Raw genomic sequence first — 113,563 nt, 5'->3', positions numbered from 1 at the left:
ATCCCGATCGCACCCGGCACGAGCAGGCCGGCTCCCCTGGGGAACAGGGGTCGGGCGGCTCCTACGGCCGCTGCCAGCCCCGCCCCGATCAGCAGGGCCAGCCCCACCATGCTGAACAGCACGTACCGGTCCAGGAACAGCGGCTGGACCAGGGAGATCCCGATCAGGCCGAGCTGCGGGACCGCCAGCAGCGGCAGCCCCACGGCCGTCGCCGACAGCCGGCCCGCACGCGGCCGGTCCGCCAGGGCACAGACACCCCCGACCGCCAGCAGGATCGCCGGGCCGATCATCATGTGCCAGGTCAGCGGCGGTATCCAGGACACCTGGTCGGACTGGCTCCGGCTGAACAGCACCAGCGGCAGTGCCCCCGCGACCGCGCAGGCCCCGTACGCGGCCCAGCGCAGCCACACCCCGCGCCCGGCCCGCACCCACCACAGCGTCGCCGCGTGCGCGGGCAGGACCAGCAGCGAAAGCCAGTTCAGCAGCGCGCACACCAGCACCGCGACCGCGTACGCCGTCCACCGCGGCCAGGCCCGCCGCCCGCTCCGCCCGGTGCCGGGCACCTCGGACAGGAGCGAGACCAGCAGCAGCGTGGAGAGCCCGGCACCGGCCGCGACCAGCGCGTAGGGGCGGCCCTCCTGGAGGTAGAACTGCACGGCCGGCAACAGCGCGAGCGCCAGCCCGCCGCCCAGCCCCGCCCAGAACCCGGCCAGCCGTCGCCCGATCACGGCCACGCAGGCCGCGGCGGCCGCCACCGCCAGGACCGACGGCAGCCGCAGGGTCGTCGTGCTCGCCCCGAAGACCTCGAAGAGCCCGTGCATCAGCAGGTAGTACAGCCCGTGCACCGCGTCGACGTTGCCGAGCATGTCCACGATCTCGCCCGTCGAGCGCCCCGCCACCTGCCAGGTCGCCGCCTCGTCCCGCCACACGCTGTCCTGCCGGGCGAGCCCCCACAGACCGAGCCCGAGCGTCCACAGGGAGGGGATGAGCCAGATGAGGGGCCCGCGACGGGCCGCGGGTATGTGGCAATGCATGAAGGCGCTGGAATCCTAGGTCTGGCGTTCGGGCGGAAGGCACCAGTCTATGGACGACACGGACGGTTTCCGGACCGGCTGTTGTGCACCGCGGAGCGTGATCGCCGGACCCGCCCGCCCCTAGCCTCGCCGCAGGAGCACGAACGAGGGGCGGTACCCGGTGAACTGGCTCATCCACGACTACCGCGAGAGCGATCTCGCCGCGGTGGTCCATCTGATCGACACCACGGCCGAACTCGGCCAGGAGTCCGTCTTCTCGCTCGCCGAGTGCATCAGCGCCCTCACCGACCGGCAGCCCTGCGTGGTCGCCGTCCACCAGGGCGTCCCGATCGGCGCGGCCCTCGCCTGCGTCACCGGCGAGCGCGCCTGGGTGATGCGGATCGCGATCGCCGCCGGCTGGCGCGGCCGGGGCCTGGCCAGCGCCCTCCTCGTCGAGCTGGAGCGGCGGCTGATCGCCGCCCGCGTCGGGCGGATCGCGTACGTCCTGCCCGAGGAGGACCTGCTCGGGGAGGGCCTGCTCAACGCCGGGTACACGCGCCAGCCCGCCGTCGCCTACTTCGAGAAGACCGAGCCGCTGCACGGACCGGCCGCCGGCCTCCTCGACGACCTCGGCGGCCGTTTCCTCCAGGGCGACCTGTGGACCAAGGTCGCCGGCATGGAGCACGAGAAGGACCTCATAGAACGGCGCGTGGTCCTCCCGCTCGCCGAGCCCGAGCGGGCCGCCGCGCACGGGGTGCGGCCGCCGCGCGCCATCACCCTCTTCGGCCCGCCCGGCACCGGCAAGACCACCTTCGCCCGGGCCATCGCCTCCCGGCTCGGCTGGCCCTTCGTGGAACTGCTGCCCTCCCGCCTCGCCGGCGAGGGGAACCTGGCCGCCGCGCTGCGCGACGCGTTCGCCCGGATCGCCGAGCTGGAGCGGGTCCTCGTCTTCATCGACGAGGTCGAGGAGATCGCGCCCGTACGCACCGAGCCCGCGCAGCCCGGCGGGATCCACGGGGTGACCAACGAGCTGCTCAAGCTGATCCCCGGATTCCGGGAGGGTGACGAGCGGCTGCTGGTGTGCGCCACCAACTCCATCCGCTCGCTGGACCCGGCGTTCCTGAGACCCGGGCGCTTCGACTACCTGATCCCGATCGGGACCCCGGACGCCGGGGCGCGCGCCGCGATCTGGTCCCGCTACACGGCGGGCCGCACCGATGTGGACGTGGCGGCGCTGGTGGCCGCGAGCGAGCTGTTCACCCCGGCCGACATCGAACACGCGGCGCGGATCGCGGCGCAGGTGTCCTTCGAGCGGGACCTGGAGGCGGTGGGCGCGCGCGGAGCGGCGGCGGCCCAGCTCGGGGCCTCCACGCAGGACTACCTGGCGGCGGTCGCGCAGTGCCGGCCGACGGTGACGCCTGCGATGACGGGCGAGTTCGAGGCGGACATCACCGCCCACGCCAGGTTCTGAGACCCCGGACGGGGGCGGGTCCGGCCTGCCACGGACAGGTCGGCAGGATGGCCCGCAGCCACTCCCCAAAGCGGCTGCGGGCCTCCCGCGCGGACTGGCATCCGTGCGGGACGGCCGCGCTCCGGTTGGGGTGTTCGCCGGCTGGAACGTGACGCGCAGGGGCGCCGGAGGGCGTCCCTGAGCCCTCGTCAACGCCTTCGAGTCAACCAGCGGGCGGAGTGCGCGCGCTTCGGCCGGACGGCCACCGCCGGGTCTGCCGCCTCGGCCGGAAGGACTATCCGGCGCAGCGGTACGTGAACCGCGTCGACGCGGTGCGCTCCCCGGGCGAGACCAGCCGGAGCTCGGCCTCGGCCCCGTACGTCCCCCGGCCCTGGAAGGTCCACAGGAGGTGCAGCCGGGCTTCCTTCCTGCCGCGCGGCACCCGCTCGGTGAGCTGCTCCGACTGCGTGCCGTCGGAGCGGATCCACCGGTACGTGAGGGTCCCCGGCCGCCCGTTGGTCCGTACGACGGCCACCACGTCGGCGGTCGAATCGCAGCCGGGCCCCTGCGGGTCGGCGGTCGCGACCGTCACGTCCCGTACCTCGATGGCGGGTCCGTACCGCTGCCAGGCCAGGTACGCCAGTACAGCGAGCAGGATCACGGCGGCCAGGGTGTACCGCCGCCACTCCCCGCGCCGGCGGCGCGGCACCGGCTCCGCGACCACCACGGGGAACGGCGCCGGCATGGCGGCCGTCACCCCGGGGCCGAAGCGAAGGACCGAGCCCTCGACCCGGTCGGGCACGGCCTCCCGCGGCTGGACCCGGGTCTGCTGCTGCGTCGGCTGCGGCCCGCTGAACCAGTGGCTGCCGAGGACGGTGGCGCTGTAGTCGTCGTCGCTGTCGCTGTCGCTCATGAGATCGTGCACCGCCTGATGAAGACCTGGCTGGTCGAGGAACCGTTGCCGGCGGCGGGCCTGGTGGTGGCGCGCACGCCCCAGTAGCAGCCCGCGCCGGAGAACGTGTGGGTCTTGACGAGGGGTGCGGCGGCGCCCGGCTGGTACGTGAGGGTGTCCGCGGCGCCGTCCGCCTTGCCCAGCCGCCCCTCCACGTCACCCGTGAACCATTCGAGCACCACCGTCACCGGCGCGGTGCCCTTCGCATCGACGCTCACGGTCGCCTGGCCGACGGAGATTCCCGTCTGCCGGACGGTGACGGACACCGCGCCGACGACCACCGTCGGCTTCGGCGAAGGCGGCGGGGTGGTGGTGGGCGGCGGGGTGGTCGGCGCCGTGACGGTGGGTGTGGCCACCGGTGAGTAGCCCGGGCTCGGCGTGGACGAAGGCGACGCGGAGGCGGACGGGGAGAGGGAGGGGGAGGGGGACGGGGAAGCGGACGGTGAGGGGCTCGCCGACGTGCTCGGGCCCGGCGCCGGCGAGGGGCCCGTGGCGCCGGGGCTCGCACTCGACGTCGCGAACGCGTTCAGCGCGGCGGCCCCGCCGGCCTCCCCGCCGGCCGCGCTGTACGTGAGCGCCGTCAGCACGCCGAGGACCAGCGCGGCGCCGCCCGCGATCAGACCGCGCCGGCCCGGGGCCCAGCGCGAGGGCTGCGCGATCGTGGTCGTCGCCACTGCCGTGGTGCCCGCGGCCGGGGCGCCGGCGGAGGGGAACAGCAGCGGCAGCAGCGCGGCGAGCGCCGCCAGCTTGCGCTGCCCGCGCTCCTCCCAGTCGGGCCCGTACGCGGCCAGCGCCACGCCCTCCAGCTCGGAGACGAACTCCTCGGCGTTCTCCGGCCGCTCCTCCGGGGCCTTGGCCAGACCCCGCCGGATCAGCGGGCGGACCGGCTCCGGGGCCTCGGTCTCCGGGACGGGCGCCTCTATGTGCTGGACCGCGAGCTCCGCGAAGTTCTCCCCGGCGAAGGGCTTGCGGCCGGTCAGGCACTCGAAGAAGGTCGCCGTCGCCGCGTACACGTCGGCGGCGGGCGAGGCCGGGCGGCCCTGCCACTGCTCGGGGGCCATGTACGCCGGGGTGCCGGCCACCCCCGGGGTCGTACCGCGGCGCGCCGCGATGCCGAAGTCCACCAGCTTCGAGGAGCCGTCGGCGGAGACCAGTACGTTCTCGGGCTTGTAGTCGCGGTGGACCACGCCCGCCCGGTGCGCCGCGGCCAGGCCCAGCAGCGAGCCCTTGAGCACCACGAGCGCGGCCTCGGGATCGGCCTGCCCGGCCTGCTTCAGCAGGGCGCGCAGGGAGATCCCGTCGACCAGCTCCATCACGATGGCGGCGCCGGCCGGCGCCTCCGTGTGCTCGACGTATTCGTACAACCGGACCACGTACGGGGTGTCCAGTCCGCCGAGGAGGCGGGCCTCGGCCCGGAACTCCCCGACGAACGCCGGGTCCTCGCGCAGCCGGTCGCTGAGGTACTTCACCGCGACCGGCGTGCCCGTGGCCTCGTGGACGGCGAGTACCACGCGGCCGCTGCCGCCCGAGCCGAGCTCCCGGACCTGCGCATAGCCGGGCACCGTCCACGCGTTCTTCATCGTCATGCCCCCGTCCGTACCCGTGTCCCGTACCCGTGTCCCTGTGTCGGCCGCGTCGCCGCGCCCCGGCCCCGGGCGGTCCGCTCGTGCCGAGCGGCCACACCCAGGGACACGGTTTGCGCCACGGCCGGTTCCCAACCGCGCGGAGCATTTCACACGGTGGTCAGGGTGTTTTACGGGGGCCGTACACGGGTCTTCCCGGGGTCACGCCGCGGCCGCCGCCGCGCCGATCATGGTGTGCAGCCGGTCCGCGGCCGCCCTCCCGAAGTCCGGGTCGTTGATGTGGGTGTCGTAGTCGTAGAGCCGGGCGGAACTGCCCCGCAGCCCCTCGCGCAGCGCCGAGAACAGGGCCCGGTCCGCGTCCGGGTCATGGTAGGTGCCGCCCGGGGCGCCGAGCGTGGACAGTCCGCGGAGTGGGACGCACACGGCCGTGGGGCCGGTCGCGGCCCGGAGTTTGGCGGCGACCCGGCGGCCGAGCTCCGCGCATTCGGAGCGGGTCGTGCGGATCACCGTGATGGACGGGTTGTGTACGTGGACCCGCCGGTAGCGGGCCCGTTCGGGCAGGGTCTCCAGCGGGCCGAACTTCACCATGTCCAGCGCCCCCAGGCTCACCACCTGCGGAATCCCGGCCCGCCCGGCGGCGCTGAGCCGGTCGGGGCCGGCGCTGAGGACGCCGCCGCACAGGTCGTCGGCGAGCTCGCTGAGCGTCAGGTCGAGGACGCCCGCGAAGATGCCCTGGCCGGCCAGGGTCTCCAGGGTGCGGCCGCCGGTGCCGCTGACGTGGAAGACCAGTACCTCGTAGCCGAGTGCGGTCAGCCTCTCGCGCGCGGCGTCCACGCCGATCGTGGTGACGCCCGCCATGCTCGCCGCGATCAGCGGGCGGGAGCCGGCGCCCAGCCGGGCCGGGCGGTGCAGTTCCATGGAGGCCCGTTGGAAGGCCTTGGCCATCCCCGCGGCCGCCTCGGCCGCGTTCGCCATGACCGGCGCGGAGATGCTGTTGATCCCCGCGATGTCCACCACGCTGTACATCATCGTGATGTCGCAGGATCCGACGTACGGGGCCACGTCCCCGGACGCCATGGACGAGACCATCAGCTTCGGCACGCCGAGCGGCAGCGCGCGCATGGCCCGGGTGGCGATGGAGGTGCCTCCGCTGCCGCCTATGGCGAGCACCGCGTGCAGCCGGCCCTCGGCGTGCAGGCGTAAAAGCGTCGCCTCGGCACCTTTGGCCATCGCCGTCACGGCCGCGCCCCGGTCGGCGGCCGCGCGCAGTTCCGACAGTTCCGTCCCGGCCGCCCGGGCGACCGCTTCGCGCGGTACGTCCGCGGGCACCCGGGGATCGCCCATGATTCCTGTGTCGACCATGATCACCTCGACGCCGGCGCGCAGCAGCCTCTCGCGCAGCCAGCCGTACTCGACACCCTTGGTGTCCAGGGTTCCCACCAGCACGACGATCGTCATATGTGCAATGTCCATGCACGTGGGGTTTGTTGGCAAGTCAAGGTCGGGTCAACCTCACGAAAGCCCCAACAGCCTCTGCAGGAAAGGGATTTGAGAGGGAATCAGCTTGGTTTCGGCCACCGGGGGAGTGAACCAGGCCACCCGGTCCAGTTCGGGGAATTCCTGCGTCCGGCCCGAGTGCGGAGGCCATTCCATCGTGAAGGTCCCGGGCACCATCAGCGCCGGATCCAGGTCCGCCCGTACCGCCCAGATCGTCACCAGCTTGCCGCCGGGGATCCGCAGCTCGCCCAGCGGGAGGTACGGGCCCTCGGGCGGCGGCAGGCCGATCTCCTCGGTGAACTCCCGGCGGGCCGCGTCGATCGGGGCCTCGTCCTCCTCGTACTCGCCCTTGGGGATGGCCCAGGAACCGTCGTCCTTGTGCTCCCAGAACGGGCCGCCCATATGGCCGAGGAGGACCTCGATGCCCTCGTCCGGGGAGCCGGCCGGCCCGGCGGCGGTGCGGAACAGGAGCAGTCCGGCGCTGCGCTTCTGCGTCATGCGTCCATGTATGCCCCGTGCGAGGGCTCCTCAGTGGTCGTGCGGACCCTGCCGGTGCACCGGGCCGTGCGCGTCCGCGCAGTGCGGGTCGGCCGGGCCCTCGCCCGGGCGCCCGACCGTGAGCAGGGCCTCCTGCGCGTGGTCCACCTGGAGGGTGGTGTGCGTGATCCCGTACTCCTTCTCCAGCAGGCGCTCCAGGTCGCGGCGCACGGCGTGGCAGTCGCCGGCCGGTTCGACCAGGACGTGCGCGGACAGCGCCGCCTGTCCGGAGGTGATGGTCCAGATGTGCAGGTCGTGCACCTCGGTGACCGGAGGGTGCCCGACGAGCCGGTCGCCGACCGCGTCCGGGTCCATGTGCGCCGGGGCGGCCTCCAGGAAGATCCGGCCGGACTCGCGGACCAGCCCGTAGCCCGCCTTGACCATCAGCACCACGACCACGAGCGTGGCGATCGCGTCGGCCTGGACGAACCCCGTGGTCAGCACGATCAGGCCGGCCACGGCGGTGCCGATGAAGGCGAACAGGTCGTTCAGGATGTGCTGGTAGGCGCCCTCGACGGCGAGCGAGGAGCGGTTCGCCTTGGAGATGCACCACGCGGCGGCCACGTTCACGACGATGCCCGCGAGCGCCGTCACGAGGACCAGCCCGCCCGCCACGGGCGGCGGGTCGAGCAGCCGCCGGACCGCCTCGTACGCCAGCCAGACGGCGAGCAGGAGCAGGGTGAGCCCGTTGGCCTGGGCTGAGAGTATCTCCGCGCGCTTGAGGCCGTAGGTGAACCCGCCGCGCGCCGGGCGGGCCGCGAGCCGCATCGCGATCAGCGCGAGGACGATCGAGACGGCGTCGGTGAGCATGTGGGCGGCATCGGAGATCAGGGCCAGCGACTGGGCCACGACGCCGATGACGACCTCGATCGCCATGAACGTCCCGATGAGGCCGAGCGCGATGGCCAGCCAGCGGCGGTCGGCGTCGGCGGAGACGCCGTGGCTGTGCCCGCCGTGACCGCCCTGCCCGCCGTGGCCGTGATCGTGGCCGGCGGCGTGGTCGTGGCCGTGGTCGTGCGGCGCGTGGCGGTCGTGCGCGTGGTCGAGCCCACTCATGGCGTCCCCCGTGTGTTCGGTTCCGACGCGTGAAGTGAAGCGCACCGTGGCGCAATGGGCAAAGGCTGCAACGGGGACCGTTGTCATTACCCATAAGAGGCCGCTGACCTGCGGTGATGTAGATCGCTGCCGAGCCGGGCGGATCGTGGGAAAATCTCCACATGGCCCAGCGCCCCGGTGCGGCGACCGCGCCCGAGCTCGTCCTGGAAACCGACGCCGGCACCACCGCGATGGTCCCGGGACGGACGTACCACGTCGGCCGCGACCCCCTCTGCGAGATCTGCCTCGACGACGCCCGGGTCTCCTGGCACCACGCGATCCTGCGCCCCGACGGCGACCACTGGACCGTGGAGGACGAGGACAGCACCAACGGCACCTGGGCCGACGGCCACCGCATCCACGCGTGGAGCGTCGGCGAAGGCAGCGAGCTGCGCTTCGGCGCCGCCACCGACGGCCCGCGCGCCCTGCTGCACGGCCCGGCTCCGGCCGCCCCCGCCGCCCCGGCCGGCGGACCCGTCGACGCCCGGCCCTCCTCGGTGTCGTACCCGGCCCTCACCGGTACCTTCCGCCGGCCCACCACCGTGCGCCCGCTGCCCGCCCGTACCGCCGTGCGCATCGGCCGCGCCCCCGCCAACGACCTCGTCGTAGACGACCTCATCGTGTCCCGCCGCCACGCCGAACTGCGCGCCCTCGCCGACGGCACGTACGAGATCGCCGACCTCGGCAGCCACAACGGCACCTTCCTCAACGGCACCCGCACCGACCGCGCCCCCGTCACCGAGGGGGACATCATCGGCATCGGCCACACCGCCCTGTGCCTCGTCGGCGACCAGCTCCAGGAGTACGTCGACACCGGCGAGGTCTCCCTCGACGTCCAGGACCTCGCCGTCACCGTCGACCACGGCCGGAAGACCCTGCTCGACCACGTCTCCTTCCCCGTCGGCGCCAAATGCCTGCTCGCCGTCGTCGGCCCCAGCGGAGCCGGCAAGTCCACCCTCCTCGGCGCCCTCACCGGACTGCGCCCCGCCGACCACGGCACCGTCCTCTACGACGGCCGCGACCTCTACCGCGACTACGCCGAACTGCGCAGCCGCATCGGGCTCGTCCCCCAGGACGACATCCTGCACGCCCAGCTCACCGTCCGCCGCGCCCTCGCCTACGCTGCCGAACTGCGCTTCCCGCAGGACACCGCGCGCGCCGAACGCCAGGCCCGCGTCGACGAGGTGATCGGCGAACTCGGTCTCGGGCAGCGCGCCGACCAGCCCATCCACAGCCTCTCCGGCGGCCAGCGCAAACGCGTCTCCGTCGCCCTCGAACTGCTGACGAAGCCCTCCCTGCTCTTCCTGGACGAGCCCACCTCCGGCCTCGACCCCGGCATGGACCGGTCGGTCATGCACATGCTGCGCGGCCTCGCCGACGACGGCCGCACCGTCATCGTCGTCACCCACAGCGTGCTCAGCCTCGACGTCTGCGACCGGCTGCTCGTCCTCGCCCCGGGCGGGCGCATCGCGTACTTCGGGCCGCCCGAGGAGACCCTCGGCTTCTTCGGCTTCGAGCAGTGGCCCGAGGCGTTCGAAGCCTTCGAGAACGAGCGGGGCCGGGACTGGGCGGGGGAGTACCGCAGCTCCCCGCAGCACCGCACGTACGTACGGAACGCCGCGCGGCAGCCCCGGACGGACGGAGACCGGTCCGCGGCGGCCGCATTCGTCGCCCCGCCGCCCAAGGCCCAGAGCTGGGGCTCCCAGCTCTCCACCCTGATGCGCCGCTACGCCGCCGCCCTCAGCGCCGACCGCACCTTCCTCGCCATCATGATCGCGCTGCCGTTCGTCATGGGCGCCATGACCCGGGCCCTCGCCGGCAGCACCCTCACGGCGGAGACCGCGATCAACGCCCTGCTCATCCTGTGCGTCGGCGGCGTACTGACCGGCGCCGCCAACGCCGTACGCGAGCTGGTCAAGGAACGCGTCATCTACCAGCGGGAACGGGCCGTAGGCCTGTCCAGATCCGCCTACCTGATGTCGAAGGTGCTGGTGCTCGGCGCCGTCACCGTCGCCCAGGCCGTGGTGCTGACGCTGGTCGGGCTGTACGGAGTGGACACCAACGCCCCCGGAGGCAAGGGCGTCTTCATGCCGCCCCTGATCGAGATCACCCTCGCCGTCGCCCTGCTGTCCTTCACCGCGATGATGCTCGGCCTGCTGGTCTCCGCCCTGGTCCGGAAGGAGGAGGTCACCATGCCTCTGCTGGTCCTCCTCGCCATCGTCCAGGTGGTCTTCTGCGGGGCCCTGCTCCAGCTCGACGGCGTGCCGGTGATCGGACAGCTGGCCTGGCTGGTGCCCTCCCGGTGGGCACTCGGCGCCATGGCCGCGACCGTCGACCTCGGCGCGATCGTGCCCGGGAAGCTCACGGACGACCCGCTCTTCGCGCACAGCGCCGGGGTGTGGCTGCTGGACATGGGGATGCTCATCGCCCTGTCCGTCCTGTTCGGGGTCGTGGTCCTGCGGCTGCTGCGCCGCCACGAGCCCGCGATCATGCGGAAGTAGCCGCCGATGACCAGTACGGCCGGACCCGCCGACTTCCACCCCACCCACGTGGTCCCCCGGGAGGGGCTGCCCGCCTGGGAGGGGCCCGACCTCTCCCGGCCCACCGCGGCCCTGGACCCCTTCCTGCCCGTACAGCTGCTGTCCCGGCGCGGGGAGCGGGGGGAGATCCTGTGCGCCAACGGCTGGTCCGCCTGGGTGGACGGGCGGCTCCTGGTCCCCGTACCCGAACCGCCCCCGGCGACCGGTGGCCGGCCGCCGGAACGCGCCGAGGACCCGCTGCCGCTGCTCGCGCACGCAGCCGAGGCCCTGGAGCGCTACCGGCAGGCCGCCGCCGACCTCGCCTCGGGGCGGACCGGCACCGACGCGTTCCGGCGGGCGACGCGGGGGCTGCGGGCGGGCATCGTGGTCGACGGGGAGTCCGTCTGGCTGTACGAGGAGGCCGGCGGGCGCTGGATGTACGGGGACGCCACCGGCCTCGTGACGTACGCGGTCGGCGAGGCGGCCGGGGCCCCGGGCGAGCCGGAGCCCTCGGAGCTCTCGGAGCCGTCGGAACTCTCGGCGGCGTCGGCGCGGGAGGACCGCGGGGCCGGAGCCGACGTACGGGCGGACCCGGCACGGGCCGCCGCGGCCGGGCGGGAAGCCGGGCACGAGCCCACGCGGATCGTGACCCCGCCCGAGGGCGGAGGGCGGTGATGGCCGCCGAGCCCCTGGGCGGGCGCCCCTCCGACCTCCGCGGGAAGCAGATCGCCGGGTACCTGGTGGAGAGCGAGATCGGCCGAGGCGGCATGGCGGTCGTCTACCTCGCCCGCGACCTGCGGCTGGACCGGCCGGTCGCGCTGAAGCTGCTGGCCCCCGAACTCGCCCGCAACGACGTCTTCCGGCAGCGCTTCGCACACGAGTCCAAGGTGGCCGCGGCCATCGATCACCCGCACATCGTGCCGGTCTTCGAAGCGGGCGAGACGGACGGGCTGCTGTACATCGCGATGCGGTACGTCCCCGGACAGGACCTGCGCGCACTGCTGGACCGCACCGGGCCGCTGCCGGTGGAGACCGCGGCCCGGATCGCGGGCCAGGTGGCCTCGGCGCTGGACGCGGCGCACGCCCACGACCTGGTGCACCGGGACGTGAAACCGGGGAACATCCTGGTCGCGGAGGGGACGGACAGCGAGCACCCCGAGCACGTGTACCTGACGGACTTCGGGCTGACGAAGAAGTCGCTGTCGCTGACCGGGTTCACGAGCGTCGGGCAGTTCGTCGGCACCCTGGACTACGTGGCGCCCGAGCAGATCTCCGGCAAGCCCGTCGACGCCCGCTGCGACGTCTACAGCCTGGGCTGCGTCGTGTACGAGACGCTGACCGGGAGCCCGCCGTTCCGGCGGGACGACGACATGGCGCTGCTGTGGGCCCACCAGTTCGATCCACCCCCTGCGGTGAGCTCACGGCGGCCCGGTCTGCCGGCGGCGGTCGACGAGGTGCTGGCGAAGGCCCTGGCCAAATCACCGGACGACCGGTGGAGCAGCTGCCTGGAGTTCACGGGTGCGCTGCGCAGGGCCGGAGCCGAGTCGGATCCGCCGCCCGGCGCGCCGCCCCCGCCGCCGCGCTGGGCGCTGCCGGTGTTCCGGGGCGAAGACACGGGGTGACGGCCGGTCACCCTCCGACTGCCGTGCGGTCATCCTCCGGCGGCCGCGGGCGGCTTCTCGACGAGGCCGCGGCGGTGGACCGGGCGGGCCAGCAGCGCACCGAGGAAGCCCGCGAGCGCACCCCACAGCAGGGCCAGCCCGACATTGCGCCACAGCAGCGGGCGCAGCTCCACGGCACCGCCGAGCCCGCCGACATCGCCGATGCCCAGCAGCGACAGCCCGAACCGGGCCTGGACACCGGCCAGCAGGCACACCATCAAGGTGGCGAGCGCGAGGGCCACGGCCAGATGGAGCGCGTGCTGCCAGGCGCGGATGCCGGCCGGGGAGCGTACGGCGGCCAGGAAGCCCGTGGCGAGCAGCAGCACGGCGGCGACGGCCACCAGCCACCAGGCCCGGGAGTCGCGCGCGGCGAGCGAGGCCACGTCGACCCGGGACAGGTCGGTCCCGCGCAGCACCTCGTCCAGCAGCTGCGGCATCGGCAACCCGAGCGGCCCCTCCACCTTGCCCTCCCAGGCCCCGCCGAAGCCCAGGGTGAGCCCGAGCCAGACCAGGTTCGGCAGGCCGAGCAGGATCACGGCGAAGGTCCTGTCCGCGTGCCCCTGGGTGGCCGCCACCACCAGGCCGACGACGACGCCGAGGACCACGTACGCGAGGAGCAGGGCCACGGTGGCGAAGGCGGCGGGGCGCACCGCCGCGTGGAAGCGGACCAGCCGGGCCGGGAGCGGCGCCCGGCGCGAGACCAGCAGGGCGATCAGCAGCAGGCCCAGGATCCACAGCAGTCCGAAGCCGAGGGTCGCGGGCAGGGCGGCCCGGAAGCCGACCTTCGGGGAGGCGTCGAGGACCTCGGCGAGGTCGGCCACCGGGGAGTCGCCGGTGGCGATCCCGAAGGTCTGGCGGGCGAGGAGCGCGGCGCCGGTGAGGGCGAGCAGCCACAGCAGGACCAACGGGCCGGCCCGGGTCAGGAGTTCCCCCGGCCGGGCCACCGCCCGGTTGTGCAGGGGACGCAGGAAGAGGGCCCCGGCCGCCAGGGCCCCGGCGAGACTCACCGAGAGCGGGAGTACGGACAGACTCGCGTCGGCCTCGGCCAGGAAACCCGCCCCGCCCGTCACCTCGACCGATCCGCCGGCCGCCATCACGACGACCGCCGCGACGACCCGGGGGAACGCGCCACCCGGCAGACCGGTCGCCCCCGCGCAGGCCAGACCGGCCGCGGCGACGGCGGCCATCAGCGCGAAGCCCGCCACGACGGCGACCAGGGCGTCCCGCCAGGCCCGCGCCGACAACCCGGATGCCGCACCCGGTGCTGCCGGGCGCGGTGACGACGGACGCGGTGACGACGGACTGCTCGCACTCACGCTGCAACCGTAGGCACGCTCGGCTTGCGGCCACCACCGGGACGACGCACACAATGGTCCGCAGGGACCGGAACTCCGCCGCCTGGGAAGAAGAGCCCGTGACCACGCAACCTTCCGGCCCCGGCCAGGAGCCGCAGCGGCCCACGCAGTCCTCGCAGCCGCCTGCAGGCCGCCCCACCGGTCCTCCGTCCGGCCCCCTCTCGGGCGGCCGGCAGGGCCCGCCGCCGACTCCGCCGCCCGCTCCACCGTCCGGGGGCACGCCGCCGGGTCCGCCGGGGCCACCCGCCAAGGGGCCCTGGTGGCGATCCGTGCCCCGGCTGGCCACCGCACTCGTGGCGGTGGCCGCCGCCGTCGTCCTGGCCGTGGTGCTGACCCGGCCGAGCGGTTCCCCCTCCGCCCGGGGCGAGGTGTTCCTCCAGCCCGCCGCCGCCACCGGACCCGCCCCCTTCACCGAGTCCACCGTCACGCGGGAGGCCGTACCGCCGCCGCAGAGCCCGGCGCCGTCGGCGCGGAGCGCCACGCCCGGCACCGGCACCACCGCCACGCCCAGCATCAGCGGTTCGGCGCCGGGCCTGTACGGCGGCACCCGGTCCGTGGCCAGCTGCGACGTCGAGAAGCAGATCCGGGCGCTGTCCGCCGAGCCCGCCAAGAACGGCGCCTTCGCCTCGGCGCTCGGCATCCGGCCGGAGTCCGTACCCGGATACCTGCGCGCGCTGACCCCGGTGCAGCTGCGCACGGACACCCGGGTCACCAACCACGGCTACCGCGACGGGAAGGCCACCGCCTACCAGGCGGTGCTCCAGGCCGGGACGGCGGTGCTGATCGACGACCGGGGGGTGCCGCGGGTGCGGTGCGCGTGCGGCAACCCGCTCGGTGCCCCGGTGGCGCTGCCGGCCGACCCGAAGCGGCACGGGCAGCCGTGGAGCTCGTACCAGCCGTCGAAGGTGGTGGTCATCGCGCCGTCGGAGACGGTCGTCCACAAGTTCGTGATGTACGACCAGCAGGACCGGGGCTGGTTCGAGCGGGGCCGGGGCGACCACCAGGGCAAGCACGACAAGCCCGTGCCGCCGCCGGTGCTCCCGCCCGCGCCGGTCACGCCTTCGCACCCCGCCCCCGCGACCTCGGCGGAGCCCCCGAGCCCGCCGCCCCCCTCGCGCTCCCCGGCCGAATCGGCGTCCGTGTCCTCGCCCCCGCCGTCCTCGCCCCCGCCGTCCTCCGCGCCGCCGTCCGAGCCCGCGTCCGCACCGCCGTCCGAACCGGCGTCCGAGCCCGCGTCGAAGCCGGCGTCCGAGCCCCCGCCGGGGAAACCGGGGGACTCCGCCACACCGTCCGCGCAGGGGCCCGGCTGACGGGCGGGCGGCTTGTGCGGGCACGCGCAGGGGAACGGTGAGACCCTGGCTGCATGGCCGAAAGGGGAGCGAGCCCCGAGTTCGACTGGCCCGCGCAGCCGGACATGAGCCTCGCGCTCAACCGCATGGGCACCTTCGACTGGGACCTCGACAGTGGGCAGATGCATCTGGATCCCACCGCCCTCGAGGTCCTCGACCTGCGCCCGGAGGAGTTCACCGGCACCCCCGAGGGGCTGCGGGCGCGGGTGTCGCCGGGTGAGGAGGTCCGGCTCGACGCCCGGGTCGCCCAGGCGCTCAAGGACGGCCGCAGCCACTACGGGGCATACGTACGCACCCGCCTGCGCGACGGAACCCCCGTCTGGACCCACATCCAGGGCCACATCCTGCGCGAGGTGAACGGCCGGCCGTACCGGATCATCGGGATCCTGCGCGACGCCGCCCACGATCCCGGCGAGCCCGGCGCCGGCGGCGAGCAGGCCGAGGGACGCCGCCGGATGACCGGAGTCGTCGAGCGGACCAGCGCGATCCTGGCCCACGCCCGCACCGTCAACGACGTGACCGACGTCCTCAAGGACCCCGAGGCCCTCGGCCACCTCGGCGCGGTCAGCGTGATGCTCGGCATCGTCGACGGCGGCCGGATCCACCTCGTCGCGGAGGGGCAGCTCGGCAGTTACGTCCCGGAGATCGAGTACACCCGCATCGACGCGCGGCTGCCGATGAGCGAGGCCGTACGCAACCTCCAGCCGGTCTTCATCGCCTCGCGCGAGGAATTCCAGCAGAGCTACCCGGAGCTCTGGCCCTACATCGAGCCGCTCTCCGTGCGCAGCGGCGTCTACCTGCCGCTGATCGCGCAGGGCCGGGCCGTCGGCGCGCTCGGGCTGCTGTACACGCGGGACGGGGACTTCACCGCCGAGGAGCGGAACCTGCTCGTCGCACTCGGCAGCGGCATCGCGCAGAGCCTCCAGAGGGCCATCCTCTTCGAGCAGGAGCACGATCTGGCGGAGGGGCTGCAGCGGGCGATGCTGCCGCGCCGGATCCCGGAGGTGCCGGGCGCGCGGATCGCCGTACGGTACCGGGCCGCCCGGATGGGGCGGGACATCGGCGGGGACTGGTACGACGTGGTCCCGCTCGGCGAGGGCCGCGTCGGGGTGATGATCGGCGACGTGGAGGGGCACGACACGGACGCCGCGGCCGTGATGGGCCAGCTGCGGATCGTCCTGCGGGCGTACGTGGCCGAGGGGCACACGCCCGGCACCGCCATGGCGCGGGCGTCGGCCTTCCTGCGGGAGCTGGAGACGGACCGCTTCGCCACCTGTACGTACGCCGAGGTGGACCTGAACAGCGGCATGCTCCAGATGGTCCGCGCCGGCCACCTCGACCCGGTCGTGCGGCGTGGCGACGGCAGCTGCCACCGCATCCCGGTGGCGGGCGGACTTCCGCTCGGGCTGCCGCCCCGCGACGGGTCGGGAGTCGGCTCCGGCTATCCCGTGACCAGCCTCGAACTGCACCCCGGCGACACCTTGGTGCTGTGCACGGACGGCCTGCTCGAACGGCCGGACGGCGCCCCCGAGGCGGGGATGCAGGAGCTCATGGAGGCGGTCTGCGGCGGGCCGGCGGACGTGGAGGAGCTCGCCGACGTCCTGTGCGACCTCGTCGGTGACGCGGGGGTCGGCGACGACATGGCCCTGCTCCTGCTGCGCCGCCGCGGCACCCCCGCCGCGCGCGGCGGCGGCCCGCTGCGCCTGCCACTCCATCCCGGAGACCCCGACGGCCCGGCGATGGCCCGCCACCTGATCCGCGCGGCGGTGTCCGCGTGGGGAGCCGAGGACCGGGCCGACGAGATCGAACTGGCGGCGGACGAGCTGATGACCAACGCCCTCGTGCACACCGACGGAGGCGGCCACGTCAACGTACGGCTGACCTCGGAGGGCCGGATCCGGATCGAGGTCGAGGACACCAGCAGCGCCCTGCCGCGCCGGCGCGAGGCGGGCGACTGGGCGGTGTCGGGGCGCGGCCTGCTGCTGGTGGACCGGCTGACGGAGGAATGGGGCGTGGAGCCCCGGGGCGGCGGGAAGAGCGTGTGGTGCGAGTTCGCCGTCCCGGAGCATGCGGCGGCGTGAGCCGCGCGGGCACCGCCGGGCGGCGGGTCAGACCGCCGCGTACGGGCCCTGCTCCGCCTTCGTGGTCTGCATGGCCGTCAGCTTGCGGACGAAGACGATGGCGAGGACGGCCGCGACGACCGTGAGGAGGTCGGTGACCATCCCCACGGCGGACGCGTCGCGCAGGGCCTCGGGAGTCTGGGCCCGCCCGTACTGGGCACTGAACACCCGGTCGGACAAGGCCGAGAGGACCCACACGGCCCACCAGGCGTTGACGGGAGTGGCGGAGACCTCGCGGAACGAGCCGTCCGGTGCGAACTGGGTGCTGGCCGTCCAGATCTCCTTGGCGGTCCGGTAGGGCAGGAACAGATTGCCCAGCGGGATGAACCAGCCGCCGATGGCCCAGCCGCGTGTCTGGGAGAAAGCGTCGGGGCGCATGATCTCGCCGTTCACGCGGACGCGGTGGAACCAGATGATGAAGACGACCGCCGTCGCCAGCAGGATCAGGAACTGGAGGGATCCGGCGATCGCGGTCAGGGTGTCCGACCGGTCGAGTGCGTCGTCACCGACGCCCGCCGGGTCGGCTGTCAGCCGCTTCATGAGCGAGAAGACGTACCCGCTGATGGCTGCCGAGAACAGGTTCACCGCGGCGGCGACCCCCAGCAGTGCGGTGACCGCGACCGCCAGACCGCGCGGGGAGCGCAGCACGTCCGCGGGGGGCCACGGGGCGGCGTACGGCATGCCGGGGTACGCGCCGGCGGGGTGGCCGGGCTGGGGCTGTCCCGCGTACGGCTGTCCGGCGTACGGCGGGGCCGGGTAGGGCTGCGGGCCGGAGGGCTGGGCCGGGTACGCCGGTGCCGGGTACGGCTGCGGCGGTGTCGGCTGCTCCGGCGCAGGTGCCGCGGTCGCGACCGAGGCGTCGGTCTCGGTCGCGGGCTGCGACGCCGTCGGAGCTGCGGCCGGGGCCTGAGCCGGAGGTGGAGTCGGCGTGCCCTGCGGCTCGTTCGAGGACATGTGGTGTGTACCCCCCCACGGGAACATGATTCAGAGATGCGTGTGCCCGCCGACCTGCGGCGGACCCGCTCGAACCTTGCCAGCCGGGCATCCGGCCGCCAAATCCTTATCCGGGGCCGGATGCCGGGCGAATGGCTGAAACCGCGGGGCACGGACGGCAGTGCCCGCCGGGGGCGGTCCGAGTGGCCGATCCTGCCTGGGTGCTGAGCCCGCGCCCGCTGCTGCCCGTCCTGCTCGCCGTCCTCCTCGTCACCCCCGCCGCCGCCCCCGCGCGGGCCGTCGGCGTGGGGTCCGAGGGGATCGAGACCGCCCGTACCGGCCGGCAGATCGCCCCCGGGCTCCGGCTGGAATCGTACGACCGGCTGGAGGCCGACCGCTGGCTGCGGATCGACGAACTCCTCGTCGACCTCGGCGGGAGCGGCGGGGTGCGCGCCGAGTACCTGGGCGGCCGCGGCCCGGCCACCGTCGCCGAGTCCGCCGCCCGCCATCCCGCGGGGCCCGGGCGGCGCGTGGTCGCCGCCGTCAACGGCGACTTCTTCGACATCCGGGGTACGGGTGCACCGCTCGGCCCCGGCCTGGGCGGCGGCCGGCTGCTGCACTCCGCCGGCCCGGGGCCCGGCGCGGCGCCGGCCGTCGGCTTCGGCGCCGACGGCAGCGGCCGGGTGCTGCGACTCGGCCTCGACGGGAGCACCACCCTGCCCGGCGGGGTGGTGCGCCCGCTGACCGGCTACAACGCGGCCCGGCCCACCGCCGAGGGCCTCTCCGCGTACACCGCCGACTGGCAGGGGAAGCAGCTGCCCGCGCTGGGTACCGCCGTCGGGGTCCGGGACGGCCGGGTCACGGCCGCCGCCCCGCCCGTGCGGGGCCCGGTGCGCCGGGAGCGCCCCGCCCCCGGCACCGTCCTGCTGGCCGCTCCCGCCGGAGGCGCCGTCGCCGCCGAACTCGCCGCCCTGCGGCCCGGGGACGCCGTGGCCGTCTCCGCCCGGGCGGTCCCGGGTACGGGTCCCGTCCCGGTGGCCGCCGTCGGCGGGCGCGAGGCCCTCGTCGTGGCCGGTGTGCCGCAGAACCACGACGGCGAACCGAACGACACCGCCGCCCCCCGCACGGCCGTCGGCTTCTCGCGGGACGGGCGGCGGCTGCGGATCCTCGCCGTCGACGGCCGCCAGCGGGACAGCGGCGGTCTCACCCTGACCGCGCTGGGGGCACTGATGCACCGGCTCGGCGCGTACGAGGCCCTGAACCTCGACGGCGGGGGCTCCACGACCCTGCTCGCCGGGCAGAGCGGGGCGAGCGCGCTGGTCCTGGAGAACTCCCCGTCGGACGGACGGCCCCGGCCCGTGCCGAACGGGCTGGTCCTCACGGCCCCGGCGGGCTCCGGCCGGACCGCCGGGTACCGGGTCGAAGCCGTCGGCGGCACCGCCGAGGACCTCACCCGGGTCTTCCCCGGGCTCACCCGGACCCTCTCGGCCACCGGGTACGACGCGCTGCTGGGCCCGGCCCCGGGGGCACCGGCGTGGTACGCCGAGGGAGCCGGCAGCGTCGACTCCGCCGGGGTGTTCCACGCCGTGCGCCCCGGTCGTGCGACGGCGCACGCCCGGCGCGCGACGGCGCACGGCGCGCTCCCGCTCACGGTGCTCGGCCTGCTGACCCGGATCCGGCCCGGTCAGGCCCGGATCGGGCTCGCGGAGCGGGGGGAGAGCGCGGGGTTCCGGCTGACCGGGTACGACGCGCAGGGCGCGGCCGCCGTCGTGGAACCCCGGGACGTGGCCCTGGAGTTCGACCGGTCGCAGTGGAGCGTCACCGAGGACGGCCGAGGGGGCTTCACCGTCACCGCCCTCGTCCGGCAGGCCACGGGCCGGCTGCGGGCCACGGTCCGGCCGACGGGTGCGGCGGCTGCGGCCGGTGCCGCCGGTGCTGCGCGTTCTGCCGGTGCTCCCGGGGCCTCCGGCGCGCCCGCCGCCTCGGGGAAGCCCGGCAGGGCTGCCGTGCCCGGGGCCGGCCGAGCGGCCGCAGCCCCCCGCGCATCCGCCGACATCGCCCTCGGCGTCGGGTTGGTGACGCTGCCCGTCACCCCGATCTGGCCGACGCCGCGGACTGGGCCGGAGCGGGGGTCTCCGTGGCCGAGGGGCATGCGGGCGCCGGGCTTTCCCTGGAGCTGCCCGCGGCCGGAGCGCAGAGGAGCGCAGCCGCGCCCCGGCCCCTGCCCGTGCCCGAGCTGGCCCGGGCGCTCACGCTCCGGGTCGGCGGCGACGGCTCCGGGGCCCGGGCCGCCGTGGAACTGGCCGACGCCGACGGTGCCGCCGTCAAGGTGCTCGGGCCCGCCGCGGACTGGACCGGCTGGCGGGAGGTCACCCTTCCGCTCCCGGCCACCGCGCAGCCGCCGCTCACCGTGACCCGGCTCTCGGCGACCGGGGGGACCCGCCCCGGGAGGCTCGCGCTCGACACCCTCGGCGCCCGGACCCCGCCGACCGGACCCGCCGCCGTGCCCGTGGTCCGGGATCCGGTCGTCGCCACCGAGGCCCGGGTCCGGGCGCGGCCCTGGAGGTTCACCCTCGGGGCCGGGGCCCCCGGTGCCGACTTCGTGCTGACCGGCACCGACCGGCCGGAGTTCGTCCACCGCGGCGTGCGGTTCCTGCCGCTCGACACCGCCGAGCCCACCGTGCGCGGAGGCGGCCTGTCCCGGATGCGCGCCCTGCGTGAAGCTCTGGCGGCCGCCGCCCGCGAGCCGGGCACGGGCGCGCTGGCCGTCGTACGGGCGTACGCACCCGCCACCGTGGACCGCAAGGAGGATGCCCTGACGGGGCGTCTGCTCGCCGAGTTCCGCCGTACCACCGGCAAACGGGCCGCCGTCCTGACCCTCGGCGCCCCGCAATTCGCGGCCGACCGCTCCGAGGGCGTCCTGTCGATCACCACCCCCCGTACAGGCCGCACCCTGGTCGGAGCCGACGCCTTCGCCAAAGGCGACTGGCTCGCCGTCCGGTACGCCCCCTAGGGGGCGTCCGCGAAGTCCCGCCTGCCCAGCGGCGCCGAGCACGCACCGGACGCCGCGGGACCGCCCTCCGGGCGGACGGCGCTGCTTCGCGGACACCCCCTAGAGCTCCACGAGCGTCACCTCGGTCGCCTTCACGCTGGTCCACACCTTCGAGCCGTCGACCAGGCCGAGTTCGGACGCGGCCTCCGGGGTGATCTCCGCCACCAGGTCGGGGGCTTCGGCCGAGCCGATCAGTACGCGCAGCCGGCTGCCGACCGCGGTGATCTCCCGTACGGAGCCCTGCCAGACGTTGCGCGGGCTGCCCGACGGGCGGTCGCGGTGCACCGACACCGCCTCCGGGCCGATGATCGCCAGCGCCCGTGACCCCTCGGGCAGCGCCTCCGCCACCACCAGCCGGCCCCCGGCCGCGAGTACGAGGCCGTCGGCCGACGCGGTGCCGGGCCAGGCGTTGCGGCCGAGCATCCGGGCGACCCAGGGGGAGCGGGGATGGCGGGTGACCTCGGCGGGCGGGGCGTCCTGGAGGGCGCGCCCCTCGGCGAGGACGAGGACCCGGTCGGCGAGCGAAACCGCCTCGACCGGGTCGTGCGTGACGATCAGGCAGACTCCGCCGAAGCCGGCCAGGTGCGTGCGCAGGGTGTGCCGCACGCGGGCCCGCGTGGTCTGGTCGAGGGCGGCGAGCGGTTCGTCGAGGAGCAGCAGGCGGGGCCGGGCGGCCAGCGCGCGGGCCAAGGCGACACGCTGGGCCTGGCCGCCGGACAGGTGTGCGGGCTTGCGGGCGGCGAGGTGGCCGACACCGAGCCGGTCCAGCCACAGCTGCGCCTCGCGGCGGGCCTCGGTGCGCGGCACCCGGCGGGCGCGCAGCCCGTAGGCGGTGTTGGCCAGCGCGCTCAGGTGCGGGAACAGCGCGCCGTCCTGCGGGACCCAGGCCACCTGGCGCTCGTGCGGGGGCAGTGCGGTGACGTCGGTGTCGCCGAGGCGGAGCTCGGCGTGGGCGCGCGGGGTGAGGCCGAGGAGGGCGCGCAGCAGGGTGGTCTTGCCGGCGCCGTTCTCGCCGACGACGGCGATGGTGGTGCCGGGATCGGCTTCCAGGGTGAGCTCGTTGAAGCCGGTGACGGTGGCGTGCAGCGGCCAGCGGCCGCCGTCGGCGGGATCGGTGGAGACGTCCGCCGCCACCGGCGCGTCCGGCATCCGCCCGGTCTCGGCAGCCGCGGCCGCCGCCTCGTCCGGCGTCCCCGCGGCCTCGGCGGCCTTGGTGGCCTTGGTGGGCTTGACGGCGACCGGGGTCCCGGTCCAGCGGCCGCGCAGGGCGATCAGTACGGCCATGGCGATCACGAGCAGCAGCAGCGAGACGGAGGTGGCGGCTTCCGGCTCGTCCTGGAGCAGCAGGTACACCTGGAGCGGCAGGGTCTGGGTGGTGCCGGGCAGGTTGCCCGCGAAGGTGATGGTCGCGCCGAACTCGCCGAGCGCGCGCGCCCAGGTGAGGGCGGCGCCCGCGATCAGGCCGGGCGCCACCATCGGCAGGGTCACGGTGAAGAACACCCGGACCGGCGAGGCGCCGAGGGAGGCGGCGGTCTCCTCGTAGCTCTGCTTGAGGCCGCCCAGCGCTCCCTCCAGGCTGATGACGAGGAAGGGCATGGCGACGAAGGTGGCCGCCACGACGGCCCCTGACGTGTGGAAAGGCAGCGTGATCCCGAACGTGCCCTCCAGCCAGGGCCCGAGCAGTCCGCGCCGGCCGAAGCCCAGCAGCAGCGCCACACCGCCGACGGTCGGGGGCAGCACCATCGGGAGCAGCACCAGTGAGCGGACGAATGCCTTCCCCTTGAACGGGACCCGGGCCAGCAGCCAGGCCAGCGGCACGCCCAGGAGCAGGGAGAGGCCGAGCGCCCAGAGGGAGACGAAGAGCGAGAGGCGCAGCGCCTCGACCACGCCCGGGCTGGTCAGGTGGGTGCCCAGCTCGCTCCACTCGGTGCGGCTGAGGATGCCGACGAGGGGCAGCAGCAGGAACGCGACGGCGAGCAGCGCGGGGAGCGCCAGGGTCAGAGGGGGCCGGGTGCGGGTGCGGTGTCTGCTCATGTGGATTCCTGGCTGCAGCGTACGGGGGGTGGGGGGTACGAGGAGTGCGACGGGCACGTGTGGCTCCGGCGGGGGACACGCCGAAAGGGACCGCCTGTCCCCCCGGACCAGGCGGTCCCTCTCGATCCTTCCGGCTACGGCGCCGGTTACGCCTTCTGGAAGCCCGCGTCCTGGAGGATCTTCTGGGCCTCGGGGGTGCTCAGCCAGGCCACGAACGCGGCGGCGGCCTCGGCGTTCTTGGACGACTTGAGGGTGGCCGCCGGGTAGGAGGCGACGGCGTTGTCGGCGTCCGGGATGTCCACGACGGAGACCTTGTCACCGGACTTGATGGTGTCGGTCTTGTAGACGAGGCCGGCATCGGCCTCGCCGAGCTCGACCTTGCTCAGCACGGCGCGCACGTTGGCCTCCTGGGAGACCGGCTTCACCTCGATCTTCTGGGCGTCGAGGATCTGCTTGCTGTACCGGCCGACCGGGACCTCGGGCGCCGCGAGCACGACCTTCATCTTGGTGTCGGCCAGGTCCTTCAGCTCGTCGACCTTGAACGGGTTGCCCTTGCCGGCCGCGATGACCAGGCGGTTCTTGGCGATGATCGCCGGGTCGTTGGTCTCGGCCTTCAGGCCGTCCATGGTCTTGGTGTCGGCGGTGACCAGCGCGTCGGCCGGGGCGCCCTGCTTCACCTGGGCGGCGAGCTCCTGGGAGCCGGCGAAGGAGAAGGTGACCTTCGTGCCGGGGTGTGCCTTCTCGTACGCGGCACCGGCGGTCTTGAAGACGTCGGTGAGCGAGGACGCGGCGAGGACGGTGAGGTTCGCGGCCTTGGGCTCGGCTGAGGCGCTCGCCGAGGGCGAGGCCGCGGCGCCCGTGTCCTTGGTGTCCTTCGTGTCACTGCTGCCGCAGGCGGCCAGCGCGGGCACGAGGAGGGCGGTGGTCAGCGCGGCGGCGAAGGTGCTGCGGCGGGTCAGGATCGGGGACATGAGCTGGTGCTCCTCGGTCGGGTCGGCGGCCGGCCGGGTGCCGGTTCCGCGCGGTGGTGACCCGCGCCGGTGACGGGCGGAGCGGGTGAGAACGTGCTCTGGTGCTGGAAGGTCTGGAGGGTCAGGTGCGGTCGATGTGCACGCTGGTGGACTTCACGCGGGCGGTGGCCTGCATGCCGACCTCCAGTCCGAGCTCCTCGACGGCCTCACGGGTGAGCAGGGAGACCAGGCGGTGGGGACCTGCCTGGATCTCGACCTGGGCGGCCACGTCTCCGAGCTTGACGGCGGTGACGATGCCGGGGAACGCGTTGCGGGCCGAGGTGTACGGCTCCTCGTCCTCGGCGTGGGCACCCTGGCCCACCGCCACGGAGAAGGCGGCCAGGTCGCGGCCGTCGATCAGTCGCCGGCCGGCGTCGTCGCGGTGGGTCGCGACACGGCCGGCGTCGGCCCAGCGGCGGGCGGTGTCAGGGCTGACGCCCAGCAGACGCGCCGCCTGTCCGATGGTGTAGGACTGCATGAGCGACAAGGTAGGGGCACGTGTCCCGCATTTGCAATTCCCTTGGGCTGATACACATGGCAGATGCCATGCCTCTTGGCGATTCCGCCAATATGCATTCCGCTCGGGCCGGGCCGGCTGGCTAAGGTTTCGGCATGGCTGATGAAGCAACGGGAACGGGTGCGGGAACGGCGGGCACCCCGGGATCCGCTCGGGTGGACGCCTGGATCTGGTCGGTGCGCCTGACGAAGACCCGCTCGGTCGCGGCGACCGCCTGCCGGGCGGGCCACGTGAAGGTCAACGGGGAGCGTGCGAAGCCGGCCCAGGTGGTTCGGGCGGGGGACGAGGTGCGGCTGTTCCACGCGGGGCGCGAGCGCATCGTGGTGGTCAAGCGGCCGGTGGCGAAGCGGGTGGGCGCCCCGGTGGCCGCGGAATGCTTCGTCGACAACAGCCCGCCGGCGCCGACGCGTATCGAGGCCGAGGTGGTGGGCGTCCGCGACCGCGGCACGGGCCGCCCCACGAAGCGGGACCGCCGCGAAATCGAATCCCTCCGGGGCGGCGGCGGCCGCGGCCGCTGACGAGGCGGGCCCCGCCGGGTCGGCGAAGCCGCTGCGGCGACGGCCGCTGCCACCGCAGCGGCCGCCCCCGCCGGCCCGGCCCGGGGCCCGGCCCGCGGGTCAGACCTTGCGGTACGTGTAGGCCTCCTCGGCCGCTGCCGCCACCGCCTCCAAGGGGGCGCCCGCCGAGGCCGCCACCACCGCGGCCACCGCTCCCTCCAGGAACGGGGCGTCCAGCAGCCGGGAGTCCGGCGGGAGTTCGTCCTCTAGCAGCAGGGCCTTCACCGTCAGCACCGAGCTGCCCAGGTCCGCCAGGAGAGCCACTCCCGCGCCCCCGTCCACCTCGCCCGCGGCCGCCGCGATGCGATCGGCGTCGGTGCCCAGGCCCCCGTCCGCGGTGCCGCCCGCCGCGGCCACCGGGACGACCGGGCCGCCCGCCGCCAGGCCCCGGGCCAGGGCCGCCACGGATTCCGCGACCACCGCGCTGTGCGACACCAGGACGATGCCGACCATCGGCCCGCTCATGCGCCGTCCTCCCTGTCCGCCACGTCCGCGAGAGCACCCAGCAGCAGGGCCGCCGAGGTCGCCCCCGGGTCCTGGTGGCCGATGCTGCGCTCGCCGAGGTAGCTCGCCCGTCCCTTGCGGGCCAGCATCGGCACCGTCGCCCGCGCCCCGTTCTCCGCCGCGTCCGCCGCCGCCCGGTACGAGGTGCCGAGCGCGGCCACCCCCGCCACCAGCGCGTCCAGCATCGTCTTGTCGCCCGGCGCGGCACCGCCGAGCTGCGCCACCGCGCCCACCCCCGCGTACAGGGCCTTGCGCAGCGCCTCGTCCGAGACCTCGGCGGCCTCCCCGAGCTCCTTGCCCGTCCGCCTCAGCAGCGTCCCGTACAGGGGCCCCGACGCCCCGCCGACCGTCGAGATCAGCGTCCGCCCCGCCAGCACCAGCACCGCCCCCGGGCCCCCGGGGGGCTCCGCCTCCAGGGCCGCCCGTACCGCCGTGAAGCCGCGCAGCAGATTGCTCCCGTGGTCGGCGTCCCCGATGGGGGAGTCGAGCTCGGTCAGCCGGTCCGCCTCGCGCTCCACCGCGGCCGCGGCGGCCGTCATCCAGCGCCGGAAGAATTCCGCGTCACGCAACCGAATCTCCTCACCGTGCCCGTCCACACCGTGTCCGTCCACCTTCTCAGCAGCCCCACCGCAGCGCCGCCGTGCGGACCGGCGCGTCCCACAGCCGCAGCAGTTCCTCGTCGGCGCGGCACAGTGTCACCGAGCACCCCGCCATGTCCAGGGACGTGACGTAGTTCCCGACCAGCGTCCGCGCCACCGTCACACCGCGCTCCGCCAGCACCCGCGCCACCTCCGCGTGGAACCCGTACAGCTCCAGCAGCGGCGTCGCCCCCATCCCGTTGACCAGCGCCAGCACCGGCCCGTCGGCCGGCGCCACCTCCCCGAGCTCCTCCAGTACGGCGCCCACGGCCACCTCCGCGATCTCCCGGGCCGGCATCATCGCCCGCCGCTCGCGGCCCGGTTCGCCGTGGATGCCGATCCCCAACTCCAGCTCTCCGTCGGGCAGGTCGAACGTCGGACTCCCCTTCGCCGGTGTCGTGCAGGCGCTGAGCGCCACCCCGAAGCTCCGCGAGGCCGCGTTGACCCGCCGGGCGAGCTGCGCCACCCGGTCCAGCGGGGCGCCCTCCTCGGCGGCCGCACCGGCGATCTTCTCGACGAACAGCGTGGCCCCGGTGCCGCGCCGCCCCGCCGTGTACAGGCTGTCGGTGACGGCCACGTCGTCGTTGACCAGCACACGCTCCACCCGCAGGCCGTCCTCCTCGGCGAGTTCGGCGGCCATCTCGAAGTTCAGCACGTCCCCGGTGTAGTTCTTGACGACGAACAGCACCCCCTGCCCCGAGTCCACGGCCGCCGCCGCCCGCAGTACCTGGTCGGGCACCGGAGAGGTGAACACCTCCCCGGGGCACGCGGCGGACAGCATCCCGTGCCCCACGAACCCGGCGTGCAGCGGCTCGTGCCCCGACCCGCCGCCGGACACCAGCCCGACCCGGCCCCCGGCCCGCGCGTCGCGCCGTACGACGACCCGCCGCTCCACGTCGACGTCCAGCTCGGGATGGGCGGCCGCCATCCCGCGCAGCGCATCGGCCACGACGGTCTCGGGGCTGTTGATCAGCATCCGCATGGGTGTCTCCTGATCGGGTCGGCCGGTGAGCCTGCGGGCGGTGGGCCCGATGGCGACGGTAGAGCAGCCGGTAGCCCGGGACCAGGCCGCCGCGGCGGAGGGGACGGCTGCGGGTTCAGCGCTGGATGGCGTCGAGCGCCTCGTTCAGGGTGGTCGCGGCCATGATGAGCGACAGGTGGGTGAAGGCCTGCGGGAAGTTGCCGAGTTGTTCGCCGCTGGGGCCGATCTCCTCGGCGAACAGACCGACGTGGTTGGCGTACGTGTGCATCTTCTCGAAGGTGTAGCGGGCCTGCGGCAGCCGTCCCGCGCGGGCGAGGGCGTCCACGTAGAGGAACGTACAGAGGCTGAACGTTCCCTCCGAGCCGCGGAGCCCGTCGGGGGAGGCCGCGGGGTCGTAGCGGTAGACGAGGCTGTCGGACACCAGGACCCGGTCCATGGCGTCGAGGGTGGACAGCCAGGTCGGGCTCCGCGGCGCGAGGAATCCGACCCGGGGGACCAGCAGCAGCGAGGCGTCGAGGACGTGGCTGCCGTAGTGCTGGACCAGGGAACGCTCCGTGTCGCTCCAGCCGCGCTCCATGACCTGTTCGAGGACGTCGTCGCGGGCCTTGGTCCACAGGGCGGTGTCGGCCGGGCGGCTGAACTCGGTGGCGAGTTTGAGTCCGCGGTCGAAGGCGGCCCAGCACATCACGCGGCTGTAGGTGAAGTCCTGGCGGCCTCCCCGGGTCTCCCAGATGCCCTCGTCGGGCCGGTCCCAGGAGTCGGCGAGCCAGTCCAGGGCCCGCGACAGGGCCTTCCATCCCTGGTAGTCGGCCTGTACGACGATCTCCCGGGCCTCGGACAGGGCGTACAGCGCCTCGCCGTAGATGTCGAGCTGCAACTGGTCCATCGCCGCGTTCCCGGCCCGTACGGGGTACGAGCCCCGGTAGCCCTCGAAGTGCTCGAGGACCTCCTCGGTCAGGTTGGGGTCACCGTCGACCCGGTACATGATCTGGAGGGGCTCACCGTCCCGCCCCTCGTGGGCGCGCAGGCGGTCACCCAGCCAGTGGGTGAAGGCGGTCGCCTCCTCCACGAAGCCGAGGTCGAGCAGGGCCCGTACCGACAGGGAGCCGTCCCGTACCCACGTGTAGCGGTAGTCCCAGTTGCGCTCGCCGCCGACCTGCTCGGGAAGACCCATGGTGGCGGCGGCGACCGGCGCGCCGGAGGGAGCGTACGTGAGCAGCTTGAGCGTGATGGCCGAGCGGTACACCATCTCCGCCCAGCGGCCGTGGTAGCGCGACCTGCGCACCCACTTCTGCCAGTAGTCGACCTGTTCCCACAGCTCGTCGGTGATCCTCTCGCGATCCGGCGGCGGCGGCGCCGCGCTTCCTTCCCCGCCGGTGGTGAACACCGCCGCCTCCGCCTCACCCGCGGTGAGCGTGATCGAGGCCCGGACGTCCTGGCCGTCCCGTTCGAGCGGAAAGGTGGCCTGCAGGAACGCGGTCGCCCCGGGCGCCCGGAAGGTCGCCGTGCGGTCCGCCAGGTCGAGTTGGTGGGATGCCCGCGCGTAGTCGAAGCGGGGGCGGCATTCGAGGGAGAAGCGCACCGTGCCGCGCACCGCGCGGATCACACGCACCAGGGTGTGCCGGTCGGTCGCGGTGCGGCCCTGGAGGACCGGCATGTAGCCGACGGTCTCGCCGACCCCGTCGGGGGACATGAACCGGGTCACCACGATCGCGGTGTCCGGGTAGTAGAGCTGCCGCCACGTCCCCTCGTCGTGTTCCGGCGCGAGCAGGAAGTATCCGCCTTTGTCGTGGTCGAGCAGCGCCGCGAAGATGCTGGGCGAGTCGAATCGCGGAGCAGCGAACCAGTCGACCACTCCCCTGGACGACACCAGAGCTGTGGTCTGCAGGTCCCCCACGAGTCCGTGGTCGGCGATGGGCGGGTAACGGTCCATGGTTCTCCTCCTCGGGACGGCTCAGCGGTGGTCCGCCCGGGTCCCGGTCATTGCAGTCGCTCCGCGAGGTGGTCCCCGACGCGCAGGGCGTTGGCGATGGCCGTCAGCGAGGGATTGACCGCGCCGATGCTCGGGAAGAAGCTCGTGTCGACCACGTAGAGGTTGTCGAGCTCGTGGGCCTTGCAGTTGACGTCGAGAGCGGAGCTCTGCGGGTCGCGGCCGAAGCGGACGGTGCCGGCCTGATGCGCCGTGGCACCGATGGGCATGCCCTTGTGCAGGTAGATGCTGTGCGGCAGCAGATGGTGCTCGTGCATGCCCAAGTGGCCGAGCATGCCCTGCAGTTTGTGCCGCAGCCGCTTCAGCCCGGCGATGTTGTTCTTCTCGTCGAGGGCGAGGTGGATACCGCCGTCCCCGTCGAGGGTGACGCGGTTGTCCGGGTCCGGCAGGTCCTCACCGCACAGCCAGAAGTCGACCGCGTGATGGGCGAGCACCTCGAACGGCATGTCCGGGGTGACGGCGCCGGCCCAGCGGGGTGCCTCGCCGTGGATCTGCTCGGAGTCGGACTTGCCGAGCATCTGGATGCCGCCGAGGGGGTAGTCCCAGTCGTCGCTGCCCAGGTACCAGTCGTGCAGGGCCAGCGTCTTCTGGAACCTGGTGTCGTTCGGCTCCCTGGAAACCGCCATCAGGGCCAGGTTGTTGTGCCGCATGTAGTGCCGGCCGACCGTGTCGGAGCTGTTGGTCAGACCCCGGGGGTGCCTGTCGTCGGCCGAACGCAGCAACAGCGCGGCGGAGTTGACGGCGCCGCAGGCCACCACCACGATGCCGGCGGCGAACCGGACGGTCGAGCCGTCGCCCAGTTCCGCGACGACCGAGGTGACGCTCCGCCCGGCGGCGTCCGTCTCGAGCCGGCGCACGTCGGCGTGGGTGATCAGTTCGACGTTGGCGTGTTCCAGAGCCGGGTCCACACAGATGACCTGGGCGTCCGACTTCGCTCCGAGCAGGCAGGGGAAGCCGTCGACGCGGTCGCAGCGGATGCAGGCGCTCCCGTGCGCCGCCCGCCCCTGCTCGTCCTGGACGAGGTTCACCCCGATCGGAAGGTGGAAGGGGTGCAGGCCCTGCTTCCCCAGATCGTCGCTCAACTGCTGGATGCGCGGCTCGTGCTGCACGGGCGGATGGGCGTACTGGGCACTGGCCGGACCCTCGGTGGGGTCCTCGCCGTGCCGCCCGTGGACGAGGTAGAGATGCTCGGCCTGCGTGTAGTAAGGCTCCAGGTCGCCGTAGTCCAGCGGCCACGCGGGAGAGACGCCGTCATGGTGGCGGATTTCGCCGAAGTCCTCCGGGCGCATGCGGAAGAGCGCGGCGCCGTAGAACTTGGTGTTCCCGCCGACGTAGTAGTTCACCTCGGGCGGGAAGCGCTCACCGTGTTTGTCGTACCAGAACTCCGGTGCGCGGTACTTCCCTTTGACGAAGACCTCGGTCGAGTCCCAGTTGGCCCGTTCGCGCGGCAGGTAGCCACCGCGCTCGAGGAGCAGGATCCGCTTGCCGGTGGGCGCCAGACGGTGGGCGAGCGTTCCGCCGCCGGCACCCGTGCCGATGATGATGACGTCGTACTCCCGCGCCTCGGCCATGCAGGCCACCTCCCCGGAGCACGATCTGCTCCTGTCGGGTGAGTTGGGGTCCGTATCGCCTCTACAACGTAGCTCCGGAGGGGATGCCCAGCGAATCGGGCGGGCCGGAGCGCCGGGACGTCCGGCCGGTCACAGGATCGCGAGGGGATTGACGGGTGAACCGGTCGCCGCGGACAGCCGTAGCGGCGCGATCACGCAGAGGAACGACCAGCGGCCCTCCCGTTCGCAGAGGGGAGCCAGCTCCTCGAACTGCAGGTAGTCGAGCAGGTGCAGACCCATTGCATGGACGGCGAGTACGTGCACCGGGAACGCGACGCTCCGCGCGGCACTGGGAGCCGTGTCGTTGTTGCCGTCACTGCCGAGTACGGCCACCTGGCGGTCGGCCAGGAAGCGCAGGGCGGTCGGGTGGAGCCCGGCCCGCGCGCCGGCCGCGTCCCAGGCACCGAGCTGCGCGCGCCGCCGCTGGTGCCCGACGCGTACGAGCAGGATGTCGCCCCTGCCGACCCGCACCCCCTGCTGCGCCTCGGCGGCGGCGAGGTCCTCGGCGCTCACGTGCGATCCCGGTTCGAGCCAGGGGGTGCCGTGCAGGCGCGGGATGTCCAGGAGGACTCCCCGGCCCACGATGCCGTCACGGGCCAGGTCGATGGACAGGGCCGCGGATCCCTCCGGGGAGAGCACGTCCGCGGCGGGAACGCCGCCGTGCAGGGTGCCCCCGTAGATGACGTGGCAGAGGGCGTCGATGTGGCTGTCGACGTCGCCGTGGATGTTCATGGCGATGCGGTCCCGGGCGAACTGCAGGCCGCCCGGGTCCGGGGCGCCGCCGACGGGCGCGGTGAGCCGGTGCTCCGCCGGTTCGGCGTTGTCCGGTCCCTTGCGGGTGTGCACGGGACCGGACATCGAGACCGAGCGGCCGGAGCGTACTTCACGGACGGCCGCCAGCGTCTGTGCGGGGGTGATCGTGCCCAGAGCTCCCAGGGGCGCGACACCACCGGGTGCCGTATTGCGCAGTTCACGATAGAGCGACCCGAAGTCGGCCTCGCTCATCCCGTCGGGCGTACCCATGTCCTCACCATCCGGCACACCCGCCGCCGGCGCGCGCCGAGCCGTGGCCCGGCCGCATCCGATTTGCCGAGCTCCCGGGCCGCCGCGTTAATGGACGAGCGGCCTGTCCGGGCCCGACGCACATCCGTATGCCTCGCTCTCACACGCGGAGATTCGCTTGGACATGCTGCACGTCCGGGCCGTGAGCCCGCCGGACCTCACGGGACGTGTCATGGCCCTGTTGAGCGCCCAGCCGTGTGTCCTCAACCTCTCCCTGCTGCCCGACAGCGTACGGAACCCCGACGGCGACGCCATCGTGTGCGATGTCCTCACCGGAGTTGCCAACGAGGTACTGCGCGGGCTGCGCGACCTCGGACTCGAACGGCGGGGGTCCATCGTCCTCGACCCGATCGACACGGCCTTCTCCGACCATGCGGCCAGAGCCGGGGCCGAGGTGCTCGGGTCCCGGCTGCGCGTGCCGGTATGGGAGCAGGTGGAGGCCAGGATCCGGGCCGAGGGGCGGTATCCCCCGAGCTTCTACCTCTTCATGGCCATCGCCGGTGTCATCGGTGCGGTCGGCATCATCACCAACTCGCAGATCCTCATCGTCGCGGCCATGGTGGTCGGCCCGGAGTACGCAGCCGTCAGCAGCGTTGCCCTGGGCATCGACCACCGTTCGCGCTCTCCCGTCCGGGAGGGCCTCGCGGCGCTGCTCGCGGGCTTTCTGCTGGTCGTGGCGGTCACCTTGCTCTTCGGCCTGTTCGTCCGCGGCTTCGGCCTCCAGTCGCAGGCCTTCGAGCTCGGGATCAGGCCGGTGTCGAACCTGATCAACACGCCCAACTTCTTCTCGGCGGTGGTGGCCGTGCTCGCCGGGGTCGTCGGCATCGTCTCGCTGACCGAAGCCCGCACCAGCGCGCTGCTCGGCGTGTTCATCTCGGTGACCACCATCCCGGCGGCGGCCGACATCGGGGTCTCGTGCGCCTTCGCCAGCTGGGACGAGGCCTTGGGATCCCTGTTCCAGCTGCTGCTCAACATCGTCGTGCTGATCCTGGTCGGAACCGGGACGCTCAAGGTCCAGCGGGCGATGTGGCGGCGTGTCAGTGCGCACCGCGAGCGGCGGAGCGGGCCGTGAACGCGGCCGCCGCCCTGTCGCAGGACCAGGTGTTCACGGGCCTCGGACTGATCGTCGTCCTGGCCGTGGGCTCCCAGCTGCTGGCGAGCCGGCTGCGCATCCCCGCGCTGATCGTCCTGCTGCCGGTCGGATTCACCGCCGGCGCGCTGACCGGTGACGTGAACCCCGAGGAACTGCTCGGAGCCGCCTTCTCCCCGCTGGTCTCGCTGGCCGTCGCGGTGATCCTCTACGACGCCGGGCTCGGCCTGGACCTGAAGCGGTTCAGGGCGCACACCCGCCGGGTCGTGGTGCGGCTGATCTGGTTCGGGGGCCTGCTCACCGCGGGGTCGGCGGCGGTGCTCGCCTGCGTTCTGCTGGGGATGTCGGGCGGCGCGGCCGTGATGCTCGGAGCCATCCTGATCGTGTCCGGCCCGACCGTGGTCGGACCGCTGCTCAACTTCGTGCGTCCCACGGAACGGCTGCAGCACATCCTCATCTGGGAGGGCACGCTCATCGACCCGGTGGGGGCCATCCTGGGGGCCCTCGTCTTCCACGCGGTGGTGGCCGGGAACAGCAGCGGCGCGGCCGCCAAGGTGGTGGAGTTCTCCACCAGTGCCGCGGTGGGCCTGGCCGGCGGCGTCGCGGGGGCCGTGCTGCTGAAGCTGCTGCGCAGCCTGCGGCCGGGGGCGGTACTGGGGACCACGGTCCAGCTGGCCGCCGTGATCGGCGTGGCGGCGGCCTGCAATGTGATCCGGGACGACACGGGCCTGATCGCCGCCGTTCTGATGGGGCTGGCCGTGGCGAACCTGCCCGGAGCCGAGACGGGCGCCCGCAATCCGTTCTTCGAGACCCTGGTGCACCTGATCATCGGCCTCCTGTTCATCTCCATCTCGGCCACCGTCAGCCCCCAATCGCTGCGCCACGTGCTGCTGCCGACGCTGGCTCTCGTCGCGGTCCTCGTCCTGGTGACCAGACCGCTCGTGGCGGCCGTCGCGTCACTCGGTACGGATCTGACGCGCGGGGAGCGCGGATTCCTGGGATGGATGGCGCCGCGCGGCATCGTGGCCGCGGCCACCGCCTCGACGTTCTCGGCCGCGCTGGCGGCCAAGGGCGTGGTCGGCGCGTCGAAGATCCTTCCCGCCACGTTCGTGGTGATCGTGGTGACCGTCACGCTCTACGGGCTCACCGCCGTGCCGGTCGCGAAACGGCTGGGCGTCGTGCGCCCGTCGCGCTCGCGGCCGCTGCTCGTGGGCGGTGATCCCTGGGTGGTCGATCTGGGACTGGCCCTGCGGTCGGCCGGGCTGGAGGTCCTCATGTGGGCGGGGCACGACGCGCAGCGGGACCGGATCAGGGCTGCCGGGCTCGAACTCGCCCCCGGGGAGCTGTTCGCCGCGGCCACCGGCTCGGGCGCCGAGCTGGAGGGCCTCACCGGCGTCCTGCTCCTCACCGACGAGAGCGACTTCAACGCGCTGGCCTCCATGAACCTCCAGGGCAGCGTGGAGGGTCCGGTGTACCGCCTGGGGCCGGCGACCGACACGCAGGGCGTCGTCGCCCCGTACACCGGCGGCCAGGTGCTCTTCGATCCCGCGCTGACCGGAGCCGAGCTGTCCCGCCGCTACGACCAGGGCGCCCGCCTCGTCACGCGTCGCCTCCACGGGCCCGTCCCGGCCGGACACCACCTGCTGTTCCTGGTGCGTGAGGACGGCACGCTGCTGCCCGTCACCCGGACCGGCGGCCCGGTGCCGGGACCCGGGGACACCGCCGTACTCCTGGGCGGCTGACTCCTCAGCGGGCCGGCCCGCCGCCGAAGTCCGCGACGGCGCGACGCGCCCGGGCCAGGGTGGCCTCCGGGGCGCCGGCCGCGTCGACGGTCGCGCCGGGCTCGTCCGGTTCGAGCGGTTCCAGGATCTCGAACTGCGAGTCGACCAGGCGCATCGGCATGAAGTGGCCCGTCCGCCGGGAGACCCGGGCCCGGGCGGTGTCGCGGTCCAGCGCCAGGTAAAGGCACCAGACTCCCGGGGCGGCTGCGCGGAGTTCGTCGCGGTACGCGCGCTTGAGGGCCGAGCAGGAGACGACCAGCCGCCGGCCCGACCGGGAGGACTGCCGTATCCGGTCCGAGAGCGTACGCAGCCACGGGGCGCGGTCCGCGTCGTCCAGGGAGCGGCCGGCGGCCATCTTGGCGATGTTCGCGGCGGGGTGGAGGTCGTCGCCCTCCAGGAACGGCACTTCGAGTCCCTCGGCCAACGCCCTGCCGACGGTGCTCTTGCCGGCACCCGCCACGCCCAGCACCACCACGATCACCGATCCGTGCCCGGGTCCCGGTTCGCGGCCGTCCGGCGCAGGTCGTTCTCGGCGAGAGGCTGCAGCGCGCCGCGGGTGTCCAGCCGGTAGAGCAGGACCAGCGGCGGTCCGACGAGCACCATCGCGATGATCGTGACCAGAAGCAGCCAGCGCAGTGTGGTCGACGCTCCGGCCGCCTGGTCCACGGTCAGCGAGGTGGGGATGAGGTACGGCCGCTGGGCCAGCCCCCAGGCGACCACGACGAGGGCGACGCTGGTGACCGCCGTGATCCTCGCCCACCCCGTGGCCGTGCGGTACAGCAGTGCGGCGGTGGCCGCGGCGCTGACGACGGCCACCAGGACGACGGCCAGGCCGACGCCGCTGGTGAGGCCGTCGTAGACGTAGTGCGCGTCGTGGTGGGTGACGGCGAGGCCGACGACGGCCAGGACGGCGATGACCCCGAGGCTGCACCAGGCCCGCAGCCGGAAGTAGTGGACGAGGTCGGGGGCGTCGAAGCGGCGGGCGTCGGCGGTGAGGAACACCGCGCCCAGGAAGGCGGTCGCGGCGACGGTGAGCAGCCCGGCCAGCACGGAGGTCCCGTTGGACCACGCGTCGGCGGACGCCTTCGTCCCCGGAACGACCCGGCCGGTGGCCAGGCCGCCGACCACCGCCCCGAGGAAGAAGGGCACCAGGAGGGAGGAGACGGCGAAGGCGGCCCCGTAGATCCTGCGGCGCGCGAGGCGTGTCATGGGTTTGCGCAGGGCGAAGCCCGCACCGCGCAGGACGAGCCCGACGGCCGCGAGCGCCAGGGGGAGCCACATGGCCGTGAACACCGTCTGGAACAGGATCGGGAAGCCCGTCCACATGAACACCAGGACGAAGATGAGCCAGACGTTGTTCGTCTCCCAGACGGGCTCCATGGCGTGGTCGATCAGCCACCGGGGCCGCTTGCCCCGTTCGGAGCCGCCCGCGAAGAGATCCCAGAACCCGGCCCCGTAGTCGGTCCCGCCCGCACACGCGTAGGCGGCCACCGCGGCCAGCAGCACCCAGGCCACGACGTCCTGGATCATCGCCCTCCTCCGTCACCGCGTGCGGGGCCGTGGTCCGGCGCGGCCGCGGCGGTCGTCGCGCGGGGCCCGTAGGGGGTGTCGCCTTCCGGAGTGGTGGCGGCGTGAGCGCCGCCCTCTTGTTCGTCCGCGGCCCGCCACCTGGTGCGCATCTTGAGCAGGACGACCAGGAAGGTGGCGAAGACCAGTGCGTAGACCACGATGACGATTCCGAGCATCGCCCACAACGACGCGGCCCGGGTGTCCGTGACGGCTTCGGACACGCGCATGTTCTGGTAGACGATCCAGGGCTGGCGGCCGACCTCGGTGGTGATCCAGCCGCATTCCACCGTGACCAGGCAGGCCGTCCCGGCCACGGCGGCGCACCGGAAGAACCACGGTGAGCGCGGCAGGTCGCGGCGGCGCAGCCAGCACCAGCCGTACCAGAGGGCGAGCAGGACGAGCAGGCTTCCGATCGTCACCATGATGTCGAAGGCCCAGTGGGCGATCGTGGCCTGGGTCGCCGTCGGGCGGTCGCTCGCGGGAACCGACGACAGCCCCGTCACCTTGGTGGACGGGGTGAAACCGGCGAGGATCGAGTCCAGTTGGGGGATCTTGATCCCGCCGGAGATCGATCCGTCGGGATGCAGGCGGCCGAACACGTACTCGGGTACGTGGGTGTCGGTCTTCCAGACGATCTCGGTGGCGGCGAACTTGATCGGCTGCTTGTGGAAGACGGACCGCGCGATGGAGTCCCCGAGCACGAACTGCACGGGGGTGAGGATCGCGGCGACGGTGAACGGCACGGTGAAACCGAGCCGGTGGTAGTGGTCGCGCCGGCCGCGCAGCCAGCCGACCGCGTACACGCCGGCCACGACGTAGCCCGCCGTGAGGACGACACCTGCCACGAAGTGCCAGTACTCGGGGCCGAACATCGGCGTGAAGATCGCCTTGCGGACGTTGACGTCCACGGGGTTGCCGTCCGCGTCGAGCGAGAAGCCGCGCGGCGTGTTCATCCAGGAGTTCGCGGCGATGATGCCGAACGCCCCCAGCAGCGCCGTCAGCGGCAGGGGCAGGCCCAGCCAGAAGTGCGTCCACGGCTTCAGCCTTCGCCAGCCGTAGAGGTAGATGGCGATGAGGATCGCCTCGAGGAAGAACGCCCACGCCTCGACCCCGAATCCGATGCCGAAGACATCGCCCCACCGGCCCATCAGGCCCGGCCAGAGCAGGCCGAATTCGAAGGAGAGCACGGTGCCGGTGACGATGCCGATGGCGAACTGCACGGCCATGACCGCCGACCAGCGCCGCGCGAGCAGCAGGGCGACCGCGTCGCCCTTGCGCAGCCCGCGGTAGTGCATGAGGAGCGTGATGGCCGGCAGAGCCACGCCGAAGGGCACGAGCAGGATGTGGGAGGCCAGGGTGAAGGCCATGAGTTCGCGGGCAGGGAGCAGTTGCGGAGGGGCGTCCGCCATGATCGCGATTGCGCTGTTCATGTGAGCCTTAGCAGTTCGTGCCGGACGGCTGGAGGACTGGGGGCCTCAGCCACCGGTGGCGAACCCGGGGAACAGGGTCATGCCTCCGTCCACGTAGATCGTCGTGCCGACGACGTAGTCGAGCAGGTCGGAGGCGAGGACGGTCACGGCGTTCGCGATGTCCTCGGGGTCCCCGACACGGCGGTACGGGATGAGCCGCAGCAGGTCCGCCTCGGCCTCGGGGGTGTCCCAGGCGCTGCGGTTGATGGGCGTGCGGATCGCGCCGGGAGCGACGGCGTTCACCCGGATCCGGTGCGGGGCGAGCTCCTGCGCGAGCGTGGTCATGAGCATCTGTACGCCGCCTTTGGAGGAGGCGTAGTTCACGTGCCCGGCCCAGGGGATGATCTGGTGCACCGAGCTCATGCAGATGATCTTCCCCGCGGAGCGGGACACCTCCGGCACGACGCCGCGGCGCAGGAATTCCTTCGTCGCCTCACGGGCGCACAGGAACTGACCGGTGAGGTTGACGTCCAGCACCTTGCTCCACTGGGCCATGGTCATGTCGGTGAGCGCGGCGTCCCGCTGCAGACCGGCGTTGGCGACCATGATGTCGATGGTCCCGAACTCCCGGACCATCCGGGCCACCATGTCGACGACCTGGTCCTCCTGCGACACGTCGCCCTCGTGCGCGTAGGCGCGGACCCCGAAGCCCTCGATCTCCCGCACCACCTCCTCCGCGGCGTCCTGCCCGGAGACGTAGTTCACGACGACGTCGGCGCCCGCCCGTCCGAGGCCGATCGCGGTGGCTTTGCCGATGCCGGAGTTCGCCCCTGTCACCAGGGCCTTCTGCCCCTTGAGGACCTGAGGAACAAGGAGCGTTCGACCACGGTCACTGCTGCTGGCTTCCACTGAGACGCTCCCTGGGTGCTGACGGCGACACGAAATCCGCGCCACCACGACAGCACCGAGGCCTTGCCACGGCCCGGTGGCACGACTGCCGCTGGCCCATTGGAGTGCTCTCCCGAACCGAACGGCCCAACGGAGGCCCGGGAGAAAGACCGACGCGTACGGGCCGTGGCGAGGGGCGCCCGGCCGAGGTGCGACGCGATCCCCACGGTGATGGAATGGGACCATCGGTGTGCAGGATCCAGACTCCCGACCGCCACCGGCGAGGACGGCGAGCATGCATCGGACGGGTGCCCAGTTCCGGCTGACCTGTGGTCCGCAGACGGTCGTCGTCGTGGAGTTGGGCGCCGCCCTGCGCCACTACTCCGTCGCCGACCGCCCGGTCGTCGACGGTTTCGACGCCGACGACCGGATCGAGGGCGGACGCGGACAGCTCCTCGTGCCGTGGCCCAACCGGATCGGAGACGGACGGTACCGGTGGCAGGAGCAGGAACTGCAGCTGCCCCTCAACGAGACCGAACACGCCAACGCCATCCACGGTCTGCTGCGCTGGACGTCCTGGGAGGCGGTGGAGCAGGAGGAAGCCCGCGTCGTGCTGGCGGCCACGCTCTGGCCGCAGCCCGGCTACCCCTTCCACCTGGCGGCGCGGGCGGAGTACGCGCTCGACCGCCGCGGCATGACGGTCACGATCACGGCGCGGAACATCGGCGACACCCCGGCCCCGTACGGGGTCGGTCAGCACCCGTACCTCGCGGTGGGCCCCGGCACGGTCGACGAAATGCTGCTGACCGTTCCCGCCCGGACCTGGCTCCGCACCGACGACCGCGGCCTGCCCATCGCGTCCGAGCCGGTCGCGGGGACACCCAACGACTTCGGCGCGCCGCGGCCCATCGGCCCGCAGCGGCTGGACACGGCCTTCACGGACCTGCGGCGGGAGGCGGACGGGCGTGCCGTCGTACGTCTCGCCGAGCCCTCCGGTGCGTACGGCAGCGATCTGTGGCTCGGTGAGGGGGCGGACTTCGTGCAGGTGTACACCGGGGACACCCTGGCCGAGCCGCACCGGCGCCGGAGCGTCGCCGTGGAGCCCATGAGCTGCGGTCCCGACGCCTTCCGCCGCGACGGCGCGCGCGTGCGTCTCGAACCGGGGGGCCGGCACACGCTTCAGTGGGGGCTCACGCCCTGGCCGCTGTAGTGACCGGAGTGCTTCGCGGCGGGCCCACGGCAGGGCGCGCCACCGGATCCCTCACTCCGCGAGTTCGCGCGCGTCGAGCGGGAGCCGCCAGACGTTGCGCCGGTGGACGGCGTCGAGTTCGGCCTGGAGCGGGGAGGGCGGCACGGTCAGTACGGGGCAGGGCGCGTGCGCCAGGCAGTGGCGGGCCACCGAGGGCCGCAGCAGGCGGCGTACGGCCCCGCGCGCGCCCGTCCCCACGACCAGCAGGTCGTCGGGGCCGCTCACCGCATCGACGAGGGCCGCGCCGGCGGTGGCCCGTACGGCGTGGCCCGCGAGGGTCACGCCCGGGCCGGCCGGACCGAACGCGGTGTCGAGGGCGAGCCGCAGCCGCTCCACGGCCGCGGCCCTGACGGCCGCGAGCATCGGGACGGCGCCCGGGCCGCGGCTGCCGATGTCCCCGCCCGGAGCCTGCCAGGCCAGGACCACCCACAGCTCCGCGCCGCGCGCCCGGGCCTCGGCGGCGGCCCGGTGCAGGGCCGTCAGGCTGCCGGGGCTCCCGCTCACACCGACCACGACTCTGTGCCGCACCGTGTCCACCGTCCACCCCTCATCCGGTCCGTTGCCGGCTCCCATGCAAGCGCCGGGCGGGCGGACGAGGGGGATCCGCTGACGGCTTCCTGACGGGGAAGCCGCGAACCATGACGGGTCGCTGACGCGGCCTCGGCGTCGGGCGCCGCCGTCAGCCGGCGTGGACGTGGGGGCGGCGGTTCCGGTCGGGCTCGGCCTCGCGGATGACCTCGCGGGTGACGGGGGCGACCTCGCCCTGCCCGAAGAGGAAGAAGCGGAGGAAGTTGGCCATCGGGTTGCCCTCGGTCCACTCGAAGTAGATGTGCGGCCGCTGCCCGGTCTGGTCCCGTACGTGGAGCAGCAGCGCCGCGAGGGCGTTGGGGATGCTGGAGCTTTCCAGGGTCAGCACGCGGTAGCGGTCGTGGAGGACCTCGCCGCTCACGCGCATCCCCGATTCGAATTCGGAGGCGTCCAGGACGGTGACCTCGACGAACATGACGTCGTCGGCGGCCGGGATGTCGTTGTCCGCGCGGATCTGCCGGACCTTGTCGCGGTACTCGGCCTTGTCGCGGTTGTCCGGCTCGTTGGCGATGAACCGGATCGTCCGGTTGGCGGTGTCGCGGATGAACCGCTGCGCCATGTCGTCGAACTCCACGTGCGTGACGCGCAGCTCGAAGACGCGGGCGAGGCGGGAGAGGAGCGAGAGGGCCATGATGCCGGCGATGAAGCAGGCACCGATCTTCACGCCGTCGGGGCGCTCGGCGATGTTGACCGCGGTGGTGTAGACGAAGACCGCCGAGATCACGCCGAAGGCGATCGTCCAGCCGCGCTCCCCGGCCCGGCGGGCCGCGATGGTCACGGCGACGGCCGCCGAGGTGATCAGGACGAGGACACCGGTGGCGTACGCGCCGCCCTGGGCGTCGACGTCGGCGTCGAAGATCCAGGTGACCAGGAAGGCGATCAGGGTGAACACGATGACCATCGGGCGCAGGGCGCGGGCCCAGTGCGGGGCCATGCCGTAACGGGGCAGGTAGCGCGGCATCAGGTTGAGCAGGCCGGCCATGGCGGAGGAGCCCGCGAACCACAGGATGAGGATGGTCGAGATGTCGTAGACGGTGCCGAAGGCGGAGCCGAGGTACTCGTGGGCCAGGTACGCGAGGGCGCGGCCGTTGGCTTCGCCGCCGGGCTGGAAGGCGTCGGCGGGGATGAGGAGGGTGGTGACGAAGCTGCTGGTGATCAGGAAGACGCTCATGATCACGGCGGCGGTGGTCAGCAGCTTCTTCGTGCCCCGGATCCGGCCCGCGGGCTTCTCGTCGGTGTCGTCGGAGTGGCCCTGGACGTGCGGCATGACCGCGACGCCGGTCTCGAACCCGGACAGGCCCAGTGCCAGCTTGGGGAAGACGACGAGGGCGATGGCGATCATCATGAACACGTTGCCGTGTTCGGTGATCAGCGCCTGCTTCCAGTCGGTGATGACGTGCGGCTCGCTGGCGACCTGCCACAGGCCGACCCCGATGACGACGACGTTGAGCGCGAGGTACGAGAAGACCAGGACCACGGCCACCCCGATGGCCTCGCTGAACCCCTTGAGGAACACACCGCCCAGCAGGGCGATCAGGATCAGGGTGATCAGTACCTGGTGGCCGTTGAGGGTGCTGGTCAGATGCGGGTTCTCCACCAGGTGCGCGGTCGCGTCGGCCGCCGACAGGGTGATCGTGATGAGGAAGTCGGTCGCCGCGAAGCCCAGCAGGGTCAGGACGAACAGCTTGCCCTTCCAGAACGACAGCAGCCGTTCCAGCATCGCGATGGACCCCTCGCCGTGCGGGCTCTCCTCCGCGACGCGGCGGTAGACCGGCAGGGCGCCCAGCAGGGTCAGCACCACCAGCACGATCGTCGCCAGCGGCGACAGCAGGCCGGCCGCGAGCGCCGCGATGCCCGGCTGGTAGCCGAGGGTGGAGAAGTAGTCGAGGCCGGTCAGGCACATCACGCGCCACCACGGCCGCCCGTGGTCGGCGGCCGCGGCCGTTCCGCTCCCGTCGGGCGTCTCCTGCGACCCCTGACCCGACCGGTGTCTCGTCTGGTCGGTCAGGCCTTCCAGGAGCCATGCCCTCAGGCGGCTCGGCTGGGTGGGGGTGGCCATCGCGGGTGCTCCTTCGTACGGCTTGGATCCGGCCATCGGTGCGACGGCTGGGCAAGCGTACGGAACTCGATCATTCGTGCACGCGCGCGTTCTCATGCTGACGGGCCCCTGACGCCGGCGCGCGGGGGACTGCTCCGGTTGGACGGAACCGCGCACTGCGCCCGGAACCCGCCTCCCACCTGCGCAGACGCACCGTGGCGCGGCCTCGGGCCGGGGATCGTCGAAGGCCGTGGCCCCGGCCCGTCTTGACGGCTCCTTAACGCCTCTCTAGCGATACCTTGACGGCCTCTTTCCGGGGGAGCGGGCGCCCGCGGGCCGCAAATCGATCGAATGTTCGAGTGGCGCGATATGATGGACCCGTGCGAACGATCCCCGGCCTCCAGGGCTCCCTCTTCGACCAGGGCGACGAGATCCGCCTCGGCCCGCTCCCGGGGCTGCGCCGCACCGCGCTCGGCGCCGGGGCCTGGGTCGACCACCTGCCCGGCTGGCTCTCGGGCGCCGACACGCTGTTCGAGCGGCTGGCCGAGGACGTGCCGTGGCGGGCCGAGCGCCGCCGGATGTACGAGCGCGACGTGGACGTACCCCGCCTGCTCGCCTTCTACGACGAGGACGAGCCGCTGCCGCACCCGGTGCTCACCGAGGCGCGCACCACGCTGACCTGGCACTACGCCGCCGAGCTGGGCGAGCCCTTCACCACGGCCGGGCTCTGCCTCTACCGCGACGGCCGTGACAGCGTCGCCTGGCACGGGGACCGCATCGGCCGCTCCGCCACCGAGGACACGATGGTCGCGATCCTCTCGGTCGGCGACCCCCGCGATCTCGTCCTGCGCCGCCGGGAGGGCGGCACCACCCTGCTGCGCCTGCCCCTGGGCCATGGTGACCTCGTCGTGATGGGAGGCTCCTGCCAGCGCACGATGGAGCACGCCATCCCCAAATCCACCCGCGCCGTGGGCCCCCGCATCAGCATCCAGTACCGCCCCCGCGGCGTCCGCTGAGGCGGGGCCCGGCGCGCTCCGCCCGCCGCCGCGCCCGATCAGTACCCGTAGACGCTCAGTTCCGTGATGGACGCGAAGACGTGTTCCCAGACCGCGGCGCCGGGCTCTTCGGGGTCGCCGGACCCCAGGACGCCCGGCTCCAGCTTCCCCACCTCGGCGAGGAAGGAGCCGTGGCCGTCCTCCCCCGGATACGGGTCCCAGCACGCCCCCATGAACCGGCGCACGGCCTCCAGGAGGCGTACGAACGTCTCCGTGTCCCGCGCGAAGGGGAACGGGCCCTCGCCCTCGCGGACCAGTGACACCGCGCCCGTCTCCGGGTGGAGGACCACGTGGCCCTCGTCGGCGTAGCCCAGCTCGAACGTCCCCAGGTGCAGCAGGCCGCCGAAGCCGGCGCCGGATTCCGGCTCCCCGGGTCCCTCCTCCGGCCCCTCCTCGGTCCAGGCCGGCTCGAACGAGGTCACGCCCGCCGCCCAGTGGCGCGGCAGGCCCACCGTGCTGATCAGCTCCCGGGTCGGGAGGTGGGTCAGTTCCGCGGGCAGCAGCTCGTCCGGGACGCGGACCGTGCGGCCGGCGCCGAACACCGCCTCCAGGCGGGCCGCGTCCAGCGGGGTCTCGCCCGGCTCCGGGCCCGCGAACCACGCAGTGCCCGCGCCCTCGTCCCAGGAGGAGGTGTCGGCGCCACCGCCGGGCCAGTCGGCCGCGGCCGCCGCCTCGTTGCGCTCCACCACCACGATCCCGCGGGCCTCGGTGAGCAGGAAGCGGCCGCCGCCGAGGGGTGTGGGCTCCTCCCAGGTGCCGGGGCAGCGCAGGCTCCAGGCGTCCTCGTCCGGGTCGAAGAGGAACGGCTCCTCCTCCTCGGGCTCCGCGGTGCGCAGCGCGAACTCCCCGGCGGCGGGCGCCGGGCGCGGCTCGCCGGTCGCCAGGTCGAACCAGCGCTCCTCGGTCCACAGCGACCAGACCTTCAGCAGGCTCCGCCCGTCCGGCCCGTCGAGGACGTCGGCCGAGGCGTCCCCGCTGAGGTTCGGCTCGGCACGGAAGGCCCCGACCGGCCGCCACCAGGCCCAGACGGTCCGCCAGGGCATGCCCGGCTCGGCCGCGGCCACCTGCTCCGCGTACGCGTCGTGCCCCAGCACCTTCGCGGCGAAGTGCAGCCACGAGCCGAACTCCGCCCGCGAGACCTCCGCATGCCCGAAGACGGCCTCGGCCTGGGTGAAGACCTCGCGGCCGACCGCGCCGCCGGCCCCGGGGGCGGGCCACTCGCGTATGCGGCCGGCTCCGGCCTCCAACAGGGCGGCGGGGGAGGAGAACAGGGCGTCAAGATCTTCGCGAGGCATGCCGACCATGGTGCCGCAGGCCACTGACAGTCCCGGTTCCAGGGGCGGTTGGGACGCGGGCGCCCGACGTTACGCGGGGTCCGGCTCCTTTGCCGCGGTGGTCTTCGCGGCCGCCGTCGTGCCCGGCCGCACCGCCGCGGCCGCCGCGTGCAGGGAGCGCAGCGCCAGCAGCAGCACGCCGATGTCGTCGAGGTACACCGGGTCCGGGATCAGGTCCACCGGCGAGACCGTGTAGATCACCGCGACCCAGAACAGCGCCTTGTCGCGCAGCGGGATCCCCGCGTCGAGCAGCAGCCGCCGCGCGGCGAAGACCCGTACGAGGAGCACGCCGGCGGCGATCGCCAGCCCGAGGGCCACGACCGCGGCGATCGTCAACCAGACCGTTGCGTCCATGTCACCCCTATACCCCGTTCGGGCCCGTCATCCGCACCGCTCCAGGCTGTCCGCCGTGCTCGCGCAGCCGCCGGCCGACCTCGCCCAGCCCGTCCGCCAGTGCTTCGAGCTGCTCGGGCGTGAGCACGTCGATCAGCGCCTCCCGGACCATCGCGACATGCCCCGGCGCGGCCTCCTCCAGGCGGGCCCGGCCGGCCTCCGTGAGGACGGCGAAGACCCCGCGGACGTCGGAGGGGCAGCTGCGGCGGCGGACCAGGCCCGCCTTCTCCAGCTGGGTGACCTGGTAGGTCAGCCCGCTTTTCGAATTGATCAGGCCATTGGCCAGTTCCGTCATCCGCAGCTCGCCGTCCGGGGCCGCGGAGAGGCGCACGAGTACCTCGTACTGCGGGTGCGAGAGGCCGGAGTCGTCCTTGAGCTGCTGGTCGAGACGGCGGTTCACCAGTGCGGACGCGGCCAGGAAGCCGCTCCAGGCGCGCATCTCGCGCTCGTCGAGCCATCTCGTTTCAGCCATGCGCCCAGCCTACACGGGTTGTTCCAATTTGAATCACTCGTTATGGTCGGGGCTGGCGGTTCGAATTTGAACAACCCTGCTCCACCGCAACTCCGTCCCCGCCCGAACCGCCCGACCGGAAGGATCCCCCCCCATGACCAGCCCCTCCGTCACCGCGACGAAGCCGCAGGCCGCAGCCGTACCGGCCGTCCCGCTCGCCCTCTCCACCCCCGCCCACGACGCCGGCCTGCTGCTCCTGCGCGTCGTCCTCGGACTCACCATGGCCGGCCACGGCGCCCAGAAGCTCTTCGGCTGGTTCGGCGGCGGCGGCATCAGCGGCACCGGCCAGTTCTTCACCGCCAGCGGCTACCCCGCGGGCGACGCCATGGCCGTCGTCGCCGGCCTGACCGAGACCCTCGGAGGCCTCGGCCTCGCCCTCGGACTGCTCACCCCGCTCGCCGGAGCCGCCGTCGTCGGCACCATGATCAACGCGATCGCCGTCCACGGCGCCGGCGCGTTCTTCGCCCCGAAGGGCATCGAGTACGAGCTCCTCCTGACCGTGGCCGCCGCCGCGGTGGCCCTGACCGGCCCCGGCAAGTACGCCGCCGACCGCTTCCTGCCCGTCCTGCGAGGCCACCGCCTGGCCCACGGCCTCCTGGCCGTCGCCCTCGCCGTGGTCATCGCGGGCGCGCTGCTCCTCGTACGCAGCTGACGACGCTCGGCCGTAGTGCGCCGGAGGGTGCCCGGGTCCCGGACTGATTGGGCCCGGGCATTCGGGGGAACAGCGCACAAATGACACAACCCATCGAAGACTACGCACTCATCGGCGACCTCATGACCAGCGGGCTCGTCGGCCGCGACGGGTCCCTCGACTGGCTGTGCCTGCCGCGCTTCGACTCGCCCGCCTGCTTCGCGGCGCTCCTCGGCGACAAGGAGAACGGCCACTGGCGCATCTCGCCCGCCGGGGCCCCCGATGACGAGCAGTGCACCCGCCGCGCCTACATCGACGGCACGCTGGTCCTGGAGTCGTACTGGGACACCCCGGAGGGCGGCTCGTTCAAGGTCGTCGACTTCATGCCGCAGCGCGACAACGCCCCTGACGTGATCCGCATCGTCGAGGGCCTGACCGGCGAGGTCACCGTACGCAGCGTCCTGCGCCTGCGGTTCGACTACGGGCACGTCGTCCCCTGGGTCCGGCGCGCCGACGGCGAGCGGGTCGCCGTCGCCGGACCCGACTCCGCGTGGTTCCGCAGCGAACCGGCCGTGCCCACCTGGGGCGAGGCCAACAGCACCTGCTCGGAGTTCAGCCTCTCCGCCGGCGAGCGGGCCGCCTTCGTCCTCACCTGGCACCCCTCGCACGAGCCGCGCCCCGAGCCCTGCGACCCGTACGAGGCGCTGGAGCAGAGCCGCGTCGACTGGCGGGACTGGTCCGCGCAGTGCACCTACGAGGGCCCCTACAAGGAGGCCGTGACCCGCTCCCTGATCACCCTCAAGGCCCTCACGTACGCCCCGACCGGCGGCATCGCGGCCGCAGCCACCACCTCCCTGCCCGAGGAGATCGGCGGCGTCCGCAACTGGGACTACCGCTACTGCTGGCTGCGCGACTCCACCCTGACCCTCGGCTCCCTCCTGGAGACCGGCTTCCTGGACGAGGCCCGCGCCTGGCGCGAATGGCTGCTGCGCGCGATCGCCGGAGACCCCGCCGACCTCCAGATCATGTACGGGATCGGCGGCGAGCGCCGGATCCCCGAATCCGACCTGCCGTGGCTGCGCGGCTACGCCTCCTCCGCCCCCGTCCGGGTCGGCAACGCGGCCGTGGACCAGCTCCAGCTCGACGTGTACGGGGAGGTCCTCGACTCGCTCTACCTGGCCAGGGCCAACGGGCTGCCCGCGGAGCGGCACGCCTGGCGGATCCAGCTCGCGCTCCTCGACTTCCTGGAGCGCAACTGGCGGCGGCCGGACGAGGGCCTGTGGGAGGTGCGCGGTCCGCGCCGTCACTTCGTGCACTCCAAGGTGATGGCCTGGGTCGCCGCGGACCGGGCCGTGCGCACCATGGAGAGCGATCCCTCGCTGCTGGGCGACATCGAGCGGTGGCGGACCATGCGGGACGAGGTCCACCGGGACGTGATCGAGAACGGCTTCGACCCGGTGCGCGGCACCTTCACGCAGTACTACGGCTCCCGTGAACTGGACGCGGCCACCCTGCTCATCCCGCGGGTCGGATTCCTGCCGCCCGACGATCCGCGCGTGATCGGCACGGTCGACGCGGTGCGGGTGGAGCTCGGCAGCAGCGGCCTGGTCCGCCGCTACAGCACCGAGGGCCCTTCGGTGGACGGGCTGCCCGGCGACGAAGGGGCCTTCCTGGCCTGCTCGTTCTGGCTGGCCGACGCGCTGCACACCACCGGGCGGGAGAAGGAGGCCCGGGAGCTGTTCGAGCGGCTGCTGGCCGTGCGCAACGACGTGGGACTGCTCGCCGAGGAGTACGACCCGGTGGCCGGCCGCCAGCTCGGCAACTTCCCGCAGGCGTTCAGCCACGTCGGCCTGGTGAACACGGCCATCACCCTGGGCCGGACGCCCGCCCCGCCCACGGCCTGACGGCCCGCGGCGGGGCACCGGGGATCTAAGGGGACGGTGGCGCGGCCGGGTTCATCAGGCGGCGCAGGAGCCGGGTGAGAGGCTGCTCCAGCAGGCGCTGGAGCAGCCAGGCGATCAGTGTGACGCCGGCGATCACCCCGAGCAGGGCGGGCCACGGGCCCCACTGCTCGTTCCAGCGCCAGATGACCCGGACGCCCAGTGACTGGTGGACGAGGTAGAGGGGGTAGGAGATCCCGCCCGCGACCGGCAGCCAGCGCCACTGGATCCAGTCCAGCTTCCCGAGCGCGATCAGGCCCATCAGCACGTACATGACGGTGATCGCGGCGAGACAGACCTTCCAGTCGATGCCGTGCCCCTCGCCCTCCATGATCGCCGGGAGACGGTGCTGCATCAGCAGCCAGGACAGCGCCAGGATGCCCAGGGTCTCGCCCTCGATCCGGCCGGCCCTGCGGACCAGGTAGAAGGCGATGCCTGCGATGAAGAACGGCGCCCACCGGGGCACCAGCAGCTGGTCGAGCAGCGGTATGCCCGATGCGGGTGCCAGGACCGAGCCCAGCGCCCAGACCCAGCAGAAGGTCGCGACGCGGCGGTAGCCGGTACCCAGCAGGACCACGAGCGAGAAGATCAGGTAGAAGCGCAGCTCGATCCAGAGAGTCCAGTAGACGTTGTCCACACTGTTCACGCCGAGGGGCTCGTGCAACATCGTGAGGTTGGTGAGCATCTGGCCGACGGTGACCCGCGGTTCGCCCGGAACGTGCGGGCCCAGGCGCGCGGCCGCCGAGGAGAGCAAGACCGCCACCCAGTAGAGGGGGAACAGCCGCAGGATCCGGCCCTGCCAGAACTTCTGGAGCGATTTGCCCCAGGCGGACATGCAGATGACGAACCCGCTGATCATGAAGAAGAAGACCACGCCCAGCCAGCCGAACTCGGCGACCTTGTGCAGCGTGGGAAACAGCTCGACCGCCGTCCGCTGCCAGGGAATCGTCCCCGACCCGGCGAGGTAGTGGAACAGCACGACCGACAGCGCCGCGATCAGCCGCAGACCGTCCAGCACGGCGATCCGAGGCGCCCGCGCGGCCCCGGCCCCACCGCTCCTCGACCACACCCGCCGACCGCTTCGGCCGGGGTCGGGGGCTGTCTGCGGCGCCTCGGCGGGCTCCGGGACATGGTCCCCGGTGAGGACGAGCCTGTCGGACATGACACCTCTGCACATCATGGGGTGTCGGCGACACCGATACGATTGGGGGGGGGTATGGAACCCCGCGATGTTACCGGTGTCCCGTTCCACCACGGGCACCCGGGCCCGCGCCCCGACGCGGCTCCGGCTGCGGCGTCGCGGGGGTGGCTGCCCTGCGGTGGTGCAGGAGGGCGGCGGTCGCGGCGTCGGCCGGGAGGAAGGCCTCCAGGTGCAGCTCGGCCAGCGTGACGTCGACGGCCGTGGCGAACGACGTCAGCGTCGTCAGGAGCCGCAGCTCGCCCCCGGCCGTCCGCAGCCGCAGCGGCACCGCGAAGCCCAGGTGGTCCGGGCCCGGCGGCGGAGCCGCGGGCAGGTATCCGGCCAACTCGTCGATGAGGGAGTCGAGTTCCGGGTCCGGATGGGCCGTGGCCCGGGCTCGCAGGCCCTCCGTGATGTGCCGGCCCCACGCCGCCAGGTTCGCCACGCGCGGAGCCATGCCCTCGGGGTGCAGCGCGAGCCGCAGCACGTTCACCGGGGGCGCGAGCAGATGCGCGGCCGCGCCCTCGGTCAGCACCTCGAACGCGGCGTTCGCGAGGACCAGTTCACCGCGCGGACCGGCGACCACCGCCGGGTACGGCAGATGCCCGGTGAGGATGGACCGCAGGGCCTCCATCGCCGGCCCGACGGCGGGGGACTCCGGAGCTGATTCCGCGTACGCCGGCGCGTAACCGGCGCTCAGCAGCATCGAGTTGCGCTCCCGCAGGGTCAGCCCGAGGGACTCGGAGAGCCGGACCACCATCGCCCGCCCCGGCACCGAGCGGCCGCTCTCGATGAAGCTGAGGTGCCGCTGGGTGGTCCCGGCCAGGGTGGCCAGTTCCAGCTGGCTCATCCGGCGCAGTGCCCGCCGTCGGCGGACCTCGCGGGCGAACGGGGTGGGCGCGGTGGCGGTGGTGGTGGCCATGTGCCCTTTCTAGCCGCAGCCGGCCGGACCCGGCGATTCCCCGGAGGGAATTGCCGGGCCCGTCCCCGGCCCCGGAAGCTCGAACGCGTAACGACTCACCCCCACGGCACCGGAGGACGCAATGCGCTCGTACCACCTGGAAGCGTTCGGCGGCATCGAGGGAATCGTGCTGCGCGACTCCGGCGGACCCCGGCCGCGGCCCGCCGGCCCCACCGGCATCGTGGTCGCCGTCCGGGCCGCCTCCCTCAACAGACGGGACCTGCTCATCCTCGACCGGCTCTACCCGCTGCCCGCCGTGCCCGGTGTGGTCCCGCTCAGCGACGGCGCCGGCGAGGTGGTCGCCGTCGGGGAGGCGGTGACCCGGTTCGCGGTGGGCGACCGCGTGTCCTGCGCGTACTTCCCGCGCTGGCGCACCGGCCGGATCACCCCGGACGCCCTCGACCAGCCCGGCTGCACCCTCGACGGGATGCTCGCGGAGTACGCCGTACTCGACGAGCAGTGGGCGGTCCGCGTCCCGGACCACCTGACCTGGGAGGAGGCGGCCACGCTGCCCTGCGCCGGGGTCACCGCCTGGCACGCGCTGACCGGCGGCGAGCCGCTGCTGCCCGGTCAGACCGTACTGACGCTCGGGACGGGCCCGGTCGCCCTGTTCGCCGTGCAGTTCGCGAAACTGCTGGGCTGCCGGGTGGTGTCGACCACCTCCAGCGCCGCCAAGGCGGACCGCCTCAAGGCGCTCGGCGCCGACGAGGTCGTCGACTACCGGCGCACCCCCGACTGGGGCCGGGCGGTACGGGAGCTCACCGGCGGCCTCGGCGCCGACCTCGTCGTGGAGACCGGCGGCCCCGAGACCATCGAGCAGTCGGTGCGGGCGAGCGCCCTGTACGGACAGATCGCCCTGCTGATCACCGCGAGCGCCGCCAGGTCCGGGATCGAGATCTCGCACGCGGCGTACGCGTCGAGCCTGGCCACGATCCGCCGGGTATTCGTCGGCAGCCGCACGCAGTTCGAGGACATGAACCGGGCCGTGGCCGCGCACGGGCTGCGCCCGGTCATCGACCGCGTGCACCGCTTCGAGGAGGCGCACACGGCCTACCGCGAGTACGCGGCGGACGCACCCTTCGGCAAGGTCGTCATCACGATGGACGGGGCCGACGGGAAGTGAACCCGTACGGCCCCGTCGGGGGAGCGCGGATCAGACGGCGGCGGGCTCGTCGTCCTCCGGGACGCTGACCAGCCAGCGGGTGTCCTGCCGCGGCCGCAGGTACAGCGCCCAGTACAGCGTGGCCACGGCCACGATCCCGCCGGTCCACAGCAGGTACTGGGTCTCCTGCTGCGTCAGGATGTACGCGAGTACGACGATCAGCACGATCGGCACGGCCGGCCACAGCGGCATCCGCCAGGCGGCCACCTCGCGGTGCGCGCCGCGCCGGGCGAACAGCGCGGCCACCGCGACCAGCAGGTACATGCCGGTCACCGAGACGCCGGTGACCCCGTACAGGGTGTCGAGGTTGACGAAGCACAGCGCCGCTCCGGGGACGCCCACGAGGAGCGTGGCGACCCACGGGGAGCCGAAGCGGCCGAGCTTGGACAGCGCGTGGTTGACCGGCTCGGGCCACGCCTTGTCGCGGGCCGAGGCGAACAGCACACGGGAGTTCTGGATCACCATCACGATGCCGGCGTTGATGATGGCGAGGGCGACACAGAGGCTGACGAAGGTGCCGACGGCGGAGTTGGACCAGGCGGTGACCATGCCGCCGAGGTCGCCCTCGGTCAGCGCGGAGAGGTCGGGGGCGCCGACGGTGATGGCGATGACCGGGATCAGGATGACGGCCGTGGAGATGGCGAGGGTGGCGAGCACCGTACGGGCCACGTTGCGCCGCGGGTTCTCCAGCTCCTCCGACAGGTAGACGGCGGTCGAGAAGCCCTGGGTGATGAACAGGGCGATGGCGAGACCGGAGACCACCATCATCGCGGTCACCGTGGACGTACCGCCGCCCTCGGCCGCGACCGTGCCGTGCACCAGCGCGTCGGCGCCGCGCTCGCTGTGCGCGAAGCCCAGTACGGCGACCAGCGCGGCGGCGATGACCTCGAGCACCAGGAAGATGCCGGTGATCCAGGCGTTGGCCCGCAGGTCGAGGAGGCCGGCGAGGGTGGCGAGCAGCATCACGCCGCCGCCCGCGACCGGGGCCGGTATGTGCACGATCGGCGCGAGGTAGTCGGCCGTGCCCATGGCGATCACGGGCGGCACGATCATCACGACCAGGAGGGAGAGGACGAACACCAGCCAGCCGGCCAGTCGGCCCGCCATGGTCGACACCATCGCGTACTCGCCGCCGGCGCTGGGGATCAGGGTGCCGAGCTCGGAGTAGCAGAACGCGACGCCGATGCAGAGCAGCGAACCGATGGCGATCGTGAGGGCGGTCCACGTGCCGAGACTGGAGAACAGGTCGGGCACGACGACGAACAGGGTCGAAGCGGGCGTCACGCACGAGAGCGTCAGCAGTGTGCCGCCGACGACGCCGATGGAACGCTTGAGCTTCTGGGGGACGGGCCCGGTGGCGGGGGCGAGGGCCTGAGGGGCACTGATCGTTTCAGACATCGGTGCGGGGTTCCGATCGGCTGGTGTGGTGAACTGAGGTGCGGGAGCGGTATCGCCTCCGAGGCGGTGGTGAGCAGAGTGGTTCGGTGGCTCCCGGGCCGTCATCGAATCCCTGCGGGATCCGCAGGTCAATAGCGGTTCCCCTGCGGATTCCGTCGCCCTGTACCGCTGCGCCCGGCCGACGGCAGCGTTAAGACCGCGTAAACGCTGCACGGAGTGCGGGTGCGGGAACCGCAGCGGAGGGCGGGCAAATTTTCTTCCGCTTTGCCGACATGTGCCCCGGGCGACACCACCTGACCACGGAGTGGGCACCTGTGGGGCGTGTCAGGTCTTCGGAGCGGCTCGCCGGCCGCCCGTACGCGAGGCCAGCAGGAGGGCGATGTCGTCCGGCCGGTCCGAGGAGTCCCCGGCCCCGCCGATCAGCCGGTCGGCCGTCTCGGTCAGCGGCGAGGGCCGGGCCGCGGCCAGCGCCGCCCGCAGCCGCTCCACGCCGACGTCGATGTCCTCCCCCGCCTCCTCCACCAGCCCGTCCGTGTACAGGGCGAGCACCGATCCCGGCGCCAGCCGCAGGTCCGTCACCGGGTACGTGGCGCCGGGGTCGATGCCGAGCACCACCCCGCCCCGCAGGTCCAGCACCTCGGCCCGCCCGTCCGCGTGCCGCAGCAGGGGCTGCGGGTGCCCGGCCCGGACGGCCCGCGCCCGGCCCGACTCCGGGTCGAGCAGCACGTAGCAGCAGCTGGCGAACTGGCCGGGGTCGAGGCCGATCAGCAGCCGGTTGGTGCCCGCCATCACCTGCTCCGGCGGACTGCCCCCGAGCGTGAAGGCCCTTACTGCGCTCCGCAGTTGGCCCATCGTCGCGGCGGCCGCCACCCCGTGGCCCTGCACGTCCCCGATGACCAGCGCCAGCAGGCCCTCGCCCGTCTCGACCACGTCGTACCAGTCGCCGCCCACGTCCATGCCCTGGGTGCCCGGCAGATACCGGCCCACCGTCTCCACGTTCTCGCGCACCGGCAGCCGGTGCGGCAGCAGCGCCGCCTGCAGTTCACGGGCCAGCGCCGCCTCGGTGTCGTAGCGCTGCGCCCGCTCCAGGGCCTGCGCGATCAGCCCGGCCAGCGCGGTCAGCACCGCACGCTCCTCCGGGCTGAAGCCGCGCGGCGCGTCGAAGCCGAGGATGCAGGAGCCCACCGGCCGCCCCGAGGCGATCAGCGGCAGGAAGGCGCGGGCCCCGATGTGGGCGTCCAGCGGGATCCCCGGATAGGCGCTGGCCAGGTACTCCATCGACTCGAAGAACATCGGCCGGCCCGTGGTCAGCGTCTCCACGCCCGGCAGCCGCACGTCCAGCGCCACCCCGTCGAACCGGTCCAGGAAGCCCTGCGGGAAGCCGGTCTCCCAGGCCAGGTGCAGATGCCGCTCGTTGAGCAGGTAGATCGCCAGCTGGCGGCCGCCGAAGGCGGGCAGCAGCTCCTGGGTGACCACCGCCGACACCTGGCGGGCCGTGACCGCCTCCGTCAGCGCGATGGCCAGGGACACCGGCCGGTACAGCGCCGAGGCCCGGTCGGCCGGCGAACCCAGGCCCGCGCCCGGGCGGACCACCGACCCCGGCTCCGGCGCGTAGCCGGGCGGCTCGGCCGCGTCGATCGTCACGGTCACCCCGTCCACGCTCGGATACAGATCCACGACCACCCATCCCGAATCCTGCTGCCTGCCCAGCCGGGCCGGGAAGCGCACCGGCTCCCCGGACATGAACACCCCGCGGAAGTGGTCCTCGTACGCGGGCTGCCCCAGCCACGGCACGGCCTCCCAGAGCAACCGCCCGCGCAGCTCCGGTCCCCCCCAGGCCCAGCAGGCCGGCGGCGGCGTGGTTGACGTAGCGGATCCTGGCCTCGCGGTCCACGGAGAGCACGGCAAGGGTGAGCCGCTCCACGGCCTCACGGGCGCCCTGCGCGGTGTCCGGCGGCGGTACGCCCACGGGATCGCCCGTCCAGAGCACCGGCTCCCCGGCCGGGGCGAGCGCGGCGAGCCCCTCCGCCAGCCCGTCCGCGGCGGTACGCAGCCGCTCCCGGTCGGCGGCGCCGACCGGGGCCCCGGGGGTGGCGGGGCGCAGGACGAACAGCACCCCGAACCGCTGCCCCCCGGTCATGACGGGCTCGTACAGCGATCCGAAGGGGAACGGCAGCCCGGCCATCAGCTGCGGGAAGCGCCGCATGGCCGCCTCCGCGTCGGGCAGGTGCACCGACTGTCCGGAGCGGTATGCCTCGGCGACCGGGTACGGGCGGTTCACGTGCATCCGCCACCACGGACGGAACAGCCGCCCGGGCAGTCCGGTCATCACGGCCAGCAGCAGCGGGCCCTCGGCTCCGGAGCGCAGGTAGACGCCGCCCGCAAACCCGCCGACGGCCTGCACCGCATCGACGCAGGTCCGCGCGAGCACCCTGACCGTGGCGTCGGTGGCGGGGCCGCTGTCCGGTCTCGCCGTCACACAGTCAGCATGCGCCCCCGACGCCGGACGCTGCATCCCGGCGCCGGTAGCCGGCCACCACCGCGAGCGCCGCCAGCAGCAGCACCGCGGCGACCGTGCGCAGCGCGGCCCCCATCGCGTCCGTGAAGGCGCCGATCTGCGCCGGATCGTGCGGGTCGCCGTGGAAACGGGAGGCCAGCACCGTGCCGACCACCGCCACCCCCAGCGCGGCGCCGATCTCCCGGGCCGCGGTGTTCAGCCCGGAGCCGAGCCCTGCTTGGTGCGCGGGCAGCTCGGCGACCACGGTCAGGGTCAGCGAGGGCGCGCACAGGCCCGTCCCGACCGACAGCACGAGCAGGTAGCAGGCGTACAGGGCGTACGGGGTGCCCGCGTCGGCGGTGGAGACCAGCAGCAGCCCGGCCCCGATCAGGCCCAGCCCGGCGCCGACCGGCAGCCGCGGCCCCGTCCGCTCGGCCAGCCGGGCGCCCAGCTTCGGCACGACCGCCATGCCGATGGTCAGCGGGACGATCGCCAGGCCGGCGCGGGCGGGCGAGAAGCCCTTCGCGTACTGGAGGTACTGGGCGTTGACGAAGAAGAGGGAGAAGAGCCCGAAGAAGGCGGCGCCGATGCCGAGCGCCCCGGCGCGCAGCCTGGGCGAGGCGAAGATCCGCGGGTCCAGCAGCGGGTGAGCGGCGCGCAGCGCGTGGCCGGTGAAGGCCGCGAGCAGCCCGGCGCCGGTCCCGAAGGCGATCAGCACCGCCGCCGAGGTCCAGCCGTACGAGGGCCCCTCGATGATCCCGTAGACGACCGCGAGCAGCGCCCCGGCGAGCAGCAGCGCGCCGGACGGGTCGACGGAGGCGTCGGCCCGGGCCGGGGTGCGGGGGACCGTACGGGCCACGCCGAGCGCGAGCAGCGCGCCGAGCGGGACGACCGCCCAGAACAGGGCCCGCCAGGTCAGGTACTCCCCGGCCAGACCGCCCCCCACGTTGCCCGCCAGGCCCCCGAGGCCGGCGGACAGCGTCCACGTCGCCAGCGCCTGGCCGCGGCGCTCGGGAGGGCTCAGGTGGATCAGTACGGACATGGTGGCGGGCATGATCAGGGCCGCACCGGCCCCGCACAGCCCGCGCCCGGCGATGAGCACCGCCGGGGCCGCGGCGAGCGCGCTGACCGCGCCGCCCGCGGCGAACAGCCCGAGACCGGCCAGCAGGGCGCCCTTGCGGCCGTACCGGTCGCCGAGTGCGCCGGCCGGGATGAGCAGGGCGGCGAAGACGATGACGTAGGCGTCGACCGCCCACACCAGCTGGCCGGGGGTCGGGTGCAGGGCGGAGGCGGCGAGCTGCGGGATCAGCAGGTTGACGGCGGCGACCATGGCCTGGGCGACGAGTACGCAGGCGCACAGGACGAGCAGCACGGGCCGGGTGAGAGCGCCGGACGCCGGGGCGGACGGGACGGCGTCGGGATCTCGGGCATCCCGCTTGAGGGCATGGCGGAGCACGGCTCCTCCTCGGAGTCGGTGACGGTGAAGTGGTGTGGCGTGGTGTGGGGGAGGGGAGCGCGGTCGGCTTCATCCCCCGTTCCTCACCGTAGGGTTGGGACGACCTGCTTTCCAGTGCAAGTTCTGCAAGGGATGAATGCGTGTGACGCAATCCGGCCTGGACCTCAATCTCCTCGTCGCCCTCGACGTCCTCCTGGAGGAGTCGAGCGTGTCCCGCGCGGCGGCCCGCCTGCACCTCTCCGAGCCCGCCATGAGCCGCACCCTCGGCCGGATCCGCAAGGCCCTCGGCGACCCCGTGCTCGTCCGCGCCGGGCGGACCATGGTCCCGACCCCGCACGCCCTCGCCGTCCACGGCGAGGTCCGGGCCGTCGTGGAGCGGGCCCGGGCCCTGTTCCTGAGCGGCGGGCAGGTCGACCTGCCCACCCTCACCCGCACCTTCACCGTGCTGGCCCACGACGCCTTCGCCGCCACCTTCGGGGCCACGCTCTTCTCGCGCGTGGCCCGGGAGGCGCCCGGCGTACGGCTGCGCTTCCTGTCGGAGAGCCACGTGGACACCCCTGCGCTGCGCGAGGGCGTCGCCGACCTCGAACTCGGCGTCGTGGACAGCGGATCCCCCGAGGTGCGCGTCGAGCGCCTCTTCGACGAGCACATGGTGGGCGTGGCCCGGGCCGGCCACCCGCTGCTGCGGGGCCGGATGACCGCGCGCCGGTTCGCGGCCGCCGAGCACCTCATCGTCTCCCGGCGCGGCCGGCTGGAGGGCCCCGTGGACACGGCCCTCGCCCGCCAGGGCCTGTCCCGACGGGTGGTGGGCACCGTCGGCTCCTACCCCGCCTCCCTGTTCATCCTGCGCGAGAGCGATCTCGTCGGCCTGATCGCCTCCCAGGCCGTACCGCTCGCCGCCGAGCTCGGGCTGGAGGCCTTCGAGGTGCCGCTCGACCTGCCGACGCTGCCCTTCGGCCTCGCCTGGCACCCGCGCCACGACGCCGACCCGGCCCACGCCTGGCTGCGAGGCCGCGCCCGCGAACTGCTCCCCGCGGTCGCCGGGCACCCCGTACGCCGTACGCACTGACCCGAACGCCTCCCCCGTCCGGGGGACGGGCCGCCGCACCTGGACCCGGCGCGCGCGCTCCGGGGCACCATACGCACGCGTCCCACCCCGCCACGGAAGGCAGAGCATGCGGTTCCAGTACGACAGCATCGGCGATCGTTTCGTGGAGTCGAAGACCACGGCGGCCTTCTCGGCGGCCGACACCCACACCCTGCTCGGGGCGCTCGACGCGCTCGGCGGTGTGCGTGGACTCGACACCCTCGACCTGGCCTGCGGATACGGCTACAACACGCGGCTGCTGGCCCGCGGCGGGGCCCGGCGGGCCGTGGGCGTGGACATCTCGGAGGAGATGATCCGGCTGGCCCGCGCGCACGGGGTGATCGGCGGGGACGGGGTGGGCGCGCTGGAGGCCGCGGTGGGTGCGGTACGTCCGGCGGGCGGGGCGGCGCCGGGGGCGGCGGCCGAAGACACCGGGACGGCTCCCGCCGGGGCCGCGCCGACCGGGGCTGCGCCGACGGAAGCCGCATCGGTCGAAGCGGCATCGGTCGAAGCGGCATCCATCGAAGCGGCATCCATCGAATACCTGGTGGCAGACGCGGCCAGGCTGCCGCGGATGGGCCCTTTCGACCTGGCCACCGCCGTGTACCTGTTCAACCACGCCGCCGACCGGTCCTCACTGCACGCCATGTTCCGCTCGATCCGCGCCAACCTGCGCGACGGCGGCCGGCTGCTGGCCATCGTGCCGAACGCCGGCGCCTTCCCGCACGTCGACTGGTCGCCGTACGGGGTCCGGATCGTCGACCGCGTCCAGGAAGGCGACGCGCCCCTGCTGAAGGCGCAGTTCCTGACCCAGCCGCCGGCCGACTTCGAGTTCCGCGAGTGGGCGCACGCCGACTTCGCCGAGGCCGCCGTCGAGGCGGGCTTCTCCACGGTCGGCTGGCAGCCGAGCCGGACCCCTCCCGCCGACGGCGCGCGCGACGAGGCGTACTGGACCGCCTACCGCGCCTGGCCGGTCAGCTCGCTGATGACCTGCACCGCATGACGGCCCGCACCCCGGCCCGACGGCTCGTCGTCACTCGTCGGCGGCGGACCTGATCAGCGCCACGATCCGGTCCCGGGCCGCGCGCCCCTCCGGCACCGGCAGCAGCGGGTACCCGTGCGGCAGCCCGGGCTCCTCGTGGAACTCCACCTCGACCCCGTGCGCACGGGCCCGGCGCAGCAGCTCCCTGCTGTCGGTGGTCAGCACGTCGTGGGTGCCGGTGAACACCGTCATCGGCGCCAGCCCCGCGAAGGAGCCGTGCAGGGGGCTCACCCGCGGGTCGTCCGTGGCCAGGGTGCCCGCGTACAGCCGGCCCGCCTCCAGCAGCCCCGGCCGGGCCTGGAAGGGGTCGGCGGCCTCGATCGCCGCCTGGTCGGGGTGGCTCATGGTCAGGTCCAGCCAGGGCGAGATCAGTACGATCCGCGAGGGCTGGTCCCCCGTACGGTCGCGCAGGCGCTGGGCGGCGGCCAGTGCCAGGCCGGCTCCCGCAGCGTCCCCGACGAGCACCGTGCCGCCCGCTCCGCCGCTCGCGATGAGCCCGCTGAGCAGGTCCGCGGCCACCGGAACCGTCCGGTCGGCGGTCCCGCGCGGGGCCAGAATGTACGCCGGTACGACGACGCGGGCCCGCGCCTGCGTGACCAGGGTCCGGATCATCGACCAGTGCGGCCGGACCAGCTCGTCGATGTACCCGCCGCCGTGCATGTACAGCACCTGGGCCGTGGGCTCGATCCCGCGCGGCGAGGCGTCGTACACCGGCCAGGCACCGACGAAGGTGCGGGAGATGTCGGCGACCCGGCCCAGCGAGCGTGGCGGCAGGTGCGACGCCGGCCGGCGGGCCGTCTCCGCGACCCGTGCGCGCACCGCCTCGGCACTCGCGAACCGTCTTCGCCGCCCCGCCGCGATCAGCGCGACCGACAGCGCTCTGCTGCGCAGACTCGGCACGCCCCTCACCTCCCCATTCCCTGCCCCGGCCGCGGGCCCCTGCCCAGGCCACAGCCCTTCACGGGAGGAGCATAGGCGTGAAGCTGGGCTGTCGACCCGCTTAAGAAATCCTCGATGGACTGATCACCTCCGCGCTCGGCAGATTGGTGCCTGTCGATACGTCGCACCCGCACCAGTGGTTGCAACGTTCCCTCCGCATGCCTGGAGCCACTCCCATGAAGGCACTCGTCAAGCACAAGGCCGAGCCCGGGCTGTGGCTCATGGACGTCCCCGAGCCCGAGTACGGCGCAGGCGACGTGCTGATCAAGGTGCTGCGCACCGGCATCTGCGGCACGGACCTGCACATCCGTTCCTGGGACGGCTGGGCGCAGGGCGCGGTCAAGACCCCTCTGGTGCTGGGCCACGAGTTCGTGGGCGAGGTCGCCGCGATCGGCGCCGGCGTCCGGGACATCGAGATCGGCGCGCTGGTCAGCGGCGAGGGCCACCTGGTGTGCGGCAAGTGCCGCAACTGCCTGGCCGGGCGCCGCCACCTGTGCCGCAGCACGGTCGGCCTCGGCGTCGGGCGTGACGGCGCCTTCGCCGAGTACGTCGTCCTGCCCGCGCAGAACGTGTGGGTGCACCGGACCGCCGTGGACCTGGACGTGGCGGCCATCTTCGACCCGTTCGGCAACGCCGTGCACACGGCGCTGTCCTTCCCGCTGGTCGGCGAGGACGTACTGATCACGGGCGCGGGCCCGATCGGGATCATGGCGGCGGCCGTGGCCAAGCACGCAGGTGCGCGCAACGTCGTCATCACCGACGTCAGCCCCGAGCGCCTGGAGATCGCCCGCAAGGCCGGTGCCACGCTCGCGCTCGACGTCTCGAAGGCGACGATCGCCGACGCGCAGGCGCAGCTGGGCCTGCGTGAGGGCTTCGACATCGGCCTGGAGATGTCCGGCCGCGCCGAGGCGATGCGCGACATGATCGACAACATGACACACGGCGGCCGGATCGCCATGCTGGGCCTGCCCGCGCAGGAGTTCCCGGTGGACTGGGCGAAGGTCGTCACCTCGATGATCACGATCAAGGGCATCTACGGCCGCGAGATGTTCGAGACCTGGTACGCGATGACGGTGCTGCTGGAGGGCGGGCTCGACCTCAGCCCGGTCATCACCGGCCGCTACTCGCACCGGGACTTCGAGGCCGCGTTCGACGAGGCGGCCACCGCCCGCAGTGGCAAGATCATCCTGGACTGGACGGCGTAACGGCCCCCGGTCCCGGGCGAGGAGGGCGTGAGCGCCCTCCTCGCCCGAGGGCCTGTGCGCCTCCGTCCCACCGAACCATCTCCCTCCGGCCGGGCCCCGCCCACCCTCCCCCCTCCGCGGGGCCCGGCCCCCTTCGTCCGCCGCACTAGGAGAAGCCGAAGCCCATGTTCGAGTCCGTACGCGAAGACCTCCGCACCACCCTCGACGAGATCCGCGCCGCGGGCCTGCACAAGCCCGAGCGCGTGATCGGCACCCCGCAGAACGCGGCCGTCGCCGTCACCGCGGGCGGCGCCCCCGGCGAGGTCCTCAACTTCTGCGCCAACAACTACCTGGGGCTGGCCGACCACCCCGAGGTGGTCGCCGCGGCGAAGGACGCGCTGGACCGCTGGGGCTACGGCATGGCCTCGGTCCGCTTCATCTGCGGCACGCAGGAGGTGCACAAGGAACTCGAGGCCCGGCTGTCCTCGTTCCTCGGCCAGGAGGACACGATCCTCTACTCCTCCTGCTTCGACGCCAACGGCGGCGTCTTCGAGACCCTCCTGGGCGCCGAGGACGCGGTGATCTCCGACGCCCTCAACCACGCCTCGATCATCGACGGCATCCGCCTCTCCAAGGCCCGCCGCTTCCGGTACGCCAACCGTGACATGGCCGAGCTCGAAGCCCGCCTGAAGGAGGCGACCGAGGGCGGCGCGCGCCGCAAGCTGATCGTCACCGACGGCGTCTTCTCCATGGACGGGTACGTCGCCCCGCTCGCCGAGATCTGCGACCTGGCCGAGCGCTACGACGCCATGGTCATGGTCGACGACTCGCACGCGGTGGGCTTCGTCGGCCCCGGCGGCCGCGGCACGCCGGAGCTGCACGGGGTCATGGACCGTGTCGACATCATCACCGGCACCCTCGGCAAGGCGCTCGGCGGGGCCTCCGGCGGCTACGTCGCGGCCCGCGCCGAGATCGTCGCACTGCTGCGCCAGCGCTCGCGCCCGTACCTCTTCTCGAACTCCCTGGCCCCGGTCATCGCGGCCGCGTCCCTGAAGGTCCTGGACCTGCTGGAGTCGGCGGGCGACCTGCGCGAGCGGCTCGCCGCCAACACCGCGCTCTTCCGCGCGAAGATGACCGAGGCCGGCTTCGAGATCCTCCCCGGCGACCACGCGATCGCCCCGGTGATGATCGGCGACGCGGCGGAGGCGGCCAAGATGGCGGAACTGCTGCTGGAGCGCGGCGTGTACGTGATCGGCTTCTCCTACCCCGTGGTCCCCATGGGCGCGGCCCGCATCCGCGTCCAGCTCTCGGCGGCCCACTCGACGGCGGACGTGGAACGCGCGGTGGCCGCCTTCGCGGACGCGCGTACGGCCCTGGCGGCGACGCGGGCCTGAGGCTGCACGGGCGGGGGCGGCCCGGGCGGCCGGGCCGCCCTGCTCCACCTGCGAGAATGGTGGGGTGATCGACCCCCGCCGGCTGCGCATTCTGCGGGCCGTGGCGGACCACCGTACGGTGACCGCCGCGGCCGCAGCCCTGTACCTCACCCCCTCCGCCGTCTCCCAGCAGCTCGCGGCGCTCGAACAGGAGACCGGGCACGCGCTGCTGACCCGCAGCGGCCGCGGCGTACGGCTGACGGCGGCCGGCGAGATCCTGCTCGGGCACGCCCACGAGGTCCTCGCCCAGCTGGAGCGCGCCGAAGCCGAGCTCGCGGCCTACGCGGGAGGCGCGGCGGGCGAGGTGACGGTGGCTGCCTTCGCGACCGGCATCGCCGAGGTCCTCGCCCCCGCGATCGGCCGCCTGGCCCGCGAGCACCCGGGCATCCGCCTGCGCGTACGGGACGCGGAAGGCGACCAGAGCCTGCCGCTGCTGCTCGACGGCGAGGCCGACCTGGCGCTGGCGGTGGAGTACCGCGGCGCCCCGGGCGCCGACGACGGCCGTCTGTCGGTGCTCCCGCTGTACGCGGAGCCCTTCGATGCGGTGCTCCCCTCGGGACACCCCCTGGCCGATCTTCCCGAGGTCCCGCTGGCTGACCTCTCCGGCGCGGACTGGGTGGGCCAGTACCCCGGGAACCCGTGCCACGACGTGACCCTGCTCGCCTGCGAACTGGCGGGCTTCCAGCCCCGGTTCGTGCACTCCTCGGACGATTTCCGCGCCGTGACGGCCCTGGTGGGCGCCGGGGCGGGGGTGGCGCTGGTCCCGCGCTCGGCGCTGCGCGGCATGGACCTCAAGGAGGTCCAGGTCCGCCCGGTTTCGGGATCGACGCCCACCCGGAGGGTCTTCGCGGCGACCCGCCGGGGCGCGGAATCGCACCCCCTGATCGCCCCGATCCTGGCAGCCCTGTCGCAGGAGGCGGGACGCCTGCCGGCGCACTGAGGGGCGGTCGGGGCGGGGGCGGCCCTCACACCCTCCGCACCTCCACCCCCGCGGCCTCGAACTCCGCCGCCACCCGGTCCGGCAGGGCCGTGTCCGTCACCAGGACGTCCACCGACCGCGTCGGGCAGATGCGGGCGAAGGCGCGGACCGCGAGTTTGCTGGAGTCCGCCGCGATCACCACCCGGCGGGCCCGTTCGCACAGGAGGCGGTTCATCGCCGCCTCGTCCTCGTGGCGGGTCGCCGCGCCGTCCGCCGGGTCGAAGGCGTCCACGCCGACCACCGCCGTGTCCATCGTCAGCTGGCCCAGCACCTGCTGCGCCAGCGGGCCCGTCAGCTCGTACGACTGGGGGCGGGCGACCCCGCCCGTCAGGACGATCTTGAACTGCGGTCTGATGACGAGTTCGCCCGCGATGTTGAGCGCGTTGGTCACCACCGTCAGCGCCGGCGAGCCCGTCGCCAGGTCCGGGCGGCCGGCCAGCGCCCGGGCCACCTCCGTGGTCGTGGTGCCGCCCGTCAGGCCGATCACCTCGCCCGGGGCGATGAGCTCCGCCACCGCCTCGCTGATCCGGTGCTTCTCGGCGGCGCGGCGCGACGTGCGGTAGCGCAGCGGGAGTTCGTAACTGACGCCGTGCACCACCGCGCCGCCGCGCGTGCGGACCAGCAGCTGCTGTTCGGCCAGCTGGTCGAGGTCGCGGCGGATGGTCGCGGCGGACACGCCGAGGGCCTCCGCCGTCGGCTCCACCTCCAGCTCGCCCCGCTCCACCAGCCGGTCCAGCAGCGTCTGCCAGCGCTCCTTGCGGGTCATGGACCCCACGGTGATCGACCCCCTCGGGTGTGCTCCAACGGCCTACGCGTCGACATTAACTCAGGAGATCAACCCCCCTGGGTGCTTGAAGTTGCGTGAAATGGGCCGCTACCTTGCAGGAAACTGCACCCACCACGCCAGGGAGCCGGCATGAGCCACGTCGCGTACGAGTTGGGCACACAGCCCGAGTGCTGGGAGCGGGCCGCCGAACTGGCCCCGGCCCACCGGGCGTTGCTGCCGCGGCCGGGGGAGCGTACCGCGATCGTGGGCTGCGGGACCTCGTACTACATGGCCCAGGCGGCCGCCGCCCTGCGCGAGGAGATGGGCCAGGGCGAGACCGACGCCTTCCCCGCCTCCGAGTTCCCCCTGCACCGCCGCTACGACCGGGTCGTCGCGCTCACCCGGTCCGGCACCACGACCGAGGTGCTCGACCTGCTGTCCGGGCTGCGGGACACGGGGGTGCGTACGACCGCCGTCGTCGGGGACCCGGCGACCCCGGTGATGACCCTCGCCGACGAGCTCGTCGTACTCGACTTCGCCGACGAGCAGTCCGTCGTGCAGACCCGCTTCGCGACCACCGCCCTGACCCTGCTGCGCGCCCACTTCGGTCTGCACACCCCCTCCGTCGTCGCCGACGCCCGCGCCGCCCTCGCCGAACCGCTGCCCGAACAGGCGGCGAGCCGAGGCCAGTTCACGTTCCTCGGCCGCGGCTGGAGCGTGGGTCTCGCGCACGAGGCCGCGCTGAAGATGCGCGAGGCCTCCCTGTCCTGGTCCGAGTCGTATCCGGCGATGGAGTACCGGCACGGGCCGATCAGCGTTTCCGGGCCCGGCACCCTCACCTGGTCGCTCGGCGAGACGCCCGCGGGCCTCGCCGAGCAGGTGCGGGCCACGGACGGCCAGTGGGTGGCCGGCCGGCTCGACCCGCTCGCCGAGCTCGTACGGATCCACCGGCTGGCGATCGCGGTGGCGGCCCGCCAGGGCCTCGATCCGGACCAGCCGCGGAACCTGACCCGCTCGGTGATCCTCACCGCCGGTGAGGAGGCGGTCCGATGAGCCTGGTCCCCGCCGGGACGCTCGTCCTCGACGCGGCCGCCGCGGGCCGCGCCGTCGCCGCGTTCAACATCATCACGCTGGAGCACGTCGAGGCGGTCGTCGCCGGGGCGCAGCGGGCGGGCCTGCCGGTCATCCTCCAACTCAGCGAGAACGCCGTGAAGTTCCGGGGCGGGCAGCTGCTGCCGATCTCGCGCGCGGCCGCCGCGTGCGCGGAGGCCGCCGGGATCCCGGTCGGCCTGCACCTGGACCACGTCAAGAGCCCCGACCTGCTCCGTCAGGCCGCGGACGCCGGGTTCAGCTCGGTGATGTACGACGCCGCGCAGCTCCCGTACGCGGAGAACCTGGAGGCGACCCGCTCCGCGGCCGACTGGGCGCACGCCAACGGGCTGTGGATCGAGGCCGAGCTGGGCGAGGTGGGCGGGAAGAACGGCGCCGCCCCGCTGGACCCGCACGCGCCGGGAGCCCGTACGGACCCGGACGAGGCGCGCCGGTTCGTGGCCGACTCAGGGGTGGACGCGCTGGCCGTGGCGGTCGGCAGCAGCCACGCGATGACCAGCCGCACCGCCGAGCTGGACCACGCGCTGCTGGCCCGGCTGGCCAAGACGGTGGACGTGCCGCTGGTGCTGCACGGCTCCTCGGGGCTGCCGGACGCGGAACTCGCGGCGGCGGTGGCGGGCGGCATCCGCAAGGTCAACATCGGGACCGCGCTGAACCTGGCCATGACGGAGGCGATCCGCACCCACCTGACCCCGGCGGACCCCCGGCCCTACCTGACGGCGGCCCGTACGGCGATGGCGGCGACCGCCGCGGCGATGATCACGGCGCTGAACTGACGGCGGGGTGCAGCCGCCGGCGCCCTCACCCTCCTCGTTGCCGTCCCCGGCGCGGCCGGCGCCGCCACGGGCGTGTTCGGGTACTCCTTCGTCCGCAAAGTCGGCGGTGGGTCAGTGGTGGGTCAGCGGGGGGCATCAGCGGGGGCTGAGCCGGGCTTGGTGGCACGTGAGGGTGTGCCACCGGGCCCGGTCCGGTGTCGCGCCCAGGTCCAGGGAGCGGCGGGCCTCGATCGCGGTGACGTGGCGGTCGGTGGACAGGCACAGCAGGACGAACAGATCGCTGTGCCGGGGCTGGACCGTCTCCTCGTAGTACCACTCGGCCGTGACGGTCCGCCGCCCGGCCAGGAACGGGCGCTGGAGGAAGTCCTGTACGTCGAGGGGGAAGTGCCCGAGCACCCCCTGAGCCTCCGGCGGGTCCAGGACCAGCCGCTCCACCGGCGCGCCCGGCCGGCCGGGCGCGGCCGCACCTGCGCCGCCCGCCTGCGCCGGGCGCCCGTCGAAGGAACGGCTGACCAGCGAGCCGGGCTCCACCCGGAGCCGCTCGCCCCGGTGTTCCTGCGCCCTGCCGTCCCGGTACGTCGGCTGGACCCGGCACAGGCCGCGGTCCCCGAACACCACCGCGAAGGGGGCGCCGTCGGAGTAGACCCGGGCCCACCACACCAGGGACCTGCCGGCCTTCTCGCGCGTCTTGGCCCGTACGTCGTCGGGCAGCAGCTCCCACGCGCGCATGCGGTCGGGACTCTCGGGGTCGACGGGCAGCGCGCCCGGCTCGTGGATCTGGGTCACGCCCCCGGGGCCCTCGCCCCGGCCGGCGGGCAGCCGGTCGCCGGGCAGCCGGTCCCGGTCCCCGGGCATCCGGTCCCGCCCGGCGGGCAGTCGATCCGCCCGCCCGGGCATCCGGTCGCGGTGCTCCGGCATCGGGTCCCGTCCGCCGAACTCCCGCTCCCAGGCCTTCTCGTCCACGTGTCCCCCCGGATCCTCGAACTGCGGCTCCCCGCACGCCCATTGTGGGTCACGAGCCGACGCCCCGCCGCCGGTCGGCGGAAACGGCGCCCCGCGAGTCCTTCCCCCTTCTTGGAACACGTTCTACTCTGTGCGCCGCCACCACAGCGACCGGCTGGACCGCTAGACACCCGGAGGGGCCGTGCACCTCGAATACACGCCTGAGCAGCAGCAGTTGCGCACCGAGCTGCGCGCCTACTTCGCCGAGCTGGTGCCGCAGGACGTCTACGCCCGCTACGAGGACCCCGCCGCGCAGAAGCGCTTCTACCGCGAGACCATCCGCAAGCTGGGCGCAGACGGCTGGCTCGGGGTGGGGTGGCCCAAGGAGTACGGCGGCCGGGGGATGTCGCCCATGGACCAGTTCATCTTCTTCGACGAGGCCGCGCAGGCCGTCGTACCGCTGCCGCTGATGGCGCTGAACACGGTCGGGCCGACCATCATGCAGCTCGGCACGGACGAGCAGAAGGCGTACTTCCTCCCGCGCATCCTCTCGGGCGAGATCGACTTCGCCATCGGCTACAGCGAGCCGGACGCCGGCACCGACCTCGCCGCCCTCAAGTGCAAGGCCGTCCGCGAGGGCGACGAGGAGACCGGCACGTACGTGGTCAACGGGCAGAAGATCTGGACCACGAACGGGGACACCGCCGACTGGGTCTGGCTGGCCGTCCGCACCGACCCGGAGGCCCCCGCGCACAAGGGGATCACCATGCTCCTCGTGCCGACCGCCGACCCCGGCTACTCCTGCACCCTGATCAACACCCTTGCCTCGCACGACACCACCGCGAGCTACTACGAGAACATCCGCGTCCCCGCGAGCCGCCGCGTCGGCCAGGAGAACAAGGGCTGGCGCCTGATCACCAACCAGCTCAATCACGAGCGCGTCACCCTCGCCGCCCACGGCACCATGGCCATCCGGGCCCTGCACGACGTCCAGCGCTGGGCCGCGCAGACCAAGCTCGCCGACGGGCGCCGCGTCATCGACCTCACCTGGGTCCGCGGCCGCCTGGCCCGCACCCACGCCCGACTCGACGCGATGAAGCTCCTCAACTGGCAGATGGTGGGCGCCGTCCAGCACGGCGTGCTCACCCCGCAGGACGCCTCCGCCGTCAAGGTGTACGGCTCCGAGGCCCGCAGGGACGCGTACGCCTGGCTGATGGAGATCGTCGGCGCGGCCGGCTCCCTCAAGGACGGCTCCACGGGCGCGGTCCTGCACGGCGAACTCGAACGCGGCTACCGCAGCGCGGTCATCTTCACCTTCGGCGGCGGCAACAACGAGATCCAGCGAGAGATCATCTCCTGGATCGGCCTGGGCATGCCCCGAGTCCGCCGCTGAAACCCTGCGGGTCTGCAACGCGGTGTCCGCACACCCCGGCGGTGGCGACGGGGCGACCGCAGGGTGACGGGACGGCGTGCCGTCGCGCGGCCGGTCCGGTGGGGGCGGTCGCGCGACGGCTCAGGCGTTCTCGGTCAGAGGGTGCCGGTCATGCTGATGGCGGCGGGCTTCCCGATGGTGCCGAGCGCGGCCGCGGTGGGGTTGGCCCAGGTGCGGTCCGCGTGACGGATCGTGTGGACGACCTTGCCGTCCGAAGTCACCGCGGTGAGCTGGAGTTCGCCGTCGACGCTCGCGGCGGCCACGGACCTGGCCGTGATGGTGCCGAGCGGGCCCTTGAGCTCGCCGAAGGGGTCCCAGTTGCGGTCGGCCTTGCGGATGGTGTGGTACTGACGCGTGCCGTTGTCGGTCGCGATCACGATGTGGGCGTCACCGCCGATGCCGGCCATGGAGACCGAGGTGACCGGGCCGGTGGTGCCGGCGGCCCAGGCCACGGCGCCCCACTCCGACCAGTGGCCGGTGGTGTTGCGGATGGTGTGGAAGGCCTTGCCGCCGCTGACCGCGATGACCTGGAGCTCCCCACCGACGCTGGCCGTGGCGACGGAGCTCACGCCGCCGATCGGGCCGGCGGCCATGGAGATGTCACCGAAGGGCGTCCAGCTGCCGTCGCCGCGGCGGACGGTGTGGAAGACCTTGCCGTCGGCAGCCACGACCACGTGCAGGTCGGTGCCGATGGAGACGGCGGACACGTGGGTGATGCCGGTGAGCACGCCGGCCATGGAGCCGATGTCACCGAAGGCGCCCCAGGTGCCGTCCGCCTTGCGGATGGTGTGGCGCAGCTTGCCGTCGTTGCCCAGGGCCACCACGTGGCTGTTGTCGTCGATACCGGCGATCGCGCTCGCGCGGACCCCGCCGATGTCGCCGGCCTTCGACTGGACGTCGACGAAGCCGGTCCAGCCGCCGTCGGCGAGACGGGCGCCCTGGTAGAGGCCCTTGTCGGTCTGCACGGCCGCCTGGGACCGCCAACCCGGCGCGGCCGCACGGACGTCCATGACCCACGCCGCGAGGCCGTCGACGCGGGCGGCTTCCGCCGCGCGGCGGGTCTCCGTCGCCGGGGTGCCGAAGCAGCCGGCGAGCCAGGAGCGGGTACCGAGGGCCACGACGTCGCCCTGGGCGTTGACCACGGGACCACCGGCGTCGCCCTGGCAGATGGCGTCACCGCTCTGGCCGCCTTCCAGGGCCAGCGTGGTCGCCGCCGCGGAGGTCGTGGTGAACGCGGCGGTGTGGACCTTGCCCGGTACCCAGGCGGTCTTGGTACGGCCGAAGCCCGCCGCGGTCAGCGCGGAGCCGGCCGCGGCGGGGGCGGAGGCGATCTTGGCGGGGGTGACGCCGGCGACCGGCTTGTCGAGCCGGGCCAGGACCACGTCGCGGTCCGTACGGGGAATCAGGTCGACGATGTCGTACGTGGTGGAGCCCAGCGTGGCCTTGGCCGCGCGGGCGGGCTTACCGGCCGGGACGGCCTCACCGGGGGTGGCGGCGAAGCAGCTCTTTGAGGTCAGGAGCCACTGGGCGGCGACCAGGGTGCCGGAGCAGCCGCGGGCGTCGGCCTCCGCGCCGGTGGTGATCTGCGCGGTGTGGGCGAACCGGTCGGAGGCGTCGGGGGTCCCTGTGGCGGCCAGCGCGCCGGTCGAGGTCAGCAGACCGGCACCGACGGCGGCGGCGAGGGCCGCGGCGATCCACGAGTGCCGGGGACGAGAACTAAACATGGTGGTGTTCCTTGGGAAAGAGCGTCGGGTACGCATGAGTGGCGTACGAGAAGAAGTGGGCCGTGGCGCCGACGGCGCGGGCCCGTTCCGATTCGCGGCATCGGCCGCATAGCTCTGTTCGGACCCCGGACGGATTGCGGAAATGATGGTTCCCCCTGGGGCCGTACACGCGGCGCGCGCACGCGCGCGCCGCTGCTCGGCGAGTTTCAAAAGGCTGCGCAAGACGGCCTGTTGCCTGTCGCTCGGCTTGGTCAGAGCCGGCGGCGGAGCCGGATGGGCGTGGTGGGTACTAGCCGGCCGCTACGGCTGCGGGCCGGGCGATCGCCGGAGAGGCGGTGCCTGCGGCGGTGACACCGGGGGCGAAGGCCGCGGCGAGCGCGGCCGTGCGGGTGCGGAGCGGCACGAGATTTCCCATCCAGAAGTGCAAACCGCCATGTGAGGCGGGTCAAGAACTGCTCAAGCGAAGCTGTGAAAATCTAGCAGCAAGATCACGAACCGCGGAGCCGGGGTGGTTCGCGACGGCCGGGTGCCGGTCCGTGGACGAGTGCGGGGGTGTCCCGGTGAAGAGCCCCTTCACCGGGACACCCCCGCGTTCCGCGCGACGGGCGCCGTTACGGGACGGGCTGTTGCTGGGTGACGCAGTGGATGCCGCCGCCGCCCGCGCCGAGGCTGTCGATGTCGAGCTGCTCGACGGTGCGGCCCGGGAAGAGGCGCTGGAGGGTGGACTTGGCTCCGGCGTCGGCGCGGGAATCGCCGAACTGCGGTGCTATGACCGCCCCGTTGCACACGTAGTAGTTGGCGTACGCGCCCACGAAGTTCGGGTCGGTGGAGCGGATGAGGTTGTAGTCGGGGCCCTGGAGCTTGGTGACCGAGATCGGGTTGCCCTGGGCGCCGGTGGAGGTGGAGAGGATCTGGTACTGCTGGCGCGCGTCGTTCGACCAGGCGTCGGTGTCGCTCGCCAGCGGCATCTGGACCAGCCCCTGGCCCGGGGCCAGGAAGCGGGAGGTCGCGTCGACGTGGTCGTCGGTGATGTCCCGGCCGAGGACGCCCTTGAACCAGATCACCTTGGAGGCACCGAAGGCGCCGCACATCGCCGCCTCGATCTGTGACTGCGTCAGGCCGGGGTTGCGGTCAGGGTTGATGATGCTGCTGCGGGTGGCCATGAGGGTGCCCGCGCCGTCCGTTTCCACCGCGCCGCCCTCGCCGACGAAGGAGGCGGCGGTGAACGGGACCCCGACGTAGGCCGCGATCCGGCCGGCGACCAGGGAGTCCTTGGCGTGGGTCTGCTGGTTGCCCCAGCCGTTGAAGTTCAGGCCGACGGTGTCCAGTCCGCCCGCGCCGTCCGTACGGAACACCGGTCCGCTGTCGCGCATCCAGCAGTCGTCGACGGGGATCGAGCCGATCACGGTGACGGCCGGTCCGCAGGCGCTCTTCGCCTTCGAGACGCTCGCCGGGTTGGCGCACATGACGACGGGCTCGTACTTGGCGATGGTCTTCGCGATGAGCGCGATGTTGGCCTGGACGCCCGCCAGCTTCCGCCCCCAGACGGCCGAGCTGTCCGGCCACGCCATCCAGGTACGGGTGTGCCGGACCGTGTCGAGCGGGACCGTGAACCCGCCGGCGGCCGCCGCCCGCGCCGAGGGGCGGGTGGCGGCGAAGGCCTCGCCGCCCGCCGCCGCCAGAGCGGCGCCCGCGGCCGCGAGGCCTGCCGCCGCCAGGAAGCCCCGCCTGTCCAGGGTCCGTCGCGGCGTTCCGCCGGCCGGGTCCTGGGGTGCAGCGTGATCGTTCATCACTGTTCTCCGATCAGCCAGGGTGGATCGCTCCACCGATTGGCCCGGAACGTATTACTGACCGAGCGCTCGGTTAATAATTTTGGACGCATCAACTTCCGTATAAAGAAAGGGAGTTGCTGCCTCTTGATCGTTCTTGCGGTGCCGCGGACGCGGGGTCGTTAGAGTGGCGCCGTGGCAGCAGAAGCAGCGGAAGTAGCGGAAGCAGCAGAAACGGCGGCACGGGCCGAGTCCGGGCGGCCGCCCGCTCCGGCCCGCACCATCCGCCCGTCCCGTACCTCCGCCAAGGGGGAGCAGACCCGCGCGCGGCTCATCGCCGCCGCCCGGACCCTGCTCGCCGGCGAGGGGTTCGCCCGTTTCAGCACCCGCAACGTCGCCGCGCTCTGCGGGATCTCGCACGGCATGTGCCACTACCACTTCAAGGACCGCACCGACCTGATCGTGGCCGTCGTGCAGGACATCGGGCCCGAGTGGATCGGTCCGATGGAAGCCGCGGTCGACCGCCCCGGTTCCTTCGCCGAGCGCGCCGAGCGGGTGATCGGACTGCTCACGCAGCCCGAGGGCCCGGACCTGTCACGCCTGCATTCCGCCCTCCACTGGTTCGCGTTGAACGACGACCGGGTCCGAGCCGCGGTGGACGCGGAGTACCTGCGCTGGCGGGAGTGCTTCGTCCGGCTGTTCCGGGTGCTGGCGGACGAGCACGACGGCGCCTTCGACCCCGTCCCGCCGGGAACGGCGCTGGCCGCCGCCTCCGACGGGCTCGCCGCCCTCCAGTCGCTGGACTCCCGAGTCGATCCCGAGGCGACCGTACGGGTCCTCGTCGAGGGCCTCACCGCCGCGGCCGTACGCCTGCCCTGAGCCGCAGGCCCCCTCAGAGGGCGCGCCGCGCCGCCGCGATGCCCTGCGGATCCCAGCCCGGCCGGGGCACCGACTCCAACAGCAGCCGGGTGTACGGATGCTGCGGCGCGGCGAGGACCTGCGCGGTCGGGCCCGCCTCGACGATCCGGCCGTTCCGCATGACGACGACGTCGTCGGTGACGCAGCGCACGACTCCGAGGTCATGGGTGATGAACAGGTAGCCGATGCCCGTCTGTTCACGGATGTCGGAGAGCAGATTGAGGATCTGGGCCTGTACGGACACGTCCAGCGCGGCCACCGCCTCGTCGAGCACCAGGACGGCCGGCTCCACCGCCAGCGCCCGGGCGATCGCCACGCGCTGGCGCTGCCCGCCCGACAGCTGCCGTGGCAGCGCGTCCGCCTCCCGGGCCCCCAGACCCACCTGGTCGAGCAACTCGGCGACGCGCCGGCCGTGGTCGGCTCCGGGGAAGTGCAGCCGCAGGGTCTCGCGGAGCGCGCCGCCCACGGTCGTGCGCGGGTCCAGGGACAGGAACGGGTCCTGGAAGACCATCTGCACCTCCCGGGCCCGCGCCAGGCGTTGTGCCTTGCCGCGCACGCGATCGCCCCGGTCCCGCCCGTGGACGAGGATCCGGCCGCAGTCCGCGTGCTCCAGCCCCACGACGATCCGGGCGGTGGTCGTCTTCCCCGAGCCCGATTCGCCGACGATGCCGAGCGAGCCCCCTTCGGTCAGCCGGAACGAGACGTCGTCCACCGCCTGGACGGGCCCGTAGGCCCGGCGCAGGCCGGCGGCCTCCAGCACGGTCTTCCTCATCGGTGGCTCTCCTTTCGGGCGGGGGACCGGCCCTGCTCGCCCGGTGCGCCGCGGACCTGGTCACTGTGGTGGCACGAGGCGAGATGGCCGGCCGCGACCGCGGCGCCCGCCCCTCCCTCGGCGAGGGGCAGCAGAGCCGGCGCCTCCCGGGCGCACCGATCGGTCGCGTACGCGCACCGCGCCGCGAACGGGCACCCCGTCACCTCCTCGCGCAGGCTCGGCGGGCGGCCCTCGATCGCGGCGAGCCGGCCCCGCGGCGAGTCCAGCCGCGGGGTCGAATCGAGGAGCGCCGCCGTGTACGGGTGGCGCGGCCGCGCGAACAGCTCCTCGGCGGGGCCCGTTTCGACGATCCGGCCCGCGTACATGACGTACACCCGGTCGCTGATGGCCGCGGCGAGCCCGAGGTCGTGCGTGACGAAGAGCAGCCCGGTGCCGAAGCTCTCGCGCAGCTCGCCGAGGAGCGCCACCACCTCCGCCTGCGTCGTCACGTCCAGGGCCGTGGTCGGCTCGTCGGCGAGGATCAGCGCGGGGTCGCCCATGAGCGCGGCCGCGATCATGACCCGTTGCAGCATGCCGCCGGAGAGCTGTCCCGGGTACTTCCGCAGGGCGGCCGCCGAGAGGCCGACGGCCTCCAGCATCCGCACCGCCCGCGCCTCGGCGGCGTCCTTCTTCATCCGGGCGTTCAGGCGCAGGCTCTCGGTGAGGAAGTCGCCGACGCGGCGCATCGGGTTGATGGCGGCCCTGGGGTCCTGGAAGATCATGGCCGCGGTGCTCGTGCGCAGGACCCGCAGCTGACCGGCGGTCATGGTGAGGACGTCGTCGCCGACGACCCGTACGGACCCCTGGGCCCGCGCACCCGCCGGCAGCAGGCCGAGCACGCTGCGGGAGGTGAGGGTCTTGCCGGAGCCGGACTCGCCGACCAGGGCCACCGTCTCCCGGGCGGCGACGGTGAGGTCGACCCCGTCGAGTACGGGCCTGGCACTGTCCGGCAGCCGCAGGCGCAGCCCCCGGACGTCGAGGGTGTTCAGGGTGTTCAGGGTGTCCGGGGTGTCCGGGGCGGCGCCCGTGTCGAGGGTGTTCATCGGTCCCTCCTGGCGACCTTGTCGGCCTGGCGTTCGCCGACGACGTTGAAGGCGACCACGGTCAGGACGATGGCCGCGCACGGCACGATCGCCGAGAGCGGGTAGCCGGACTGGATGGCGGTCTTGCCGTCGAAGACCATGCGGCCCCAGTCGGGGGTCAGGGCGGGTACGCCCAGGCCGAGGAAGGAGAGGCCGGCCAGGTCGATCAGGGCGTAGCCGAAGTTGATCGTGGACTGGGCGAGGACGACCGGGGCGACGCCGGGTACGACGTGGCGCAGGCAGATCTGCAGCCCGGAGTGGCCCTGCACCCGGTAGGCCTCCACGTACGGGCGCTCCCGCTCGGCGAGGACGAGGGAGCGGGTGAGCCGGCTGACGTACGGGAGGTACGCGATCGCCAGCGCGATGACCGGGGCCATCAGCCCCTCCCCGTAGACCGAGACGATCAGGATCGCCAGCAGCATGCCGGGGAAGGCGAAGACGAGCTCGGTGCTGCGCGACAGGACGGAGTCCAGCCAGCCTCCCCGCCAGGCGGCGGCCGTCCCGATGGCCACCCCGGCCAGGGTGGAGAAGACCACCACCCCGAGCGGGCCGAGCAGGGAGGTGCGGGCGCCCAGGACCAGCCGGGACAGCGTGTCGCGCCCGGAGGCGTCGACCCCGAGGAGGTGCTCGGCGGACGGCCCGGCCAGGGCGTTGCCCAGGTCGACGACGTTCGGATCGTAAGGGGCGATCCAGGGGGCGAGTACGGCGGCGAGGACCACCAGGGCGACGAAGCCCAGGCAGAGCGCGGACAGGGGTGCGCGGGTGCTCCGGATCCGGGCGAGGCCGGGCCGGCGCAGCAGGGTGGTGGCGCTCATGCCGCCTGCTTCCGGGGGCCGAGGGCGACCCGGGGGTCGACCAGCGGATGGAGGAGGTCGACGAGGAGGTTCACGGTCATGAACAGGGCGACCATGATGAGGGAGATGGCCTGCACCGTGGGGAAGTCCTTGGTGGTGGTGGACAGTTCGAGCAGCTGGCCGATGCCGCCCACGCTGAAGGCGGACTCCACCAGGACGGTGGTGACCAGCAGGGTGGACACGATCAGCCCGCCGGTGGTGAGCACGGTGCCCAGGGCGTTGCGGAACACGTGCCGCCGGACCACCAGGTGCGCGGCGACCCCGCGGCTGCGGGCGACGGTGACGTGCTCCTGGCCGAGGACTTCGAGCATCGCGGCCCGGGTGACGCGGGCGAGCATCCCGATCAGGTAGAGCGCCAGCGCGACGGCGGGCAGTGTCAGATGCCACAGCATCTGGCCGAGGCCCTCGCCCGTGCCCCCGGTGGGGAACCAGTGCAGTTTCACCGCGAACAGGCCCTGGAGCAGGACCGCCGCCACGAACGACGGGGTGCCGATCGCGAACGTGGTCGTGACGAGGATCGTCGAATCGGCGGCGCCGCCGCGCACCGCGCCGATCCAGCCCAGCAGCAGGCCGGCGGCCAGCACCAGGACGAGCGCCATGGAGATCAGCAGCAGGGTGCTGGGCAGCCGGTCCGCCAGCAGCCGGGACACGTCGGTGCGGTACGTGATCGAGCGCCCGAAGTCGCCCTGGACCACCTGGCCGAGCCAGCGCAGGTACTGCACCGCGAACGGCTCGTCCAGGTGGTACTGGGCGTTGATCGCCCGCAGCGCCTCCGGGGAGGCCGACCGCCCGGCGAGCAGGAAGCTCGCCGGATTGCCGGGCGCCAGGTACATGGCGCCGAAGATGACGAACGAGGCGCCGAACAGGGTGGCCGCCATCTCGGCCAGCCGCCGCAGGGCGAATCTCAGGAAACTCATCGCGTGGCCGCCCCGACGTCGGCGGCCCACGGGGAGTACAGGTACGAGATGGTGGTGGGCGCCCCGGTGATCCTCTTGTTCAGGAAGACCGCCGTGGGCCATTCGGCCACGGGGATCCACAGGACCTCGTCGGCGGCCTTCTTCTGCAGCTGGGCGGCCGTCGCCGTCCGGCGGGCCGGGTCGTACTCCGCGCGGGCCTTGGCGACGAGGTCGTCGTAGGCCGGGTCGCTGTAGCCGGCGTAGTTCTGGAACGCCCCGGTCTGGAAGTTGCTCAGCAGGTCCATCGGGTCGGTGATGGAGTCGTAGTACGTCTCGGGGAACATGTCCAGGCCCTCGCGCGCCTGGGGGTCGGTGAACAGGGCGGTGAAGGCGTTCGGGGCGATGGTCTTCAGCCGGACGTCGAGCCCGATCCTGCTGCCGGCGGCCTGGACCGCGGTGGCCAGCAGCGACACGTCCTGGCCGATGGCGCTGGTGGCGATGGTCACCGTCTTGCCGGTGGCACCGGCCTCCTTGATCAGCGCCTTGGCCTGTTCGATGTTCTGCTCGGGCGACGGCAGACCGTCGAAGGCGGCCTTGCGCACGTCTTCGGGGGCCGCGGCCCAGACGGCCCTGGTGGTGAGGGAGTTGGTGGCGGTGCCCGCTCCGGCCAGGCCCGCCTTGACGAACCCGCGGCGGTCCAGTGCCATGGACAGCGCCCGGCGCACGCGTACGTCGCCGAGCGCCCCCTTCATGCTGGTGACGTTGACGTTGACCGTGCTGAGTCCCTCGCCGAAGTAGAGGGTGCCCACGCCGCTCCTGCTCAGCCGGTCGTAGCTCTCGGTGGGGATCAGGTAGCCGCCGTCGGCCTCGCCGTTCAGCATCGCGTTGGTACGGGCGGACGGGTCGGTCAGGAAGGTGAAGACCGCCTTCGCCGACTTCGCCCTGGTGCCCCAGTAGCCGTCGAAACGCTGGAGCTCGATCGACTGGCCCTTGTTCCAGGTGCCCAGCTTGAAGGGGCCGGTGCAGTCCAGGCTGCCCGAGGTGCCGTAGTCCTTGCCCGCCTTCTCGACGCCGGCCTTGGAGGCGACGACTCCGGCGGCGGTCGCCATGTACTGGGGGAACTGCGAATCGGGCTGCTTCAGCTTGACCGTGACCTGGAGCGGTCCCGTCTTGGTGATCGACTCGACGTTGGCGAAGTTGCTGTTCCAGGCCGACCCGCCCTCCGGGTCGGCCTGCCGGCCGAGGCTGAAGACCACGTCGTCGGCGGTCATCACACCGCCGTCGTGGAACGCGACGCCCGCGCGGAGGTCGTAGACCCAGGTGTTCGGGTCGGGGTTGGTCGCCTTCTCGGCCAGGCCCGGAGCCACGGTGAGCTGCGGCATCCACCGCATCAGGGACTCGCAGACGTTGGAGACGATGGTGTTCTGCGGGTAGTCGAAGGCGGAGACGTAGTCGAGCGTGGGCGGTTCGGCGTACAGGGCCCAGGTGAAGGAGTCCAGCTCGCCGGCGGCGGCCGGGGTGCCCGCGGAGAGCTTGAACGCGGCGCTCCCGGGGGCCGGGCCGTCCTTGGGCGGGCCGGAGCAGGCGGCGACCAGGGAGACGGCGGCGAGGGCCGCGACGGGGAGCGCGTACCGGCGTGCGGACCGGCGTGCGGACCGGCGTGCGGACCGGTGGGTTCCGGACCAGGGGAGGGATCTCGGCATCGGTGCTCTCTCTTCCTTGCTCGACGCTCAGCGGGAGGTGGCGACGGGCACCGGGGACGGCACCTGCTGGGTGATGCAGTGGACGCCGCCGCCCCCGTACGCGATCACGCGGGAGCGGACGCCGACGACCTTGCGGCCGGGCAGCGCGGCCGCGATGACGGCGAGCGCCCCCTCGTCCTCGGGGACCCCCGCGACCGGGACGACGACCCCGCCGTTGGCGATGTAGAAGTTCAGGTAGCCGACCTCGGTCTCCCGGCCGGCCACCTCGACGAAGGCGCTCTGCGGCAGGTCGACGATCTCCAGGCGGCGCCCGGCGGCGTCGGTGGCCTCCTCCAGGACGGCGCGGTTGACGCGCATCCGCTCGTGGTCCGGGTGCTCCGGGTCGCTCGGCAGCTGGACGACCACCTTGCCGGGGGCGACGAACGCGCAGACCCCGTCCACGTGCCCGTCGGTCTCGGTGTCCAGCAGACCGCCGTACGGCAGCCAGATCACCTTGGTGACGCCGAGGCGGGCGATCAGCTCGGCCTCGATCTCCTCCTTGCTCATCCCCGGGTTGCGGTTGGGGTGCAGCAGGCACTGCTCGGTGGTGATCAGCGTTCCCTCGCCGTCCACGGTGATCGCGCCGCCCTCGAGGATCATCGGGGAGGCGACGCGCTCCACGCCGAGGTGCTCCAGCAGGGCGGCCGCTATCTTGTCGTCGGTGTCGTACGGGTGGTGCTTGCCGCCCCAGGCGTTGAAGCGGAAGTCCAGCCCCGCACGCCGTCCGTCGGGCCCGAGCACGAAGATCGGCCCGGAGTCCCGGAACCAGGAGTCGTCCAGCGGCAGTTCCACGACCGTGACGCCCTCCCCGCACCGCTCACGGGCCTCGGCGCCGGCGCCGGGCAGGGCCACCATGGTCACGGGCTCGAACTGCGCGATGGCGCCGGCGACCTGCGCGTACTCCGCCTTCACCTCGTCGAAGACCTCACCCCACAGTTCCTGACGCGTCGGCCAGGCCATCAGGCAGCCCTCGTGCTCGGTCCACTCGGCCGGCATCCGGAAATCCGTCATGGTCGCTCCTGTGTGTGAAAAGGGAGGGGAGGGGGCGTGTGCCCCGCATCCTCCTCCGTACTGAAAATTCAGTCAATGCTTCTGGCCAAGTACTCGTCGATTCGGCCAGTCGTGCGCCCTGCGAAGGGTTCGCGGGCGCTGCGGTGCTGTGATGCACCGCAAGTCCAGGTGTTTGACCAGCGGGTATGGTGGGCCGCCGGGCTGGGAAAGTACCTGACTGTCCGATCAGGAAATGGCCCCATGTGACCGGCTCGGCGGGTAGAGTGACACCTCGTGTCAGACCGTCGAACGGAAATACTCAGGGCCGCCACGCGAGTGATCGCGCGCCGCGGCGTGCGCGGACTGCGCGTGGGAGAGCTCGCCGCCGAAGCGGGGGTGTCCACCTCGCTGATCTACTACCACTTCACCGATCGCGCCGGGATCCTGCGCCGGACCCTGGAGTTCATCAGCGACCGCGCCGACCGCTACACGGCGGAGCGCGATCCGGGCCAGGACTGGGTCGACCCGCGGACCGAGCTCGCGCAGGTGCTGCTCCTCGAACTCCAGGACACCCCGGAAGTCCGGGAGAACAGCACCGCGTGGGGAGAGCTCAGGGCCAGCGCCGTCTTCGACGCCGACCTGCGGGAGGACGTGGCCAAGGCCACGCACACCTGGGTGCACGAGATCGCCGACCTGCTCGCGCACGCCCGGCCAATGGGCACGGCCCCGGCGCACGCGGCCGCGGCCGAGCGGCTGACGGCCCTCCTCGAAGGCCTCAGCGTCCGCTGGCTCAGCGGCTCACTGCCCCTGGAGCACGCACGCCGGCTGCTCATGGACGCCATCGAGGTGGAACTGGACCGCCGCTGAGCCGGAGGGGCCCGCCGCTGAGTTCGCAGCAGCCGGCTACAGGAAGTAGAGGCGGCCGAGCGAGACCGAATCGGCGGGCGCCGAGACGAGGGGCTCGCCGTCGAGCGAGACCAGGCCCGTGCCGGGGTGCACGTCGACCGTGCCGGTACGGGCGTTGCGCAGCATGTTCCCCGGCCCGATGCCCCGGGTCCCGCGGACCGCCACGCGGCGCCGGCGCGTGGGCATCTGATCGCCGTTCTGCACGGCGGCCTCCGCGACGAACGCGACGGAGATGTCGGCGGCGGTGGCCCCGTGCGCTCCGAACTGCGGTCCGAGGACCAGCGGTTCGCAGCGGTCGGTGGAGGCGTTCGGATCGCCGGTCACCCCGTACGCCGGGAAGCCGGCCTTGAGGACCAGCTGCGGCTTGGCGCCGAAGTACTGCGGCCACCACAGGACGATGTCCGCGAGCTTGCCGACCTCGATCGAGCCGACCTCGTGCGCGAAGCCGTGGGCGATGGCCGGGTTGATGGTCAGCTTGGCCATGTAGCGCAGGACGCGCTCGTTGTCGTCCCCGCTCTCCGCCGTGCCGTACGAGCCCTCGCCGTCCAGGGGGCCGAGCTCGCCCTTCATCTTCCCGGCCATGGCGAACGTACGGCGCACCGTCTCGCCGGCGCGGCCCATGCCCTGGGCGTCGGAGGAGGTGATGCCGATGACCCCGAGGTCGTGCAGGACGTCCTCGGCTCCCATCGTCCCGGCACGGATGCGGTCGCGGGCCATCGCGGCGTCGCCGGGCAGGTCGACCTTGAGGTCGTGCGCCGAGACGATCATGCCGAAGTGCTCGGCCAGCGCGTCGCGGCCGAAGGGGAGGGTGGGGTTGGTGGAGGAGCCGATGACGTTCGGCACGCCCGCCATCTTCAGTACGTTGGGCACGTGGCCGCCGCCGCACCCCTCGATGTGGAAGGCGTGGATCGTACGCCCGTCCAGGACGCGCAGGGTGTCCTCCACGGACAGGCACTCGTTCAACCCGTCGGTGTGCAGGGCGACCTGGACGTCGTGTTCCTCGGCCACCCGCAGCGCGGTGTCCAGGGCGCGGGTGTGCGCGCCCATGTCCTCGTGCACCTTGAAGCCGGAGGCGCCGCCCTCGGCCAGGGCCTCGACCAGAGGGGCCTGATCGGAGGAGGAACCGCGGGCCAGGAAGCCGATGTTGACGGGCCACGCGTCGAAGGCGTTGAACGCGTGGCGCAGCGCCCAGGGGGAGTTGACGCCGACCGCCCAGACCGGGCCGAACTCCTGGCCGATGATCGTGGTGACACCGGAGGCCAGCGAGGCCTCCATGATCCGGGGCGAGAGCAGGTGGACGTGCGTGTCGACGGCGCCGGCGGTGGCGATCATCCCCTCGCCGGAGACGATGGTCGTCCCGGTGCCGACCACGACCTCGACACCGTCCAGCGTGTCGGGGTTCCCCGCCCGTCCGATGGAGGCGATGCGGCCCTCGCGGATGCCGATGCTGGTCTTGCGTATGCCGAGGACGGCGTCGATGACCAGCACGTTGCTGATGACCAGGTCGCAGGTCTCGCGGACGGCGGCGGCCTTCAGGTGCAGTCCGTCGCGGGCGGTCTTGCCGAAGCCGGCCAGGAACTCGTCGCCGGGCCGCTGGGAGTCGGACTCGACGCGCACGATGAGGCCCGAGTCTCCCAGCCGTACCCGGTCCCCGGCCCGCGGCCCGTGCACGGCCACGTAGTCGTAGGGGTCCGTGCCGTCGGACGGGGCCGCGCCGGGCCGGCCGTGGCAGCCCGCCGCGTCGAAGATGCTGCCACTCATGCCTGCTCCTGGTATGCGGTGAGGTAACCCGTGGCCCGGGCCTTGGCCAGCGCAGCCTCGCGGGCGCCGGGCGCGTCCAGGGGGCCGTCGACGAGTCCGGCGAAACCGATGGCCACGCGTGCCCCGCCGATCGGCGCGAGCTCGACGAAGACGGTGGATCCGGAATCGAAGCGGACCGTGGAACCGGCCGGGACGGCGAGCCGCATGCCGTACGCCGCCGCGCGGTCGAAGGCGAGGCGGGGGTTGGCCTCGAAGAAGTGGAAGTGCGAGGACACGCTGATCGGCACCGTCGCGGTATTGCGCACCGGCAGTCGCAGCGTCGGTTCGGTGCTCTGGTAGCCCTCGCCGCCCCCGGGGAGGGTGGCACCGGGGGCGGCGAGGCCGAGCGAACCCCGCTGCCCGAACGGGTCGTCGATCACGCAGAGCCGCGTCCCGTCGTCGAACACCGCCTCGACCTGGAGGCCGGTGACCACGTCGGGTACGCCGGGAAGTACGTCGTCGGCGTCGAGGACGCGGCGCCCGGCCTCGATCGCCTCGGCCAGGCGGCGGCCGTCCCGGGCCGCCTCGCACACGGTGTCCGTGATCAGCGCGGTCGCTTCGGGAACGTTGAGCTTCACGCCCCGGCGGCGCCGGGCGCGGGCCAGTTCCGCCGCGGTGAAGATCAGCAGCCGGTCCCGCTCGGTCGGTGTCAGTCGCATACTGCCTCGTTTCCGTGCTCGGAGGTCTTACGGGAGCGGCTCGTGCATCGTGGAGCAGTGGATGCCGCCGCCGCCCGCCATCAGCCGGTCGACGTCGATCTGGACGACCGCCCGCCCGGGGAAGGCCTCCGACAGGGCGCGCAGGGCGGCGGCGTCCTTGACCGCGTCCCCGAACTGGGCCGTGACGACCGCACCGTTGACGACGTGGAAGTTGAGGTAGGAGTCGACGAACTGGGAGTCCTTCGACCGGACCGTGTCGGGGCCCTCCACCCGGATCACCTTCAGCTTCCGCCCCCGGGCGTCCGTGGCGCGGGAGAGGATCGAGAACTGCTCGCGGGCGTCCCGGGCCCAGACGTCGTCGCGGTCGGCGGGCGGGACCTGCACCATCACCACGCCCGGGCCGATGAAGCGCGAGGTCACGTCGATGTGGTCGTCCGTGATGTCCTTGCCCTTGATGCCGGGGACCCAGATCATCTTGTCCGCGCCGTACGCGCGCAGGACGGCGTCCTCGATCTCGGCCCTGCTCATGCCCCGGTTGCGGTTCTTGTTGACCAGGCTGCTCTCCGTGGCCATCACGGTGCCGTCGCCGTCGGTCTCGACGGCCCCGCCCTCGCCGACGAAGTCGGTCCGGGTGAAGGGCACGCGGAGGTCGTCCGCGACGAGCCGCGCGACGTCGGCGTCGTAGGTGTGGGTCTGCTTGTCGCCCCACCCGTTGAAGTTGAGGCCGAGGGCGTCGACCCCGCCGCGGCCGTCGCGGCGGAAGACCGGTGCGATGTCCCGCATCCAGAGGTCGTCCGTGGGGATCGAGTCGATGACCGTGACCCCCGGTCCGCACAGGGACCGGGCCTTGGCGGCGGTGGAGGAGTCCGGGGCGCACAGGACCACCGGCTCGTAGCGGGCGACGGTCCGGGCGATCAGGGCGATGTCCTCCTGAACCCCGGCGAGGCGCCGGCCGCCCCAGATGGACGACCGTGAGGGCCAGGACATCCACGTACGCGCATGCGGTACGTCGTCCCGGTCCACCCACCGGCTCGGCATCGCGGCGCTCGCCCGCTGCGGGGCGGCCGCGATCGAGCCGAGGGCCACACCCGCGGCTCCGAGCCCCGCGGCGCCGAGGACGCGCCGGCGGGAGGGCTCGGCGGAGCCGAAGAGGCGGCTGAGGAGGGAGCGGCTGTTGTCGTGGGAGGTGCTCATGGCCCGACTCTGTCATTGACTGAAAATTCAGTCAAGACGTGAGGTGAACAGAAGCCCCTGCCCGGAGGCAGGGGCCGAGAGTGGCCGGGGAGGGCCGGGGGGTGCTCGCGGAGGGCGGTCAGCCGCCCGGCTGTGCCAGGTGCCGGAGTTCGGCCGCGATGGCCGTGGTCATCAGCTCGCGGGCGTGCGCCAGGGGCAGGCTCCCGCTCAGCCAGCGCGAGCTCAGGCCCTCGACCAGGGCGGTCAGCCGCTCGGCGGCGCCGGCGAGCGCCGCGGCCCCCGCCATCGGCCGGACCCGGCCCAGCAGCTCGCCCACTTCCTGCACCCAGACCAGCGTGGCGCGGGCCAGGTCCTCGCGCAGGTCGGGGTCGAAGACGGCCGTCGCCCGGAGCTCTCCCCAGGCCGTGCTGTTCTCCCGTACCTCGGGGCTGTCCTGGAATTCGAGGAGGAGGGTCTCCTCCAGCTCGCCCTGGGCGTCCAGCGGGGGAGCGTCCGGCTCCCGCTCCGTGGTGTACCGTCCCGCACGGTCGTTGATGAACTCCAGGGTGGCGCGCAGGATCCCGGCGCGGTCCTTGAAGTGGTAGTAGATCAACGCCGTGGACACGCCCGCCTCGGCGGCGAGCTCCTCCACGCGCAGGCCGCGCACGCCGCGTCGGGCGATGACCCGCGCGGCCCCCTCCATGATTGCTGTTCGACGGTCCGCCACGCCGACACCCTACCTGGGTGCGCATGACACCTACGACCCCATTCCTGACTGAAATTCCAGTCGGATAAGATCCGAGGCCGTTCGGGCGACCGCACAGCCGCCGATCCGCCCTCGTCGCCGGGAGAGCCGTCATGTCCACATCGCCACCACCCCCGGGTACCGCCCCGCACCAGCTCCTGGCGCCCGCCGCCGACGATCCGCGCGAGGTGGGCGGCTACCGCGTGGTCGCGCGGCTCGGCGCCGGCGGGATGGGCCGCGTCTACCTCGCCTACACCCCGGGCGGCCGCCCGGTGGCGCTGAAGGTGGTCCGGCCCGAGCTCGCGGGCGATCCCGAGTTCCGCCGCAGGTTCGCCCAGGAGGTGGCCAGCGCGCAGCGCATCCACGGGCTCTACACCGCCCAGGTCGTCGACTCGGGAGCCGACGACCCCACCCCGTGGCTGGCCACCACGTATGTCCCCGGACCCTCGCTGCAGCAGGCGGTGCACACGTACGGCCCGCTGCCCGCGCGCACCGTGCTGCTGCTCGTCGCCGGCATCGCCGAGGCGCTCCAGGAGATCCACCGGGCCGGCGTGGTCCACCGCGACCTGAAGCCCGCCAACGTCCTGATCGCCGCCGACGGACCGCGCGTCATCGACTTCGGCATCGCGCGGGCCGCGGACGCCGGCGCGCTGACCGGCACCGGGCTGCGCGTGGGCACGCCCGCCTTCATGGCCCCCGAGCAGGCACTCGGCCGGCCGGCGGGCCCGGCCACGGACGTCTTCGCGCTCGGCGCGCTCGCCGCTTACGTGGCCGGGGGCGCGCCGCCCTTCGGCACGGGCCCCGAATCCACCGCCCTGTACCGGGTGGTGCACGAGGAGGCGGACCTGGGCGCGGTCCCGGCCGGGCTGCGGCCGCTGCTGTGGCACTGCCTGGCCAAGGACCCGGCGGACCGGCCGGGCACCGCCCAGGTGATCGAGGCCGTGCGCAGCCACCCCGCGGTCGGCGGGGAGCTGCGCTTCGCCGAGGACTGGCTGCCGCACCAGGTCACCACCGAGCTCCGCCGCCATGCCGATGCCGGCCTGCCCGTACCGCCGGCCACCGCCCTCGACGCGGCGCTCACCCTGACCGCCCCGCGCGAACCGGTCCCCGCCGAGGCCCCGGGCCCCCCGGGCGCGCGGGAGCCGCAGCCGCGCGGCCGCAGACGGGCTCCGGCGTCCGGGCGCGGGCGGGGCCGTACGGCGGCGGTGGCCGCTGCCGCCCTGATGCTGGGCGCCGCCGGGGCCTTCGCACTGCTCGACCCCTCTTTCGGGGGCGGTGGGGACGAGGACCCCGCCGATCCGGCCGAGGCCGTCGCCGGGGCGCCCGCCTCCACCCCTGCCGCCACTCCCGCCTCCACCTCGCCGCCCACCCCGTCCGCTGCCGCTCCGGGGTACACCGCCGTCCACACCGGCACCGAACTCACCTCGCCGGACCAGAGCTACGAGTTCGACGTCAAGGCGGGCCGGGTCGTACCGCAGGAGACCGCCTCCTGGTACGTCGGCCGGAGCGCCACCGAGTTCTACGTCCCCGAGAGCAGTGACGCCTACGTCATGCCGGCCGGCCGGCAGGGGCTCGCCGACTGCCTCAAGGGCATCGAGAGCCAGCCCGTCACGGCGCTGCCCTTCACCACGCTGCGCGCGGGCCGGGCCTTCTGCGTACGCGCCCAGGACGGCCGGGACGTCGGGATCGTGACCGTGCTCACGGCCGTCCCCGGTGACGGCCCGCTGAAGGTCTCCGTGGAGTACCACCGGCGCAACGGATGACCCGCTCGGCGGATTGACTGAATATTCAGTCAGTGTCACAGTGGAACCATGACCTCCCCTTCTCCCATGTCCCGTCGTTCCGCTCTGCGCGCCTTCGCCGGTATCGGCGGTGTGCTCGCCCTCGGGGCCGGTGCCTGCGCCCCGGCCGATTCCGGTGATGCCGGAACCGACGCCTCGACCGCGCCGAGCCCGGGTACGGTCACGGCGGCCGGACGCAGGTTCCCCGCCGAGTGGGAGAGCCACGCGCGGACGTTCATGTCCTGGCCCGCGCTGGACCGGGTCTGGTACGAGCAGCTGCCGGCGGTACGGGAGGACATCGCCCGGGTGGCCCGCGCTGTCGCCGCGTACGAACCCGTCGTGATGCTCGCCCGGCCCGACCAGCAGGCGGCGGCACAGAAGGCGTGCGGTTCCGAGGTCGAGGTGATCCCGGTTCCGGTGGACGACCTCTGGGCGCGGGACACCGTGCCGGTGTTCGTCGAGGAGCCCGGCAAGCTGCTCGGCATCGACTTCAACTTCAGCGGGTGGGGCAACAAGCAGGAGCACGGCAACGACGCCCAGGTCGGCCGCGTCCTGCTCGCCAAGTACGGGATCGAGCGCGTGCAGGCTCCGCTCGTCGCCGAGGGGGGCTCCTTCGAGACCGACGGCCAGGGCACCCTGCTGGTCACCGAGAGCTCGGTGGTCAACAAGAACCGCAACCCCGGCAAGAGCCGCGACCGGATCGAGGCCGAGCTCAAGAGCACCCTCGGAATCAAGAAGGTGATCTGGCTCGCCGGGGTGCGCGGCCAGGACATCACGGACGCGCACGTGGACAGCCTCGTCCGGTTCACCGCCCCGGGCGTCGTCCTCCTGGACCAGGCGTTCCCCGGCACCCCGCCGGACGTGTGGTCGCGCGCGGCTGATCAGGCGCGGACCGTGTTCAAGGACGCGACCGACGCGCGCGGCAAGCGCCTGCAGGTCGTCGACCTGCCGCAGCCCGACCTCGACAAGATCACCGGCCGCGGGGACGCGTTCGTGTCCACGTACGCGAACTTCTACGTGGCCAACGGCGCCGTCTTCATGCCCAGGTTCGGGGACGCGAAGGCCGACGACCGGGCGAAGGGGATCCTCCAGGAGCAGTTCCCCACCCGGGAGGTCGTGCCCGTGAAGATCGACACCATCGCCTCCGGCGGTGGCGGCATCCACTGCTCGACCCACGACCAGCCGGGCAAGCCCGCGGCCGAGTAGCCGTACGCCGCACCACCCCGTACGCCGGGGGGCGTACGGGGTGGTGCGGCGTGAGGCGGGCGCGCTTCCGCACGCCGGGGGCCGACCCCCTGACAGGCCGGTCGGCGGCGGACAGAATCGGTCGCCCGCAGGCGCTTTTCGGCCTGCGCCGCACCATCACCACAGCAAGGGGGGATCACGCACGTGAAGTCCATCCTCGAGCGGCGGCTCGGCCGCTGGGGGCGCGCGGCGGCGGTCGGCGCGGCCGGCGCCGCGCTGGCCCTGACCGCCGCCGCCCCGGCCGGGGCGGCCAATCCGCCCAAGACCAACAGCCTGACGCCCGCGTACGACAGCCCGTTCGCGCCGCAGGCCCTGATCGGCGGCATCTTCGGCGGAGTCACCGTGACCATGCGCTGCTGGCGCGACGGGGCGTGGGCCAACGGCACCAACCGCTGGTTCCTCGTCGAAGGGCCCGGATACAACCCGTACACCGGCCGCCTGAACTTCGTCCGCGGCTTCGTGTCGGCCAACAAGATCGCCAATCAGGTGCGGGTGGACCGCTGCCCCTGACCCGGTACGCACCCCTGCTCCGGCCCGCCGTGCCTCGGTAGGCTGGAGCGGAGGGGCAATCCGGGAGCCGTAAGGGAGTTACGGGAGGTACGGCAATGGCCGCGACCCGAGGCACCGCGTCCGCACCGACCCCGCTCGGGCCCGGGCCCGACCCCGGGCTCTACGGGCCCGCGTCCGTCACCTGGCAGTGCCACGGCGACCCGATCATGTGGATCGCCGGAATCCGCGCGCTCTACCTCCAGGCCCTGCACCCCCGAGCGGTCCGCGGGGTCATGGAGAACAGCGACTTCCGCTCCGACGCCTGGGGCCGGCTGCTGCGCACCGCCGACTTCGTCGGCACCGTCACCTACGGCACCACCGAGGCCGCCGAGCGCGCCGGCGCCCGCGTCCGCCGGATCCACCGGAGCCTGTCCGCGACCGACCCCGCCACCGGAGAGCGGTTCTCGGTCGACGACCCCGAGCTGCTGCTCTGGGTGCACTGCGCGCAGATCGACAGCTTCCTGCACGTCCTGCGCCGCTCCGGGGTCCCCCTCACCGCCGCACAGGCCGACCGGTACGTTGACGAGAACCGGGTCAACGCCCGCCTGGTGGGTCTCGACCCGGCCCATGTCCCCGCCGGTACGGCCGCCCTCGCCGCGTACTTCGACGAGGTCCGCCCCGGGCTCGCCGCCGGACCCGACGCCCGCGCCGTGGTCGACTTCCTGCGGAGCCCGCCCACCTCTGCCCTCCTCGTCCCTGGCCGAAACCTGCTGTGGCGCCCGATCGCGGAACTGGCCTACGGTTCCCTCCCGGCTACGCGCACCGGCTGTACGGGCGGGCGGCGCCGCCGGCACCGGTCATCACCCGTCGCCTGCGCCTCACCGGTACCCTGCTGCGCAGCATTCCCGCAGGTCTGCGGTGGCAGCTGCCTCCAGGTCACATCTTGAAAGCGATGCGCCGCATGGGCCCCGGGAGCCGCCCCTCGGCGTACACACTGCGTACACCAGCGGCCATACTGGACCGGCCGGGGAGGGCATAGGACGGAGCACGACAACGGGGGCGGCTTTAAGACATGGCGGAGTCCAGACTGATCCAGGGCCGTTACCGGTCACTCGATCTGATCGGGCGCGGCGGCATGGGCGAGGTGTGGCGCGCCCGGGACGAGTCGCTGGGCCGGCAGGTCGCGGTGAAATGTCTCAAGCCCCTCGGGCCCGAGCAGGACAACCACTTCACCCAGGTCCTGCGCGAACGGTTCCGCCGCGAAGCGCGCGTCGCCGCCTCCCTCCAGCACCGCGGGGTCACCGTCGTGCACGACTTCGGCGACGACAGCGCCGCCGGCGGCCCCCTCTACCTCGTCATGGAACTCCTCGAGGGCCGCAACCTCAGCCAGCTCCTGGACGACAACGAGACGCGCCCGCTCCCCGTGGACGTGGTCGTCGACACCGCCGAACAGCTCGCCGCCGCCCTCGGCTACACCCACGACCAGGGTGTCGTCCACCGCGATCTGAAACCGGCCAACATCATGCGGCTCACCGACGGCACGGTGAAGATCTGCGACTTCGGCATCGCCCGCCTCGCCCACGACATCGGCTTCACCGCCAAGCTCACCGGCGGCGCCATGGCCATGGGCACCCCGCACTACATGTCGCCCGAGCAGATCGCGGGCGGCGAGGTCGACCACCGCAGCGACCTCTACTCCCTCGGCTGCGTCCTGTACGAGATCGCCACCGGCGCCCCGCCCTTCGACCTCGGCGACTCCTGGTCGGTGCTGGTCGGCCACCGCGACAACGCGCCCGTACCGCTGCGCGAGCACCGCCCCGAGCTGCCCGAGTACTTCGAGCAGGTGGTCCTGGACCTGCTGGCCAAGCGTCCCGAGGACCGCCCCGGCGACGCCCGCCACCTGCACCGGCGGCTCGTCGAGGCCCGCGTCGGCCCGGGCGGCCTGCCCGGCGCCCAGACGCCCCTGCCCGCCTGGGCCGAGGGCATGACCGCGGGCCGCAAAGCGGGCGCCCCGGCCCGCCCCGCGAGCGGCGCCTGGGCCGTGCTCACCGGCTCGTGGACCGCAGGCCGCCCCAGCGGCGAGCACCGGATCCTGCGCCCCGCGGCGGCCGAGGACCCGCGGCTCACCGCGCCCTACGGCGTGCCGTACGGGATCCCGGACGCGACGGGTTCCGACGGCGTGGGCCTCGACGGGGCCGGTCCCGGCGCACTCGCCGCCGGCCACACCCGGGCGTTCGGCCTCAGCCGCGCGGGCCGGCCCGAAGAGGCGCTGGCCGTGTACGAAGCCGTCGTCGCGGGGCGCACCCGGGCGCTCGGCGCCGACCACCCGGACACCCTGGCCGCGCGCCAGGAGGCGGCGTACGAACTGGGCCGGCTCGGACGCCATCGCGAGGCCCACGACGTCTACCGCGCGGTGCTCGTCGCCCGGGAGCGCGCCATGGGTCCGCTCCACCCCGACACGCTGCGCTGCCGCCATAACCTCGCGTGTGAACTCGGGGCGCTGGGCCGGTTCGCGGACGCCCACCGCACCGCCGCCGAGGTCGCCGCCGACCGGGCGGCCGTCCTGGGCGCCGAGCACCCGGACACGCTGCTGACCCGGTACGAGGCCGCGTACGCGCTGGGCCGTCTGGACCGCTGGCAGGAGGCCCTCGACGGGTTCCGCCACGTCGCCGCCGTGCGGGAACGGGTGCTCGGCCGGGACCATCCGGACACCCTCGCCGCCCGCTACGAGGCCGGCATCGCGCTCGGCCGCACCGGCCACGCCGCCCAGGCCCTGGACCTGTTCCGGGGCCTGGTCCGCGACCGCACCCGCGCCTACGGTGCCTGCGACCCCGAGACGCTGCGCGCCCGGCACGTCCTCGGCGTCAACCTGGGCCGGCTGGAGCGCTGGGAGGAGGCCGTGGCCGAGGCCCGGCAGGTGGCCGGGGCCCGGGCCAAGGCGCTCGGCGCCGAACACCCCGACACCCTCGTCAGCCGGCGTGAACTCGCCGTCGGGCTGGGACGGCTGGGCCGCTGGGACGAGGCCCTGCCCGTCTACCGGGAGCTCTCCGGCATCCGCGAGCGCTCCCTCGGCGACGACCATCCGGACACGGTGGCGGCCCACGCCGACGAAGCACACTGTCTGGAGCGGCTCGGGCAGGTGTGTTACCAAGAGCCATGACGAGCTTCGGGCACGATGTATACGACGACGTGATCGTGGGCGGCGGGCACAACGGACTGGTCGCCGCCGCGTACCTGGCCCGGGCGGGCCGTTCGGTGCTGGTCCTGGAGCGGCTCGGGAACACCGGCGGCGCCGCGATCTCCACCCGCCCCTTCGCGGGGGTCGACGCCCGGCTCTCGCGCTACTCGTACCTCGTCTCGCTGCTCCCGGCGAAGATCGTGCGCGATCTGGGGCTGGAGTTCGCCGTCCGCAAGCGCACGGTGTCCTCGTACACGCCGGTCGAGCGGGACGGGCGGGCCGGCGGGCTCCTCGTCGGCGGCGGAGAGTCCCGCACCCGGGAGTCGTTCGCACGGCTGACCGGCTCGGAGCGGGAGTACGAGAGCTGGCGGGCCTTCTACGGGCGGACCGGGCGGCTCGCCGAGAAGGTGTTCCCGACGCTGACCGAGCCGTTGCCCACGCGGGCGGAGCTGCGGGCCCGGATCGACGACGAGGCGGCCTGGCGGATGCTGTTCGAGGAGCCCCTGGGGCGGGCCGTCGAGGAGCACTTCGCCGACGACCTGGTGCGGGGCGTGGTGCTCACGGACGCCCTGATCGGCACTTTCGCGGACGCGCACGAGGCCTCGCTCGTACAGAACCGCTGCTTCCTTTACCACGTCATCGGCGGCGGCACGGGGGACTGGGACGTTCCGGTCGGCGGGATGGGCGCCCTCACCGATGCGCTGGCCGCGGCGGCCAGGGCGGCCGGTGCCGAGATCGCGACCGGGCACGAGGTGCTCCGCATCGAGACGGACGGGCGGGCGCCGGCCGAGGTGACGTTCCGTACGGCGACGGGGGAGGGCCGGGTCGTCGGGCGGACGGTGCTCGTCAACGCCTCGCCGCGGGCCCTGGGCGAACTGCTGGGGGAGGCGGCGGCGCCGGAGCCGGCTCCCGAGGGGGCGCAGCTCAAGGTCAACATGCTGCTGCGCCGGCTGCCGCGGCTGCGGGACACCTCGGTGGATCCGCGCGAGGCCTTCGGCGGGACGTTCCACATCGCCGAGGGGTACGCGGAGCTGGCCCGGGCCCATGCCGAGGCGGCCGCCGGGGAACTGCCGTCCGTACCGCCCTCGGAGATCTACTGCCACTCGCTGACCGACCCCTCGATCCTCGGGCCGGAGCTCGTGGCGCAGGGGTACCAGACACTGACCCTGTTCGGACTGCACACCCCGGCCCGGCTGTTCGAGAAGGACAACCACGGCGCGCGCGAGGTGCTGCTGACCGGCACGCTCGCGCAGCTGGACGCGCACCTCGCGGAGCCGATCACCGACTGCCTGGCCTTCGACGCGGACGGGCGGCCGTGCATCGAGGCGAAGACCCCGCTCGACCTGGAGCGCGAACTGCGGCTGCCCGGCGGGCACATCTTCCACCGGGACCTGTCGTGGCCGTACGCGCAAGACCAGGGCGCCGCGGGCCGCTGGGGCGTGGGGACCCCGTACGCCAACGTCCTGCTGTGCGGCGCGGGCGCCGTGCGCGGAGGCGGCGTCAGCGGGGTCCCCGGCCACAATGCGGCGATGGCCGTCCTGGGGCACTGACCTCGGTTACGCGGCGGGCCCGGCGGGCTCGATGACGACGATCGGGATCTCGCGGTCCGTCTTGCTCTGGTACTCGTCGTAGTCGGCCCAGTGCTTCACCATCACGGGCCAGTACGCGGCGCGCTCCTCGGGGGTCGCCGTACGGGCCGTGCCCTGGAGCACCTTCGGGCCGACCTGGATGCGGACCTCGGGGTGGGCCGTCAGGTTCTTGTACCAGAGCGGGTGCTCGGGGTCGCCGCCCTTGGACGCGACGATGAGGTAGCGGCCGTCGGCCTCGCCGTAGATGAGCGGGGTGCGCACGGCGCTGCCGGAGACCCGGCCCACGGTGGTGAGCAGCAGGGTCTGGGTGCCGTTCCAGTGGTGGCCCTCGGCCCCGTTCGATGCGACGTACTGCTTGACGTGGTCGAGCTGCCAGGTGCCCTGCCGGGGGTCCTTCGGGTGGTCCCAGTCGATGTCGGTGGTCGCCATGTGCCTGTACCTGCCTTCGCTTTCGAGCTGCCTGAGGGGGGGGTTGAACACTCAACGAAACTCAACGAGCGCCAACAGCGTCGGGCACGGTTTTATGCCCTCGGCGCCCTCCCGGCGCCTGTCCCGGCGCCGGGAGGCGCTCTAGGATCGGGCCATGATCGCCGAACTTCAGTGTGTGGTGCTGGACTGTCCGGATCCGCTGCGGCTTGCCGAGTTCTACCGGGAGGTGCTGGGCGGGAGCGTCAACCGGCCGGACCCGCGCTGGACGGTCGACGAGCACTGGGCGACGCTGCACGTCCCGTCGGGCCAGGTGCTCGCCTTCCAGCGGGTCGCGGACCACGGGCCGCCGCGCTGGCCGGACCCCGCCCATCCGCAGCAGTTCCACCTGGACTTCGCGGTGGCGGACCTGGACCGGGCGCAGGAGCAGGTGCTGGCCTGCGGCGCGGAGCTGCTGGATGCCCGCACCGGCGCCGTCCCCGACGACTGGCGCGTCTTCGCGGACCCCGCGGGCCACCCGTTCTGCCTGGTCCGCGAGGCTTGACTCGGCCGCGGCGGCGGCCCTGACGCGGCCGCCGCCGCCCCTGGAGCGGCCGTACCGCCGTACCCCCGGTGCCTCAGTCCGTCGCGCGGGTCCAGCCGGTGGCCCGGATGCGGGACGCGTCGGCCGGGCGGTCCTCCGCGAAGAGGAGCCGGGCCGGTTCCGTCACCCGTACGACGTCCACGTACACCCCGCGGCCGACGTAGCGGCCGGTCGCGGTGTGGCGGAAGCGCAGGTGGACCGGGCGGCCCGCCCAGGCGGTGAGCGGGGCCTCCAGGCGGTGCCAGATGCGGCCGGACCAGCCGCCGGCGCTGCCCCGCGGCCACTGCTCGGGGGCGCCGCCCGTCGATCGCAGCGTGCTGAACGCCAGCGGCTCCCAGGTCTGCCCGTCGGCCGAGGCCTCCAGGTGGAAGGCGCCCTCGCCGGGCACGGTGTCCCACCACACGGCGCAGCGCAGCCGGGCCGCGGCCGTGGCCGGGGTCAGCGGCGGCAGGGTGAGGGTGCCGGAGCCGCCGGTCTCCATGCCGGAGTACCAGGCCGCGCCGCCGTGCTTCGTACGGACCGGGACGGCGCGGGCGAAGCGGTTGCCGACGGCGACGCGCGGTGCGCTGCCGGCCCGCCAGGTGCGCACGGGGTGAACGGAGTTGCCGAGCAGGATGAGGAAGGAGTCGGTGGAGGGGTCCAGCACCAGGGAGGTGCCGGTGAAGCCGGTGTGGCCGGCGGAGTGCGGGGTGGCCATGGCGCCCATGTACCAGTGCTGGTAGAGCTCGAAGCCGAGGCCGTGGTCGTCGCCGGGGAAGGCGGTGTTGAAGTCGGTGAAGAGCAGCTCGACGGAGGCGGGGCGCAGGATGCGCCTGCCGGCGTAGACACCGCCGTCGAGGAGGGTGCGGGCGAGGACGGCCAGGTCGAAGGCGGTGCCGAAGACGCCTGCGTGGCCGGCGACGCCACCGAGGGCGTACGCGTTCTCGTCGTGGACCTCGCCCCAGACCAGCCCGCGGTCCAGGCCGGACCAGGGGGGCCGCTGGATCTCGGTGGCGGCGGTGACGCGGCGCCAGGAGAGCGGTGGGCTGTAACGAGTGCGGTGCATCCCGAGCGGAGCGGTGATCTCGTCGTGGAGCAGGAGATCCAGAGTGTGACCGGTGATCCGTTCCAGGAGCAGCTGGAGCGCGATGAGGTTGAGGTCCGAGTACCGGTACACCGTTCCGGGGGTGTCCTGCGGGCGCACGCCCCACAGCATCCTCAGCTGCCCCTCCCGGGTGGGCTGCTGGTAGAAGGGAGCCCACGAGCGCAGCCCCGAGGTGTGCGTGAGCAACTGGCGTACCGTGATCAGCTCTTTGCCGCCGCCGGTGAACTCGGGCAGGTACCGGTCCACCGGAGCCTCCAGCTCCAACCGGCCGCGCTCCATCTGCTGCACGGCCAGGAGCGAGGTGAACAGCTTGGTCAGCGACGCCAGGTCGAAGACGGTGTCCTCGGCCATCGGGATGCGCTGCGCCGCCGGGAACTCCCGGACCCGGTCGGTGCGCCCGTCGTAGTCCGCGTACCGCACGGCCTCGCCCATCGCGCGGTGCAGGGCGATCGTGCGGCCCCGGCCGGCGAGCAGCACGGCCCCGGCGTAGTAAGGGTGCTCGGGGGAGGGGCCGAGGAACCGCCGGGCCTCGTCGGCCGCCGCCTCCAGATGCCTCTCGACCAGCCCCGCCTGCCGCGGCGACCCGTACCGCAGGCGCAGCCCCTGCAGGGCCCGCCGCTCGGCCGGATTGCCCGCGGCCCCGGCGGCCCCGGGGAGCGCGGCATGCAGGAGCAGTACCCCGCCCAGCGCCAACAGCCGCCCGCCGAGCCGACGTCGGCTCAGCCCGGCCCTCGGCGCCCCCGCTTCGGCAGCCCGGGCTCCGGCAGCCCCGGCCCCCGGCGCCCCGGCTCCGCCCGGCCCGGCAGCCCCGGCCTCCCCGGGCCTTCCCGCCGCGGCCCCGCCGAGTGGCGCCGTGCCCGCCGCGGCCGGGTCCGCCGACCGGGCCCGGCTTCCGCGGCGTGTTTTCCCGTCCCCCGTGTGCTCCTCCACCACCGGCCTCCTGTTCGCCGAACCGCCCTCCGGAAGTATCTGCCCGCCGGCGCGGCGGGCCTCGCACCGACCGGCCCGTAAAGAATCTGACGAGTCATCAGAAATCTCTTCCCTCGGCCGCCGGGCTGCGGCATGCTGCCGCCCATGGAGACGGAGCTGAGCAGGAAACTGGGAGTCGAGCACGCCATCTTCGGCTTCACGCCCTTTCCGGCGGTCGCCGCGGCCATCACCCGCGCCGGCGGCTTCGGTGTCCTCGGCGCCGTCCGCTACACCGCCCCCGACGACCTCAAACGCGACCTCGACTGGATGCAGGAGCACACCGACGGCAAGCCGTACGGCCTCGACGTCGTCATGCCGGCCAAGAAGGCCGTCGACGGCGTCAGCGAGGCCGACATCGAGGCGATGATCCCGGCCGCGCACCGCGCCTTCGTCCGCGACACCCTCGCCAGGCACCACGTCCCCGAGCTGGCGGAGGGCGAGGCCTCCGGCTGGCGGATCACGGGATGGATGGAGCAGGTCGCCCGCAACCAGCTCGACGTCGCCTTCGACTACCCCATCAAACTCCTGGCGAACGCCCTCGGTTCCCCGCCCGCCGACGTCATCGCGCGCGCCCACGACCACGGCGTCCTCGTCGCCGCCCTCGCCGGCAGCGCCAAGCACGCCCGCCGCCACGCCGAGGCCGGCATCGACATCGTCGTCGCCCAGGGCTACGAGGCAGGCGGGCACACCGGCGACATCGCCACGATGGTCCTCGTCCCCGAGGTCGCCGAGGCCGTCGCCCCGCTCCCCGTCCTCGCCGCGGGCGGCATCGGCAGCGGCGAGCAGATCGCCGCCGGCCTCGCCCTCGGCGCCCAGGGCGCCTGGCTCGGCTCCCTCTGGCTCACCACCACCGAGGCCGACCTGCACTCCCGCGCCCTGACCGGGAAGCTGCTCGCAGCCGGCTCCGGGGACACCGTCCGCTCCCGCGCCCTCACCGGCAAGCCGGCCCGCCAGCTCCGCACCGAGTGGACCGACGCCTGGGACGACCCGGCAGGCCCCGGCGCGCTCCCGATGCCGCTCCAGGGCCTGCTCGTCGCCGAGGCCGTCTCCCGCATCCAGAAGTACGAGGTCCAGCCGCTGCTCGGCACCCCGGTCGGTCAGATCGTCGGCCGGATGAACTCCGAACGCAGCGTCCAGGCCGTCTTCGACGACCTCACCGGCGGCTTCGAGCGCGCCATCGACCGCATCAACCGCATCGCCGGCCGGGCCTGAGAGGTGTGATCATCATGAGTGGCACGAGTGAGCAGCCCTGGGAGTCCCCCCGGACGCAGTCTGGGGGAGGTTTCTGGGCCCAGGCGGCCGCCCACCCCGGGCGCACCGTACTGATCACGCCCGAGGGGGAGGAGTGGAGCGCCGGCCGGCTGCACGCCGACGTCAACCGCCTCGTCCACGGACTGCGCGCCGCCGGACTGGAGCAGGGCGACGTCTTCGCCGTCGTCCTGCCCAACGGCGTCGAGTTCCTCACCGCCTACCTCGCCGCCTCCCAGGCCGGCTTCTACCTGGTCCCGGTCAACCACCACCTCGTCGGCCCCGAGATCGCCTGGATCGTCTCCGACTCCGGCGCCAAGGTCCTCATCGCCCACGAGCGTTTCGCCGAGGCCGCCACCGCCGCGGCCGACGAGGCGGGCCTGCCCGCGAGCCACCGCTACGCCGTCGGAGCGGTCGCGGGCTTCCACCCGTACGACCGGCTCCTCGGCGGGCAGCCGGAGACCCCGCCCGAGGGGCGTACCCTCGGCTGGGTCATGAACTACACCTCCGGCACCACCGGTCGCCCGCGCGGCATCCGCCGCCCGCTGCCCGGCAAGCTCCCGGAGGAGACGCACCTCGGCGGCTTCCTCGCCATCTTCGGCATCCGCCCGTTCGACGGCAACGTCCACCTGGTCTGCTCGCCGCTCTACCACACCGCCGTACTCCAGTTCGCGGGCGCCGCCCTGCACATCGGGCACCCGCTGGTCCTGATGGACCGCTGGACCCCGCAGGAGATGCTGCGGCTCATCGACGGCCACTCCTGCACGCACACCCACATGGTCCCGACGCAGTTCCACCGGCTCCTCGCGCTGCCGCAGGAGACGAAGGACGCGTACGACGTCTCCTCGATGCGGCACGCGATCCACGGGGCCGCGCCCTGCCCGGACCACGTCAAGCGGGCGATGATCGACTGGTGGGGCACCTGCGTGGAGGAGTACTACGCGGCCAGCGAGGGCGGCGGCGCCTTCGCCACCGCCGAGGACTGGCTGAAGAAGCCGGGAACGGTCGGCAAGGCCTGGCCGATCAGCGAGCTCGCCGTCTTCGACGACGACGGCAACCGGCTGCCCCCCGGCGAACTCGGCACCGTCTACCTGAAGATGAACACCGGCGGCTTCAGCTACCACAAGGACGAGGGCAAGACGAAGAAGAACCGCATCGGCGACTTCTTCACGGTGGGCGACCTCGGGCTGATCGACGAGGACGGGTACCTCTTCCTGCGCGACCGCAAGATCGACATGATCATCTCAGGCGGGGTCAACATCTACCCGGCCGAGATCGAGTCGGCCCTGCTCACCCACCCGGCGGTCGCGGACGCCGCCGCCTTCGGGATCCCGCACGCCGACTGGGGCGAGGAGGTCAAGGCGGTCGTCGAACCGGCCGAGGGCTTCGTCGCCGGGGACGCACTGGCCGCGGAGATCCTGCACCACTGCGAGCGGCAGCTCGCCGGCTTCAAGCGGCCGAAGTCGGTCGACTTCATCGAGACGATGCCGCGCGACCCGAACGGCAAGCTGTACAAGCGGCGGCTGCGCGATCCGTACTGGGAGGGCCGCGAGCGCGCGATGTGAGCGCCGTGAGTGTGGCGGACCAGGACCCGAGTCCCGCGACCCGAGCTCCCGGCCCCGGTCCGCCACGCCCGAGATTTCGTGAGAAGTGCCACGTCAGAGCCTCGGATGTGTTCCTTGCGCCGCACTCGGGGGACACTTCTGGCAAGTTGGCTGATATGAGTACGGCTACCCGCAGATTGCCCCTGACCGACTGGACCGTCGTGGTCCCCGTGGTGGCGCTCCTCGCGCTCGTCTTCAGCTGGGGACGCGATCTGCCCGGATTCGCCGTGGCCCTGGTCGCCCTCTGCCTCGGGGGCGCGGTGCTGGCGGCCGTGCACCACGCCGAGGTCGTCGCCCACCGGGTGGGCGAACCGTTCGGCTCGCTGGTCCTGGCCGTCGCCGTCACCGTCATCGAAGTGGCCCTCATCGTCACCCTGATGGCCGATGGCGGCGACAAGACCGCCTCCCTCGCCCGGGACACCGTCTTCGCAGCCGTCATGATCACCTGCAACGGCATCGTCGGCCTGTCGCTGCTCGTCGGAGCCCTGCGCAACCGGGTCGCCGTCTTCAACGCCGAGGGCTCGGGCGCGGCCCTGGCCACCGTGGCCACCCTGGCCACCCTCAGCCTGGTCCTGCCGACGTTCACCACCAGCAAGCCGGGCCCGGAGTTCTCCACCGCCCAGCTGACCTTCGCCGCCGTCGCCTCGCTCGCCCTGTACGGGCTGTTCATCGCCGTCCAGACGGTCCGTCACCGCGACTACTTCCTGCCGGTGGCCACCGAGGCCGGTACGGAGAAGGCGGCCGGGGCCCCCGACGGCGGCGCGGCGGACGGGGACGGCGACGGGGAACACGCCGCGCCGCCCACCTCCCGCGCCGCCCTGGTCAGCCTCGGCCTGCTGCTCGTCGCACTCATCGCGGTGGTCGGCGACGCCAAGGCCGTCTCGCCCACCATCGAGGCGGGCGTCGCCAAAGCGGGCCTGCCCAACGCCGTCGTCGGTGTGATCATCGCCCTGCTGGTACTGGCCCCCGAGACCCTCGCCGCCGTCCGCGCCGCCCGCCGCGACCGCGTCCAGACCAGCCTCAACCTGGCCTACGGCTCCGCCATCGCCAGCATCGGACTGACCATCCCGGCCATCGCCCTCGCCACCATCTGGCTGTCCGGACCGCTGCTGCTCGGCCTCGGGCCGATCCACATGGTGCTGCTCGCCCTGACCGTGGTGGTCAGCGCCCTCACCATCGCGCCCGGCCGGGCCACCCTGCTGCAAGGCGGCGTGCACCTCGTACTGCTGGCCGCGTACCTCTTCCTCGCCGTCAGCCCCTGAGCCCCCTGCGGGGCCGGAACGATCCGGCCCCGCAGGGGCTGACGGGGATCAGCGCCGCTCGCGCGGCCAGACCACCTTCAGCTGCGGCGAGGTGAGGATGTCCCGCTCGCAGAACCGCGAGGTCACCCACCGCTCCTGCGAGAACAGCCGGGTCTGGTCCGCGTAGTGCGGCGAGTTCGGGTTCGACGACTGGCCGTACGTGAGCAGCGTGCGCGCCACCGGGCAGCGGCCGCCGTCCCAGCCGACCGCCTGGATGTGGCTGGAGCCGTGCACGACCTCCGGGTAGCCGCCGGCCGCCGCGTTCCACGGCGCCTCGATCTTGTTCCACACGCCGAGGGCCTCGGTGCCGCCCGGCACCGGCAGCTTCTGCCCGCCGCGCACCACGAACTGGTGCTCGCCGAGCGGCGCGTCCGGCGCGATGCCGGCCGCCCCGAGCTCCGCGACGGTGTCCGCGAGGGCCCGACCGAGCCCGGGCGCCGCCCGGTTGAGCGTACGGGGCGTGCGTACGGGGTCGGCCGCCGAGAACGGCACCAGCCACAGGTCCTTGGCCGGCGTGCTCGCGGTCAGCTTGCGCCAGAACCGGTCGAAGAGCAGCGCGCCGCGGCTGCCGGTGTCAGCCGTACGGTCCCAGCCCGCCAGCACCGCGCAGGCCCCCGAGACGTCCACCGGCCGGCCGTCGCTCGCGGTCGCCGCGCCGCCGGGCAGGGCGGCGCAGGCCTTCGCCGCGTCGGCCGCCGCCAGGTCACCGGCCGGCACCCGGTTCGCGAACTGCTGCTTCTGCAGGTCCGCCACGGTCAGCCCGCCCTTGGCGGCCATCGCGGAGACGTCCTCCACCGCGCCCCGGGTGCGCAGCGAACGCGTGGTGCCGAGGCTCCCCCAGATCCGCTCGTAGCCGGTCACCGGCGTCTCGGCATTGGCCAGCCAGGCGCTGTCGTTGGAGTTCTCGGCGTACGGGGCGTCGCGCAGCGTCGGCGCCTTCGCCGGGCCGAACACCCCGGGCTGCACCGCGTCCGGGTCCGAGCCGAGCGCGCAGTCGCCGCGCGCACCGTCGAGCACCGCGAGCCCGGACGCCGGGTACGTGGCCCTGCCGAGCGGGGTGGAGCAGCGGGCGGCGAGCTCGTCGGTGATCCGGGGGAGCACCTGGGACTGGGTGAACAGGGTCCCGCCGGCCGAGTCCGCGGCGATCGTGTTGACCCAGGGCAGGCCCTGCGTCCGCTTCAGCGCGTCCTGGATCCCGGCGACGGAGCGGGCCTTGCCGATGGCGAGGGCGGTGTCGGACCCCCGCAGGTTGGCCGCGTTCGGGTCGTTCAGCGCGTACGCCGTGCCGGCCGTCCAGGGCAGCGGCAGGCCCGGGCCGAGGCCGGTGACCACGGGCCCGTACCGGGTCCACCACTGGGTCCGGGTGACGGGGGAGCCGCCGCCCGCCACCTGGACGCCGACCTGGCGCTGCGTCATCTTCTCCGGCTTGCCGTCGACCAGGTAGGCGGTCGGGTCGGCCGGGTCCAGCGTGAGCTGGTGCAGGTTGACGGGGGTGCCGGTGGCCACGGTGTGGCTCCAGGCCACCTTCTCGTTGAAGCCGATGTTCACCACGGGGGTGCCGAGCAGGGAGCCGCCGGAGACGTTCAGCTCGCCGGGTATGGTCTGCTGCGACTGCCAGAACCTGCGGCCGCCCTGCCAGGGGTAGTGCGGGTTCCCGAGCAGGAGGCCGTGGCCGTTCGCGGTGGTGGAGCCGCTGAAGGCCACCGCGTTGGAGCCCATGTCGTAGCGCCCCGTGTCGAAGAAGGCCCGCGCCGCCTCGGCGGCGGTGGCCGGGTCGGTGGCCGGGCCGCCGGTGGGGGAGGCCGCCCTGCCCGGCGGCTGCGCCGCGGCGATGTCGTCGACGGCGCGCCCCTGGCCCCCGATCACCGAGACGGCGAAGGCGCGGGCGGCCACGTCGACGGCGCTGACCGGGCGCACCCAGGCGGCGCCCTTGCAGGCCGGGTCGGTGATCTTGTTCTGGGCCAGCCAGGCGTTGTACCCGGCGGCCCAGCCGCGCATCAGCTCCTTGAGGTCCCGGGTGGGACCGGCCGGGGCGGGCGCGGCGAGCAGCTTCTCGACGGTGCCGGCCTCCCGGACCCCCTTGAAGTACAGGTCGCTGGTGAGGTTCCTGCTCGCGGAGGAGAGCGAGCCGTCGGTCGCCGCGTCGGCCCCGAACCAGCGCGAGCGCTCGCCGGCCACGGTCACGAACCCGTCGGCGAGCACACAGGCCTGGTCGGCGGCCTGGGCCCAGCCGGTGCCGAAGCCGAGGTGCGCGTAGTCCTGGGCCAGGATGTGCGGGATGCCGTTCTCGGTGTACCGGATGACGGCCGACAGGCCGCCGCCGGAGGGCCCGTGATCGGCGCCGGAGGTCGCGGCCGAGGCCTGCGGGGCCGCCGCGGTGACCGCGAGCAGGGCGGCGCCGAGGAGCGCGGCGCGCCGGAGGAGCGGACGGGTGCGTCCGTGTCGGTCGAACGAGTGCAACGTGCCTCCCAAGTAGCCTGCGGATGGGCTGAGTTGCCCGTGGTACAGGCGGTGCTTGTGTGCCCCCACACTCATGCAGGCCGCTTGACGATCTGTCAACATCCCGTTTGGTATCCCGGTTGTCGGGGTTATTGACCTTGGGTGTACGCGGAGACGAGGATCACGCCATGACGGCAGCGCGGGCGGTACGGCAGAACACGGTCGACGGGCTGGTGCGCGACAGCGCGCTGCGGGTCCCGGACCGGCAGGCCGTCCGCTACCGCGAACGGACGTGGACGTACGCGGAGCTCGACGCCGCCGTCTCCACCGGCGCGGCCGTCCTGCGGGAGCGGTACGGGCTGGCCGACGGCGACCGGGTCGCGACCTTCGCCCACAACTCCGACGCCTATCTGATCGCCTTCCTCGCCTGCGCCCGCGCCGGGCTGACGCACGTCCCGGTGAACCAGAACCTCACCGGCGAGGACCTCGCGTACATCCTCGGCGACTGCACGAGCGCGCTGGTCCTGGCCGACCCGGACCTGGCCGCGCGGATCCCCGAGGGGCATGCCGTACGGCCGCTGCGCGACGCGCCCGGCTCCTTCCTGGCGGAGCTCGCCGATCCGCTGCCGTTCGTACCGGACCGCGACCCGTACGCAGTGGTGCAGCTGCTCTACACCTCGGGGACCACCGCGCTGCCCAAGGGCGCGATGATGACGCACAAGGCACTGGTCCACGAGTACGAGAGTGCGATCGAGGCGCTGGACCTTGCCGAGGCGGACCGGCCGGTGCACTCGCTGCCGCTCTACCACTCGGCGCAGATGCACGTCTTCCTGCTGCCCTACCTGGCCGTGGGCGCGCGGAACACGATCCTGGACGCACCGGTCGCCGAGGAGGTCTTCGCCCTGGTGGAGGCGGGCCTGGCGGACAGCCTGTTCGCGCCGCCCACGGTGTGGATCGGGCTCGCGAACCACCCGGACTTCGGCCGGCGCGAGCTGGGCGCGCTGCGCAAGGCGTACTACGGGGCCTCGATCATGCCGGTGCCCGTGCTGGAGCGGCTGCGGGCCCGGCTGCCCGGGCTCGGCTTCTACAACTGTTTCGGGCAGAGCGAGATCGGCCCGCTGGCCACGGTCCTGGGACCGGACGAGCACGAGGGGCGGATGGACTCCTGCGGGCGGCCGGTCCGCCACGTCGAGGCGAAGGTCGTCGACGAGGACGGCGCGCAGGTGCCGGACGGCACGGCGGGCGAGGTGGTGTACCGCTCGCCCCAGCTCTGCCTGGGGTACTGGAACGACCCCGAGGCGACGAAGAAGGCCTTCCGGGACGGCTGGTTCCGCTCCGGGGACCTCGCGGTGCGGGACACGGAGGGGTACTTCACGGTCGTCGACCGGGTGAAGGACGTCATCAACTCGGGCGGAGTGCTGGTGGCCTCCCGGCAGGTCGAGGACGCGCTGTACACCCACCCGGGGGTGGCCGAGGCGGCGGTGGTGGGCCTGCCCGACGAGCGGTGGATCGAGGCGGTCACGGCGGTCGTGGTGCCGCGCGGGGAGGTGACGGAGGCGGAGCTGCTGGTCTACGCGCGCGAGAGGCTGGCCCATTTCAAGGCCCCGAAGCGGGTGCTGTTCGTGGACGCCCTCCCGCGCAACGCCAGCGGCAAGATCCTCAAGCGGGAGCTCCGGGACCGCTTCGGGCAGGCGGACCGCGAGGACCGGTAGGCCCGGCAAAAAGCCGGTAGGCCCCGTGAAACCGGCAGGACGGGCAGGACCGGCAGGACCGCCCGGCCGGCCGGCCGGGGCCTCACTCCGCCGGCAGGCCGGTGTCCCGCAGGCGGCGGGCGGTGAGGTGTTCGTGGACCAGGCGCCCGACCAGGGCGCCGCCGTAGACCACGAAGCCGACACCGACCAGCCAGGACTGCACGACCAGCAGCGTGCCGAAGGGGCCGTACGTCACGGCGTTGGAGGCGATCAGCGGGGAGAACACCAGCTGGGAGAAGACTCGCAGGCCGAGCAGGCCGAGGCTGGTCGCCACCGCCCCAGGCAGCAGGGCCCGCCAGCGGACCCGGCCGCCGAGCAGCAGCCGCTGGGAGCCCCAGAAGAAGAGGGTGGTGCCGACCAGGTCGCCGGTGGTGCCGAGGATCGTGCCGACGGCGTCGTTCGACGGTGCGGGGATCTCGACGAGCAGCGCGAGGTAGCAGACCAGCAGGGCCAGCCAGACGACGTGCCGCCACATGGTGTGCCAGCGGGCGGTGGGCAGGTCCCAGACCTTCTCGTAGCCGGTCTGCACGGCCGAGCCGAACGTCAGGCCGAAGACGGCGAGGGCCGCGAGTCCGAACGCGGTGGTCCGCTCGAGCGCCAGGTCGGCCGCGCCGAACAGCATCTCGACCCGGGCCCGCGAGGACTCGGTGACCCCGAGGGCCTGGCCGAGCCAGCGCCCGAAGCCGGAGCCGCTGCCGGGGGCGGCGGCCGCGACGACGACCAGCAGCGGCACCAGGGTCAGGAAGCCGAGGGCGGCGAAGCCCATGGCCCGGTGCATGAGCTCCATCTCCCGCCCCCGGCTCCACGCCAGCCCGGCCGGGGAGCCCTGGAGCCGGTCGTGGAGCTGGCGGAAGATCGAGGTCACGCCTCATGGACTACCCGGACGGACCCGTCGGCTCTCGGAGGCTCCCCCGAAGTAGGCCCGAAGGGGTGGTTTCACGGCGCCGCCCACGGCCTCCCGGTCGGCTATCGCGGCTCGCGCAGGTCCATCAGCCGCTTGATCTTGCCCACCGACCGCTCCAGCGTCTCCGGATCGACCACCTCGACCGCCACGGAGACCCCGATGCCGTCCTTGACCGCGCGGACCACGGCGGCGGCCGCGGACTCCCGCTGGGCGGAATCCGCCTCGCGGCGCGCCTCCACCCGCACGGTCAGGGAGTCCATCCGGCCCTCCCGGGTCAGCCGCAGCTGGAAGTGCGGGGCCAGACCGGGCGTGCGGAGCAGGATCTCCTCGATCTGCGTCGGGTAGAGGTTGACCCCGCGCAGGATGATCATGTCGTCGCTGCGGCCGGTCACCTTCTCCATCCGCCGGAACGCCGGCCGGGCCGTACCGGGCAGCAGCCGGGTCAGGTCCCGGGTCCGGTACCGGATGATCGGCATGGCCTCCTTGGTCAGCGAGGTGAACACCAGCTCCCCTGACGCGCCCTCCGGCAGCACCTCGCCGGTGAACGGGTCCACGACCTCCGGATAGAAGTGGTCCTCCCAGATGTGCAGGCCGTCCTTGGTCTCGACGCATTCCTGGGCCACGCCCGGGCCCATCACCTCGGACAGGCCGTAGATGTCCACCGCCTCGATGTCGAGCCGCTGCTCGATCTCCCGGCGCATCTCCTCGGTCCACGGCTCCGCGCCGAATATCCCGGTACGCAGCGAGGTGCCGCGCGGGTCGATCCCCTGGCGCTCCATCTCGTCCAGCAGCGTGAGCATGTACGAGGGCGTCACCATGATGACCTCCGGCCGGAAGTCCTGGATCAGCCGGACCTGCCGGTCGGTCATCCCGCCGGACGCGGGGACGACCGTGCAGCCGAGCCGCTCCGCGCCGTAGTGCGCGCCGAGGCCTCCGGTGAACAGGCCGTACCCGTACGCGACGTGCACCATCTGGCCCGGTCTGCCGCCCGCCGCCCGGATCGACCGGGCCACCACGTCCGCCCAGGTGGAGAGGTCCCCGTCGGTGTACCCGACGACGGTGGGGCGGCCGGTGGTGCCGCTGGAGGCGTGGATGCGGCGGACCTCGGAACGCGGCACGGCGAACATGCCGAAGGGGTACTGGTCGCGCAGGTCGGCCTTGGTGGTGAAGGGGAAGAGGGCGAGATCGGCGAGGGAGCGGCAGTCGTCGGGGTGTACCCCGGCCTTGTCGAAGGCCTGCCGGTAGTGCGGCACCCGCTCGTAGGCGTGGCTCAAGGTGGCGCGCAGCCGCCGCAGCTGGAGCGCGGCCAGCTCGTCACCGCTGAGCCGCTCGCCGTCGTCGTGGACATCCGCATGCGCCGTCATGCCGTCACCTCATCTTGAACCGTGTACCGGAGCCTTGATTCGAGTTAACCGACCGATCATTCGGTAGATTGCCCCAGCCCGGCGGCTAAATCAATGACTCGAACGAGTGATCGCATGATGGGATGGGCCCATGCCGATCTTCACCAGTCACGACGGAACCGAACTCGCCTACCACGTCCGCGGCGAGGGTGAGCCGCTCGTCTGCCTCCCCGGCGGTGCGATGCGGGCCTCCGCCTACCTGGGCGACCTCGGCGGGCTGGCCGCCGGCCGCCGGCTGGTCCTCCTCGACCTGCGGGGCACGGGCGACTCGGCCGTCCCGGCCGACGCGTCCACGTACCGGGTCGACCACCAGGTCGCCGACGTGGAGGCGCTCCGGATCCACCTCGGCCTGGAGCGCATGGACGTACTGGCCCACTCCGCCGGCGGCAACCTCGCCCAGCTGTACGCGGCCGCGCACCCCGACCGGCTGCGCCGCCTGGCCCTGATCACCCCGACCTGCTGGGCCGTGGGCCTCGACTCGACCCCGGAGCAGCGCCTGGAGGTGGTCCGGAAGCGGGCGGGCGGCGAGCCGTGCGACACGGCCGTCGCCGCGTACGAGCGGATCCTCGGCATCCTGGCGGCCGGCGGCGCCCCCACCCCGGCGCACTGGCGCGAGACGATGCCCCTCGCCTACGGGCGCTGGGACGAGGAGGTGCGCGCCCACATCGACGCGAGCGACCGCGAGAAGAACGCGGCGGCGAGCGCCGCCTTCGCGGGCCCCGGCGCCTTCGACCCGCCCGCCACCCGGGCCGCCCTGCTGCGCGTGGCCGGCGAGGTGCTGGTGCTGGCCGGGGAACTGGACAGCAACCCCACGGCCGGCCTCGCCGCCGAACTCGCGGGGCTCTTCCCGCAGGGCGTGGCAGACGTCCAGCCGGGCGGCGCGCACTTCCCGTGGCTGGACGACCCCCGGTGGTTCGCGGCGCGCGTGGAGCGCTTCCTGGCCACCGGAGCCTGACCGGCGGCCGAGGCCGCTCCGCTCCGGCCGGGCCGACCGCCCGGACCACGCGGCGGTGGGCGGGATCCGCGAGGAGCCCGCCCACCGTCCGTCGCGATGGCGCGCGGTCAGTGCGCCGTGTCCGCGTCCGCGTCTGCCTCCGTCGCCACCGACTTCGCCCAGCGGTAGTCCGCCTTGCCGCTCGGCGAGCGCTGGATGGCCGGCGTCACCACCAGCCGGCGCGGGATCTTGTACCCCGCCAGCCTGGTCCGGCAGTGCCGCTGTATCTCGTCCAGGGTCGGCTCGGGCGCGCCCGCCCGCAGCTGCACCACCGCCGCCACGCGACTGCCCCATTTGGCGTCCGGCACCCCGGCGACCAGGGCGTCGTACACGTCCGGATGGGACTTCAGCGCCTGCTCGACCTCCTCCGGGTAGACCTTCTCGCCGCCCGTGTTGATGCACTGCGAGCCGCGCCCGAGGACCGTGACGATGCCCTCCTCGTCCACCGTCGCCATGTCGCCGAGCAGCACCCACCGCTCGGACCCCTTCCGGAAGAAGGTCTCGGCGGTCTTCGCCGCGTCGTTGTAGTAGCCGAGCGGGACGTGGCCGCGCTGGGCGAGCCGCCCCGGCACGCCCACCGGCACCGGCTCGTGCGTCACCGGGTCGACCACCTGCGTACGGTCGTTGACCACGAGGCGGAAGCCCTTCTCGGGGCCGGAGTCATCGGCCGCCCGGCCATTCGACCCGGACTCCGAGGAGCCGAAGTTGTTCAGCAGCATCACGTTCGGCACGAGGCGCCGGAACTCGGCCCGCACCGTCTCCGACATGATCGCCCCGGACGAGGAGACGCTGAACAGCGAGGACAGGTCGGTCCCCCGGAGCGGGCCCTTCAGGGCGTCGATGAGCGGCCGGAGCATGGCGTCGCCCACCAGCGAGACGCTCGACACCTTCTCCTTCTCGATCGTGCGCAGCACCTCCTCCGGCGCGTACTTGCGGTGGATGACCACCCGCTGGCCGTAGTTGAAGGCGATGAACGAGGTCAGCGTCGAGGTGCCGTGCATCAGCGGGGGCGCGGGGAAGAAGGTCAGCCCGGCGCTCTTCGCCGCGACCCGTTCGGCGAGCTCCTCGGGCCGCTTCACCGGCTCGCCCGAGGGTTCGCCGCCGAAGAGCCCCGCGAAGAACAGGTCCTCCGCGCGCCACATGACGCCCTTGGGCATGCCGGTGGTGCCGCCCGTGTAGATGATGAACAGGTCGTCGGGGGAGCGGGGCGGGAAGCCGCGCGCGGGCGAGCCGGCCGCCTCGGCGTCCGCGTACGCGACCGGCGCGATCGAGGGCTCCGGGGCGCCCTCGGGGGCGGCCCCGACGCGGATCAGGTGGCGCAGCTTCGTCGTCTGCGGGAGGGCGGCGGCCACGCGCTCCGTGAACTCGCCCTCGAAGACGAGCGCGGCGAGGTCGGCGTCGTTGTAGAGGTAGACCAGCTCCTCCTCCACGTACCGGTAGTTGACGTTCACCGGTACGAGGCGCGCCTTCAGGCAGGCCAGAACGGTCTGGAGGTACTCGATGCCGTTGTAGAGGTGCAGCCCCAGGTGCTCGCCGGCCCTCAAGCCGCTGTCCAGCAGGTGGTGCGCGATGCGGTTCGCCGCGGTGTCCAGCTCCGCGTACGTGAGGCGGCGCTCGGCGCCGGTGCCGGGGTGGTCCACGTACACAAGGGCCTCGCGGTCCGGGACCACGTCGACGACCGACTCGAACAGGTCGGCAAGGTTGTACTCCACCGTTCCTCCTCACCCCCGAGGTTTCCCGTTGCCGGGCCATGGCTGTTGCCCGCGGCGGTCATTAGAGCGCCGCTCAGCGCAAGTGGGAAGGGCGCGATCCAAGAAAACTGACTGGGTGTCAGAAAACTATTGAACTGCACCCGGCCCTCCTGCAACCTGTTCTAGGTCTTGAGACGGGAGGACGGCAATGGGTGGGACGGAACACCTGACCGTGGAGCGCCACGGCGCCACGCTGGTGCTCACCATGAACCGGCCGGAGGCGAAGAACGCGCTTTCGCTGCCGCTGCTGGTGGGGCTGTACGACGGCTGGCTGGAGGCGGACGCCGACGACACGATCCGCTCGGTGGTCCTCACCGGCGCGGGCGGGGACTTCTGCGCCGGGATGGACCTCAAGGCGCTGGCCGGGAAGGGGATGGCGGGCGACCGGTACCGGGACCGCCTCAAGGCCGACCCCGACCTGCACTGGAAGGCGATGCTCCGCCACCACCGGCCGCGCAAGCCCGTGATCGCGGCGGTCGAGGGGTACTGCGTGGCCGGCGGCACCGAGATCCTGCAGGGCACGGACATCCGGGTCGCGGGCGAGGGTGCCACGTTCGGGCTGTTCGAGGTCAGGCGGGGCCTGTTCCCGATCGGCGGCTCGACGGTACGGCTGCCCCGGCAGATCCCGCGCACGCACGCCCTGGAGATGCTGCTGACCGGCCGGCCGTACTCGGCCGAGGAGGCGGCCCGGATCGGGCTGGTCGGGCAGGTCGTCCCCGGGGGGACCGCCCTGGCCAAGGCCCTGGAGATCGCCGAGCAGGTCAACGCGTGCGGGCCGCTGGCCGTCGAGGCCGTGAAGGCCTCGGTCTACGAGACCGCCGAGCTGACGGAGACCGAAGGCCTGGCCTCCGAACTCCTGCGGGGCTGGCCGGTCTTCGACACCGCGGACGCCAAGGAGGGAGCGCGGGCCTTCGCCGAGAAGCGGCCCGCCGTGTACCGGCGCGAGTAGCCGTACCCGGGCCCGCGCACACCGCCGCCGCCCGTACGGCCGCCCGTGAACCCGCACGTCCCCCCGTACCCACCGCGAGCATCGGAGAGCCGTCATGACAGCAGCGTCCCCGCCAGAGGTGCTGCGCGCGCCACTCGTCGTCGAGTTCCCCTTCACCCGCTCCCTCGGGCCCGTGCAGAGCGCCTTCCTCACCGGGCTGCGCGAGCGCGTCGTCCTCGGCGTCAGGACCGCAGACGGCAAGGTGATGGTCCCGCCCGTCGAGTACGACCCCGTCACCGCCGAGGAGATCCGCGAGCTCGTCGAGGTCGGCACCACCGGAACCGTCACCACCTGGGCCTGGAACGGCTCCCCGCGCCCCGGCCAGCCCCTCGGCACCCCCTTCGCCTGGGTCCTGGTCCGCCTCGACGGCGCCGACACCGCGATCCTGCACGCCCTCGACGCCCCCGGCCCCGAGGCCGTCCGCACCGGCATGCGGGTACGGATCCGCTGGGCGGGCGAACGCACCGGCGCCATCACGGACATCGCCTGCTTCGAGCCGCACGGGGCAGGGGCGACGGCGCAGGCGACCCCGCACGACGGGCAGTTCGCCGACGCCGTCACCGGCATCGTCGCCGCCGCCCGCCTCGACTACACCTACAGCCCCGGCCGCTCCCAGACCGCCTACATCAACGCCCTCGCCGACCGGCGGACCGTAGGCGAGCGCTGCCCCTCCTGCCACAAGGTGTACGTACCGCCGCGCGGCGCCTGCCCCACCTGCGGGGTCGCCACCACCGACCGGGTCGAGGTCGGCCCGGTCGGCACCGTGACCACCTACTGCATCGTCAACATCAAAGCCAAGAACCTCGACATCGAAGTCCCCTACGTCTACGCCCACATCGCCCTCGACGGCGCCGACCTCGCCCTGCACGGCCGGATCGGCGGCATCCCGTACGACCAGGTCCGCATGGGCCTGCGCGTCGAACCCGTGTGGACCGAGGGCGGCCGCCACCCCGACCACTACCGCCCCACCGGCGAGCCGGACGCCGACTACGACGCGTACAAGGAGCTCATCTGATGCCCACGACGAGCAGGTACGCGCGGGACGTGGCCGTCGTGGCCTTCGCGCAGAGCGACCACCGGCGCCGCAGCGACGAACTCAGCGAAGTCGAGATGGTCATGCCGGTCCTCCACCAGGTGCTGGACCAGACCGGTCTGAAGGCCGGAGAGATCGGCTTCACCTGCTCCGGATCGAGCGACTACCTCGCCGGCCGGGCCTTCTCCTTCACCATGACCCTCGACGGGGTCGGTGCCTGGCCGCCGATCTCCGAGTCGCACGTCGAGATGGACGGCGCCTGGGCCCTGTACGAGGCCTGGGTGAAGATCCAGACCGGCGAGGCCGACACCGCGCTGGTGTACTCGTACGGGAAGTCCTCCCCGGGGTCCGTACGGGACGTCCTGACCCGGCAGCTCGACCCGTACTACCTGGCTCCGCTCTGGCCCGACTCGGTGGCCCTCGCCGCCCTCCAGGCCCAGGCGCTGATCGACGCGGGCGAGACCGACGAGGCCGCGCTCGCGGCCATCGGCGCCCGCAGCCGGACCGCCGCCGAGGCCAACCCGCACGCCCAGTTCAGGGGCGGCGCCGTCGCGCAGGGCGACTACCAGGTCCGGCCGCTGCGCACGGGGGACTGCCCGCCGGTCGGCGACGGCGTGGCCGCCGTCGTCCTCGCCGCGGGCGACACGGCGCGGAGACTGTGCGCGCGCCCCGCCTGGATCACCGGCATCGACCACCGCATCGAGGCCCACGGCCTGGGCCTGCGCGACCTCACCGACTCCCCGTCCACCCGGATCGCCGCCGAGCACGCGGGCCTGTTCGACGCCCCGGTGGACACCGCCGAACTGCACGCGCCGTTCTCCTCCCAGGAGGTCGTGCTCCGCAAGGCGCTGCGGCTCGGCGGGGACGACATCGCCGTCAACCCGTCCGGCGGGGCGCTCGCCGCCAACCCGGTCATGGCCGCCGGACTCATCCGGATCGGCGAGGCCGCCGCCCGGATCCACCGCGGAGAGTCCGACCGGGCCGTCGCGCACGCCACCTCCGGCCCCTGCCTCCAGCAGAACCTGGTCGCCGTCCTGGAAGGGGAACCCGCATGACCAGTACGGGGAAGGAGCCGGTCGCCGTCGTCGGCATCGGCCAGACCAAGCACGTCGCCGCCCGCCACGACGTCTCCATCGCGGGGCTCGTCCGCGAGGCCGCGCTGCGCGCCCTCGCCGACGCCGAGCTGACGTGGGCGGACATCGACGCGGTCGTCATCGGCAAGGCCCCCGACTTCTTCGAGGGCGTGATGATGCCGGAGCTGTACCTGGCGGACGCCCTCGGGGCCGTCGGCAAGCCCATGCTCCGCGTCCACACGGCCGGTTCGGTCGGCGGCTCCACCGCGCTGGTCGCCTCCAACCTCGTCGCGGCCCGGGTCCACCGCACCGTCCTGACCCTGGCGTTCGAGAAGCAGTCCGAGTCCAACGCCATGTGGGGCCTGTCGCTGCCGGTACCGTTCCAGCAGCCGCTGCTGGCGGGGGCCGGCGGGTTCTTCGCCCCGCACGTGCGCGCGTACATGCGGCGCACGGGCGCGCCCGACGCGGTCGGCTCGCTCGTCGCGTACAAGGACCGCCGCAACGCGCTGAAGAACCCGTACGCGCACCTGCACGAGCACGACATCACCCTGGAGAAGGTCCAGGCCTCGCCGATGCTCTGGGACCCGATCCGGTACTCCGAGACCTGTCCCTCCTCGGACGGCGCCTGCGCCATGATCCTCACCGACCGGGCGGGCGCGGCCCGTTCGCCGCGGCCGCCGGCCTGGGTGCACGGCGGGGCGATGCGCAGCGAGCCGACGCTGTTCGCGGGCAAGGACTTCGTCTCGCCGCGGGCGGGCAAGGACTGCGCTGCCGACGTCTACCGGCAGGCCGGGATCACCGATCCACGGCGGGAGATCGAC

The 113,563-nt window shown here is 73.4% G+C and carries 92 protein-coding genes and 2 pseudogenes (2 of these 94 cut by a window edge); 41 read left to right on the top strand and 53 right to left on the bottom strand.

The window, feature by feature from the left end:
- Positions 1-1,034 carry the 5' portion of a hypothetical protein gene (locus tag ACFXGI_RS00725; protein WP_384701193.1) on the bottom strand. Its footprint begins 451 nt before the window's first position, so the window shows 1,034 of its 1,485 coding nt (coding positions 1-1,034); it begins with the start codon at positions 1,032-1,034; its stop codon lies beyond the left edge, outside the window.
- A gap of 160 nt (positions 1,035-1,194) precedes the next feature.
- On the opposite strand from ACFXGI_RS00725, the gene ACFXGI_RS00720 reads away from it, so the two are divergent.
- On the top strand, positions 1,195-2,484 hold the full coding sequence (locus ACFXGI_RS00720; RefSeq protein WP_384701191.1) for an ATP-binding protein: 1,290 nt from the start codon (positions 1,195-1,197) through the stop codon (positions 2,482-2,484).
- A 274-nt stretch (positions 2,485-2,758) separates the two neighbouring features.
- Here the strand turns inward: ACFXGI_RS00720 and ACFXGI_RS00715 are convergent, their stop codons facing one another.
- From ACFXGI_RS00715 to ACFXGI_RS00695, 5 genes are all read right to left on the bottom strand, one after another.
- A complete protein-coding gene (locus ACFXGI_RS00715; RefSeq protein ID WP_384701188.1) occupies positions 2,759-3,376 on the bottom strand; it encodes a hypothetical protein in 618 nt (205 codons plus the stop codon).
- Positions 3,373-5,001, bottom strand: a complete 1,629-nt coding sequence (locus ACFXGI_RS00710) for a serine/threonine-protein kinase (protein ID WP_384701185.1) — start codon at positions 4,999-5,001, stop codon at positions 3,373-3,375. Before ACFXGI_RS00710 ends, ACFXGI_RS00715 begins: the two co-directional genes overlap by 4 nt.
- Positions 5,002-5,199: 198 nt before the next feature.
- The gene (locus tag ACFXGI_RS00705; protein ID WP_384701810.1) at positions 5,200-6,456 is read right to left on the bottom strand and encodes a Tm-1-like ATP-binding domain-containing protein; all 1,257 of its coding nucleotides are present in this window, start codon (positions 6,454-6,456) and stop codon (positions 5,200-5,202) included.
- Positions 6,457-6,510: 54 nt separating this feature from the next.
- Positions 6,511-6,993, bottom strand: coding sequence for an NUDIX domain-containing protein (locus ACFXGI_RS00700; protein WP_384701182.1), 483 nt, complete (start codon positions 6,991-6,993; stop codon positions 6,511-6,513).
- A 30-nt stretch (positions 6,994-7,023) separates the two neighbouring features.
- Positions 7,024-8,088, bottom strand: a complete 1,065-nt coding sequence (locus ACFXGI_RS00695) for a cation diffusion facilitator family transporter (protein ID WP_384701179.1) — start codon at positions 8,086-8,088, stop codon at positions 7,024-7,026.
- Positions 8,089-8,249: 161 nt separating this feature from the next.
- Between ACFXGI_RS00695 and ACFXGI_RS00690 the strand changes: the two genes are divergently transcribed.
- From ACFXGI_RS00690 to ACFXGI_RS00680, 3 genes are read left to right on the top strand one after another with little or no spacing between them, the layout of a single operon-like run.
- Positions 8,250-10,628 (top strand): FHA domain-containing protein, encoded by a 2,379-nt coding sequence (locus tag ACFXGI_RS00690; RefSeq protein ID WP_384701176.1) that lies wholly within the window; start codon positions 8,250-8,252, stop codon positions 10,626-10,628.
- A 6-nt stretch (positions 10,629-10,634) separates the two neighbouring features.
- Entirely contained in the window at positions 10,635-11,321 is a 687-nt protein-coding gene (locus tag ACFXGI_RS00685) for a hypothetical protein (RefSeq protein ID WP_384701173.1), read from the top strand.
- The gene (locus ACFXGI_RS00680; RefSeq protein ID WP_384701170.1) at positions 11,321-12,268 is read left to right on the top strand and encodes a serine/threonine-protein kinase; all 948 of its coding nucleotides are present in this window, start codon (positions 11,321-11,323) and stop codon (positions 12,266-12,268) included. Before ACFXGI_RS00685 ends, ACFXGI_RS00680 begins: the two co-directional genes overlap by 1 nt.
- Before the next feature lie 29 nt (positions 12,269-12,297).
- Here ACFXGI_RS00680 and ACFXGI_RS00675 read toward each other — a convergent pair whose 3' ends face one another.
- Positions 12,298-13,623: a streptophobe family protein gene (locus ACFXGI_RS00675; RefSeq protein ID WP_384701168.1), complete on the bottom strand. Its 1,326-nt coding sequence runs from the start codon at positions 13,621-13,623 to the stop codon at positions 12,298-12,300.
- 98 nt (positions 13,624-13,721) lie between these two features.
- On the opposite strand from ACFXGI_RS00675, the gene ACFXGI_RS00670 reads away from it, so the two are divergent.
- Complete coding sequence (locus ACFXGI_RS00670; protein WP_384701165.1) at positions 13,722-14,972, top strand: DUF6777 domain-containing protein; 1,251 nt, start codon at positions 13,722-13,724, stop codon at positions 14,970-14,972.
- Between the two features lie 53 nt (positions 14,973-15,025).
- The gene (locus tag ACFXGI_RS00665) at positions 15,026-17,092 is read left to right on the top strand and encodes a SpoIIE family protein phosphatase (RefSeq protein ID WP_384701162.1); all 2,067 of its coding nucleotides are present in this window, start codon (positions 15,026-15,028) and stop codon (positions 17,090-17,092) included.
- A 27-nt stretch (positions 17,093-17,119) separates the two neighbouring features.
- Here the strand turns inward: ACFXGI_RS00665 and ACFXGI_RS00660 are convergent, their stop codons facing one another.
- Positions 17,120-18,085, bottom strand: coding sequence for a DUF4328 domain-containing protein (locus ACFXGI_RS00660; RefSeq protein ID WP_384701159.1), 966 nt, complete (start codon positions 18,083-18,085; stop codon positions 17,120-17,122).
- Between the two features lie 200 nt (positions 18,086-18,285).
- Between ACFXGI_RS00660 and ACFXGI_RS00655 the strand changes: the two genes are divergently transcribed.
- Positions 18,286-20,478, top strand: a complete 2,193-nt coding sequence (locus ACFXGI_RS00655; protein ID WP_384701156.1) for a phosphodiester glycosidase family protein — start codon at positions 18,286-18,288, stop codon at positions 20,476-20,478.
- A 698-nt stretch (positions 20,479-21,176) separates the two neighbouring features.
- On the opposite strand, the gene ACFXGI_RS00650 is transcribed toward ACFXGI_RS00655, so the two are convergent.
- The 3 genes from ACFXGI_RS00650 to ACFXGI_RS00640 form a co-directional block, all read right to left on the bottom strand.
- Positions 21,177-23,150: an ABC transporter permease gene (locus ACFXGI_RS00650; protein ID WP_384701153.1), complete on the bottom strand. Its 1,974-nt coding sequence runs from the start codon at positions 23,148-23,150 to the stop codon at positions 21,177-21,179.
- A gap of 146 nt (positions 23,151-23,296) precedes the next feature.
- On the bottom strand, positions 23,297-24,121 hold the full coding sequence (gene modA, locus ACFXGI_RS00645; protein ID WP_384701150.1) for a molybdate ABC transporter substrate-binding protein: 825 nt from the start codon (positions 24,119-24,121) through the stop codon (positions 23,297-23,299).
- Positions 24,122-24,242: 121 nt separating this feature from the next.
- Complete coding sequence (locus ACFXGI_RS00640) at positions 24,243-24,638, bottom strand: molybdopterin-binding protein (RefSeq protein ID WP_053692665.1); 396 nt, start codon at positions 24,636-24,638, stop codon at positions 24,243-24,245.
- A gap of 134 nt (positions 24,639-24,772) precedes the next feature.
- Here ACFXGI_RS00640 and ACFXGI_RS00635 point away from each other — a divergent pair, with 134 nt between their 5' ends.
- Positions 24,773-25,195, top strand: a complete 423-nt coding sequence (locus ACFXGI_RS00635; protein ID WP_384701147.1) for an RNA-binding S4 domain-containing protein — start codon at positions 24,773-24,775, stop codon at positions 25,193-25,195.
- 99 nt (positions 25,196-25,294) lie between these two features.
- Here the strand turns inward: ACFXGI_RS00635 and ACFXGI_RS00630 are convergent, their stop codons facing one another.
- From ACFXGI_RS00630 to ACFXGI_RS00605, 6 genes are all read right to left on the bottom strand, one after another.
- The gene (locus ACFXGI_RS00630) at positions 25,295-25,699 is read right to left on the bottom strand and encodes a PTS fructose transporter subunit IIA (RefSeq protein WP_384701144.1); all 405 of its coding nucleotides are present in this window, start codon (positions 25,697-25,699) and stop codon (positions 25,295-25,297) included.
- Complete coding sequence (gene dhaL, locus ACFXGI_RS00625) at positions 25,696-26,307, bottom strand: dihydroxyacetone kinase subunit DhaL (protein ID WP_384701141.1); 612 nt, start codon at positions 26,305-26,307, stop codon at positions 25,696-25,698. Before dhaL ends, ACFXGI_RS00630 begins: the two co-directional genes overlap by 4 nt.
- 46 nt (positions 26,308-26,353) lie before the next feature.
- Complete coding sequence (gene dhaK, locus ACFXGI_RS00620) at positions 26,354-27,358, bottom strand: dihydroxyacetone kinase subunit DhaK (RefSeq protein ID WP_384701138.1); 1,005 nt, start codon at positions 27,356-27,358, stop codon at positions 26,354-26,356.
- Between the two features lie 115 nt (positions 27,359-27,473).
- On the bottom strand, positions 27,474-29,291 hold the full coding sequence (locus tag ACFXGI_RS00615; protein ID WP_384701135.1) for a glycoside hydrolase family 15 protein: 1,818 nt from the start codon (positions 29,289-29,291) through the stop codon (positions 27,474-27,476).
- A gap of 47 nt (positions 29,292-29,338) precedes the next feature.
- On the bottom strand, positions 29,339-30,919 hold the full coding sequence (locus ACFXGI_RS00610; RefSeq protein ID WP_384701132.1) for a GMC oxidoreductase: 1,581 nt from the start codon (positions 30,917-30,919) through the stop codon (positions 29,339-29,341).
- 129 nt (positions 30,920-31,048) lie between these two features.
- The gene (locus tag ACFXGI_RS00605; RefSeq protein ID WP_384701130.1) at positions 31,049-31,981 is read right to left on the bottom strand and encodes a cyclase family protein; all 933 of its coding nucleotides are present in this window, start codon (positions 31,979-31,981) and stop codon (positions 31,049-31,051) included.
- Between the two features lie 157 nt (positions 31,982-32,138).
- On the opposite strand from ACFXGI_RS00605, the gene ACFXGI_RS00600 reads away from it, so the two are divergent.
- Both ACFXGI_RS00600 and ACFXGI_RS00595 read left to right on the top strand, forming a co-directional pair.
- Positions 32,139-33,092 (top strand): DUF389 domain-containing protein, encoded by a 954-nt coding sequence (locus ACFXGI_RS00600; RefSeq protein WP_384701128.1) that lies wholly within the window; start codon positions 32,139-32,141, stop codon positions 33,090-33,092.
- Positions 33,093-33,106: 14 nt separating this feature from the next.
- Positions 33,107-34,852: a cation:proton antiporter gene (locus tag ACFXGI_RS00595; RefSeq protein ID WP_384701808.1), complete on the top strand. Its 1,746-nt coding sequence runs from the start codon at positions 33,107-33,109 to the stop codon at positions 34,850-34,852.
- A 4-nt stretch (positions 34,853-34,856) separates the two neighbouring features.
- On the opposite strand, the gene ACFXGI_RS00590 is transcribed toward ACFXGI_RS00595, so the two are convergent.
- The 4 genes from ACFXGI_RS00590 to ACFXGI_RS00575 are packed head-to-tail and all read right to left on the bottom strand — an operon-like array spanning position 34,857 to position 38,778.
- Positions 34,857-35,366 carry a gluconokinase gene (locus ACFXGI_RS00590; protein WP_384701126.1) on the bottom strand — a complete coding sequence of 170 codons (510 nt, stop codon included), beginning with the start codon at positions 35,364-35,366 and terminating at the stop codon, positions 34,857-34,859.
- Positions 35,367-35,368: 2 nt separating this feature from the next.
- Positions 35,369-36,421, bottom strand: a complete 1,053-nt coding sequence (locus tag ACFXGI_RS00585) for a cytochrome d ubiquinol oxidase subunit II (RefSeq protein WP_384701121.1) — start codon at positions 36,419-36,421, stop codon at positions 35,369-35,371.
- On the bottom strand, positions 36,418-37,890 hold the full coding sequence (locus ACFXGI_RS00580) for a cytochrome ubiquinol oxidase subunit I (RefSeq protein ID WP_384701118.1): 1,473 nt from the start codon (positions 37,888-37,890) through the stop codon (positions 36,418-36,420). Before ACFXGI_RS00580 ends, ACFXGI_RS00585 begins: the two co-directional genes overlap by 4 nt.
- Positions 37,891-37,935: 45 nt before the next feature.
- Entirely contained in the window at positions 37,936-38,778 is an 843-nt protein-coding gene (locus ACFXGI_RS00575; protein ID WP_384701115.1) for an SDR family oxidoreductase, read from the bottom strand.
- Between the two features lie 274 nt (positions 38,779-39,052).
- On the opposite strand from ACFXGI_RS00575, the gene ACFXGI_RS00570 reads away from it, so the two are divergent.
- Entirely contained in the window at positions 39,053-39,967 is a 915-nt protein-coding gene (locus ACFXGI_RS00570) for an aldose 1-epimerase family protein (protein ID WP_384701112.1), read from the top strand.
- A gap of 51 nt (positions 39,968-40,018) precedes the next feature.
- Here the strand turns inward: ACFXGI_RS00570 and ACFXGI_RS00565 are convergent, their stop codons facing one another.
- Positions 40,019-40,534 carry a universal stress protein gene (locus tag ACFXGI_RS00565; protein ID WP_384701109.1) on the bottom strand — a complete coding sequence of 172 codons (516 nt, stop codon included), beginning with the start codon at positions 40,532-40,534 and terminating at the stop codon, positions 40,019-40,021.
- A 151-nt stretch (positions 40,535-40,685) separates the two neighbouring features.
- Entirely contained in the window at positions 40,686-42,653 is a 1,968-nt protein-coding gene (locus ACFXGI_RS00560; RefSeq protein WP_384701107.1) for an amino acid transporter, read from the bottom strand.
- Between the two features lie 359 nt (positions 42,654-43,012).
- Between ACFXGI_RS00560 and ACFXGI_RS00555 the strand changes: the two genes are divergently transcribed.
- Positions 43,013-43,648, top strand: a complete 636-nt coding sequence (locus tag ACFXGI_RS00555) for an alpha-ketoglutarate-dependent dioxygenase AlkB (RefSeq protein ID WP_384701104.1) — start codon at positions 43,013-43,015, stop codon at positions 43,646-43,648.
- A 38-nt stretch (positions 43,649-43,686) separates the two neighbouring features.
- Here ACFXGI_RS00555 and ACFXGI_RS00550 read toward each other — a convergent pair whose 3' ends face one another.
- From ACFXGI_RS00550 to ACFXGI_RS00540, 3 genes are all read right to left on the bottom strand, one after another.
- The gene (locus ACFXGI_RS00550) at positions 43,687-44,982 is read right to left on the bottom strand and encodes an SUKH-4 family immunity protein (RefSeq protein WP_384701101.1); all 1,296 of its coding nucleotides are present in this window, start codon (positions 44,980-44,982) and stop codon (positions 43,687-43,689) included.
- A gap of 69 nt (positions 44,983-45,051) precedes the next feature.
- The gene (locus tag ACFXGI_RS00545) at positions 45,052-45,375 is read right to left on the bottom strand and encodes a YkvA family protein (RefSeq protein WP_384701098.1); all 324 of its coding nucleotides are present in this window, start codon (positions 45,373-45,375) and stop codon (positions 45,052-45,054) included.
- 7 nt (positions 45,376-45,382) lie between these two features.
- On the bottom strand, positions 45,383-45,886 hold the full coding sequence (locus tag ACFXGI_RS00540) for a MarR family winged helix-turn-helix transcriptional regulator (RefSeq protein WP_384701095.1): 504 nt from the start codon (positions 45,884-45,886) through the stop codon (positions 45,383-45,385).
- Positions 45,887-46,019: 133 nt separating this feature from the next.
- On the opposite strand from ACFXGI_RS00540, the gene ACFXGI_RS00535 reads away from it, so the two are divergent.
- Together ACFXGI_RS00535 and ACFXGI_RS00530 are read left to right on the top strand one after the other, a co-directional pair.
- The gene (locus tag ACFXGI_RS00535; protein WP_229342710.1) at positions 46,020-46,577 is read left to right on the top strand and encodes a DoxX family membrane protein; all 558 of its coding nucleotides are present in this window, start codon (positions 46,020-46,022) and stop codon (positions 46,575-46,577) included.
- Positions 46,578-46,657: 80 nt separating this feature from the next.
- Positions 46,658-48,460 carry a glycoside hydrolase family 15 protein gene (locus ACFXGI_RS00530; RefSeq protein ID WP_384701091.1) on the top strand — a complete coding sequence of 601 codons (1,803 nt, stop codon included), beginning with the start codon at positions 46,658-46,660 and terminating at the stop codon, positions 48,458-48,460.
- Between the two features lie 25 nt (positions 48,461-48,485).
- Here the strand turns inward: ACFXGI_RS00530 and ACFXGI_RS00525 are convergent, their stop codons facing one another.
- The gene (locus ACFXGI_RS00525) at positions 48,486-49,658 is read right to left on the bottom strand and encodes an acyltransferase family protein (protein WP_384701088.1); all 1,173 of its coding nucleotides are present in this window, start codon (positions 49,656-49,658) and stop codon (positions 48,486-48,488) included.
- 70 nt (positions 49,659-49,728) lie between these two features.
- Positions 49,729-50,598 (bottom strand): helix-turn-helix domain-containing protein, encoded by an 870-nt coding sequence (locus ACFXGI_RS00520; RefSeq protein WP_384701085.1) that lies wholly within the window; start codon positions 50,596-50,598, stop codon positions 49,729-49,731.
- A 121-nt stretch (positions 50,599-50,719) separates the two neighbouring features.
- Between ACFXGI_RS00520 and ACFXGI_RS00515 the strand changes: the two genes are divergently transcribed.
- A complete protein-coding gene (locus tag ACFXGI_RS00515; RefSeq protein ID WP_384701081.1) occupies positions 50,720-51,760 on the top strand; it encodes an NAD(P)-dependent alcohol dehydrogenase in 1,041 nt (346 codons plus the stop codon).
- 30 nt (positions 51,761-51,790) lie between these two features.
- On the opposite strand, the gene ACFXGI_RS00510 is transcribed toward ACFXGI_RS00515, so the two are convergent.
- The 3 genes and pseudogenes from ACFXGI_RS00510 to ACFXGI_RS00500 all read right to left on the bottom strand — a co-directional run bounded on the left by ACFXGI_RS00510 (position 51,791) and on the right by ACFXGI_RS00500 (position 57,150).
- Positions 51,791-53,197 carry an APC family permease gene (locus ACFXGI_RS00510; protein WP_384701078.1) on the bottom strand — a complete coding sequence of 469 codons (1,407 nt, stop codon included), beginning with the start codon at positions 53,195-53,197 and terminating at the stop codon, positions 51,791-51,793.
- Between the two features lie 324 nt (positions 53,198-53,521).
- A pseudogene (locus tag ACFXGI_RS00505) lies at positions 53,522-55,712 on the bottom strand (GAF domain-containing SpoIIE family protein phosphatase).
- On the bottom strand, positions 55,681-57,150 hold the full coding sequence (locus ACFXGI_RS00500) for an MFS transporter (RefSeq protein ID WP_384701075.1): 1,470 nt from the start codon (positions 57,148-57,150) through the stop codon (positions 55,681-55,683). The pseudogene ACFXGI_RS00505 and the gene ACFXGI_RS00500 overlap by 32 nt, the downstream one beginning before the upstream one ends.
- Positions 57,151-57,286: 136 nt before the next feature.
- Between ACFXGI_RS00500 and ACFXGI_RS00495 the strand changes: the two genes are divergently transcribed.
- Positions 57,287-58,219 (top strand): LysR family transcriptional regulator, encoded by a 933-nt coding sequence (locus tag ACFXGI_RS00495; protein WP_384701071.1) that lies wholly within the window; start codon positions 57,287-57,289, stop codon positions 58,217-58,219.
- A gap of 106 nt (positions 58,220-58,325) precedes the next feature.
- Positions 58,326-59,240, top strand: a complete 915-nt coding sequence (locus tag ACFXGI_RS00490) for a class I SAM-dependent methyltransferase (RefSeq protein ID WP_384701068.1) — start codon at positions 58,326-58,328, stop codon at positions 59,238-59,240.
- Between the two features lie 30 nt (positions 59,241-59,270).
- Here the strand turns inward: ACFXGI_RS00490 and ACFXGI_RS00485 are convergent, their stop codons facing one another.
- Positions 59,271-60,179, bottom strand: a complete 909-nt coding sequence (locus ACFXGI_RS00485; protein WP_384701065.1) for an alpha/beta hydrolase fold domain-containing protein — start codon at positions 60,177-60,179, stop codon at positions 59,271-59,273.
- A 215-nt stretch (positions 60,180-60,394) separates the two neighbouring features.
- Between ACFXGI_RS00485 and tdh the strand changes: the two genes are divergently transcribed.
- The 3 genes from tdh to ACFXGI_RS00470 all read left to right on the top strand — a co-directional run bounded on the left by tdh (position 60,395) and on the right by ACFXGI_RS00470 (position 63,775).
- Positions 60,395-61,423, top strand: coding sequence for an L-threonine 3-dehydrogenase (gene tdh, locus ACFXGI_RS00480; protein ID WP_384701061.1), 1,029 nt, complete (start codon positions 60,395-60,397; stop codon positions 61,421-61,423).
- Positions 61,424-61,587: 164 nt separating this feature from the next.
- Complete coding sequence (locus ACFXGI_RS00475) at positions 61,588-62,796, top strand: glycine C-acetyltransferase (protein ID WP_384701058.1); 1,209 nt, start codon at positions 61,588-61,590, stop codon at positions 62,794-62,796.
- 64 nt (positions 62,797-62,860) lie between these two features.
- On the top strand, positions 62,861-63,775 hold the full coding sequence (locus ACFXGI_RS00470; protein ID WP_384701056.1) for a LysR substrate-binding domain-containing protein: 915 nt from the start codon (positions 62,861-62,863) through the stop codon (positions 63,773-63,775).
- Positions 63,776-63,800: 25 nt separating this feature from the next.
- On the opposite strand, the gene ACFXGI_RS00465 is transcribed toward ACFXGI_RS00470, so the two are convergent.
- Positions 63,801-64,580 carry a DeoR/GlpR family DNA-binding transcription regulator gene (locus tag ACFXGI_RS00465; protein ID WP_384701053.1) on the bottom strand — a complete coding sequence of 260 codons (780 nt, stop codon included), beginning with the start codon at positions 64,578-64,580 and terminating at the stop codon, positions 63,801-63,803.
- A gap of 150 nt (positions 64,581-64,730) precedes the next feature.
- Between ACFXGI_RS00465 and ACFXGI_RS00460 the strand changes: the two genes are divergently transcribed.
- Complete coding sequence (locus ACFXGI_RS00460; RefSeq protein ID WP_384701050.1) at positions 64,731-65,633, top strand: SIS domain-containing protein; 903 nt, start codon at positions 64,731-64,733, stop codon at positions 65,631-65,633.
- A complete protein-coding gene (locus ACFXGI_RS00455) occupies positions 65,630-66,466 on the top strand; it encodes a ketose-bisphosphate aldolase (protein WP_384701047.1) in 837 nt (278 codons plus the stop codon). Before ACFXGI_RS00460 ends, ACFXGI_RS00455 begins: the two co-directional genes overlap by 4 nt.
- A 135-nt stretch (positions 66,467-66,601) precedes the next feature.
- On the opposite strand, the gene ACFXGI_RS00450 is transcribed toward ACFXGI_RS00455, so the two are convergent.
- Positions 66,602-67,429, bottom strand: coding sequence for a hypothetical protein (locus tag ACFXGI_RS00450; RefSeq protein ID WP_384701044.1), 828 nt, complete (start codon positions 67,427-67,429; stop codon positions 66,602-66,604).
- 181 nt (positions 67,430-67,610) lie between these two features.
- Between ACFXGI_RS00450 and ACFXGI_RS00445 the strand changes: the two genes are divergently transcribed.
- Positions 67,611-68,801: an acyl-CoA dehydrogenase family protein gene (locus ACFXGI_RS00445; protein ID WP_384701041.1), complete on the top strand. Its 1,191-nt coding sequence runs from the start codon at positions 67,611-67,613 to the stop codon at positions 68,799-68,801.
- A 134-nt stretch (positions 68,802-68,935) separates the two neighbouring features.
- On the opposite strand, the gene ACFXGI_RS00440 is transcribed toward ACFXGI_RS00445, so the two are convergent.
- From ACFXGI_RS00440 to ACFXGI_RS00430, 3 genes are all read right to left on the bottom strand, one after another.
- Positions 68,936-70,564, bottom strand: coding sequence for a trypsin-like serine protease (locus tag ACFXGI_RS00440; protein ID WP_384701038.1), 1,629 nt, complete (start codon positions 70,562-70,564; stop codon positions 68,936-68,938).
- Between the two features lie 289 nt (positions 70,565-70,853).
- Positions 70,854-70,979, bottom strand: a complete 126-nt coding sequence (locus ACFXGI_RS00435; protein ID WP_384701035.1) for a hypothetical protein — start codon at positions 70,977-70,979, stop codon at positions 70,854-70,856.
- A 196-nt stretch (positions 70,980-71,175) separates the two neighbouring features.
- Positions 71,176-72,354, bottom strand: coding sequence for an agmatine/peptidylarginine deiminase (locus ACFXGI_RS00430; RefSeq protein WP_384701032.1), 1,179 nt, complete (start codon positions 72,352-72,354; stop codon positions 71,176-71,178).
- 174 nt (positions 72,355-72,528) lie between these two features.
- Here ACFXGI_RS00430 and ACFXGI_RS00425 point away from each other — a divergent pair, with 174 nt between their 5' ends.
- A complete protein-coding gene (locus tag ACFXGI_RS00425) occupies positions 72,529-73,212 on the top strand; it encodes a TetR/AcrR family transcriptional regulator (RefSeq protein ID WP_384701029.1) in 684 nt (227 codons plus the stop codon).
- A gap of 13 nt (positions 73,213-73,225) precedes the next feature.
- Here the strand turns inward: ACFXGI_RS00425 and ACFXGI_RS00420 are convergent, their stop codons facing one another.
- Genes ACFXGI_RS00420 through ACFXGI_RS00395 form a run of 6 tightly spaced genes read right to left on the bottom strand, consistent with a single transcriptional unit; the run spans position 73,226 to position 79,647 of the window.
- Complete coding sequence (locus ACFXGI_RS00420) at positions 73,226-74,023, bottom strand: ABC transporter ATP-binding protein (protein ID WP_384701026.1); 798 nt, start codon at positions 74,021-74,023, stop codon at positions 73,226-73,228.
- Positions 74,020-75,105: an ABC transporter ATP-binding protein gene (locus tag ACFXGI_RS00415; RefSeq protein ID WP_384701022.1), complete on the bottom strand. Its 1,086-nt coding sequence runs from the start codon at positions 75,103-75,105 to the stop codon at positions 74,020-74,022. The genes ACFXGI_RS00420 and ACFXGI_RS00415 overlap by 4 nt, the downstream gene beginning before the upstream one ends.
- A complete protein-coding gene (locus ACFXGI_RS00410; RefSeq protein ID WP_384701019.1) occupies positions 75,102-75,959 on the bottom strand; it encodes an ABC transporter permease in 858 nt (285 codons plus the stop codon). The genes ACFXGI_RS00415 and ACFXGI_RS00410 overlap by 4 nt, the downstream gene beginning before the upstream one ends.
- Entirely contained in the window at positions 75,956-76,915 is a 960-nt protein-coding gene (locus ACFXGI_RS00405) for an ABC transporter permease (protein ID WP_363127066.1), read from the bottom strand. The genes ACFXGI_RS00410 and ACFXGI_RS00405 overlap by 4 nt, the downstream gene beginning before the upstream one ends.
- A complete protein-coding gene (locus ACFXGI_RS00400; RefSeq protein ID WP_384701015.1) occupies positions 76,912-78,597 on the bottom strand; it encodes an ABC transporter substrate-binding protein in 1,686 nt (561 codons plus the stop codon). The genes ACFXGI_RS00405 and ACFXGI_RS00400 overlap by 4 nt, the downstream gene beginning before the upstream one ends.
- Positions 78,598-78,624: 27 nt before the next feature.
- The gene (locus ACFXGI_RS00395; RefSeq protein WP_384701012.1) at positions 78,625-79,647 is read right to left on the bottom strand and encodes an agmatine/peptidylarginine deiminase; all 1,023 of its coding nucleotides are present in this window, start codon (positions 79,645-79,647) and stop codon (positions 78,625-78,627) included.
- A gap of 273 nt (positions 79,648-79,920) precedes the next feature.
- On the opposite strand from ACFXGI_RS00395, the gene ACFXGI_RS00390 reads away from it, so the two are divergent.
- The gene (locus tag ACFXGI_RS00390) at positions 79,921-80,493 is read left to right on the top strand and encodes a TetR/AcrR family transcriptional regulator (protein WP_384701009.1); all 573 of its coding nucleotides are present in this window, start codon (positions 79,921-79,923) and stop codon (positions 80,491-80,493) included.
- Between the two features lie 36 nt (positions 80,494-80,529).
- Here the strand turns inward: ACFXGI_RS00390 and ACFXGI_RS00385 are convergent, their stop codons facing one another.
- From ACFXGI_RS00385 to ACFXGI_RS00370, 4 genes are all read right to left on the bottom strand, one after another.
- Positions 80,530-82,293: an urease subunit alpha gene (locus tag ACFXGI_RS00385; protein WP_384701006.1), complete on the bottom strand. Its 1,764-nt coding sequence runs from the start codon at positions 82,291-82,293 to the stop codon at positions 80,530-80,532.
- Complete coding sequence (gene ureA, locus ACFXGI_RS00380; RefSeq protein ID WP_384701004.1) at positions 82,290-82,991, bottom strand: urease subunit gamma; 702 nt, start codon at positions 82,989-82,991, stop codon at positions 82,290-82,292. Before ureA ends, ACFXGI_RS00385 begins: the two co-directional genes overlap by 4 nt.
- A gap of 27 nt (positions 82,992-83,018) precedes the next feature.
- Positions 83,019-84,185, bottom strand: coding sequence for an agmatine/peptidylarginine deiminase (locus ACFXGI_RS00375; RefSeq protein WP_384701001.1), 1,167 nt, complete (start codon positions 84,183-84,185; stop codon positions 83,019-83,021).
- Positions 84,186-84,303: 118 nt separating this feature from the next.
- The gene (locus ACFXGI_RS00370; protein WP_384701805.1) at positions 84,304-84,867 is read right to left on the bottom strand and encodes a TetR/AcrR family transcriptional regulator; all 564 of its coding nucleotides are present in this window, start codon (positions 84,865-84,867) and stop codon (positions 84,304-84,306) included.
- Between the two features lie 155 nt (positions 84,868-85,022).
- Here ACFXGI_RS00370 and ACFXGI_RS00365 point away from each other — a divergent pair, with 155 nt between their 5' ends.
- The 6 genes and pseudogenes from ACFXGI_RS00365 to ACFXGI_RS00340 all read left to right on the top strand — a co-directional run bounded on the left by ACFXGI_RS00365 (position 85,023) and on the right by ACFXGI_RS00340 (position 93,152).
- Positions 85,023-86,672, top strand: a complete 1,650-nt coding sequence (locus ACFXGI_RS00365) for a protein kinase (protein ID WP_384700998.1) — start codon at positions 85,023-85,025, stop codon at positions 86,670-86,672.
- A 66-nt stretch (positions 86,673-86,738) separates the two neighbouring features.
- On the top strand, positions 86,739-87,896 hold the full coding sequence (locus tag ACFXGI_RS00360; protein ID WP_384700995.1) for an agmatine deiminase family protein: 1,158 nt from the start codon (positions 86,739-86,741) through the stop codon (positions 87,894-87,896).
- A gap of 183 nt (positions 87,897-88,079) precedes the next feature.
- A complete protein-coding gene (locus ACFXGI_RS00355) occupies positions 88,080-88,445 on the top strand; it encodes a hypothetical protein (protein WP_384700992.1) in 366 nt (121 codons plus the stop codon).
- Positions 88,446-88,540: 95 nt separating this feature from the next.
- A pseudogene (locus ACFXGI_RS00350) lies at positions 88,541-89,463 on the top strand (oxygenase MpaB family protein).
- Positions 89,464-89,496: 33 nt separating this feature from the next.
- On the top strand, positions 89,497-91,584 hold the full coding sequence (locus ACFXGI_RS00345) for a tetratricopeptide repeat protein (protein ID WP_384700989.1): 2,088 nt from the start codon (positions 89,497-89,499) through the stop codon (positions 91,582-91,584).
- Positions 91,581-93,152 (top strand): phytoene desaturase family protein, encoded by a 1,572-nt coding sequence (locus ACFXGI_RS00340; protein ID WP_384700987.1) that lies wholly within the window; start codon positions 91,581-91,583, stop codon positions 93,150-93,152. Before ACFXGI_RS00345 ends, ACFXGI_RS00340 begins: the two co-directional genes overlap by 4 nt.
- A gap of 6 nt (positions 93,153-93,158) precedes the next feature.
- On the opposite strand, the gene ACFXGI_RS00335 is transcribed toward ACFXGI_RS00340, so the two are convergent.
- Positions 93,159-93,620, bottom strand: coding sequence for a nitroreductase family deazaflavin-dependent oxidoreductase (locus tag ACFXGI_RS00335; protein WP_384700984.1), 462 nt, complete (start codon positions 93,618-93,620; stop codon positions 93,159-93,161).
- Between the two features lie 154 nt (positions 93,621-93,774).
- Between ACFXGI_RS00335 and ACFXGI_RS00330 the strand changes: the two genes are divergently transcribed.
- Positions 93,775-94,161 carry a VOC family protein gene (locus tag ACFXGI_RS00330; protein WP_384700981.1) on the top strand — a complete coding sequence of 129 codons (387 nt, stop codon included), beginning with the start codon at positions 93,775-93,777 and terminating at the stop codon, positions 94,159-94,161.
- Positions 94,162-94,234: 73 nt separating this feature from the next.
- On the opposite strand, the gene ACFXGI_RS00325 is transcribed toward ACFXGI_RS00330, so the two are convergent.
- Positions 94,235-96,007: a serine hydrolase gene (locus ACFXGI_RS00325; protein WP_384701802.1), complete on the bottom strand. Its 1,773-nt coding sequence runs from the start codon at positions 96,005-96,007 to the stop codon at positions 94,235-94,237.
- A gap of 351 nt (positions 96,008-96,358) precedes the next feature.
- On the opposite strand from ACFXGI_RS00325, the gene ACFXGI_RS00320 reads away from it, so the two are divergent.
- The 3 genes from ACFXGI_RS00320 to ACFXGI_RS00310 all read left to right on the top strand — a co-directional run bounded on the left by ACFXGI_RS00320 (position 96,359) and on the right by ACFXGI_RS00310 (position 100,367).
- A complete protein-coding gene (locus ACFXGI_RS00320) occupies positions 96,359-97,465 on the top strand; it encodes a nitronate monooxygenase (RefSeq protein ID WP_384700978.1) in 1,107 nt (368 codons plus the stop codon).
- Between the two features lie 14 nt (positions 97,466-97,479).
- Positions 97,480-99,066, top strand: coding sequence for an acyl-CoA synthetase (locus ACFXGI_RS00315; RefSeq protein WP_384700974.1), 1,587 nt, complete (start codon positions 97,480-97,482; stop codon positions 99,064-99,066).
- Positions 99,067-99,221: 155 nt separating this feature from the next.
- Positions 99,222-100,367, top strand: a complete 1,146-nt coding sequence (locus ACFXGI_RS00310; protein WP_384700971.1) for a calcium:proton antiporter — start codon at positions 99,222-99,224, stop codon at positions 100,365-100,367.
- 48 nt (positions 100,368-100,415) lie between these two features.
- Here the strand turns inward: ACFXGI_RS00310 and ACFXGI_RS00305 are convergent, their stop codons facing one another.
- A complete protein-coding gene (locus ACFXGI_RS00305) occupies positions 100,416-102,866 on the bottom strand; it encodes a penicillin acylase family protein (protein WP_384700968.1) in 2,451 nt (816 codons plus the stop codon).
- A 167-nt stretch (positions 102,867-103,033) separates the two neighbouring features.
- Here ACFXGI_RS00305 and ACFXGI_RS00300 point away from each other — a divergent pair, with 167 nt between their 5' ends.
- Positions 103,034-104,557, top strand: coding sequence for a fatty acyl-CoA synthetase (locus ACFXGI_RS00300; RefSeq protein ID WP_384700964.1), 1,524 nt, complete (start codon positions 103,034-103,036; stop codon positions 104,555-104,557).
- Between the two features lie 82 nt (positions 104,558-104,639).
- Here ACFXGI_RS00300 and ACFXGI_RS00295 read toward each other — a convergent pair whose 3' ends face one another.
- Positions 104,640-105,461, bottom strand: a complete 822-nt coding sequence (locus ACFXGI_RS00295) for a YhjD/YihY/BrkB family envelope integrity protein (protein WP_384700961.1) — start codon at positions 105,459-105,461, stop codon at positions 104,640-104,642.
- Positions 105,462-105,562: 101 nt separating this feature from the next.
- Complete coding sequence (gene paaK / locus ACFXGI_RS00290; RefSeq protein ID WP_384700958.1) at positions 105,563-106,864, bottom strand: phenylacetate--CoA ligase PaaK; 1,302 nt, start codon at positions 106,862-106,864, stop codon at positions 105,563-105,565.
- Between the two features lie 130 nt (positions 106,865-106,994).
- Here paaK and ACFXGI_RS00285 point away from each other — a divergent pair, with 130 nt between their 5' ends.
- A complete protein-coding gene (locus tag ACFXGI_RS00285; protein ID WP_384700955.1) occupies positions 106,995-107,858 on the top strand; it encodes an alpha/beta fold hydrolase in 864 nt (287 codons plus the stop codon).
- A 107-nt stretch (positions 107,859-107,965) separates the two neighbouring features.
- Here ACFXGI_RS00285 and ACFXGI_RS00280 read toward each other — a convergent pair whose 3' ends face one another.
- Positions 107,966-109,609 carry an acyl-CoA synthetase gene (locus ACFXGI_RS00280; RefSeq protein ID WP_384700952.1) on the bottom strand — a complete coding sequence of 548 codons (1,644 nt, stop codon included), beginning with the start codon at positions 109,607-109,609 and terminating at the stop codon, positions 107,966-107,968.
- A gap of 187 nt (positions 109,610-109,796) precedes the next feature.
- Here ACFXGI_RS00280 and ACFXGI_RS00275 point away from each other — a divergent pair, with 187 nt between their 5' ends.
- The 4 genes from ACFXGI_RS00275 to ACFXGI_RS00260 form a co-directional block, all read left to right on the top strand.
- Positions 109,797-110,597 carry a crotonase/enoyl-CoA hydratase family protein gene (locus ACFXGI_RS00275; protein ID WP_384700949.1) on the top strand — a complete coding sequence of 267 codons (801 nt, stop codon included), beginning with the start codon at positions 109,797-109,799 and terminating at the stop codon, positions 110,595-110,597.
- Between the two features lie 94 nt (positions 110,598-110,691).
- Complete coding sequence (locus tag ACFXGI_RS00270; protein WP_384700946.1) at positions 110,692-111,651, top strand: OB-fold domain-containing protein; 960 nt, start codon at positions 110,692-110,694, stop codon at positions 111,649-111,651.
- Entirely contained in the window at positions 111,651-112,724 is a 1,074-nt protein-coding gene (locus tag ACFXGI_RS00265) for a thiolase domain-containing protein (protein WP_384700943.1), read from the top strand. The genes ACFXGI_RS00270 and ACFXGI_RS00265 overlap by 1 nt, the downstream gene beginning before the upstream one ends.
- Positions 112,721-113,563, top strand: partial view of a thiolase domain-containing protein gene (locus ACFXGI_RS00260; protein ID WP_384700940.1) — the 5' portion only. Its footprint extends 333 nt past the window's final position; only the first 843 of its 1,176 coding nucleotides appear in the window; its start codon is at positions 112,721-112,723; the stop codon falls past the right edge of the window. The genes ACFXGI_RS00265 and ACFXGI_RS00260 overlap by 4 nt, the downstream gene beginning before the upstream one ends.

This window comes from Streptomyces sp. NPDC059355 (assembly GCF_042752335.1).
Lineage (GTDB): Bacteria > Actinomycetota > Actinomycetes > Streptomycetales > Streptomycetaceae > Streptomyces.
This window is presented reverse-complemented; position numbering and strand designations above follow the sequence as displayed.

What these genes read in the sequence shown, in the direction of transcription:
- ACFXGI_RS00360 (WP_384700995.1), top strand. Translation starts at nt 86,739, where the DNA reads ATGTCCCGTCGTTCCGCTCTGCGCGCCTTCGCCGGTATCGGCGGTGTG.
- ACFXGI_RS00455 (WP_384701047.1), top strand. Translation starts at nt 65,630, where the DNA reads ATGAGCCTGGTCCCCGCCGGGACGCTCGTCCTCGACGCGGCCGCCGCG.
- ACFXGI_RS00415 (WP_384701022.1), bottom strand. Translation starts at nt 75,105, where the DNA reads ATGAACACCCTCGACACGGGCGCCGCCCCGGACACCCCGGACACCCTG.
- ACFXGI_RS00335 (WP_384700984.1), bottom strand. Translation starts at nt 93,620, where the DNA reads ATGGCGACCACCGACATCGACTGGGACCACCCGAAGGACCCCCGGCAG.
- ACFXGI_RS00715 (WP_384701188.1), bottom strand. Translation starts at nt 3,376, where the DNA reads ATGAGCGACAGCGACAGCGACGACGACTACAGCGCCACCGTCCTCGGC.
- ACFXGI_RS00370 (WP_384701805.1), bottom strand. Translation starts at nt 84,867, where the DNA reads ATGGAGGGGGCCGCGCGGGTCATCGCCCGACGCGGCGTGCGCGGCCTG.
- ACFXGI_RS00340 (WP_384700987.1), top strand. Translation starts at nt 91,581, where the DNA reads ATGACGAGCTTCGGGCACGATGTATACGACGACGTGATCGTGGGCGGC.
- ACFXGI_RS00270 (WP_384700946.1), top strand. Translation starts at nt 110,692, where the DNA reads ATGACAGCAGCGTCCCCGCCAGAGGTGCTGCGCGCGCCACTCGTCGTC.
- ACFXGI_RS00310 (WP_384700971.1), top strand. Translation starts at nt 99,222, where the DNA reads ATGAGTACGGCTACCCGCAGATTGCCCCTGACCGACTGGACCGTCGTG.
- ACFXGI_RS00685 (WP_384701173.1), top strand. Translation starts at nt 10,635, where the DNA reads ATGACCAGTACGGCCGGACCCGCCGACTTCCACCCCACCCACGTGGTC.
- ACFXGI_RS00465 (WP_384701053.1), bottom strand. Translation starts at nt 64,580, where the DNA reads ATGACCCGCAAGGAGCGCTGGCAGACGCTGCTGGACCGGCTGGTGGAG.
- ACFXGI_RS00515 (WP_384701081.1), top strand. Translation starts at nt 50,720, where the DNA reads ATGCGCTCGTACCACCTGGAAGCGTTCGGCGGCATCGAGGGAATCGTG.
- ACFXGI_RS00440 (WP_384701038.1), bottom strand. Translation starts at nt 70,564, where the DNA reads ATGTTTAGTTCTCGTCCCCGGCACTCGTGGATCGCCGCGGCCCTCGCC.
- ACFXGI_RS00560 (WP_384701107.1), bottom strand. Translation starts at nt 42,653, where the DNA reads ATGGCCACCCCCACCCAGCCGAGCCGCCTGAGGGCATGGCTCCTGGAA.
- ACFXGI_RS00520 (WP_384701085.1), bottom strand. Translation starts at nt 50,598, where the DNA reads ATGGCCACCACCACCGCCACCGCGCCCACCCCGTTCGCCCGCGAGGTC.
- ACFXGI_RS00320 (WP_384700978.1), top strand. Translation starts at nt 96,359, where the DNA reads ATGGAGACGGAGCTGAGCAGGAAACTGGGAGTCGAGCACGCCATCTTC.
- ACFXGI_RS00495 (WP_384701071.1), top strand. Translation starts at nt 57,287, where the DNA reads ATGCGTGTGACGCAATCCGGCCTGGACCTCAATCTCCTCGTCGCCCTC.
- ACFXGI_RS00330 (WP_384700981.1), top strand. Translation starts at nt 93,775, where the DNA reads ATGATCGCCGAACTTCAGTGTGTGGTGCTGGACTGTCCGGATCCGCTG.
- ACFXGI_RS00610 (WP_384701132.1), bottom strand. Translation starts at nt 30,919, where the DNA reads ATGGCCGAGGCGCGGGAGTACGACGTCATCATCATCGGCACGGGTGCC.
- ACFXGI_RS00700 (WP_384701182.1), bottom strand. Translation starts at nt 6,993, where the DNA reads ATGACGCAGAAGCGCAGCGCCGGACTGCTCCTGTTCCGCACCGCCGCC.
- ACFXGI_RS00680 (WP_384701170.1), top strand. Translation starts at nt 11,321, where the DNA reads ATGGCCGCCGAGCCCCTGGGCGGGCGCCCCTCCGACCTCCGCGGGAAG.
- ACFXGI_RS00345 (WP_384700989.1), top strand. Translation starts at nt 89,497, where the DNA reads ATGGCGGAGTCCAGACTGATCCAGGGCCGTTACCGGTCACTCGATCTG.
- ACFXGI_RS00695 (WP_384701179.1), bottom strand. Translation starts at nt 8,088, where the DNA reads ATGAGTGGGCTCGACCACGCGCACGACCGCCACGCGCCGCACGACCAC.
- ACFXGI_RS00430 (WP_384701032.1), bottom strand. Translation starts at nt 72,354, where the DNA reads ATGAACGATCACGCTGCACCCCAGGACCCGGCCGGCGGAACGCCGCGA.
- ACFXGI_RS00460 (WP_384701050.1), top strand. Translation starts at nt 64,731, where the DNA reads ATGAGCCACGTCGCGTACGAGTTGGGCACACAGCCCGAGTGCTGGGAG.
- ureA (WP_384701004.1), bottom strand. Translation starts at nt 82,991, where the DNA reads ATGCGACTGACACCGACCGAGCGGGACCGGCTGCTGATCTTCACCGCG.
- ACFXGI_RS00570 (WP_384701112.1), top strand. Translation starts at nt 39,053, where the DNA reads ATGCATCGGACGGGTGCCCAGTTCCGGCTGACCTGTGGTCCGCAGACG.
- ACFXGI_RS00605 (WP_384701130.1), bottom strand. Translation starts at nt 31,981, where the DNA reads ATGGGTACGCCCGACGGGATGAGCGAGGCCGACTTCGGGTCGCTCTAT.
- ACFXGI_RS00420 (WP_384701026.1), bottom strand. Translation starts at nt 74,023, where the DNA reads ATGAGGAAGACCGTGCTGGAGGCCGCCGGCCTGCGCCGGGCCTACGGG.
- ACFXGI_RS00405 (WP_363127066.1), bottom strand. Translation starts at nt 76,915, where the DNA reads ATGAGTTTCCTGAGATTCGCCCTGCGGCGGCTGGCCGAGATGGCGGCC.
- ACFXGI_RS00585 (WP_384701121.1), bottom strand. Translation starts at nt 36,421, where the DNA reads ATGATCCAGGACGTCGTGGCCTGGGTGCTGCTGGCCGCGGTGGCCGCC.
- ACFXGI_RS00400 (WP_384701015.1), bottom strand. Translation starts at nt 78,597, where the DNA reads ATGCCGAGATCCCTCCCCTGGTCCGGAACCCACCGGTCCGCACGCCGG.
- ACFXGI_RS00395 (WP_384701012.1), bottom strand. Translation starts at nt 79,647, where the DNA reads ATGACGGATTTCCGGATGCCGGCCGAGTGGACCGAGCACGAGGGCTGC.
- ACFXGI_RS00580 (WP_384701118.1), bottom strand. Translation starts at nt 37,890, where the DNA reads ATGAACAGCGCAATCGCGATCATGGCGGACGCCCCTCCGCAACTGCTC.
- ACFXGI_RS00285 (WP_384700955.1), top strand. Translation starts at nt 106,995, where the DNA reads ATGCCGATCTTCACCAGTCACGACGGAACCGAACTCGCCTACCACGTC.
- ACFXGI_RS00510 (WP_384701078.1), bottom strand. Translation starts at nt 53,197, where the DNA reads ATGTCTGAAACGATCAGTGCCCCTCAGGCCCTCGCCCCCGCCACCGGG.
- modA (WP_384701150.1), bottom strand. Translation starts at nt 24,121, where the DNA reads ATGTCCCCGATCCTGACCCGCCGCAGCACCTTCGCCGCCGCGCTGACC.
- ACFXGI_RS00705 (WP_384701810.1), bottom strand. Translation starts at nt 6,456, where the DNA reads ATGACGATCGTCGTGCTGGTGGGAACCCTGGACACCAAGGGTGTCGAG.
- ACFXGI_RS00530 (WP_384701091.1), top strand. Translation starts at nt 46,658, where the DNA reads ATGACACAACCCATCGAAGACTACGCACTCATCGGCGACCTCATGACC.
- ACFXGI_RS00710 (WP_384701185.1), bottom strand. Translation starts at nt 5,001, where the DNA reads ATGACGATGAAGAACGCGTGGACGGTGCCCGGCTATGCGCAGGTCCGG.
- ACFXGI_RS00265 (WP_384700943.1), top strand. Translation starts at nt 111,651, where the DNA reads ATGCCCACGACGAGCAGGTACGCGCGGGACGTGGCCGTCGTGGCCTTC.
- ACFXGI_RS00535 (WP_229342710.1), top strand. Translation starts at nt 46,020, where the DNA reads ATGACCAGCCCCTCCGTCACCGCGACGAAGCCGCAGGCCGCAGCCGTA.
- dhaK (WP_384701138.1), bottom strand. Translation starts at nt 27,358, where the DNA reads ATGCGGATGCTGATCAACAGCCCCGAGACCGTCGTGGCCGATGCGCTG.
- ACFXGI_RS00525 (WP_384701088.1), bottom strand. Translation starts at nt 49,658, where the DNA reads ATGTCCGACAGGCTCGTCCTCACCGGGGACCATGTCCCGGAGCCCGCC.
- ACFXGI_RS00475 (WP_384701058.1), top strand. Translation starts at nt 61,588, where the DNA reads ATGTTCGAGTCCGTACGCGAAGACCTCCGCACCACCCTCGACGAGATC.
- ACFXGI_RS00640 (WP_053692665.1), bottom strand. Translation starts at nt 24,638, where the DNA reads ATGCAGTCCTACACCATCGGACAGGCGGCGCGTCTGCTGGGCGTCAGC.
- ACFXGI_RS00650 (WP_384701153.1), bottom strand. Translation starts at nt 23,150, where the DNA reads ATGAGCAGACACCGCACCCGCACCCGGCCCCCTCTGACCCTGGCGCTC.
- ACFXGI_RS00275 (WP_384700949.1), top strand. Translation starts at nt 109,797, where the DNA reads ATGGGTGGGACGGAACACCTGACCGTGGAGCGCCACGGCGCCACGCTG.
- ACFXGI_RS00690 (WP_384701176.1), top strand. Translation starts at nt 8,250, where the DNA reads ATGGCCCAGCGCCCCGGTGCGGCGACCGCGCCCGAGCTCGTCCTGGAA.
- ACFXGI_RS00660 (WP_384701159.1), bottom strand. Translation starts at nt 18,085, where the DNA reads ATGTCCTCGAACGAGCCGCAGGGCACGCCGACTCCACCTCCGGCTCAG.
- paaK (WP_384700958.1), bottom strand. Translation starts at nt 106,864, where the DNA reads ATGACGGCGCATGCGGATGTCCACGACGACGGCGAGCGGCTCAGCGGT.
- ACFXGI_RS00545 (WP_384701098.1), bottom strand. Translation starts at nt 45,375, where the DNA reads ATGGACGCAACGGTCTGGTTGACGATCGCCGCGGTCGTGGCCCTCGGG.
- ACFXGI_RS00365 (WP_384700998.1), top strand. Translation starts at nt 85,023, where the DNA reads ATGTCCACATCGCCACCACCCCCGGGTACCGCCCCGCACCAGCTCCTG.
- ACFXGI_RS00435 (WP_384701035.1), bottom strand. Translation starts at nt 70,979, where the DNA reads ATGGGAAATCTCGTGCCGCTCCGCACCCGCACGGCCGCGCTCGCCGCG.
- ACFXGI_RS00615 (WP_384701135.1), bottom strand. Translation starts at nt 29,291, where the DNA reads ATGGACCGTTACCCGCCCATCGCCGACCACGGACTCGTGGGGGACCTG.
- ACFXGI_RS00410 (WP_384701019.1), bottom strand. Translation starts at nt 75,959, where the DNA reads ATGAGCGCCACCACCCTGCTGCGCCGGCCCGGCCTCGCCCGGATCCGG.
- ACFXGI_RS00550 (WP_384701101.1), bottom strand. Translation starts at nt 44,982, where the DNA reads ATGCCTCGCGAAGATCTTGACGCCCTGTTCTCCTCCCCCGCCGCCCTG.
- ACFXGI_RS00300 (WP_384700964.1), top strand. Translation starts at nt 103,034, where the DNA reads ATGACGGCAGCGCGGGCGGTACGGCAGAACACGGTCGACGGGCTGGTG.
- ACFXGI_RS00630 (WP_384701144.1), bottom strand. Translation starts at nt 25,699, where the DNA reads ATGAGCGGGCCGATGGTCGGCATCGTCCTGGTGTCGCACAGCGCGGTG.
- ACFXGI_RS00635 (WP_384701147.1), top strand. Translation starts at nt 24,773, where the DNA reads ATGGCTGATGAAGCAACGGGAACGGGTGCGGGAACGGCGGGCACCCCG.
- ACFXGI_RS00315 (WP_384700974.1), top strand. Translation starts at nt 97,480, where the DNA reads ATGAGTGGCACGAGTGAGCAGCCCTGGGAGTCCCCCCGGACGCAGTCT.
- tdh (WP_384701061.1), top strand. Translation starts at nt 60,395, where the DNA reads ATGAAGGCACTCGTCAAGCACAAGGCCGAGCCCGGGCTGTGGCTCATG.
- ACFXGI_RS00375 (WP_384701001.1), bottom strand. Translation starts at nt 84,185, where the DNA reads ATGAGCACCTCCCACGACAACAGCCGCTCCCTCCTCAGCCGCCTCTTC.
- ACFXGI_RS00385 (WP_384701006.1), bottom strand. Translation starts at nt 82,293, where the DNA reads ATGAGTGGCAGCATCTTCGACGCGGCGGGCTGCCACGGCCGGCCCGGC.
- ACFXGI_RS00540 (WP_384701095.1), bottom strand. Translation starts at nt 45,886, where the DNA reads ATGGCTGAAACGAGATGGCTCGACGAGCGCGAGATGCGCGCCTGGAGC.
- ACFXGI_RS00490 (WP_384701068.1), top strand. Translation starts at nt 58,326, where the DNA reads ATGCGGTTCCAGTACGACAGCATCGGCGATCGTTTCGTGGAGTCGAAG.
- ACFXGI_RS00665 (WP_384701162.1), top strand. Translation starts at nt 15,026, where the DNA reads ATGGCCGAAAGGGGAGCGAGCCCCGAGTTCGACTGGCCCGCGCAGCCG.